At 59.7% G+C, this 98,238-nt stretch carries 95 protein-coding genes and 3 tRNA genes; 44 read left to right on the plus strand and 54 right to left on the minus strand.

Annotation, left to right across the window (positions count from 1 at the left end):
* Window positions 1-44: 44 nt before the first annotated feature.
* The 7 genes from sufA to ACJ8PN_RS06785 all read left to right on the plus strand — a co-directional run bounded on the left by sufA (window position 45) and on the right by ACJ8PN_RS06785 (window position 6,963).
* Window positions 45-416 (plus strand): Fe-S cluster assembly scaffold SufA, encoded by a 372-nt coding sequence (sufA, locus tag ACJ8PN_RS06755; RefSeq protein ID WP_004931368.1) that lies wholly within the window; start codon window positions 45-47, stop codon window positions 414-416.
* 14 nt (window positions 417-430) lie between these two features.
* Window positions 431-1,927: a Fe-S cluster assembly protein SufB gene (gene sufB / locus ACJ8PN_RS06760; RefSeq protein WP_004931367.1), complete on the plus strand. Its 1,497-nt coding sequence runs from the start codon at window positions 431-433 to the stop codon at window positions 1,925-1,927.
* 43 nt (window positions 1,928-1,970) lie between these two features.
* Window positions 1,971-2,717 (plus strand): Fe-S cluster assembly ATPase SufC, encoded by a 747-nt coding sequence (sufC, locus tag ACJ8PN_RS06765; RefSeq protein WP_060559592.1) that lies wholly within the window; start codon window positions 1,971-1,973, stop codon window positions 2,715-2,717.
* Window positions 2,692-3,978 (plus strand): Fe-S cluster assembly protein SufD, encoded by a 1,287-nt coding sequence (sufD, locus tag ACJ8PN_RS06770; protein WP_004931361.1) that lies wholly within the window; start codon window positions 2,692-2,694, stop codon window positions 3,976-3,978. The genes sufC and sufD overlap by 26 nt, the downstream gene beginning before the upstream one ends.
* The gene (sufS, locus tag ACJ8PN_RS06775; RefSeq protein WP_442534737.1) at window positions 3,975-5,201 is read left to right on the plus strand and encodes a cysteine desulfurase SufS; all 1,227 of its coding nucleotides are present in this window, start codon (window positions 3,975-3,977) and stop codon (window positions 5,199-5,201) included. The genes sufD and sufS overlap by 4 nt, the downstream gene beginning before the upstream one ends.
* A gap of 36 nt (window positions 5,202-5,237) precedes the next feature.
* Window positions 5,238-5,654 (plus strand): cysteine desulfuration protein SufE, encoded by a 417-nt coding sequence (gene sufE, locus ACJ8PN_RS06780; protein WP_004931358.1) that lies wholly within the window; start codon window positions 5,238-5,240, stop codon window positions 5,652-5,654.
* A 295-nt stretch (window positions 5,655-5,949) separates the two neighbouring features.
* Window positions 5,950-6,963: a L,D-transpeptidase family protein gene (locus ACJ8PN_RS06785; protein WP_351107760.1), complete on the plus strand. Its 1,014-nt coding sequence runs from the start codon at window positions 5,950-5,952 to the stop codon at window positions 6,961-6,963.
* 140 nt (window positions 6,964-7,103) lie between these two features.
* Here ACJ8PN_RS06785 and ACJ8PN_RS06790 read toward each other — a convergent pair whose 3' ends face one another.
* The 7 genes from ACJ8PN_RS06790 to ACJ8PN_RS06820 all read right to left on the minus strand — a co-directional run bounded on the left by ACJ8PN_RS06790 (window position 7,104) and on the right by ACJ8PN_RS06820 (window position 11,709).
* The gene (locus ACJ8PN_RS06790) at window positions 7,104-7,340 is read right to left on the minus strand and encodes a major outer membrane lipoprotein (RefSeq protein WP_004931354.1); all 237 of its coding nucleotides are present in this window, start codon (window positions 7,338-7,340) and stop codon (window positions 7,104-7,106) included.
* 308 nt (window positions 7,341-7,648) lie between these two features.
* The gene (gene pykF, locus ACJ8PN_RS06795; RefSeq protein ID WP_004931353.1) at window positions 7,649-9,061 is read right to left on the minus strand and encodes a pyruvate kinase PykF; all 1,413 of its coding nucleotides are present in this window, start codon (window positions 9,059-9,061) and stop codon (window positions 7,649-7,651) included.
* A gap of 394 nt (window positions 9,062-9,455) precedes the next feature.
* The gene (locus ACJ8PN_RS06800) at window positions 9,456-9,761 is read right to left on the minus strand and encodes a cupin (protein ID WP_351107763.1); all 306 of its coding nucleotides are present in this window, start codon (window positions 9,759-9,761) and stop codon (window positions 9,456-9,458) included.
* Between the two features lie 119 nt (window positions 9,762-9,880).
* Window positions 9,881-9,957 (minus strand) — tRNA-Val (locus tag ACJ8PN_RS06805).
* Window positions 9,958-9,977: 20 nt separating this feature from the next.
* Window positions 9,978-10,054 (minus strand) — tRNA-Val (locus tag ACJ8PN_RS06810).
* Window positions 10,055-10,074: 20 nt separating this feature from the next.
* Window positions 10,075-10,151: transfer RNA gene (locus ACJ8PN_RS06815), tRNA-Val, on the minus strand.
* A gap of 181 nt (window positions 10,152-10,332) precedes the next feature.
* Window positions 10,333-11,709, minus strand: a complete 1,377-nt coding sequence (locus ACJ8PN_RS06820) for an MATE family efflux transporter (protein WP_033633189.1) — start codon at window positions 11,707-11,709, stop codon at window positions 10,333-10,335.
* 239 nt (window positions 11,710-11,948) lie between these two features.
* Here ACJ8PN_RS06820 and ACJ8PN_RS06825 point away from each other — a divergent pair, with 239 nt between their 5' ends.
* Both ACJ8PN_RS06825 and ACJ8PN_RS06830 read left to right on the plus strand, forming a co-directional pair.
* Window positions 11,949-12,599, plus strand: a complete 651-nt coding sequence (locus tag ACJ8PN_RS06825; RefSeq protein WP_004931347.1) for a riboflavin synthase — start codon at window positions 11,949-11,951, stop codon at window positions 12,597-12,599.
* Window positions 12,600-12,653: 54 nt separating this feature from the next.
* On the plus strand, window positions 12,654-12,947 hold the full coding sequence (locus tag ACJ8PN_RS06830) for an I78 family peptidase inhibitor (protein ID WP_016927929.1): 294 nt from the start codon (window positions 12,654-12,656) through the stop codon (window positions 12,945-12,947).
* A gap of 73 nt (window positions 12,948-13,020) precedes the next feature.
* Here ACJ8PN_RS06830 and cfa read toward each other — a convergent pair whose 3' ends face one another.
* On the minus strand, window positions 13,021-14,172 hold the full coding sequence (gene cfa / locus ACJ8PN_RS06835) for a cyclopropane fatty acyl phospholipid synthase (RefSeq protein ID WP_004931341.1): 1,152 nt from the start codon (window positions 14,170-14,172) through the stop codon (window positions 13,021-13,023).
* Window positions 14,173-14,516: 344 nt separating this feature from the next.
* A complete protein-coding gene (gene punC / locus ACJ8PN_RS06840) occupies window positions 14,517-15,728 on the minus strand; it encodes a purine nucleoside transporter PunC (protein ID WP_044031342.1) in 1,212 nt (403 codons plus the stop codon).
* 123 nt (window positions 15,729-15,851) lie between these two features.
* Here punC and punR point away from each other — a divergent pair, with 123 nt between their 5' ends.
* Window positions 15,852-16,796, plus strand: coding sequence for a DNA-binding transcriptional activator PunR (punR, locus tag ACJ8PN_RS06845; protein WP_171453914.1), 945 nt, complete (start codon window positions 15,852-15,854; stop codon window positions 16,794-16,796).
* On the opposite strand, the gene purR is transcribed toward punR, so the two are convergent.
* Window positions 16,793-17,818 carry an HTH-type transcriptional repressor PurR gene (gene purR / locus ACJ8PN_RS06850; protein ID WP_004931336.1) on the minus strand — a complete coding sequence of 342 codons (1,026 nt, stop codon included), beginning with the start codon at window positions 17,816-17,818 and terminating at the stop codon, window positions 16,793-16,795. The genes punR and purR overlap by 4 nt on opposite strands.
* Before the next feature lie 324 nt (window positions 17,819-18,142).
* On the opposite strand from purR, the gene cydH reads away from it, so the two are divergent.
* The gene (gene cydH, locus ACJ8PN_RS06855) at window positions 18,143-18,232 is read left to right on the plus strand and encodes a cytochrome bd-I oxidase subunit CydH (protein WP_004931335.1); all 90 of its coding nucleotides are present in this window, start codon (window positions 18,143-18,145) and stop codon (window positions 18,230-18,232) included.
* A 64-nt stretch (window positions 18,233-18,296) separates the two neighbouring features.
* Here cydH and sodB read toward each other — a convergent pair whose 3' ends face one another.
* The gene (gene sodB / locus ACJ8PN_RS06860; RefSeq protein WP_004931333.1) at window positions 18,297-18,875 is read right to left on the minus strand and encodes a superoxide dismutase [Fe]; all 579 of its coding nucleotides are present in this window, start codon (window positions 18,873-18,875) and stop codon (window positions 18,297-18,299) included.
* A 199-nt stretch (window positions 18,876-19,074) separates the two neighbouring features.
* On the minus strand, window positions 19,075-19,893 hold the full coding sequence (locus tag ACJ8PN_RS06865) for a C40 family peptidase (protein ID WP_442534738.1): 819 nt from the start codon (window positions 19,891-19,893) through the stop codon (window positions 19,075-19,077).
* A gap of 416 nt (window positions 19,894-20,309) precedes the next feature.
* Here ACJ8PN_RS06865 and ACJ8PN_RS06870 point away from each other — a divergent pair, with 416 nt between their 5' ends.
* On the plus strand, window positions 20,310-20,657 hold the full coding sequence (locus ACJ8PN_RS06870; protein WP_004931329.1) for a Grx4 family monothiol glutaredoxin: 348 nt from the start codon (window positions 20,310-20,312) through the stop codon (window positions 20,655-20,657).
* A 68-nt stretch (window positions 20,658-20,725) separates the two neighbouring features.
* Here ACJ8PN_RS06870 and rnt read toward each other — a convergent pair whose 3' ends face one another.
* From rnt to ACJ8PN_RS06900, 6 genes are all read right to left on the minus strand, one after another.
* Window positions 20,726-21,409 carry a ribonuclease T gene (gene rnt, locus ACJ8PN_RS06875; RefSeq protein ID WP_016927925.1) on the minus strand — a complete coding sequence of 228 codons (684 nt, stop codon included), beginning with the start codon at window positions 21,407-21,409 and terminating at the stop codon, window positions 20,726-20,728.
* 79 nt (window positions 21,410-21,488) lie between these two features.
* Window positions 21,489-21,896 (minus strand): lactoylglutathione lyase, encoded by a 408-nt coding sequence (gene gloA, locus ACJ8PN_RS06880; protein WP_004931325.1) that lies wholly within the window; start codon window positions 21,894-21,896, stop codon window positions 21,489-21,491.
* A 341-nt stretch (window positions 21,897-22,237) separates the two neighbouring features.
* A complete protein-coding gene (locus ACJ8PN_RS06885) occupies window positions 22,238-23,341 on the minus strand; it encodes an alkene reductase (protein WP_004931322.1) in 1,104 nt (367 codons plus the stop codon).
* Between the two features lie 91 nt (window positions 23,342-23,432).
* On the minus strand, window positions 23,433-24,053 hold the full coding sequence (locus ACJ8PN_RS06890; RefSeq protein ID WP_411261317.1) for a TetR/AcrR family transcriptional regulator: 621 nt from the start codon (window positions 24,051-24,053) through the stop codon (window positions 23,433-23,435).
* 102 nt (window positions 24,054-24,155) lie between these two features.
* Window positions 24,156-25,793 carry a phosphoethanolamine transferase EptA gene (gene eptA, locus ACJ8PN_RS06895; protein WP_049240185.1) on the minus strand — a complete coding sequence of 546 codons (1,638 nt, stop codon included), beginning with the start codon at window positions 25,791-25,793 and terminating at the stop codon, window positions 24,156-24,158.
* A 138-nt stretch (window positions 25,794-25,931) separates the two neighbouring features.
* Window positions 25,932-26,573 carry an NAD(P)-dependent oxidoreductase gene (locus tag ACJ8PN_RS06900; protein WP_442534739.1) on the minus strand — a complete coding sequence of 214 codons (642 nt, stop codon included), beginning with the start codon at window positions 26,571-26,573 and terminating at the stop codon, window positions 25,932-25,934.
* Between the two features lie 139 nt (window positions 26,574-26,712).
* On the opposite strand from ACJ8PN_RS06900, the gene ACJ8PN_RS06905 reads away from it, so the two are divergent.
* From ACJ8PN_RS06905 to ACJ8PN_RS06915, 3 genes are all read left to right on the plus strand, one after another.
* Window positions 26,713-27,642: a LysR substrate-binding domain-containing protein gene (locus ACJ8PN_RS06905; protein ID WP_187212313.1), complete on the plus strand. Its 930-nt coding sequence runs from the start codon at window positions 26,713-26,715 to the stop codon at window positions 27,640-27,642.
* A 23-nt stretch (window positions 27,643-27,665) separates the two neighbouring features.
* On the plus strand, window positions 27,666-27,905 hold the full coding sequence (locus ACJ8PN_RS06910; RefSeq protein WP_004931314.1) for a DUF1289 domain-containing protein: 240 nt from the start codon (window positions 27,666-27,668) through the stop codon (window positions 27,903-27,905).
* A 99-nt stretch (window positions 27,906-28,004) separates the two neighbouring features.
* Window positions 28,005-28,901, plus strand: coding sequence for an aldo/keto reductase (locus tag ACJ8PN_RS06915; RefSeq protein ID WP_004931312.1), 897 nt, complete (start codon window positions 28,005-28,007; stop codon window positions 28,899-28,901).
* Window positions 28,902-28,960: 59 nt separating this feature from the next.
* On the opposite strand, the gene ACJ8PN_RS06920 is transcribed toward ACJ8PN_RS06915, so the two are convergent.
* Window positions 28,961-30,805 carry a polyurethane esterase gene (locus ACJ8PN_RS06920; RefSeq protein ID WP_442534740.1) on the minus strand — a complete coding sequence of 615 codons (1,845 nt, stop codon included), beginning with the start codon at window positions 30,803-30,805 and terminating at the stop codon, window positions 28,961-28,963.
* Between the two features lie 241 nt (window positions 30,806-31,046).
* On the opposite strand from ACJ8PN_RS06920, the gene sodC reads away from it, so the two are divergent.
* Window positions 31,047-31,568, plus strand: coding sequence for a superoxide dismutase family protein (sodC, locus tag ACJ8PN_RS06925; protein ID WP_171453916.1), 522 nt, complete (start codon window positions 31,047-31,049; stop codon window positions 31,566-31,568).
* On the opposite strand, the gene ACJ8PN_RS06930 is transcribed toward sodC, so the two are convergent.
* Genes ACJ8PN_RS06930 through ACJ8PN_RS06940 form a run of 3 tightly spaced genes read right to left on the minus strand, consistent with a single transcriptional unit; the run spans window position 31,569 to window position 34,706 of the window.
* Window positions 31,569-33,599, minus strand: coding sequence for an FUSC family protein (locus ACJ8PN_RS06930; RefSeq protein WP_411261316.1), 2,031 nt, complete (start codon window positions 33,597-33,599; stop codon window positions 31,569-31,571).
* A 3-nt stretch (window positions 33,600-33,602) separates the two neighbouring features.
* A complete protein-coding gene (locus ACJ8PN_RS06935) occupies window positions 33,603-34,466 on the minus strand; it encodes an efflux RND transporter periplasmic adaptor subunit (protein WP_015377735.1) in 864 nt (287 codons plus the stop codon).
* A gap of 3 nt (window positions 34,467-34,469) precedes the next feature.
* A complete protein-coding gene (locus tag ACJ8PN_RS06940; protein WP_004931303.1) occupies window positions 34,470-34,706 on the minus strand; it encodes a DUF1656 domain-containing protein in 237 nt (78 codons plus the stop codon).
* A gap of 180 nt (window positions 34,707-34,886) precedes the next feature.
* Between ACJ8PN_RS06940 and slyA the strand changes: the two genes are divergently transcribed.
* On the plus strand, window positions 34,887-35,318 hold the full coding sequence (gene slyA / locus ACJ8PN_RS06945) for a transcriptional regulator SlyA (protein WP_004931301.1): 432 nt from the start codon (window positions 34,887-34,889) through the stop codon (window positions 35,316-35,318).
* A gap of 92 nt (window positions 35,319-35,410) precedes the next feature.
* Here slyA and ACJ8PN_RS06950 read toward each other — a convergent pair whose 3' ends face one another.
* Window positions 35,411-35,875 carry a glycine zipper 2TM domain-containing protein gene (locus tag ACJ8PN_RS06950; protein WP_004931299.1) on the minus strand — a complete coding sequence of 155 codons (465 nt, stop codon included), beginning with the start codon at window positions 35,873-35,875 and terminating at the stop codon, window positions 35,411-35,413.
* A gap of 359 nt (window positions 35,876-36,234) precedes the next feature.
* Here ACJ8PN_RS06950 and anmK point away from each other — a divergent pair, with 359 nt between their 5' ends.
* From anmK to tyrS, 4 genes are all read left to right on the plus strand, one after another.
* The gene (gene anmK, locus ACJ8PN_RS06955; protein ID WP_442534741.1) at window positions 36,235-37,356 is read left to right on the plus strand and encodes an anhydro-N-acetylmuramic acid kinase; all 1,122 of its coding nucleotides are present in this window, start codon (window positions 36,235-36,237) and stop codon (window positions 37,354-37,356) included.
* Between the two features lie 45 nt (window positions 37,357-37,401).
* Complete coding sequence (locus tag ACJ8PN_RS06960) at window positions 37,402-37,704, plus strand: MliC family protein (RefSeq protein ID WP_004931294.1); 303 nt, start codon at window positions 37,402-37,404, stop codon at window positions 37,702-37,704.
* An 89-nt stretch (window positions 37,705-37,793) separates the two neighbouring features.
* Window positions 37,794-38,447: a pyridoxamine 5'-phosphate oxidase gene (pdxH, locus tag ACJ8PN_RS06965; RefSeq protein ID WP_171453918.1), complete on the plus strand. Its 654-nt coding sequence runs from the start codon at window positions 37,794-37,796 to the stop codon at window positions 38,445-38,447.
* Between the two features lie 138 nt (window positions 38,448-38,585).
* A complete protein-coding gene (gene tyrS, locus ACJ8PN_RS06970; RefSeq protein WP_048323245.1) occupies window positions 38,586-39,860 on the plus strand; it encodes a tyrosine--tRNA ligase in 1,275 nt (424 codons plus the stop codon).
* Between the two features lie 77 nt (window positions 39,861-39,937).
* On the opposite strand, the gene ACJ8PN_RS06975 is transcribed toward tyrS, so the two are convergent.
* Together ACJ8PN_RS06975 and ACJ8PN_RS06980 are read right to left on the minus strand one after the other, a co-directional pair.
* Entirely contained in the window at window positions 39,938-43,042 is a 3,105-nt protein-coding gene (locus ACJ8PN_RS06975; RefSeq protein WP_437188964.1) for a DUF4214 domain-containing protein, read from the minus strand.
* Between the two features lie 139 nt (window positions 43,043-43,181).
* Window positions 43,182-45,536 carry a hypothetical protein gene (locus ACJ8PN_RS06980; RefSeq protein ID WP_442534742.1) on the minus strand — a complete coding sequence of 785 codons (2,355 nt, stop codon included), beginning with the start codon at window positions 45,534-45,536 and terminating at the stop codon, window positions 43,182-43,184.
* Window positions 45,537-45,841: 305 nt separating this feature from the next.
* On the opposite strand from ACJ8PN_RS06980, the gene pdxY reads away from it, so the two are divergent.
* Window positions 45,842-46,702 (plus strand): pyridoxal kinase PdxY, encoded by an 861-nt coding sequence (gene pdxY, locus ACJ8PN_RS06985; protein WP_171453921.1) that lies wholly within the window; start codon window positions 45,842-45,844, stop codon window positions 46,700-46,702.
* A 39-nt stretch (window positions 46,703-46,741) separates the two neighbouring features.
* Here the strand turns inward: pdxY and gstA are convergent, their stop codons facing one another.
* The 4 genes from gstA to ACJ8PN_RS07005 all read right to left on the minus strand — a co-directional run bounded on the left by gstA (window position 46,742) and on the right by ACJ8PN_RS07005 (window position 49,733).
* A complete protein-coding gene (gene gstA / locus ACJ8PN_RS06990) occupies window positions 46,742-47,347 on the minus strand; it encodes a glutathione transferase GstA (protein ID WP_171453922.1) in 606 nt (201 codons plus the stop codon).
* A 92-nt stretch (window positions 47,348-47,439) separates the two neighbouring features.
* On the minus strand, window positions 47,440-48,324 hold the full coding sequence (gene dapA / locus ACJ8PN_RS06995; protein ID WP_004938372.1) for a 4-hydroxy-tetrahydrodipicolinate synthase: 885 nt from the start codon (window positions 48,322-48,324) through the stop codon (window positions 47,440-47,442).
* Window positions 48,325-48,679: 355 nt separating this feature from the next.
* On the minus strand, window positions 48,680-48,943 hold the full coding sequence (locus ACJ8PN_RS07000; protein ID WP_019455965.1) for a DUF3811 domain-containing protein: 264 nt from the start codon (window positions 48,941-48,943) through the stop codon (window positions 48,680-48,682).
* A 94-nt stretch (window positions 48,944-49,037) separates the two neighbouring features.
* The gene (locus tag ACJ8PN_RS07005) at window positions 49,038-49,733 is read right to left on the minus strand and encodes an HD domain-containing protein (protein ID WP_197752659.1); all 696 of its coding nucleotides are present in this window, start codon (window positions 49,731-49,733) and stop codon (window positions 49,038-49,040) included.
* Window positions 49,734-49,934: 201 nt separating this feature from the next.
* Between ACJ8PN_RS07005 and ACJ8PN_RS07010 the strand changes: the two genes are divergently transcribed.
* Window positions 49,935-50,327 carry a nuclear transport factor 2 family protein gene (locus tag ACJ8PN_RS07010; protein WP_004938379.1) on the plus strand — a complete coding sequence of 131 codons (393 nt, stop codon included), beginning with the start codon at window positions 49,935-49,937 and terminating at the stop codon, window positions 50,325-50,327.
* Here ACJ8PN_RS07010 and ACJ8PN_RS07015 read toward each other — a convergent pair.
* Window positions 50,324-50,593 (minus strand): hypothetical protein, encoded by a 270-nt coding sequence (locus ACJ8PN_RS07015; RefSeq protein ID WP_004938382.1) that lies wholly within the window; start codon window positions 50,591-50,593, stop codon window positions 50,324-50,326. The genes ACJ8PN_RS07010 and ACJ8PN_RS07015 overlap by 4 nt on opposite strands.
* Window positions 50,594-50,869: 276 nt before the next feature.
* On the opposite strand from ACJ8PN_RS07015, the gene ACJ8PN_RS07020 reads away from it, so the two are divergent.
* Window positions 50,870-51,250 (plus strand): nuclear transport factor 2 family protein, encoded by a 381-nt coding sequence (locus tag ACJ8PN_RS07020; protein WP_171453924.1) that lies wholly within the window; start codon window positions 50,870-50,872, stop codon window positions 51,248-51,250.
* Window positions 51,251-51,257: 7 nt separating this feature from the next.
* Here ACJ8PN_RS07020 and ACJ8PN_RS07025 read toward each other — a convergent pair whose 3' ends face one another.
* A complete protein-coding gene (locus ACJ8PN_RS07025) occupies window positions 51,258-51,638 on the minus strand; it encodes a RidA family protein (protein WP_028128181.1) in 381 nt (126 codons plus the stop codon).
* A 191-nt stretch (window positions 51,639-51,829) separates the two neighbouring features.
* Between ACJ8PN_RS07025 and ACJ8PN_RS07030 the strand changes: the two genes are divergently transcribed.
* On the plus strand, window positions 51,830-52,675 hold the full coding sequence (locus ACJ8PN_RS07030) for an aminoglycoside phosphotransferase family protein (RefSeq protein ID WP_411261391.1): 846 nt from the start codon (window positions 51,830-51,832) through the stop codon (window positions 52,673-52,675).
* Here ACJ8PN_RS07030 and ACJ8PN_RS07035 read toward each other — a convergent pair.
* Together ACJ8PN_RS07035 and ACJ8PN_RS07040 are read right to left on the minus strand one after the other, a co-directional pair.
* Window positions 52,640-53,143 carry a cupin domain-containing protein gene (locus ACJ8PN_RS07035; protein ID WP_004938395.1) on the minus strand — a complete coding sequence of 168 codons (504 nt, stop codon included), beginning with the start codon at window positions 53,141-53,143 and terminating at the stop codon, window positions 52,640-52,642. The genes ACJ8PN_RS07030 and ACJ8PN_RS07035 overlap by 36 nt on opposite strands.
* A 100-nt stretch (window positions 53,144-53,243) precedes the next feature.
* Window positions 53,244-54,431, minus strand: coding sequence for a benzoate/H(+) symporter BenE family transporter (locus tag ACJ8PN_RS07040; RefSeq protein ID WP_437188962.1), 1,188 nt, complete (start codon window positions 54,429-54,431; stop codon window positions 53,244-53,246).
* 115 nt (window positions 54,432-54,546) lie between these two features.
* On the opposite strand from ACJ8PN_RS07040, the gene ACJ8PN_RS07045 reads away from it, so the two are divergent.
* Entirely contained in the window at window positions 54,547-55,110 is a 564-nt protein-coding gene (locus ACJ8PN_RS07045; RefSeq protein ID WP_015377747.1) for a helix-turn-helix domain-containing protein, read from the plus strand.
* A 194-nt stretch (window positions 55,111-55,304) separates the two neighbouring features.
* Window positions 55,305-57,398, plus strand: coding sequence for a prolyl oligopeptidase family serine peptidase (locus ACJ8PN_RS07050; RefSeq protein WP_442534743.1), 2,094 nt, complete (start codon window positions 55,305-55,307; stop codon window positions 57,396-57,398).
* 75 nt (window positions 57,399-57,473) lie between these two features.
* Here the strand turns inward: ACJ8PN_RS07050 and dtpA are convergent, their stop codons facing one another.
* From dtpA to rsxD, 5 genes are all read right to left on the minus strand, one after another.
* Window positions 57,474-58,988 carry a dipeptide/tripeptide permease DtpA gene (dtpA, locus tag ACJ8PN_RS07055; protein ID WP_016927896.1) on the minus strand — a complete coding sequence of 505 codons (1,515 nt, stop codon included), beginning with the start codon at window positions 58,986-58,988 and terminating at the stop codon, window positions 57,474-57,476.
* A gap of 604 nt (window positions 58,989-59,592) precedes the next feature.
* Complete coding sequence (gene nth / locus ACJ8PN_RS07060) at window positions 59,593-60,234, minus strand: endonuclease III (RefSeq protein WP_411261313.1); 642 nt, start codon at window positions 60,232-60,234, stop codon at window positions 59,593-59,595.
* Window positions 60,234-60,932 carry an electron transport complex subunit E gene (locus ACJ8PN_RS07065; protein ID WP_004938409.1) on the minus strand — a complete coding sequence of 233 codons (699 nt, stop codon included), beginning with the start codon at window positions 60,930-60,932 and terminating at the stop codon, window positions 60,234-60,236. Before ACJ8PN_RS07065 ends, nth begins: the two co-directional genes overlap by 1 nt.
* Window positions 60,929-61,558, minus strand: a complete 630-nt coding sequence (gene rsxG / locus ACJ8PN_RS07070) for an electron transport complex subunit RsxG (protein WP_351107793.1) — start codon at window positions 61,556-61,558, stop codon at window positions 60,929-60,931. Before rsxG ends, ACJ8PN_RS07065 begins: the two co-directional genes overlap by 4 nt.
* Before the next feature lie 9 nt (window positions 61,559-61,567).
* Window positions 61,568-62,653 (minus strand): electron transport complex subunit RsxD, encoded by a 1,086-nt coding sequence (gene rsxD / locus ACJ8PN_RS07075; protein WP_442534744.1) that lies wholly within the window; start codon window positions 62,651-62,653, stop codon window positions 61,568-61,570.
* A gap of 365 nt (window positions 62,654-63,018) precedes the next feature.
* Here rsxD and ACJ8PN_RS07080 point away from each other — a divergent pair, with 365 nt between their 5' ends.
* Window positions 63,019-63,912, plus strand: coding sequence for a helix-turn-helix domain-containing protein (locus ACJ8PN_RS07080; protein WP_171453929.1), 894 nt, complete (start codon window positions 63,019-63,021; stop codon window positions 63,910-63,912).
* A gap of 33 nt (window positions 63,913-63,945) precedes the next feature.
* On the opposite strand, the gene rsxC is transcribed toward ACJ8PN_RS07080, so the two are convergent.
* The 4 genes from rsxC to ACJ8PN_RS07100 form a co-directional block, all read right to left on the minus strand.
* Window positions 63,946-66,261: an electron transport complex subunit RsxC gene (gene rsxC / locus ACJ8PN_RS07085; protein WP_442534745.1), complete on the minus strand. Its 2,316-nt coding sequence runs from the start codon at window positions 66,259-66,261 to the stop codon at window positions 63,946-63,948.
* Window positions 66,254-66,826 carry an electron transport complex subunit RsxB gene (gene rsxB / locus ACJ8PN_RS07090; protein WP_004938428.1) on the minus strand — a complete coding sequence of 191 codons (573 nt, stop codon included), beginning with the start codon at window positions 66,824-66,826 and terminating at the stop codon, window positions 66,254-66,256. Before rsxB ends, rsxC begins: the two co-directional genes overlap by 8 nt.
* The gene (gene rsxA, locus ACJ8PN_RS07095; RefSeq protein WP_004938443.1) at window positions 66,826-67,407 is read right to left on the minus strand and encodes an electron transport complex subunit RsxA; all 582 of its coding nucleotides are present in this window, start codon (window positions 67,405-67,407) and stop codon (window positions 66,826-66,828) included. Before rsxA ends, rsxB begins: the two co-directional genes overlap by 1 nt.
* Window positions 67,408-67,542: 135 nt before the next feature.
* Window positions 67,543-67,983 (minus strand): DUF2569 domain-containing protein, encoded by a 441-nt coding sequence (locus ACJ8PN_RS07100; RefSeq protein WP_004938446.1) that lies wholly within the window; start codon window positions 67,981-67,983, stop codon window positions 67,543-67,545.
* A gap of 224 nt (window positions 67,984-68,207) precedes the next feature.
* Here ACJ8PN_RS07100 and ACJ8PN_RS07105 point away from each other — a divergent pair, with 224 nt between their 5' ends.
* A complete protein-coding gene (locus ACJ8PN_RS07105) occupies window positions 68,208-69,248 on the plus strand; it encodes an oxidoreductase (protein WP_351107798.1) in 1,041 nt (346 codons plus the stop codon).
* 72 nt (window positions 69,249-69,320) lie between these two features.
* Window positions 69,321-70,325: a bile acid:sodium symporter family protein gene (locus ACJ8PN_RS07110; protein ID WP_004938453.1), complete on the plus strand. Its 1,005-nt coding sequence runs from the start codon at window positions 69,321-69,323 to the stop codon at window positions 70,323-70,325.
* Between the two features lie 11 nt (window positions 70,326-70,336).
* Here ACJ8PN_RS07110 and ACJ8PN_RS07115 read toward each other — a convergent pair whose 3' ends face one another.
* The 3 genes from ACJ8PN_RS07115 to ACJ8PN_RS07125 form a co-directional block, all read right to left on the minus strand.
* Entirely contained in the window at window positions 70,337-70,882 is a 546-nt protein-coding gene (locus tag ACJ8PN_RS07115) for an AAA family ATPase (RefSeq protein WP_442534746.1), read from the minus strand.
* A gap of 109 nt (window positions 70,883-70,991) precedes the next feature.
* Window positions 70,992-71,990, minus strand: a complete 999-nt coding sequence (add, locus tag ACJ8PN_RS07120; protein ID WP_019455941.1) for an adenosine deaminase — start codon at window positions 71,988-71,990, stop codon at window positions 70,992-70,994.
* Between the two features lie 135 nt (window positions 71,991-72,125).
* Window positions 72,126-72,881, minus strand: a complete 756-nt coding sequence (locus ACJ8PN_RS07125) for a DeoR/GlpR family DNA-binding transcription regulator (RefSeq protein WP_411261310.1) — start codon at window positions 72,879-72,881, stop codon at window positions 72,126-72,128.
* Between the two features lie 97 nt (window positions 72,882-72,978).
* Here ACJ8PN_RS07125 and ACJ8PN_RS07130 point away from each other — a divergent pair, with 97 nt between their 5' ends.
* Both ACJ8PN_RS07130 and ACJ8PN_RS07135 read left to right on the plus strand, forming a co-directional pair.
* Window positions 72,979-73,593 (plus strand): NUDIX domain-containing protein, encoded by a 615-nt coding sequence (locus tag ACJ8PN_RS07130; RefSeq protein ID WP_351107807.1) that lies wholly within the window; start codon window positions 72,979-72,981, stop codon window positions 73,591-73,593.
* The gene (locus tag ACJ8PN_RS07135) at window positions 73,572-73,940 is read left to right on the plus strand and encodes an NUDIX hydrolase (RefSeq protein WP_351107810.1); all 369 of its coding nucleotides are present in this window, start codon (window positions 73,572-73,574) and stop codon (window positions 73,938-73,940) included. Before ACJ8PN_RS07130 ends, ACJ8PN_RS07135 begins: the two co-directional genes overlap by 22 nt.
* A gap of 32 nt (window positions 73,941-73,972) precedes the next feature.
* Here the strand turns inward: ACJ8PN_RS07135 and ACJ8PN_RS07140 are convergent, their stop codons facing one another.
* Both ACJ8PN_RS07140 and malX read right to left on the minus strand, forming a co-directional pair.
* The gene (locus ACJ8PN_RS07140) at window positions 73,973-75,154 is read right to left on the minus strand and encodes a MalY/PatB family protein (RefSeq protein WP_442534747.1); all 1,182 of its coding nucleotides are present in this window, start codon (window positions 75,152-75,154) and stop codon (window positions 73,973-73,975) included.
* On the minus strand, window positions 75,147-76,766 hold the full coding sequence (malX, locus tag ACJ8PN_RS07145) for a maltose/glucose-specific PTS transporter subunit IIBC (RefSeq protein ID WP_015377762.1): 1,620 nt from the start codon (window positions 76,764-76,766) through the stop codon (window positions 75,147-75,149). The genes ACJ8PN_RS07140 and malX overlap by 8 nt, the downstream gene beginning before the upstream one ends.
* A gap of 223 nt (window positions 76,767-76,989) precedes the next feature.
* Between malX and ACJ8PN_RS07150 the strand changes: the two genes are divergently transcribed.
* Window positions 76,990-78,021 carry a Mal regulon transcriptional regulator MalI gene (locus tag ACJ8PN_RS07150; RefSeq protein WP_171453937.1) on the plus strand — a complete coding sequence of 344 codons (1,032 nt, stop codon included), beginning with the start codon at window positions 76,990-76,992 and terminating at the stop codon, window positions 78,019-78,021.
* On the opposite strand, the gene ACJ8PN_RS07155 is transcribed toward ACJ8PN_RS07150, so the two are convergent.
* Window positions 78,018-78,899, minus strand: coding sequence for a LysR substrate-binding domain-containing protein (locus tag ACJ8PN_RS07155; protein ID WP_442534748.1), 882 nt, complete (start codon window positions 78,897-78,899; stop codon window positions 78,018-78,020). The two genes, ACJ8PN_RS07150 and ACJ8PN_RS07155, sit on opposite strands and share 4 nt — an antisense overlap.
* Before the next feature lie 206 nt (window positions 78,900-79,105).
* Between ACJ8PN_RS07155 and blaSRT the strand changes: the two genes are divergently transcribed.
* Window positions 79,106-80,242 carry an SRT/SST family class C beta-lactamase gene (gene blaSRT / locus ACJ8PN_RS07160; RefSeq protein WP_442534749.1) on the plus strand — a complete coding sequence of 379 codons (1,137 nt, stop codon included), beginning with the start codon at window positions 79,106-79,108 and terminating at the stop codon, window positions 80,240-80,242.
* A 28-nt stretch (window positions 80,243-80,270) separates the two neighbouring features.
* Here blaSRT and ACJ8PN_RS07165 read toward each other — a convergent pair whose 3' ends face one another.
* Window positions 80,271-81,176, minus strand: coding sequence for a LysR family transcriptional regulator (locus tag ACJ8PN_RS07165; protein WP_442534750.1), 906 nt, complete (start codon window positions 81,174-81,176; stop codon window positions 80,271-80,273).
* A 102-nt stretch (window positions 81,177-81,278) separates the two neighbouring features.
* On the opposite strand from ACJ8PN_RS07165, the gene ACJ8PN_RS07170 reads away from it, so the two are divergent.
* Complete coding sequence (locus ACJ8PN_RS07170; protein WP_442534751.1) at window positions 81,279-82,433, plus strand: serine hydrolase domain-containing protein; 1,155 nt, start codon at window positions 81,279-81,281, stop codon at window positions 82,431-82,433.
* A gap of 44 nt (window positions 82,434-82,477) precedes the next feature.
* On the opposite strand, the gene ACJ8PN_RS07175 is transcribed toward ACJ8PN_RS07170, so the two are convergent.
* Together ACJ8PN_RS07175 and manA are read right to left on the minus strand one after the other, a co-directional pair.
* Window positions 82,478-84,010 (minus strand): YdgA family protein, encoded by a 1,533-nt coding sequence (locus tag ACJ8PN_RS07175; protein WP_044031320.1) that lies wholly within the window; start codon window positions 84,008-84,010, stop codon window positions 82,478-82,480.
* A gap of 141 nt (window positions 84,011-84,151) precedes the next feature.
* A complete protein-coding gene (gene manA, locus ACJ8PN_RS07180) occupies window positions 84,152-85,330 on the minus strand; it encodes a mannose-6-phosphate isomerase (protein ID WP_411261304.1) in 1,179 nt (392 codons plus the stop codon).
* Window positions 85,331-85,808: 478 nt separating this feature from the next.
* On the opposite strand from manA, the gene ACJ8PN_RS07185 reads away from it, so the two are divergent.
* Together ACJ8PN_RS07185 and fumC are read left to right on the plus strand one after the other, a co-directional pair.
* Window positions 85,809-86,141 carry a hypothetical protein gene (locus ACJ8PN_RS07185; protein WP_171455062.1) on the plus strand — a complete coding sequence of 111 codons (333 nt, stop codon included), beginning with the start codon at window positions 85,809-85,811 and terminating at the stop codon, window positions 86,139-86,141.
* Window positions 86,142-86,370: 229 nt separating this feature from the next.
* A complete protein-coding gene (fumC, locus tag ACJ8PN_RS07190; protein WP_171453942.1) occupies window positions 86,371-87,768 on the plus strand; it encodes a class II fumarate hydratase in 1,398 nt (465 codons plus the stop codon).
* A 41-nt stretch (window positions 87,769-87,809) separates the two neighbouring features.
* On the opposite strand, the gene ACJ8PN_RS07195 is transcribed toward fumC, so the two are convergent.
* Window positions 87,810-88,475 carry a peroxiredoxin-like family protein gene (locus ACJ8PN_RS07195; protein ID WP_442534752.1) on the minus strand — a complete coding sequence of 222 codons (666 nt, stop codon included), beginning with the start codon at window positions 88,473-88,475 and terminating at the stop codon, window positions 87,810-87,812.
* Window positions 88,476-88,578: 103 nt separating this feature from the next.
* Here ACJ8PN_RS07195 and ACJ8PN_RS07200 point away from each other — a divergent pair, with 103 nt between their 5' ends.
* The 3 genes from ACJ8PN_RS07200 (at window position 88,579) to ACJ8PN_RS07210 (ending at window position 90,619) form a co-directional block, all read left to right on the plus strand.
* A complete protein-coding gene (locus ACJ8PN_RS07200; protein WP_442534753.1) occupies window positions 88,579-89,469 on the plus strand; it encodes a LysR family transcriptional regulator in 891 nt (296 codons plus the stop codon).
* 1 nt (window position 89,470) lies between these two features.
* A complete protein-coding gene (locus tag ACJ8PN_RS07205) occupies window positions 89,471-90,160 on the plus strand; it encodes a helix-turn-helix transcriptional regulator (RefSeq protein ID WP_015377773.1) in 690 nt (229 codons plus the stop codon).
* Between the two features lie 90 nt (window positions 90,161-90,250).
* On the plus strand, window positions 90,251-90,619 hold the full coding sequence (locus ACJ8PN_RS07210; protein WP_004938508.1) for a VOC family protein: 369 nt from the start codon (window positions 90,251-90,253) through the stop codon (window positions 90,617-90,619).
* On the opposite strand, the gene tus is transcribed toward ACJ8PN_RS07210, so the two are convergent.
* A complete protein-coding gene (gene tus, locus ACJ8PN_RS07215; protein WP_351107840.1) occupies window positions 90,609-91,547 on the minus strand; it encodes a DNA replication terminus site-binding protein in 939 nt (312 codons plus the stop codon). The genes ACJ8PN_RS07210 and tus overlap by 11 nt on opposite strands.
* A gap of 330 nt (window positions 91,548-91,877) precedes the next feature.
* Between tus and ACJ8PN_RS07220 the strand changes: the two genes are divergently transcribed.
* Both ACJ8PN_RS07220 and ACJ8PN_RS07225 read left to right on the plus strand, forming a co-directional pair.
* Entirely contained in the window at window positions 91,878-93,674 is a 1,797-nt protein-coding gene (locus ACJ8PN_RS07220) for a glycoside hydrolase family 3 protein (RefSeq protein ID WP_351107843.1), read from the plus strand.
* A 127-nt stretch (window positions 93,675-93,801) separates the two neighbouring features.
* Window positions 93,802-95,088 (plus strand): glycoside hydrolase family 10 protein, encoded by a 1,287-nt coding sequence (locus tag ACJ8PN_RS07225; protein ID WP_442534754.1) that lies wholly within the window; start codon window positions 93,802-93,804, stop codon window positions 95,086-95,088.
* Window positions 95,089-95,139: 51 nt separating this feature from the next.
* Here ACJ8PN_RS07225 and ACJ8PN_RS07230 read toward each other — a convergent pair whose 3' ends face one another.
* Window positions 95,140-96,408 (minus strand): MFS transporter, encoded by a 1,269-nt coding sequence (locus ACJ8PN_RS07230; protein ID WP_031300458.1) that lies wholly within the window; start codon window positions 96,406-96,408, stop codon window positions 95,140-95,142.
* A gap of 147 nt (window positions 96,409-96,555) precedes the next feature.
* Between ACJ8PN_RS07230 and ACJ8PN_RS07235 the strand changes: the two genes are divergently transcribed.
* On the plus strand, window positions 96,556-97,446 hold the full coding sequence (locus ACJ8PN_RS07235; RefSeq protein ID WP_048323308.1) for a LysR substrate-binding domain-containing protein: 891 nt from the start codon (window positions 96,556-96,558) through the stop codon (window positions 97,444-97,446).
* Window positions 97,447-97,605: 159 nt separating this feature from the next.
* Window positions 97,606-98,238, plus strand: a 633-nt coding sequence (locus ACJ8PN_RS07240) for an ROK family protein (RefSeq protein ID WP_442534755.1), incomplete at its 3' end; no start/stop codon positions are given.

A 98,238-nucleotide genomic window follows, 5' to 3' on the forward strand; every position in this document is an offset into this window, starting at 1 on the left:
AACCCAGATTGGCTGTGGCCAAACACGAGTGTGAGGTAGACCCTATGCAAACGGAAAATGTCGGCACTTTTTCTCTGGATGAAAATGTCTGGCAAGGCATTTCGCTCAGCGACAGCGCCGTACGACAAATAACCAAACTGATGCAGCAGGATCCGCAGGTGAAAGGGCTGCAGCTAGGGGTGAAACAATCCGGCTGCGCCGGCTTTGCCTATGTGCTGGATCTGACACGCGAACCCGCCGATGACGATCTGCTGTTTGAGCGTGACGGCGCCAAACTGTATGTGCCGCTGAAGGCCATGCCGTTCATCGATGGCACCACGGTAGATTACGTCCGCGAAGGGCTGAATCAGATATTCAAATTCAACAACCCTAAAGCTCAGCATGCCTGCGGGTGCGGCGAGAGCTTTGGCGTTTGAGCGATGCAATCAACATGACACGAAGCAATGTAGAAATGCCTAATGAAGTGCAGGCTTGGGTCAGCGAAGGTCGCTACAAAGAAGGTTTCTTCACCCAGCTGGCAACCGATGAGTTGGCCAAGGGCATCAACGAAGAGGTGGTGCGCGCCATCTCGGCCAAGCGCAACGAACCCGAGTGGATGCTGGAATTCCGCCTCGAGGCTTATCGCGCCTGGCTGCAGATGGAAGAGCCGCACTGGCTGAAGGCCAATTACGAACGCCTGAACTATCAGGACTACAGTTACTATTCGGCGCCGTCCTGCGGCAGCTGCGACGATGCATGCGGTTCGCAACCCGGCGCCGAGCAGCAACCGGGCGCGGCGACGGAAAAAGATTACCTGACCAGCGAAGTGGAGCTGGCGTTCAACCAGCTCGGCGTGCCGGTGCGCGAGGGCAGCGAGGTGGCGGTGGACGCCATCTTCGACTCGGTCTCGGTCGCCACCACCTACCGTGAAAAACTGGCGGAGAGCGGGGTGATCTTCTGCTCGTTCGGCGAAGCGATCCAGGAATACCCGGATCTGGTGCGTCAATACCTGGGGCGCGTGGTGCCGTCTAACGATAACTTCTTCGCTGCGCTGAACGCCGCGGTGGCCTCCGACGGCACCTTCGTCTATGTGCCGAAAGGCGTGCGCTGCCCGATGGAGCTGTCGACCTACTTCCGCATCAACGCCGCCAAAACCGGCCAGTTCGAGCGCACCATCCTGATCGCCGACGAAGGCAGCTACGTCAGCTATATCGAAGGCTGTTCCGCCCCGGTGCGCGACAGCTACCAGCTGCATGCGGCGGTGGTGGAAGTGATCCTGCATAAAGACGCCGAAGTGAAATACTCGACGGTGCAGAACTGGTTCTCCGGCGGCGAGAGCAAGGGCGGTATCCTCAACTTCGTCACCAAGCGCGCGCTGTGCGAAGGCGCCGGTTCGAAAATGTCCTGGACCCAGTCGGAAACCGGCTCGGCCATCACCTGGAAATACCCGAGCGTGATTTTGCAGGGCGACAACTCGATCGGCGAATTCTTCTCGGTGGCGCTGACCAGCGGCCATCAGCAGGCGGATACCGGCACCAAGATGATCCACATCGGCAAAAACACCAGGTCGACCATCATCGCCAAAGGCATCTCCGCCGGCCACAGCGAGAACACCTATCGCGGCCTGGTGAAAATCCTGCCGGGGGCGGAAAACGCCCGTAATTTTACCCAGTGCGACTCGATGCTGATCGGGCCGGACAGCGGTGCCCACACGTTCCCTTACGTTGAAGCGCGCAACAACAGCGCTCAGCTGGAGCACGAAGCCACTACCTCGAAGATCGGCGATGACCAGCTGTTCTACTGCCTGCAGCGCGGCATCAGCGAGGATGACGCCATTTCGATGATCGTCAACGGTTTCTGCAAGGACGTTTTCTCCGAGCTGCCGCTGGAGTTCGCCGTCGAGGCGCAAAAACTCCTGGCCATCAGCTTGGAACACAGCGTGGGTTAATCGCCGCATTTTTAGCGCCGGCGGCGCTATCTGAGGACACAGCATGTTAAGCATCAAGAATTTGAAAGTCAGCGTGGAAGGCAACGAGATCCTCAAGGGATTGGATCTGGAGATCAAACCGGGCGAAGTGCACGCCATCATGGGGCCGAACGGCTCGGGCAAGAGCACGCTGTCCGCCACGCTGGCCGGGCGTGAAGAGTACGAAGTGACCGAAGGGGAAGTCACCTTCAAGGGCAAGGATCTGCTGGAGCTGGATCCGGAAGATCGCGCGGGCGAGGGCGTGTTCCTGGCCTTCCAGTACCCGGTGGAGATCCCCGGCGTCAGCAACCACTTCTTCCTGCAGACGTCGGTCAACGCGGTGCGCAAATACCGCGAGCAGGAGCCGCTGGATCGCTTTGACTTCGCCGATTTCATCGAAGAGAAAATCGCGCTGCTGGATATGCCGGCCGATCTGCTGACCCGTTCGGTCAACGTCGGCTTCTCCGGCGGTGAGAAAAAGCGTAACGACATTCTGCAGATGGCGGCGCTGGAGCCGGATCTGTGCATTCTCGATGAAACCGATTCGGGCCTGGACATCGATGCGCTCAAAATCGTCGCCAACGGCGTCAACTCGCTGCGGGACGGCCAGCGCGCCTTTATCATCGTCACCCACTATCAGCGCATTCTGGACTACATCAAGCCGGATTACGTACACGTGCTGTCCCAGGGGCGCATCGTCAAATCCGGCGATTTCTCGCTGGTGAAACAGTTGGAGGAGCAGGGCTATGGCTGGCTTACCGACCAACAGTAATTCAAACGCGCTGCAGCAGCTGTATCGCCTGTTCGAAGGCCGCGGCGGCGAGCGTTCGCCGCATGCTCTGGCGCACTGGCAGCAGGCGCTGCGCCTCGGCTGGCCGACGCGCAAGCATGAAAACTGGAAATACACGCCGCTGGAGAGCCTGCTGGAGCAGCAATTCCTCGAGCCGCAGCCCGCCCCGGTGAGTGCAGAGCAGCTCGATGCGCTGGCGCTCGGCATCGATGCCTGTCGGCTGGTGTTTATCGACGGCCGCTACAGCGCCGCGCTGAGCGATGGCGACCTGGGCGACTACCAGTTCGAGTTGACCGCCTATGGCACGCCTCAGGCGTTGCCGGAGCCGATCCAGCCGGAGATTTTTCTGCACCTGACCGAAAGCTTGGCGCAGGAAACCAGCCTGATTCGCTTGCCGGCCGGCAAGATCCCCGCACGCCCGCTGTATCTGCTGCACATCAGCAGCGGACGCGGCGCCGCCGGGGAAGTGAACACCGTGCATCACCGCCATCATCTGGAGATCGGGCGCGGGGCTGAGGCGGAAGTGATCGAACACTATGTCAGCCTGGGCGAGGCCGCACACTTCACCGGCGCGCGTCTGACCGCCAATGTGGCGGACAACGCCGGGCTGTTGCACTGCAAGCTGGCGTTTGAGAGCCAGCCAAGCTACCACTTTGCCCACAACGATCTGGTTATCGGCCGCGACGCGCGGGTGAAAAGCGACAGCTTCCTGCTGGGTGCCGGCCTGACGCGGCACAACACCAGCGCGCAGTTGAACGGCGAAGGCGCGAATCTGGTGATCAACAGCCTGGTGCTGCCGGTGGGCAAAGAGATTTGCGACACCCGCACCTATCTGGAGCACAACAAGGGCTATTGCGAAAGCCGCCAGCTGCATAAAACCGTGGTCAGCGATCGCGGCAAGGCGGTGTTCAACGGCATGATCAAAGTGGCCAAACACGCGATCAAAACCGACGGCCAGATGACCAACCATAACCTGCTGTTGGGCAAGGTGGCGGAAGTGGATACCAAGCCGCAGCTGGAGATCTACGCCGATGACGTCAAGTGCAGCCACGGCGCTACCGTGGGGCGCATCGATGAAGAGCAGCTGTTCTATCTGCAGTCGCGCGGCATCGACAAGCACGCGGCGCAGCAGATGATCATCTTCGCCTTCGCCGCCGAGCTGACCGAAGGCATCGCCAACGACACCATCCGGGAACGGGTGCTGGCGCGCATCGCCCAGCGCCTGCCGGGGGAGGCTGCATGAGTTATCCGATTGAACGCGTGCGCGGCGATTTCCCGCTGTTGGCGCGTGAGGTGAACGGCCAACCGCTGGCCTATCTCGACAGCGCCGCCAGCGCGCAGAAACCGCAGGCGGTGATCGACCGCGAGCTGGAGTTCTACCGCCACGGGTATGCGGCGGTGCATCGCGGTATCCACACCCTGAGCGCCGAGGCGACTCAGCAGATGGAAGCGGTGCGGGAACAGGCGGCGCGCTTTATCAATGCTGCCTCGGCGGAAGAGATGGTGTTCGTCAAGGGCACCACCGAAGGCATCAATCTGGTGGCCAACAGCTTTGGCCGCCACCAGCTGCAGCCGGGCGATGCGATTCTCATCACCGAGATGGAGCACCACGCCAACATCGTGCCGTGGCAGATGCTGGCGCAGGAGCGCGGGTTGCAGCTGCGGGTGTGGCCGCTGCAGCCGGACGGTACGCTGGATCTGGCGCGGTTGCCGGAACTGGTCGACGCGTCCTGTAAACTGCTGGCGCTGACCGAGGTCTCCAACGTGCTGGGCACCGTTAACCCGGTGCGTGAGATCATCGCCCGCGCCAGAACCCTGTCACCGGATCTGACGGTGCTGGTGGACGGCGCGCAGGCGGTGATGCACCAGTGCGTCGATGTCCAGGCGCTGGACTGCGATTTCTACGTGTTTTCCGGCCATAAGCTGTATGGCCCTTCCGGCATCGGCATGCTGTATGGCCGCCAGGCGTTGTTGCAGCAGATGCCACCGTGGGAAGGGGGCGGCTCGATGATCCGGCAGGTCAGCCTGACGGCGGGCACCACCTTCGCCGATCCGCCGTGGCGCTTCGAGGCCGGTTCGCCGAACACCGCCGGCATCATGGGGCTGGGCGCGGCGTTTGATTACGTCGAAGCCTTGAGCCTGAATGCGATCCACGATTATGAACAGTCGCTGATGCATTACGCGCTCGAGGCGCTCAAGCAGGTGCCGACGCTGAAAATCTATGGTCCGGCGCATCGGGCCGGGGTGATCGCCTTCAATCTGGGAGAGCACCACGCCTATGACGTCGGCAGCTTCCTCGATCAGTACGGTATCGCCATTCGCACCGGCCATCACTGCGCGATGCCGCTGATGGCGTTTTATCAGGTGCCGAGCATGTGCCGTGCTTCGCTGGCGTTATATAATACCCGCGAAGAGGTGGACCGGCTGGTGGCCGGGCTGCAACGCATTCATCAGTTATTAGGTTAGGCCGGGGCGCGTCCCCGGCGGTACAAAAGGATCCCCATGGCGAATTTGCCGGACAAAGATAAATTGGTGCGTAATTTCTCCCGCTGTCTGAACTGGGAGGAGAAATACCTGTACGTGATTGAACTCGGCGCTAAATTGCCGCCGCTGGACGAGGCGGAGCGGCAGGCCGGCAACCTGATCTCCGGCTGTCAGAGCCAGGTGTGGATCGTGATGCGCCGCGATGAGCAGGGGCAGGTCGAGTTTCACGGCGACAGCGACGCGGCGATCGTCAAAGGGTTGCTGGCGGTGGTGTTCATTCTTTATCGCCAATTGACGCCGCAGCAGATCGTCGATCTCGATGTGCGGCCGTTTTTCACCGAGCTGGCGCTCAGCCAACATCTGACGCCTTCGCGCTCGCAGGGGCTGGAGGCGATGATCCGCGCCATTCGCAGTAAAGCGGCGCAGCTGGCCTGATCCATAACGCCTTCATCCTCAAGACTCATTGATACCTTTGCTTTGTCAATGAGTCTTTACAATTCACGATTTTCCTCCGGGCAACGCGCCCAATTCAGTGATATTTCAGCAGCTTAACTGTTGACGTTTCGTTGACAATCAATGACGGCGATTACGTTATAACGTGTTGATTTTTAGAGGACTTATTGCCTTTGATACCAGCGTTGCTAGTATTAATCAGGTATTGTCTGATTTACCCACCACCTGGCGCTCGTTAGCCTTGTGGGCGAACCGTCATAAAAATATAGGGATGATAATGAAACGTGCGTTGAGTTTAATGGGCATGGTCTTCGCCACCGTATTGGCCGGCACGCAGGCCGCCAGTGCGACCGAGTACCCGCTGCCGCCGCCGGACAGCCGTCTGATCGGCGAAAACACCACTTATACCGTGCCAAACGACGGCCGCCCGCTTGAAGCCATCGCCGCTGACTACAAGATCGGCTTGCTGGGCATGCTGGAAGCCAACCCCGGCACTGATCCGTTCCTGCCCAAGCCGGGTACGGTGCTGACCATTCCGACCCAAATGCTGCTGCCTGACACCAAGCGTGAAGGGATCATCGTCAACCTGGCCGAGCTGCGCCTTTATTACTACCCGAAAGGCGAGAACAAAGTGATCGTCTATCCGATCGGCATCGGCCAGACCGGGATGCACACGCCGCTGGAGGTGACCTCCATCAGCCAGAAGATCCCTAACCCGACCTGGACACCCACCGCCAACATCCGCAAGCGCTATCAATCCCAGGGCGTGACGCTGCCTGCGGTGGTGCCGGCCGGCCCTGAGAACCCGATGGGGCTGTTCGCCCTGCGTCTGGCGATGGGGCGCGGTGAATACCTGATCCACGGCACCAACGCCAACTTCGGTATCGGCATGCGCGTCAGCTCCGGCTGCATTCGTCTGCGTCCGACGGATATCGAGGCGCTGTTCAACATGGTGCCGCGCGGTACGCGGGTGCAAGTGATCAACGATCCGGTGAAGATTTCCGTTGAGCCGGACGGCAAACGCTATGTGGAAGTGCACCAACCGCTGTCGCGGGTGGAAAGCGACGATCCGCAGACCATGCCGATTGCGTTGTCTAAAGCGGAGAAAGCCTTTGCGGCCGATGGTCAGACCGATCGCGCCGTGTTCGATAGCGCGGTTGTACGCCGTTCTGGCATGCCGGTGCTGGTCAACGTAGGGGAGAGTCCGTCTGCAGTGAGTTTGACGCCTACAGCGGCTCCTGCGGCGAATAAGAGCCCATTCAAGGCAGCGCCAATCAGTTCGGTGAACTAAGTTTGCAGGATTGAGCGGTCGAAGAGGGGTTCAGCGTGCTGAACCTCTTTTTTTGCCTGCCGTGCAGGAAACGCCCTGGCTGACGAACAGACAAAAAAAACGGCGCACAATGTGCGCCGTTTTCAATAACCAAAGCTATCTTACTTTTTGTAAGCGTGAGCTTGGTTGTCCAGACGCTGGTTAGCGCGTGCTGCGTCGTCTTTAGCAGCTTGAACGTCAGAACGCATTGCGTTCACGTCGTTGCTCAGCTGATCAACTTTAGCGTTCAGAGTCTGAACGTCAGAAGACAGTTGATCGATTTTAGCGTTGCTAGAGCAGCCAGCCAGCAGAGTGGAACCCAGGATTACCGCGCCCAGTACCAGTTTAGTACGATTCATTATAACACCCTCTAGATTGAGTTAATCTCCATGTAGCGTTACAAGTATTACACAAACTTTTTTCGAAAGAGAATAATTTTTTAGTGTTGAGGTGCTTTATTTTGATCGTTCGCTCAAACTTGCATCTGGTTTTACAAATTAGTTAAAAAAACGAGGGAAAACAGCCGGCTTCCATGGGACTACTCCGATTCTTTATTAGCTAAATAATGAGCGGATCGCGGTTGCGTTTTGAGAAAAATAGTTTACTGCTGATAAAAAAAACGCCGCAAAGCGGCGTTTTGATCAAGACAATTATGTCACGTTTTATATTACAGCACGTGTACCGAGGCCGTGTTGGTGGTGCCGCTCGGCACCAGCGCGCCGGAAACCATCACCACGACGTCGCCTTTCTGCGCCAGGCCGCTGGCCAGGGCGGCTTCTTTACCGATGCGGTAGAAGTCGTCGGTAGAGGCGATTTCCTTGACCATCTGCGGGATGACGCCCTTGCTCAGCACCAGCTGATGCGCGGTAGTCTCATTGGTGGTCAGCGCCAGGATCACCGCGTTCGGGAAGTATTTACGCACGGATTTCGCCGACTTGCCGCCGCTGGTGGCGACCACGATCAGCGGCGCGTCGAGTTTCTCGGCGGTTTCAACCGCGCCGCGGCACACCGCTTCGGTGATGCGCAGCTTGCGACGATCGTTCAGGGTGTCGATACGGCTTGGCATCACGCGATCGGTACGCTCGCAGATGGTCGCCATGATGTTGACCGCTTCCAGCGGGTATTTGCCCTTGGCGCTCTCGCCGGACAGCATGACGGCATCGGTGCCGTCCAGGATGGCGTTGGCAACGTCGCCGGCTTCCGCGCGGGTAGGGCGTGGGTTTTTGATCATGGAATCGAGCATCTGGGTGGCGGTGATGACCACTTTACGCGCGCGGTTGCATTTCTCGATCATCATCTTCTGGGCGAAGATCACTTCTTCTACCGGGATCTCGACGCCCAGATCGCCACGGGCAACCATGATGCCGTCGGACGCTTCGAGGATTTCGTCGAAGTTGTTCAGGCCTTCCTGGTTTTCGATCTTGGAGATGATCTGGATCTGCTCGCCGCCGTGGGCTTTCAGGTGCTCGCGGATCTCCAGCACGTCGGAGCGTTTACGGATGAAGGACGCCGCCACGAAGTCGACGCCTTGCTCGCAGCCGAAGATCAGGTCGCGTTTGTCTTTCTCGGCCAGCGCAGGCAGCTGGATGGACACGCCCGGCAGGTTAACGCCTTTGTTCTCGCCCAGGTCGCCGTTGTTCAGCACCTTACAGATGACTTCGTTCTCGGTCACGTTGGTGACTTCCATGCCGATCAGGCCGTCGTCAACCAGCACGGTGTTGCCGATCTTCAGGTCGGCGGCGAAGCCGGCGTAGGTGACCGCCACGCGCTCGCTGTTGCCGATCACGCTCTGGTCAGTGGTGAAGGTGAAGGTTTGGCCGGCGACCAGCGAGGCGTCTTTGCCGCCTTCCAGCTTCATGGTGCGAATTTCCGGGCCTTTGGTATCCAGCAGGATGCCGGCGTTGATACCGGTTTTCGCCATCACGGCGCGCATGTTCTTGATGCGGTTGCCGTGCTCTTCATAGTCGCCGTGAGAGAAGTTGAGACGCATCACGTTCATGCCCGCATTGAGCAGGTTGGTCAGCATTTCTTCCGATTCGGTTTTTGGACCGATGGTACAAACAATTTTGGTCTTTTTCATGGCGGAGTTTTCTACAAGTTGTGATGGATAAAAAAACGAATTTGACCGGCGCGGTTTACGCCGGTAGGGAATTTGGGCCGTGCCTGGTGGTGAAAAACATAGTTAAGGATAGGTGACGACAGTTGAAGTGGGGCGGAAAAATTCAGCCCGCGCGGGGGCGCGGGGATGCTGCGCAACGGGGTAAGATCACATCGTGTTATTATTGCGTTTTCGCAGATCAAGGGCTGAAACCATTCAACTGATAGACGTTGCGCATTATAAAGGCTAAGCGGCGGGAAACAAAATAAAAAACCGCGGCGGTGCGGCGGATAGAGCAAAACGGGGCTAAATGTGGCGCAAATGCAACGCGTTGCGGGCAGCTTGTTGCGCAAATAACCTTTCTGTAAATGCAGGTTTAACGCGTTTGGGGAATTTCCAGCAGCATGCCGGCGCTCAGGCAGAAGCAGCCGCTGGCGACATTGGCCGGCAGGGTCAGGCACTCACCGGCACGTACTATCCGGGTGTCGCCGCCGAGAGTGAACTCGAATTCGCCGGATATCACCCGGGTTTGCAGCGCGTGCGCGGGCTTTTGCAACTGGCCGAAGGCGCCGGCCTCGAAACGCACTTCCGTCGCCGGCGAACCGTCGCTCATCACGCCTTCGCGGCGGGCAAGGCCATTGTCGAGTGGCAAAAAGGCGGTTTTGGCGGTGAATGTGGTCATGTGGCGTTCCTGATGGCTGATGGCGGTAGTTCGGCGCAATCGACATGAAAAATCGAACGGTCGTGCAGAGACGATACAACGGGAAGTATAACGTGACAGGGAGAGATGAATCAGCAATATGGTGCGTCCGAGTGGACTCGAACCACCGACCCCCACCATGTCAAGGTGGTGCTCTAACCAACTGAGCTACGGACGCACTGTGCTGCTTCTGAAATTTGGTGCGTCCGAGTGGACTCGAACCACCGACCCCCACCATGTCAAGGTGGTGCTCTAACCAACTGAGCTACGGACGCACTGTACTGCTTCAGGAATTTGGTGCGTCCGAGTGGACTCGAACCACCGACCCCCACCATGTCAAGGTGGTGCTCTAACCAACTGAGCTACGGACGCATCTTTTCCTGCCTGTCATGGCTGACAGCGGGGACGAATATTAACGAGCTACCTGCGTGCTGGCAAGGGGAAAAACGCAATTTTATTCGGTATTTCACGCGATTGCTGAGGTTGTGCGCAGTCCGGCGTTTTTTTCCGCAAACCGCAACCCGGCCGGGGAGGAAACCGGCCGGGAGCGGATTCAGCGCGTGGATCGCTGCAGGATAACGGCAGTCGGCTGTTTCTGCAGCCAGCGCATGCGCAGCGCCATCATGATGGCGGCGAAGGTCAGTCCGATGATAAAGCCGATCCAGAAACCGCTTGGCCCCATCGCCGGCACCAGCGCATCGGTTAACGCCAGCAGATAACCGCTCGGCAAGCCCAACACCCAATAAGCGATAAAGGTGATGAAGAAGATCGCGCGGGTATCTTTATAACCGCGCAGCACGCCGCTGCCGATCACCTGGACCGAATCCGAGATCTGGTACAGCGCCGCCAGCAGCATCAACTGCGAGGCCATCGCCACCACCGCCGGGCTGTCGTTGTACAGCAGGGCGATCGGTTCGCGGAAAGTGGCGGTAAACAGCGCGGTGCAGACGGCCATGGTGATGCCGACGCCGATGGCGGAGTAAGCGGCGACGCGCGCGCCTTCGACCGAACCTTCCCCCAGACGATAACCGACGCGGATGGTGGCGCCGACGCCCAGCGACAGCGGCAGCACGAACATCAGCGCGCTGAAGTTAAGCGCGATCTGGTGGCCGGCGACCGCGACGATCCCCAGCGGCGAAACCAGCAGCGCCACCACCGCGAACAGCGTGACTTCGAAGAACAGCGCCAGCGCCACCGGCATGCCGATGCCGATCAAGCGCCTTAGCGCCGCCCAGTCCGGGCCGCCGAGATCGCCGGCCTGGCGTTTGATGTCGCGCTGCGACGGCGCGCGTTTCACGTACCAGCGCATCATCAGGAACATGATCCAGTAGACGCTGCCGGTGGCGACGCCGCAGCCGACGCCGCCGAGTTCCGGCATGCCGAACTTGCCGTAGATAAAGATGTAGTTGATCGGGATATTCACCAGCAGGCCGAGGAAGCCGATCACCATGCCGGGTTTGGTTTTGGACAGCCCCTCACACTGGTTGCGCATCACCTGGAAGAACAGGTAACCCGGCGCCCCCCACATGATGGCGTGCAGATAGCCGACGGCTTTATCCGCCAACTGCGGATCGATGTTGTGCATCATGTCGATGACAAACTTGCAGTTATACAGCACGACGATCAGCAGCACGGAGACGCCGGAGGCCAGCCAGAAGCCCTGACGCACCTGATGGGCGATGCGATCGCGACGGCCGGCGCCGTTGAGCTGGGCGATAACCGGGGTCAGCGCCAGCAGCAGGCCGTGGCCGAACAAAATGGCCGGCAACCAGATCGAGGTGCCGACCGCCACCGCCGCCATGTCGGTGGCGCTGTAAGCGCCGGCCATGATGGTATCCACCACGCCCATGGCGGTTTGTGATATTTGCGCGATGATGACCGGGATAGCGAGAGCCAATAAACTACGCGCTTCAATTAAGTACTTCTGCACGCATACACCTTTTCTATTTATATATGTGGGAGGGAGGGCTGCCGCGAGAGGACAACAATTAAAATAGCGGAATTTTGTCAAAAAGATTGTACCTGCTCGGCGTCGTTAAGCAAACGCCGCAGATAAATAGTTATTAAATGCGCAGCCATTCTTTTTTTGCCGTCGCGGATTTGGTTTTCAGCGCCAACTGGGGCAAACTGCCGGTAGCGTTTTAACCTATTTAGCAAGAAGAGGCACATATGTTCACCGGTATCGTACAAGGCACCGCGCCGCTGGTCGCCATTGATGAGAAACCCAATTTCCGCACCCACGTGATCGAAATGCCTGCCGAGCTGCTGCCGGGGCTGGAGCTGGGCGCGTCGGTGGCCCATAACGGCTGCTGCCTGACCGTCACCGCGGTGGAAGGCAACCGCGTCAGCTTCGATTTGATCAAAGAAACGTTGCGCCTGACCAACCTCGGCGATCTGGCGCTGGGCGACATCGTCAATATCGAGCGCGCGGCGAAGTTCAATGACGAAATTGGCGGCCATTTGATGTCCGGCCATATTATCTGCACGGCGGAAGTGGCCAAGATTTATACCTCGGAAAATAACCGCCAGGTATGGCTGCGCATGCCGGATGCGGAATTGATGAAATATGTGCTGCACAAAGGTTTCATCGGCATCGACGGCATTAGCCTGACCATCGGCGAAGTGGTGAATAACCGTTTCTGCGTGCACCTGATCCCGGAAACGCTGGATCGCACCACGCTGGGTAAAAAACGCCTCGGCGACAAGGTGAACATCGAGATCGATCCGCAAACGCAGGCGGTGGTGGACACCGTCGAGCGCGTGCTGGCCAATCGGGAAGCGACGTTGGCCGCGGCGATGGCGCCGGCGCACAAAGACTGACAGCGATTCTGGCGTGACCGCCGGCATCGAATCATAAGCAGAGAGGAGAAACGCGTGAAGTTTTATGGGAAAACGTTGTTGTTAACCGCGTTGCTGGCGCTGAGCGCTTGCAGCAGTTCGCCTGAGCAGGGCGCGGGCGCGCAAATGGCCGATGCGGACGATACCTGCGGCGCTTCGCAGTATCAAAATTTTGTCGGCAAACCGATGACCTCGCTGGAAGGCGTGCGGATCGACGCCAAGGTGCGAGCCATTCCGTACAACTCTGCCGTCACCATGGATTTCAACCTGCGCCGCCTGAACTTCCTTGGCGACAGCGACGATAAAATTATTCGCGTTTATTGCGGTTAACCCGCAGGGTTCGAAAGAGCAAAAAAAAGCCCCGGCGATGAGGTTGCCGGGGCTTTTTTTGTCGGGCAAGTGCTTAGCGGGCGACGCGAATGCCGCCTTCAACGCCTTTCGGGCTGAACACCACCTGCCATAGCTGCAGATCGCGCGCCCGGAACGCGCCGGCGCAGGCGTTCAGGTAATAGCTGAACATCCGCTCGAAGCGCTCGGAATAGCGCTCGGCGAGCTGCGGCCACGCCTGTTTGAAGCGCTCGAACCAGGCCATCAGCGTGCGATCGTAGTCGGCGCCGATGTTGTGCCAGTCTTCCATCACGAAATGGCCTTCGCTGGCCTCGGCGATATGTCTCACGGAGGGCAGGCAGCCGTTCGGGAAGATATATTTGTTGATCCAGGGATCGACGTTCATGTCGGTCTTGTTGGAGCCGATGGTGTGCAGCAGGAACAGGCCGTGCGGCGCCAGATTGCGCTCCACCACGTCGAAATAGGTGCGGTAGTTTTTCGGCCCGACGTGCTCGAACATGCCGACCGAGACAATGCGATCGAACTGCTGGTGCAGATCGCGGTAATCCTGCAACAGGATCTGCACATCCAGCCCGGCGCAGCGCGCCTGAGCCAGCTTCTGCTGTTCGGCGGAAATGGTCACGCCGACCACCGACACGCCGTAATTTTTCGCCGCATAGGCGGAAAGGCCGCCCCAGCCGCAGCCGATGTCCAGCAAACGCATGCCCGGCTGCAGCTGCAGTTTCTCGCAGATCATCCGCAGCTTGGCTTCCTGCGCTTCCTCCAGCGTGGTGGCGTCTTTCCAGTAGCCGCAGGAATACTGCATGTAAGGATCGAGCATCAGGGTAAACAGATCGTTGCCGAGATCGTAATGTTCTTTGCCGACGATCCAGGCGCGCTTTTTCGATTGCAGATTGGTCAGGCGCGCGGCGGCGATACGCAGGGTATCTTTCAGGTGGTGGGGGAGTTTCTTCTCCAGCCCAGCGCTGACCACGCGCTGGAAGAACATATCCAGCCGCTCGCACTCCCACCAACCGTCCATATAGCTTTCGCCCAGGCCCAGTGACCCTTGCTGCAAAACGCGTTTAAAGAATTCGGGATTTTTAACCTGAATATCGAAAGGGCGCGATCCGTTGATTTCGATACCGGCCAGACCGAGCATTTCGTGCGCGATACGGTACCACTGGTTATCCTGGATGCTCAGATCTTCTATACACGATGAACTCATAGCTTCTCCATCACCTTCTTCTGACTGATGACCCGTTAGGAAACAGCTTAGACAATTTCTGCGGGTGCATACCTATACCAACGGGAAATAAGCCCGCGGCGTCTGATATCCGACTATGAACAGAGGAAATTTAAAGAAACGGCCCGACGCAAACGGCGCAGGATAAACGCCCCTTTAAAAAAAGAGTGTGACGCAAGGCGCGTACACAATAGCTGATTGAGATATAGAGATTATAAGGTGTTACTTTACAAGGTTGTTTTTGAGTATAGGCGTGCCGAGGCGTTGACTCAACTGTAAATCGCACTCGGCACGCATATTCTTTAAGTGATTATTAATCTTGGCAATTATGACGCTGAGTTAGCATGTTCCCGCTGTGCCTTTTGCTGCGCATCGGCCGCTTTTCCCCGCTGCAGGAAATAACCCAGCGCGGCCAGAACTACCGTAGATACCATCACCGTCACCGTCGCCAACAGCGGCTGGGCAATAAACGCCGACACCAGCATGCTTGCCACAAAACACAGCCCCAATTGCAGCGTATTTTGCAGCGCGGCGGCTTTGCCGCTGCTTTCCGGGAACGGCATCAGCGCATTCGCCACCATGATCGGGTAGCCGGCGCCGTTGACCAGCGCCATCACGCAGAACGGGATCAGCAGCGTGGTGAGCGTCGGATTGGTCAGGGTCGCCACCAGATACAGCGCCACCATGCTGACACCATAAGCTACCAGCAGCCACGGCAGCAGAGTTTTGCCATTGATGCGCTTAAGCGCGGCGCGGCAGCCGTAGCCGCCCAGCAGGAAGGCCAGCGTTTGCGGCACATAGCTCAGACCGATGTCGCTCGGGCTATAGCCCATATCGCCGAGGATGAACGGCGAACCGGTCAGCCAGGCGAAGAAACCGGCCGAGCAGGCGGCGTACATAGCGACGTTGCCGCTGAACACCGGAGATTTCAACAGTTGCCAGAAGCTGACGCCGTTTTTCGGCGCGTCGGCGGCGGGGTGCGTTTTGGCGCGCTCTTTGAGCAGCAGCGTCGGCAGCAGCAGCAGCGCGGTGATCACCAACAGCGCGGCGAAGATCGCACGCCAGCTGGCGTGGTTCAGCAGCCAGGCGCCAAGCAGCGGCGCCAGCGCCGGTGACAGCGCCACCAGCGGCATGATGGTGGCGAACACGCGGTTGGCCTGGCCTTCGCGATAGCGGTCGACCACCAGCGCTTGCCAGATGGCGGTGGCGGAACAGACGCCGACGGCCTGAATAAAGCGCAGTATCCAGAGCTGCACGGCATTTTCTACCCACAGCATGCCCAGGCAGCCGAGCGCGAACAGCGTCAGGCCAATCAATAATACCGGTTTGCGGCCCAGCCGGTCGGAGAGGGGCCCCCACAGCAATTGCGCGAAGGCGAAGCCGGCCAGAAAGATGCTCAGGCTGGCGCTGACCGCGCCGGCGGAAATTTGCAGTTCCTCCCGCATGGCGCCGAAGGCGGGCAGGTACATATCGGTCGCCAGATAACCCAGCATGCTCAGGCCGGCGAGGTAGAACATAAAGCCAAAGGAATTTCGCATGGTATTTCTCGTTAATATTTTAGTGTCGCAGGTTTTTAGCGCCGGCCAGTGTATCCGGCTGGATCTCTGCTTGTGAAACGGTAATATTTGCAAAGTGCTGTTAAAAAAATTGAAGGCAAAGCGATGTGGTCTGAATATTCTCTTGAAGTTGTTGACGCGGTGGCGCGCACCGGCAGTTTCAGCGCGGCGGCGCAGGAGCTGCACCGGGTGCCGTCGGCGGTGAGCTATACCGTGCGGCAACTGGAACAATGGCTGGCGGTGCCGCTGTTTGAGCGGCGTCACCGTGATGTGGAGTTGACGCCGGCCGGCGCGCTGTTTATCAAGGATGCGCGAGTTGTTATCAAAAAAATGCTCGACACCCGCCGCCACTGTCAGCAGGTGGCCAACGGGTGGCGCGGCCAGCTGAATATCGCAGTCGACATCATCGTCAAACCCCAGCGCAGCCGCCAGCTGGTGCTGGATTTCTACCGCCATTTCCCCGATGTTGAACTGATGCTGCAACCCGAGGTGTTCAACGGCGTCTGGGATGCGCTGGCGGACGGCAGGGCGGACATGGCGATCGGCGCCACGCGTGCGGTACCGGTCGGCGGCGGCTTTGCCTTCCGCGATATGGGCTATATGAACTGGCTGTGCGTAGTCAGCCCGCAACACCCGCTGGCGCAGCTGGCGGGGGCGCTGCACGACGATCAACTGCGGCCGTACCCCTCGCTCTGCCTGGAAGACACCTCGCGCAATCTGCCCAAGCGCGTCACCTGGACGCTGGATAACCAGCGGCGGCTGGTGGTGCCGGACTGGACATCGGCGCTCGACTGTCTGTGCGCCGGGCTGTGCGTCGGCATGATGCCGGCGCATCGGGCGCTGCCGCTGGTGCAGCGCGGTGAGCTGAAGGCGTTGCAGCTGCAGCAGCCGTTTCCCGCCAGCCCTTGCTGCCTGACCTGGCAGCAGGATAAACCGTCGCCGGCGATGAGTTGGCTGCTGGCGTATCTGGGCGATGGGGAGACGCTGAATCAGGAGTGGCTGAGCGAGGCGGCGCCGGAAGCCGTGCAGGCTTCCGGCTCAGGGGATTAGCGGCGGTAGTCGATGAACGGACCGTCGGCGACCGAACGGCGTTCCACCAGCTTCGGATGTACCTCGATCACCTGTGATTCTTCGCGCTTGCTGATGATGCGATCCAGCAGCATGGTGAAGGCCATTTCGCCCAGGCGCTCTTTAGGCTGGTGAATGGTGGTCAGCGCCGGGGTGAAGTAGCGGGCGTTGCGCACGTTGTCATAGCCGATCACGGAAATATCCTGCGGCACTCGCAGCCCCAGCTCGTCAGCGGCGCAGATGGCGCCCATCGCCATGATGTCGCCGCCGCAAAATACCGCGGTCGGCCGCTGTTTTTGCGACAGGATTTGGTGCATCGCCTTGTAGCCGGACTCCGGCTCGAAGTCACCCTGGACGATCCACTCTTCGCGAATGTCGATATGCGCTTCCTGCAGCGCCTTCATAAAGCCCTGATGACGGCCGCCGCCGGTGTTGCGCGACAGCTGGCCCGGGATGGCGCCGATATCGCGGTGACCGCGCTCGATCAGGTAACGGCCGGCCAGATAGCCGCCTTCGAACGCGTTATCGATGATGGTGTCGGTGAAGTCGCCGCGCGCGGCGCCCCAGTCCATCACCACCATCGGGATATTACGGTAGTCCTCCAGCATGCCCAGCAGTTGATCCGGGTATTCGGAACACATGACCAGCAGGCCGTCGACGCGCTTTTGCGCCAGCATCGCCAGGTAGGCGCGCTGCTTGTCCAGATTGTTGTGCGAGTTGCACAGGATCAGGGTGTAACCTTTACTGTAGCAGCTGTTTTCCACCGCCTCGATCACTTCGGCAAAATAGGGCGCTTCGCTCGAGGTGGCCAGCAGACCGATAGACTTGGTGTGATTGACTTTCAGGCTGCGCGCCACGGCGCTCGGCGAGTAGTGCAGCTCTTTGATCGCGGCCCACACGGCCGCTTTGGTCTCTTCGGCGACGAAACGAGTCTTATTGATGACGTGCGAAACGGTGGTGGTGGAAACGCCCGCGCGTTTGGCCACATCTTTAATCGTTGCCATGTAAGGAATGACTCCTGAACTCACATGTTTACAGCATGTAAGTGTGATGTTAATCGTTTGCCTACGTAGATCCTTCTCCAGAGAAGCGAAAACTGAGTTTTTAGTGTGTTGAAGTCTTCAGCGCTTAATCAGGAGGGGCATGGATGCCGGTACGCAGTTGTGAACTGCGAATTTTGTCGCATATTGAACAAAAGTGGAAGAGGTAATCGAGATTATAAACCGGGAAATGATAACAAGATTTTATCGGCGAACTGTGGGAAAATGATTTGACGTACTAATTGTGCGCCTTTTATCCTTAGGAAAGCCCATTTTAAAGGAGTTGTCATGGATACCGATCTGAAGATGTCTCTGTTCACTACCGTCGGCGCGTTGGCGATGATCATCGCTTTCAGCTTTGTCGCCGCGTTGAACTGATCTCCCGCCGGTTTTAAAAAAGGCGCAGCCCAGCTGCGCCTCATCACTTCGGCAAGGCCTGCTTTTACGCCAGGTTTTCCGCCGCAAATGTCCAGTTGACCAACGCCCAGAAGTTTTCCAGGTATTTTGGACGCGCATTGCGGTAATCGATGTAATACGCGTGTTCCCACACGTCAACGGTCAGCAGCGGTTTATCTTCACCGGTCAGCGGAGTTGCCGCGTTGGAGGTGTTGACGATCGCCAGCGCGCCGTCCGGTTTTTTCACCAGCCAGGTCCAGCCGGCGCCGAAGTTTTTCACGGCGGCATCGGTGAACTGCTCTTTGAATGCAGCGAAAGAGCCGAAGGATTTGACGATCGCCGCCGCCAGTTCGCCCTGCGGTTCACCGCCGCCCTGTGGCGACAGGCAGTGCCAGTAGAAGGTGTGGTTCCACACCTGCGCGGCGTTGTTGAACACGCCGCCGTTGGAGGTCTTGATGATCTCTTCGAGCGATTTGCCCTCGAACTCGCTGCCTTTCACCAGGTTGTTCAGGTTAACCACGTAGGTATTGTGGTGTTTGCCGTAGTGGTATTCCAGGGTCTCGGCGGAGATGTGCGGCTCGAGCGCGTTTTTCTCATACGGTAATGCAGGTAATTCAAACGACATTGCTTCCTCCTTTACAGCGCCACTTTCTTCCCGCCCAGGCGGGAGCCAGATGGGCCGTTTTTTATTGTGGTCATTCAATCTTAACAATTTTCATCATAAAAAACAGGAGGAAAAGCGAGAAATGCGTGTGGGGGAGTGCGATGGGCGATAGCTTGAGCAGGCGGTTGCGACCGGGGCCGCAACCGCGCAGAACAGGGAGTTAACGGATGGTTTTCGGCGTCACTACGCGGCGTGCGCCGATGTAATGGTTTTGCCAATAGTCGTTGTCGAGCTGGCTGATGCGGATCTCTTCGCCGGTGCGCGGCGACTGGATGAATTTGCCGTTGCCGAGATAGACGCCGACATGGTCCGCCACGCCGCGGTTGTTGATGCGGAAGAACACCAAATCGCCGCTTTCCAGTTCGCTTTTCTTGATCGGCGCCGCGTCGCGCAGGTGATACATTTCGTTGGCGGTGCGCGGCATCTTGATTTTCACCACGTCCTTATAGGCGTAATAGATAAGGCCGCTGCAGTCGAAGCCGGTGCGTGGCGAGCTGCCGCCCCAGCGGTAAGGCTTGCCCATCTGATCCATCAGCTTGGCCATCGCGGTCTGTTTGGCATGCTGGTAACGTTTTTTGTGCGCCGGGCTGAGTTTTAACGGCTTTTCATCACGCGCCAGTTTGGCGGTGGCCATACCGGCGTCGCGGTGGCGGCCATAGCCTTTTTTATAGCCCTTTTTCGGCGGGGTGACTTTAATCTTGGCGGTTTTCTGCGCTTTGGCCTTGGGTTTGGCGCTGACGATCTTTTTCGCGCTTTTCTCGCTTTTGACCTTGGCGGTCTTGGTTTTTTTCTCGGGGGCCGTCACTTTGGCTTTTTTGGCGGCTTTATCCGCTTTCTTTTTTCTGCGGTCATCGGGCCGCGCTTCATTAGCATGGCTTTTACGCTGCTCGGCGGCAACGCGCGCCTGTGGCGCAGCGTGCGCCAAATTGAAGAAGAGCTGCGTAAACAGCAGCGCAAAGAGCGTAAGAATTAAACGCATGTCGACGTCACCAACCTTGGCCCCGAAACGGATATCGAAAGAGTTACAGTATTCCCGAACTTCGCCATATAAAACAGCGAAGAACTCATAAATAATAATCCATATTGTGAGAAAACGTTAATGACATTTTTTTTGGTTTAAAATCAGCCTGTTGATGTATAAAAAAGCGCCAGGCGACGGTGGCGGATATAATTAAGCCGCGCCGGCATCGCGGCGCAATATATTAGTGAAATGGTCGGATTAAAAATGTTATTCTCAACGTATGTTTTGACCGGAATGACGTGGCCGGTGAAACGCGATCGGCGGCGGGCGAATATCCTTGCAAAAGATGGCGTTTTCTTGCGACTGTTCCAGCCGCTACAATAGCCCGCGTGATGCATGTTGTAGCCATGAAATGTGGCTTGAGGAAGCAATAAATGACGACGACACTTGAAAAAATTCAGCACCAGATCGCTGAAAACCCGATTCTGCTGTACATGAAAGGCTCGCCAAAGCTGCCGAGCTGCGGCTTTTCCGCGCAGGCTGTGCAAGCGCTGTCCGCCTGCGGCGAGCGTTTCGCCTATGTGGACATTTTGCAGAACCCGGACATCCGCGCCGAGCTGCCAAAATACGCCAACTGGCCGACGTTCCCGCAGCTGTGGGTAGATGGTGAGCTGGTCGGCGGTTGCGATATTATCATCGAGATGTATCAGCGCGGCGAACTGCAGCAACTGATCAAAGAAACGGCAGAAAAGTATAAAGCGCAGGAAGACCAGCAGTCTTAATCGACGGGCTTGCGATTATCGCGTAACGGGCGGCGCCAGTGCAAACTGGGCCGCCTTTTTTGTTGGTTTTATTCGGCGAGATCGCCGGCGGGCAGCGGCCAGCCGCCGAGACGTTTCCAGCGGTTAACCAGCTCGCAAAACAGCAGGGCGGTTTGTTCGGTGTCGTACAGCGCGGAGTGCGCCTGGCTGCTGTCGAACGGCATGCCGGCGGCGATGCAGGCTTTGGCCAGCACCGTTTGCCCCAGCACCAGGCCGCTCAGCGCGGCAGTGTCGAAGGTGGCGAACGGATGGAACGGGTTGCGCTTCAGGCCGGCGCGTTCGGCCGCGGCCATCAAAAAGCTGTGATCGAAGTTGGCGTTGTGCGCCACGATAATGGCGCGATTGCAACCGCGATCCTTGAGCCCTTTGCGCACCGCTTTGAAAATGGCGTGCAGTGCGTCATATTCGCTGACCGCGCCGCGCAGCGGATTGTGCGGATCGATGCCGTTAAACGCCAGCGCTTCCGGCTGCAGGTTGGCGCCCTCGAAAGGCTCCACGTGGAAGTGCAGGGTTTCGTCCCGCTGCAGCCAGCCGTCCTCATCCATTTTCAGCGTGACGGCGGCGATCTCCAGCAACGCATCGGTATTGGCGTTGAAGCCGGCGGTTTCAACATCTATTACTACGGGATAAAACCCACGAAAACGACCACTCAGGGCGTTAAGATCACTTTTCTCGGCCATCAGTTTCTTATCTTCATCGAATGCAGCGCGCATTATGGCAAATTTTGCGCCCGGTTGCAGGCGCTATCGCGCGGAGAATCAGCAGGGCGCCAGCGCACCCTGAAGGGGAGGCTTAGTGGCCGAGGCCCTGACCGGCGTGTTTGTTTTCGATCAGCTCGATTTTGTAGCCGTCCGGATCTTCGACGAAGGCGATAACCGTGGTACCGCCTTTCACCGGGCCGGCTTCGCGGGTGACCTTGCCGCCGGCGCGACGGATGCTGTCGCAGGTGGCGGCGACGTCATCCACGCCCAGCGCCAGGTGGCCGAAGGCGGTGCCCATGTCGTAGCTGTCGGTGCCCCAGTTATAGGTCAGTTCGATAACTGCGCCTTCGCTCTCTTCCGTATAGCCGACGAAAGCCAGGGAGTATTTGTACTCCGGGTTTTCGCTGGTGCGCAGCAGGCGCATGCCTAATACCTTGGTGTAGAAGTCGATGGCGCGTTGCAGGTCACCGACGCGGATCATGGTATGGAGTAAGCGCATAATTCCTCTGAATTGACTGTGCCGTGGCAGACGGCGGGTGGATTGAAGCACAAGCGAGTATAGCCTTGTCCCGCAAGGGAATTCAACGTGACGAACTGGTGACAATGTCACTTTGCGGTCTCGCGTCGAGGGTGTCTAAATATTGATCGAGTGTACCGATCGATACAGAGTAATTGATCTGCACAATCAATTATCTATTCCAGCGGCGATCGTGTAAAAATTGAACGGCAATAAAGATCAACACCAGGGAACACCGGCCCGCATTGTGCGAGCCTTTTTGCTTTGCGCGCGACGCATAAAAAACGGCCATGCGATTGCGTGGCCGTTGGGGTCAAGACAGGTTACTTCGCCAGAAACGGATAGTCGGTATAGCCTTCGGCGCCGCCGCCGTAGAAGGTTTCCGGCTTAGGTTCGTTCAGCGGGGCGTGCTGACGGAAACGCTCGACCAGATCCGGGTTGGCGATGTAGCTGCGGCCGAAGGCCACCGCGTCGATGAAACCTTTTTCGATCAAGGCTTCGGCTTTTTCGGCGGTGTAGGCGCCGGCACCGACGATCACCCCTTTAAAGTGGGCGCGCACCGAGTCGCGGAAGGCGTCGGAATACGGTTTGCCGCCGGCCCAGTCAGGTTCGGAGATGTGCAGGTAAGCGATATTGCGCTTATTCAGCTCTTCCACCAGATACAGCGCCGCTTCTTCCTGATCTTCGCCGTTGTCCAGCCCGTTGAACGGCCCCAGCGGCGAGATACGGATACCGATGTGTTCGGCACCCCATTCGGCGATGGTGGCGTCGACCACTTCCAGCGTCAGGCGGGTGCGATTCTCAATGCTGCCACCGTATTGATCGGTACGTTGGTTGGAAGCCGGTGACATGAACTGGTGCAGCAGATAGCCGTGGGCAGCATGCAGTTCGATGAAGTCGAAACCGGCTTCGCGCGCGTTGGCGGTTGCCTGGCGGAAATCGTTGATGATGCCCGGGATCTCGCTGGTTTCCAGCGCGCGCGGTGTGGAGGTCGGCACGCGCACCCAGGCGCCGGTTTCATCACGCACGGTGGTGCGGGTTTCGGCGTTGATGGCCGAAGGCGCGACCGGCGCTTGCCCGCCTGGCTGCAGGCTGGCGTGGGAAATGCGGCCTACGTGCCACAGCTGCACGGCGATGTGGCCGTTGTTGTCATGCACTGCCTGCGTGATGTTTTTCCATGCGGCGATCTGCTCCGGCGTATGCAAACCGGGCGCGCCGGCGTAGCCTTTCGCCTGGAAGGAAACCTGGGTCGCTTCGGTCACGATCAGGCCGGCGCTGGCGCGCTGTGCGTAATATTCCGCCATCAGCGGCGTAGGAATATCGCCCGGCTCGATGCTGCGCAAACGCGTCAGCGGAGCCATAAACACGCGGTTGGGCAGGGTGATGGCGCCAACCTTCAGCGGAGAGAGCAATTTTTCAGTCTTCATAGTGCATCCTGTATTTAATAGACCGGTCGTCTAGTAATGGGCGATAAAAAACCATGAACTGCATTTTTTCAATAAAAATAAGTTGTTACCGTTACGGTTGCGGTGGGCGCAGCAGCAACTCGATGCTTTCCAGCGCGCTGGTCAATGGCGCCAGCGAGTGACGGATCTTGGCGCGCAGCGTGGCGCCGAGCCACAGTGAATACAGCGTTTCTGCGGTTGCCGCCGGGCTCATGGCTACCGACAGCGAGCCCTCGGCGATACCGCGCTCGATGGCCTCCTGAAGGTGGCCGATCACGCGAGCGGTGCCCGTTTCCAGCGCATGGCGCATCGGTTCCGACAGATCGCTCACCTCGGCGGAAAGCTTCACCGCCAGGCAGGCGTTGTGGCATTCGCTGCGGCAGTGGTAGCTGATAGCCTGGGCGTAATAGCCGAGCAGCTGGTGGCGGGCATCACCGTGTCTGTCGGCAAACAGCGCCTGCATTTCTGCATCATAATGCGCGAAATAGCGCTGCAGCATCGCTTCGCCGAAGGCTTCCTTCGAGCGAAAATAGTGGTAGAACGAGCCTTTCGGCACGCCCGCGGTGGCCAGCAGTTCGCTCAGCCCCATGCCGGTAAAGCCCAGGCGCAGGCTGAGGGTTTCGCCGGTGGCGAGCAGATGTTCACGTGTATCCACGTTGCAATGCGTTGATTTAGTCATCATGGTGCCGAGCATAATAGACCGATTGGTCTAGGTCAATGGGAATAAAAAAACCGGCGCACAAAACGCCGGTTGTCTGCAAACTATTGTGCCCCAGCGGCACGCGGAAGTTAAGCGCTACGCCGCGTTGCGGCAGCGTTGCAGGATATCCAACTGGGATTGATATTCGCGGGTTTGTACGTTCAGCATACCCAACAGGGTGTGGAACAGGTTGTCCTGCGAAACCTCGTCCTTTTCCGCCAGCGTATTCAGACACTGGCGATCGATGCCGAAATTGCGCTGATAGTCGGCCGACATCCACATCAGGAAAGGCACGTGCGTTTGCTGGCTCGGTGCGAAGACATAAGGCGTGCCGTGCAGATACATGCCGTTTTCCCCCAGCGATTCGCCATGATCGGACAAATAGACCAGCGCGGTATTGAAACGGTCGTCATACTGCCGCAGCAGCTTGATGGTGGCATCGAGCATCGCGTCGGTATACAGGATTGAGTTGTCGTAGGTGTTCACCAATTGTTCATGGCTGCAATCCTGGATCTGATTACTGTTGCAGGTCGGCGAAAACGCCTGGAATTCTGGCGTGCTGCGGCGGTAGTAAGCCGGGCCGTGGCTGCCCATCTGGTGCAGCACGATCACGCCGTCGTCTTTCAGGCTATTGATGTAGTCGTTCAGCTTGTACAACAGCACGTTGTCCATGCAAACCTCGCCGTCGCAGTCCTGCGGCGGTTTCAGCTTGGTCATGTCGATGTGCGGCACCCGGTCGCAGGCGCCTTTGCAGCCGCCGTCGTTATCGCGCCACAGCACATTGACGCCGGCATGCGCCAGCACGTCGAGCATGCCTTCCTGGTGCGTCGCCTGAGTCGCGTCGTACTCCTTGCGTGGCATGTTGGAGAACATGCAGGGCACGGAGATCGCCGTTTCGGTGCCGCAGGAGCTGGCGTTTTTGAAGTAGACCACGTTGTCCTGCTTCAGGCGCGGGTTGGTTTCGCGTTCATAGCCGCCGAGAGAGAAGTTTTCGGCGCGGGCGGTTTCGCCCACGACCAGGATCACCAGCGTTTTCTTGGCCTGCCTGGCGATCAGCGGCCCTTTACGCGCATCTTCGCCGATCTTGACCAGCGGCAGATTGCGGGTGAAGTAACGCTGTTCGGTAAACTTGATGGTGCCGGCCACGAAGTTGGACGGCGTCAACATCTTCACCACGCTTTTATTGTTGCGGATCAGCGAAGCGTAGTCTTTGTAGAACAGCGCGGCGACGATCAGGATCACCACCAACGACAGCATGACGTTGGCGGCGCGCAGTCCGACCATGTACCACCAGGGGCGAGTCTGGCGAATTTGGGTGAAGCAGACCGCCACCGCCGGCAGAATGCCGAGCAGCGTCAGCCACAATCCCATGCGCGGCGTCAGCAGTGCGGTCGCCTCCTGAGGGTTGGTTTCGAAGGCGTTTTGCATCATGTTGCCGTCGATCACCACACCATAGCTGAACATGAAATAGTTGGCTGCGGCGCTGCCGAGCAAGAAAAAGATGATCAGCGGCTTGCGCAGGTAGGGCACGGTCAACACGCTGAAGATGATATTCAACGCACAGAAGATCACCACCGGCATGCTGGCGGCGAAAATCACGCTGTGGGCGCTATCGAAGGTGATATACGACCAGGCGCGCTGCAGGAATAAGGCGTTCTGAAATAAAGTGAAGAACAGGGCGGCGGCGAGGGTAAAACCGAGGCTGTTGCACCGTAAGCGTTGACGTAACCACATTGCCAAATCGGGATCCTGAAAGTAGATAATGCCTTGAAATCTACCGGATGAAACTTAAGAAAACCTTAGAAACTCAGATTACTGGCGGCGGAGAATACGCGGAAAACGCCAGGCCGAGCGGCCTGGCGGCGGGGCGGTTTAGTAGGCGGCGGTGAATTGCGCGCGAATAAACTGAGGCTTTTCAATCTCATCAACGATAGCGACCGCCAGGTCTTCCACCGAAATGCTGGCCGGCGCTTCGCCGTTCATCAGCAGTTGCGTGGTGCCGAGGCGGAACTGGCCGGTGCGTTTGCCCGGCTCCAGCAGGGCGGCCGGCGAAAGATAGGTCCAGTCAAGTGCCGACTCGTTACGCAGTTTGTTGCGCAGATCGCGCACCGCCTGCGCGCCGGGGCGGATATTTTCCGGGAACTGCGGCGTATCCACCAGTTCAACGCCCGGCGCCACTTCCAGGCTGCCGGCTCCGCCGACCACCAACAGGCGTTTGACGCCGGCCTGCTCGACCGCGGTGAGGATCTGCTGGGCGCCGCGGGTGGTTTTCTCATACAGGTTGTCTTCGCCCCAGCCGGGGTTGTAGGCGCTGATCACCGCGTCCTGGCCGCGCAATTGTCTCGCCAGCCAAGCCGTATCGGCGACGTCGCCCAGTGCGACGGTCAGATTGGCGTGCTCCGGCAACTCTTTTTTCTGGCGCGCGATTGCCGTCACCTGAATACCGCGAGCCAGCGCTTCATCCACCACGCGGCGGCCAACAAAACCGGTTGCTCCAATAATGGCTACTTTCATCTGTATGCTCCTTCGGGGATAGGTTCAGTATCGTGAGGCAGGCCGAGGTGCCTGCCGGGTGGTTTCTACTCTAGTCCTTAACAATAGCCGTGATTAGTGCCATATTCATGCTTTCTTGATTAAGTAAAACTTCATAATCGTGGATAAACTCAATCGAATGGCGGTATTCGCCACCGTGGTGGCGGAGGGCTCGCTGGCCGGTGCGGCACGGCGGCTGGGCATGACGCCGTCGGCGGTCAGCCAGCACATGCGCTCGCTGGAGAAGGCGCTTGGGGTGCCGTTGCTGCATCGTTCCACCCGCCGTCTGGCGCTGACCGAGGCGGGAGCGGCGTTCTATCCCGGCTGCGAGGCGATGCTGCAACAGGCGCTGCAGGCGGAGCAGCGGTTGGCGGAGCTGCGGGATACGCTGGTGGGGGAGCTGCGCATCGCCACCCCGGTCGGCATCGGCGGCCGTTCGTTGGCGGAGGCGTTGTCGCCGCTGTTGCAGGCGCATCCCAAGCTGACGCTGCGAGTGCTGGCGGACGATCGCATCGTCGATATGATAGAACAGCGGGTCGACATTGCGCTGCGGGCCAACCGGCAGCTGGCGGACGCCAATATGATTGCGCATCCGCTGACGGCGTGGCCGATGGTGCTGTGCGCCGCACCGCGTTACCTCAGCCAGCATGGGGTGCCGGAAAAACCGCAGGATTTGGTACAGCACCGCTGGATCTCCAGCGGCTACAGCGGGGCGCATCTGGATTTGCAGCACCAGTCCGGCCAGCAGGTCAAGCTGCGGCTGGCGGAAGGACAGATCGTCAGCGAGAGCATGAACGTGATGCGCGCCTTTACCCGCGCCGGGCTGGGCATTTCCGTTCAGCCGCTGTATGAAATTGGCGACGAACTGCAGCGCGGCGAACTGTTGCTGCTGTTGCCGGAGTGGCGGCCGGCGGCGCTGCGACTGCACGCGCTGACGCTCGAACGCAATGTGCCGGAAAAAAGCCGCCAGGCGCTGCGCTATTTGCGCGACTATTTTCGCCGCAATGGCGAAAAGGGACTTGCCAGCGGCGGCGATGGCGTCTTCAATTAGCAAGAGAACGCAGGAGGAGCCCCGTGGCGCAGCAGCTTGAGTTTTTCGACATCCCCAGCCCGTGTCGCGGCATTTGTCAGGCCGACGATCGTGGGTTCTGCCGTGGCTGCCTGCGCAGCCGCGAGGAGCGTTTCGGCTGGATGAACATGAGCGATGTGCAAAAGCGCGAGGTGCTGCGCCTGTGCCGTCAACGCTTCCTGCGGCTGCAGCGCGCCAATAAAGCGCCCGACGAGCCGCTGCCGGAGCAGCCGTCGTTGTTTTAACCTTTCCTGATCTGCCGCACGTTCGTGTGGCTTACCGCTTCCCTGTGCCTCACCGGCTTGTGTATGCTGGCTGACAACTAATGTCATGAGGTTTTCGCAATGGTAGAACGTATTCGTCTCGCGCCGCAGGGGCCTGAATTTTCCCGCATGATTTGCGGTTACTGGCGGTTGATGGAGTGGGGCATGTCACCGCAGCAGCTGCTGACGTTCATCGAACAGCATGTCGAACTGGGCGTCACCACCGCCGATCACGCCGATATCTACGGTGGCTATGCCTGCGAACAGGCGTTCGGCGACGCGCTGCGTCTGAAGCCGGCGCTACGCCAGTCGCTGGAATTGGTGACCAAGTGCGGCATCGCCACCACCGCCAAGCCCGGTAACCCGATTGGGCATTACATCACCGACCGCGATCATATCGTGCAGAGTGCGGAACAGTCGCTGCGCCATCTGCATACCGATTACCTCGATCTGCTGCTGATCCACCGCCCGGATCCGTTGATGGACGCTGACGACGTAGCCGAAGCCTTCGTTGCGTTGCACAAAAGCGGCAAGGTGCGCCATTTCGGCGTATCCAACTTTACGCCCGCGCAGTTCCAACTGCTGCAGTCGCGTCTGCCGTTCACGCTGGCGACCAACCAGGTGGAGATCTCGCCGATTCACCAACCGGCCATTCTCGACGGCACGCTCGACCAGTGCCAGCAACTGCGCATCAAGCCGATGGCCTGGTCCTGCCTGGGCGGCGGGCGCCTGTTCAACGACGCCGAGTTTCAGCCGCTGCGCGACGAGTTGCAGCGGGTGGCGCAAGAGATCGGCGCGGAGACCATCGAGCAGGTGGTGTACGCCTGGGTGATGCGCCTGCCGTCGTCGCCGTTGCCAATCATCGGCTCCGGCAAGATTGAGCGGGTGCGTTCGGCGCTGAAGGCGCAGAAACTGGTGCTGAGCCGCCAGCAGTGGTTCCGCATTCGCAAGGCGGCGCTGGGGTATGACGTGCCTTAAGGCGGGCAGAAAGAGGAAAGCCGGGCGGCGAAAGCGCCCGGCTTTTTTTATGCCGATCTTTAGGCCAACACCACCTGATCGGTGCTGATGTGATCGAGCGAGACGCCGATCAGCGTGACCTGGCTGTGACCGAAGGCCAGCACCAGATCGTCGTTTTGCTGCGTGGCGTAGTCGCGGATATTGCCGCTGGCGCCTTCGGTGCCGATAAACACCAGTTTATCGCTGGCGTTGAAGCCATACAGCTGGTCGCGGCCGAAATCGCCGCTGAACAGGAAGGTGTTGCCGTTGCCGACGCCCTTCAGGATGTCATCGCCGCTGCCGCCGACGAAGGTCAGGTTGCCGCCGGCGTGGCCGATCAGCGTATCGTTGCCGGCGTTGCCGAACAGCCAGGCGTCGTGGCTGCGAGCTTGCAGGACGTCATCGCCGTCGCCGCCGGTGGTGGTGGCGGCATAGGCTTTGAGGCCTGAGTCCGATTTCAATCCGGCGGCGGTTACCTGATGATCCACTTCTTTGTTGAAGATAAGCCAGGAGGTTTCTTTGCTGCGCAGGGTGCTGATGTCGTCTGCCAGCGTAATGCCGCCCTTGGCGTCGCGCAGGTAAAGCGTGTTGCCGTCGTAGGCGACCTCGGTATTCTTCAACGCCTGCTGGGTATCGAAGATATTGTGGCCTTTGCCGCCGGCGATCAGGTTATAGCCGCCGGCGTCGCGGAAGATATCGTCGCCGTCGCGGCCCTCGAGATAGTCATTGCCTTTGCCACCCTTGATCAAATCATTGCCGTCGCTGCCGATGATAAACGTCGGCCCGCTGTGCGTTTCCGCGTTGCGGTTCAGGTCTTCCACCCAGGTACTGCCGCGCGTGACGTTAGACAGGTTGGAGACGATGATGGTCGAGTCTTTGTCGGTCAGTGAATAAAACTCGGAGTTCAGCACCCGCATCAGGCCATCCTGATAAAAGAACGGCAGGTGGGATAGCCAGGTCGGAATGTTGAGAATGGAGAACGGCAACAGATTCCAGGCGTCCGATGCGTAGTGATCGTTGAAGTTGACGATATTGTTGGTGGCGGAGGTATGTGGTGCATCGTGAACGCCCAATGACGGCAGGGTCAGCGAGGTGCCGTCGAGCGCGCGAAACACCGGATCGTTCTCATAGCCGATGTTGATCACCTTGCCGCCGGTTTCGTACTGGGTCGGCGAGGCGAAGGCGACATAGTTGGACGGCGCGTAGAAGCCGCCCCAGTTGGCGTCGCTCTGCGCCGCCATGCTGTTGACCGCCAGCCCGCCGAGGCTGTGGCCGCTGACCACCACGTCCTCGCCGCTCAGCCCGTGGGCCTGCGCGAATTTCGCCACGTCGCCCAGCAAGTTGCCGAACGCCTTCAGCGTATAGCCGTCGGCGTAGCCTTTCGGCCCGAACCCGGCCAGCAGATCGTTAATCACATCGCCGATGGTATCGCCGATCAACGACTCGCGCGGGCCGCTGGTGCCGCGAAATGAGATGCCAATGGCGGTGAGATTGCCTTCGCTGTCATATTTGCCCAGCACTTCGGCCTGCGCAGTGGTGTAACCGGCGGTCTCGCCGTAGTAGGTGCCGCGCGCATCGGTTTTGCCGGCGTAACCCAGCTGCGCGGCGCTGATCACCGACCAGCCGGCATTGTTTACCGCTTCCTGCGCGGCCTGTTCGGAGTCGGGGTTCCAGGGGAGACCGGGCAGGCCGCCCTGCGACTGGGTGCTGCCGATGAGCGCCGTGATCAGCGTCAGCGGCAGACCGAGCCCGAAACCGGTCTGGTGATAGCCTTCATCGAAGCCGTTATCGATATTGTGGTAAGCGTAGGTAGAGATGGCCAAGGCGTCGGAAAACAGCGCCTTTGACGCGTTTTCGTCCAGATCCTTATAGCTAAAGATGCCCATATCAGTTCCTTATGAAGTATGCCGCCTGGCCGGGAAGTGAACTCTCGCGCGTCGGCGGTGGAAACAGGGAAACAACGTTAGCCGAACGACAGCTGGTCAGAGGACCAACATCGGTAGAATTATTATTGGTGCTAAATATTAGGCCCGCGAATCAAATTGGCGAGATTGTGCGTTGGTTAACAGTGCTGGCGTTGGCTCTCCTATACTGATAACTCGATATAGTCATTAAGGAGACTGATTGATGAAACGTTATTGGTATGCGGCGCTTGGCCTGATGGCCTGCGGAGCCGCTCAGGCAGCGACGGTCGACGTTGAGATGAATTTGGTGACCGGGCAGGGTATCGGTCAGGATATCGGCAAAGTGGCCATCAGCGAAACGCCTTACGGCTTACTGTTCACGCCGAGCCTGAAAGCCTTGCCGGCCGGGGTGCACGGTTTCCACGTGCATGAGAAAGGCAGCTGCGAGCCGGGCATGAAGGACGGTAAGGCGGTGGCGGCGCTGGCGGCTGGCGGGCATTTTGATCCGCAAAATACCGGGAAACACCTCGGACCCTATGCCGACGGGCATCTGGGCGATTTGCCGGCCATCTATGTGACCGCCGACGGCATGGCGAACGATCCGGTGTTGGCGCCGCGGCTGAAAAAAATCAGCGAAATTGAGGGCAAGGCGCTGATGGTGCACGCCGGCGGCGATAACCACTCGGATCATCCACAGCCGCTCGGCGGCGGCGGTGCGCGCTTCGCCTGCGGCGTGATCAAGTGATCACCCGCCGCTAACGGCCGGTGCGGCGGCGGGCTGGCCCATCGCCTGTTGCAACTGCTGCAGCGAGCAGTAGAGCCGCCAAATCAGGCCGGCCAGATCGCGCGCCGCCTGTTCCGGGTGGTGCGCCAGGGCGTTGCTCATGCGCAGCAATTCCTGCAGCGTGGCGTCCAGCGAACTGTGCTGCACGCCTTTCTCCGTCATGATGCCGCGCAGGCAGTGGATACAGACGTTGCGCACCGTCGACAGCGGATCTGATCGGGTTTGCCAGTCGCGCAGCTGCCAGACGATATGGCTGCAGTTGAGCAGCACCACGCCCCAGCGCAGCAACCAGGTGCGCGCCTCCTGATCCTGACTTTGATTGAGCTGGCTGATGCGATGGTAGATCAGCGATTCGAACTGGCTTTCGTTCTGCTGCGGCCGTTTGCTCAATTGATCGATAAAGTCGCGCCGCAGCGCGCGGATAATGCGGCGGCTTTTGCGTTTGTCCGAGCTGGGGCGCAGGATCTGAAACGCCAGCCCGGCCAGCAGCACGCCGACGACTTTAGCGATGTTGTCATTGATAAAGGACTGGTAGTCATAGCTCGGCGGATTGCTGACGGTCAGAAACGAGCCCATAAAGACGATCAGCTGCCCCCAAAGCGCGGCATAAGGCGGGTTCTGCAGCTTGAGCATCTGCATGGTCACCAGGATCGGGAACAGGAAGGCGCAGAATACCCAGAAATCGTCAATCTGGATCATCAAACCGAATTTCACCACGAAGCAGGCGACCGAGAGCAGCAGCACCGCCTTGAGCAAGGTGCTGACGCTGTTGATCGGCGAAGGCGTGGAGGAGTAGAGCACGCAGCTGATGGCGGTGAGCGTCAGCGCCGCGCTGCCGGCGTCCCATTGCGTGTTGATCCAGTAGGCGCAGCCGATCACGATGCACAAAAAGGTGCGCAGGCCGTTGTAGGCGGCTTCATAGCTGTCGGTATGGCGCGCCAGCGAAGTGGCGCGCGGCGGTTGGAGATCGCTGACCGCCGTGGCGCTTTCCAACCGCCGCAGCCAGCGGCTGCAGCGCAGGTAAAGCCAACAGAAATCGCGCAACCGCAGCCAGAAGGCGCGATGGCGATAGTCCGTGGGATCGTGCGGCGCGATCTGCTGGAGCAGGCGCGCCAAGCGATATTTATCGGTGGCGGGGTCGCGCAGCTCGTCCAGCAGTTGCGTCAGCACCGGCATCAGATTGACGGGGCGATCCGGCCAGTTCAGCAGCATGCGGCGCAGGCTGGAGATGACGCTGGTAATGCGCAGCTGCTGGTGCAGCAGATAGTTGAGCAGATTATTTTGCCGCCGCAGCCGGTAGTGGCTCCAGAATGCCTGAATGCGCAGCAGGTTCATGGTCAGGATCTGGCCGATGACCCCTTCGTGCGAGGTGCGCATCTGTGCGGTGACCTCCGGCTGCCACAGCATGGCGGCGTGCTCCAGCAGGCGCAGTTGCATGCGCCGCAGCGAGGTCAGCAGGGCTTCGCCGTCGGAGGTGCTGGGCAGGATCATCATCATCAGCCCGCCGCACAGAATGCCGGTGATCACTTCGCAAACTCGCGCCTGGGCGATGTCGAAGATCTGCTGGGTATCGGTGACGTTGACCGTGCCGAAGGCGATGATGGCGGCGGTATAGCCCGCCAGCGCGAAGGCATAAGAGACGTTGTTTTGGTAATGGTTGGAGACGTAGGTGCATAGCCCGATCCAGGCGGCGATGAACAGCGTAAACAGCCAGGGATCGTTCAGGCAGTGCCCGGCGATCGCCACCGAGGCGGCGGCGCCCACCAGGCTGCCGAAGATGCGGCCGATGCTTTTGCTGATCACGCCGCCGATGGTGGGAAAGCTCACCACCGCGGCGGAGGTGAGCGCCCAATAGGGTTCGTCGAGCTCGAGCACGAACGCCACCCACAGCGCCAGACACATCGCCAGCGAGTTGCGCAGCGCATAGCGCCATTGGCCGCCGGTCGCCTTACCCCAGGGGGTACGGCTCCACTCCAGAAAGGGCAGGTTCACACTTTAGTTCCGCTGATGAATCGAAATAGTGCAGGTGGTGCCGGCAACCAGCGTCAAATCGGCGGGCACGTTGAGCAATTTTATCCGCACCGGCACGCGCTGAGCCAAACGCACCCAGGGAACATTGGGCTTAACATCCATTAATAGATCGTTGTTGCTGTCAACGCTCTGATCGTAAATGGCACGGCCGATACTCTCTACTTCCCCCTGCAGCGGGGTGTTGCCGTTATATAAGACAATATCGGCTTTATTGCCTTCTTTTATATGTTTCAGCTTGGTTTCTTCGAAATAACCGAGTACATAAAACGAATGGACATCCACCAGCGCGACCAAAGGCGTGCCGGCGTTGGCGTAGTTCCCGACCCGCGCCTGCAGATTGGTGATATAACCGTCGGTCGGCGCGTAAATTTTAGTTTTGCTCAAATTCCATTTGGCCTGTTCCAGGTTGGCCAGGGCGGCTTTATAGGCGGCCTTCATTGCCTGAGCGGCTAAATTGGACTCATCCAAATCTTCAGCGGAAATAACGTTGCGCGGCAAGCCGCGGCGGCGGGCAGCCTCGTGGTCTGCTTTGGCCAGATCCGATTGCGCTTTTGCCACCGCGGCCTCGGCATTGTCCAGCGCGATCTGGTAGGGCACCGGGTCGAGGGTAAAAATCAGACTTCCCGCAGGTACGAACTGATTGTCATTCGCGCTTATTTTCTCTAATCTTCCAGAGACTTCAGGGGTGATATTGACGAGTTCGGCGCGCACTTTTCCATCACGGGTCCATGGGGATTGCATATAATAATTCCAGAGCCACCAACCGGCGCAGACGGCAATGGCGCAGACGATCACCGTAGAGAAGTATTTTAATGTTTTATGCTGCATGGGTTACCAACTCGCTAAAATCCATAAGGAACCGCTGACGGTCAGAACGAAAATGGACAGGTCCATCAACATGGGATGCCAGATTTCACCGGAATACATCCAGTCTCTCAGCAGTTGATGAATCAGCAGCCATAAGACCAGTCCTAGTAAAAAAGCTTTAAATATAGGTGGAAAATAAAGCGATGCCCCCAGGACCAAATCGGGTAAGGGGGATGAGGTGTGTAACCATGATGTATTCACATTAACAATCCCTAAGGGTGAATATGTTGAATATTTGCATAACGATTAAACGATAACGGCCGAAAATAGTGGCTATTTCCACAATATACATTATATACATTTGTGTTTTTAATGTGAGTTACCCAAAATAGTCTAAACTCTGGGAGGTAATGTTAGCATGCTAATTATAAGGAGGGGGAAGTGGAGTCAACATTAGGTTCAGATTTAGCACGATTAGTTCGTGTTTGGCGCGCGCTCATCGATCATCGGCTCAAGCCGTTGGAGCTGACCCAAACGCACTGGGTCACTTTGCACAATATCAATCGTTTGCCGCCGGAGCAGTCGCAAATCCAGTTGGCCAAGGCGATCGGTATCGAGCAACCGTCACTGGTTCGCACGCTGGACCAATTGGAGGAGAAGGGGCTGATCACGCGTCACACCTGTGCCAACGATCGCCGCGCGAAGCGCATCAAGCTGACCGAAGCGGCCGATCCGATCATCAGGGAAGTGGACAGTGTGATCACGTCTACACGCAGTGAGATTTTAAGCGGCATTACCGCCGACGAAGTGCATCTGTTGGTAGGGCTGATTGGCAAGTTAGAACAAAATATCACCGAACTGCAGAACAAATAATAATATTCTTATTTTCTACGATTACAGTTTCACAGCATCAGAAATAAAACCGGAGGCGATTGCCTCCGGTTTGCCGTTTGTCGCCGACTGACTTACAGCGGGGAAACGGTGATGGTGTCGCCCATGCGCGCCATGCGCACACGCTGGCCAGGGCTGAACTTGCTGTCGCCCGCTTTCTGTACCACCACGATGTTCTCTTTCTGGTCGGTCTTGATTTCCAGCTCGTAGCCGGAGGTACGACCGGCCACTTCACCGATGCTGTTACCTGCCGCGCCGCCGGCAATAGCGCCCGCCGCGGTAGCCAGCGTACGGCCGGTGCCGCCGCCAACGGTGTTGCCCAACAGCCCGCCAATCACCGCGCCGCCGATCATCCCCATGGCGTTGGAGCCTTCGCCGCCCTGAATTTTAACCGGACGCACGGAAACCAGCGTCCCGTAGGTGACGGTCTGTACCTGCTTGGCCTGCGAGGACGAGTAGACATCGCCGGACATGGATTCATTGGCACAGCCGGCCAGCGTAACGGCGGCGACGGCGACGACGAGAAGACGCTTGATCATATAAAACTCCTGATGGTAGTAGTCCATAGCCTGGCAATGCTCACCAGGCAAGATTCAGTGAAAATGATAGACAAAGTATGGCTGAAAGTTGACACACCGCCATGCTTCATCGCTGCATGCAGCTTAACTTTTCTCTGTTCAACCAATAATAAACCGCGGTTTACCTTTATGACAGCCTTGGCGACATTCCGTCGCCTGTTATGGCACGGTTTAACACATAGCCCGTGCCACAGCGGCACCAGAAGGCATCTGGCTCACGGTGCGTAAAAAAAGCATCATAATTCATGGCGTTAATCCGGCAATTCTGGTTTATTTGTCAGGATAAATTTTGCTTACCGCGCGGGTTAGAGGATGTTGCTATGAAGTCAGGCCGCTATATAGGCGTCATGTCCGGCACCAGTCTGGACGGAATCGATGTGGTATTGGCCGCGATCGACGATCGCATGGTGGCGCAGCAGGCCAGCTATAGCCATCCGATGCCGATGGCGTTGAAAAAAGAGATCCTGGGGATGTGCCAGGGGCAGCAAACTACGTTGGCCGCCGTCGGCCGGCTGGACGCGCAGTTGGGTACGCTGTTCGGCGAGGCGGTGCTCGGCCTGCTGAAGCAAACCGGCATCGACGCGGAGCAGGTCACCGCCATCGGTTGCCACGGCCAGACGGTGTGGCACGAGCCGGAAGGCGACGCGCGTTTCTCCATGCAGCTCGGCGATAACAACCGCATCGCCGCGCTGACCAATATCACCACCGTCGGCGATTTCCGCCGGCGCGACATGGCGTACGGCGGGCAGGGCGCCCCGCTGGTGCCGGCGTTTCATCAGGCGTTGCTGGGGCATCCCGTTGAGCGGCGCATGGTGCTAAACGTCGGCGGCATCGCCAACCTTTCTCTGCTGTTGCCCGGTACGGCGGTACGTGGTTTCGATACCGGGCCGGGCAACATGCTGATGGACGCCTGGGTGTGGCGCCACCGCGCGCAGCCTTACGATCAGGACGGCGGCTGGGCGATGCAGGGGCGAGTCTGCTTGCCGTTGTTGCAGCAGATGCTGGCGGATCCGTACTTCGCGCAGCCGGCGCCGAAAAGCACCGGCCGCGAGTATTTCAATATCGCTTGGCTGGAGCGGCAGCTGGCCGGATTGCCGGCGATGGCGCCGGTCGACGTTCAGGCCACGCTCACGGAACTGACCGCCGTCAGCATCAGCGAACAGGTGCAGCTGGCCGGCGGGTGCGAGCGTCTGTTGGTGTGCGGCGGCGGGGCGCGCAACACGCTGCTGATGGCGCGTTTGTCGGCGCTGCTGCCGGGCACGGAAGTTGGGCTGACCGACGATTCCGGCGTCAGCGGTGACGACATGGAGGCGTTGGCCTTTGCCTGGCTGGCCTTCCGTACGCTGTCCGGCCAGGCCGGCAACCTGCCTTCGGTAACCGGCGCCAGCCGTGAAACGGTGCTGGGTGGGATTTATCCGGTTTTGCCATTGGGGGGCCGTTAGCTCTGTTAGGATAGCCTGTGAAGGATTTTTCTAAGGAGCAACAGCATGAAAAAAGTCATTTTCGTCGCCGGCGCGCTGGCGCTGTCCGGCTGCAGTTACATCCTGCCGCAGAGCAGCCAGACGATGCACTATCAGTGTGGCACCACGCCGCTGACGGTGGCGCTCGACGGCAAGGCGAGTGAAGTCAGCCTGCTGATGGATGGCGAGCAGCTGCATCTTAAGCAGGTGCTGGCGCTGACCGGCGCCAAATACAGCGACGGCAAATACACTTTTTGGTCGAAAGACCGTAACGCCTATCTTGAGCGCAACGGCAAGGTAGTCATGAGCGACTGCGTGTTGACGGAGTGAGGGTTGACGGCGGCGTCGGAGCGATTGAGTTCCTGACGCCGCAGGCGCAGAATGTAACGACGGATTTTTTCAGTTGGTCGATAACCCAGATGATTGAAAAGAATGAGTTTGATGTTGCGGACCTGCGCCGTGAATATACCCGGGGCGGCCTGCGCCGCAACGATCTGACCGCCAGCCCGCTCGAACTGTTCGAGCGTTGGTTGAAACAGGCCTGCGACGCGCGCCTGGCGGATCCCACCGCCATGTGCGTCGCGACCGTCGACGAACACGGCCAGCCTTATCAACGCATCGTGCTGCTGAAGCATTACGATGAGCAGGGGCTGGTGTTCTACACCAACCTCGGCAGCCGCAAGGCGCAACAGCTGGCGCACAACCCGCATATCAGCCTGCTGTTCCCCTGGCACATGCTCGATCGCCAGGTGATTTTCCTCGGCCAGGCGGAGCGTCTGTCGACGCTCGACGTGCTGAAGTATTTCAACAGCCGGCCGAAGGACAGCCAGATCGGCGCCTGGGTCTCGCAGCAATCGTCGCGCATTTCCGCGCGCGGCGTGCTGGAAAGCAAATTCCTCGAGCTGAAGCAGAAGTTCCAGCAGGGCGAGGTGCCGTTGCCGAGTTTCTGGGGCGGATTCCGCGTGAAATTCGACTCCGTCGAGTTCTGGCAGGGTGGCGCCCATCGTCTGCATGACCGTTTCCTGTATCAGCGGGACGGGAATGACTGGAAAATTGACCGACTGGCACCCTGAAGGCGGAAAATCCTCTCTAAGCGCTGGTGCTGATGCCGCCGGCGCTTTATTCTATGCGCTACCCTGAATTTTTATTTCGCCACTGGGCGAAAGGCCGTGTACCGGCAAAGGTGCATTCGTTTATACATGGAGTCATTGATGGCAAGCAGCAACTTGATTAAACAACTGCAAGAGCGGGGCCTCGTTGCCCAGGTTACGGATGAGGAAGCGTTAGCGGAGCGACTGGCGCAAGGGCCAATTGCACTGTATTGCGGTTTCGATCCGACCGCTGACAGCTTGCATTTGGGCCATCTGGTTCCTCTGTTGTGCCTGAAGCGCTTCCAGCTGGCCGGCCACAAGCCGGTAGCGTTGGTGGGCGGCGCCACCGGCCTCATCGGCGATCCGAGCTTCAAAGCGGCGGAGCGCAAGCTGAACACCACCGATACGGTGAACGAGTGGGTCGAGAAGATCCGCAAACAGGTTTCCCCGTTCCTCGATTTCGACTGCGGCAGCAACAGCGCTATCGCGGCCAACAACTACGACTGGTTCGGCGGCATGAACGTGTTGACCTTCCTGCGTGACATCGGCAAGCACTTCTCCGTTAACCAGATGATCAACAAGGAAGCGGTCAAGCAGCGTCTGAATCGCGACGACTCCGGTATCTCCTTCACCGAGTTCTCTTATAACCTGCTGCAGGGCTACGATTTCTCCGAGCTGTATAACCGCCACCAGGTGGAGCTGCAGATCGGCGGTTCCGATCAGTGGGGCAACATCACCTCGGGTATCGATCTGACGCGCCGTCAGCACCAGAAGCAGGTGTTCGGCCTGACCGTGCCGTTGATCACCAAAGCCGACGGCACCAAGTTCGGTAAAACCGAGGGCGGCGCGGTCTGGCTGGCACCGGAAAAAACCAGCCCGTACAAGTTCTACCAGTTCTGGATCAACACCGCCGACGCCGACGTCTACCGCTTCCTGAAGTTCTTCACCTTCATGAGCCTGGAAGACATCAACGCGCTGGAAGAAGAAGACAAGAACAGCGGTAAGGCGCCGCGCGCCCAATACGTGCTGGCGGAAGAAGTGACCGGCATGGTGCACGGTGCGGAAGGCCTGGCGGCCGCCAAGCGCATCACCCAGAGTCTGTTCTCCGGTGCGCTGCACGACATGACCGAAGCGGACTTCGCCCAGCTGGCGCAGGACGGCATGCCGACCATCAAACTGGACCGCGACGCCGATCTGCAGCAGGCACTGGTGAATGCCGAGCTGGTACCGTCACGCGGCCAGGCGCGCACCATGATTGGCTCCAACGCGGTAACCATCAACGGCGAGAAGCAGTCCGATGCCGAATACCGCTTCAGCGATTCAGACCGTCTGTTCGGCCGCTACACGCTGTTGCGTCGCGGCAAAAAGCATTACTGCCTGGTGGATTGGCAGTAAGCGTCAGTCTGTCTATATGACATGAAAAGCCCGGGGAGCTCCCCCGGGCTTTTTTTATCGCATGGCGCGGATGACGATCAGGCAAACGCCTCCGGCAGCGAGTTTTCGGCCGCAACACCGTTCACGGTGACAGCGGGCGAGTGGTAGTGCAGAGAGACGGCAGCCAGATAGGGATCCTGATTGCCGATCGAGAAAACCACATCATCGGCGTCAAAGCTGTGATTATGATTGCTATCCACGATGACATAGAGCGATTTGTCCAACTTTAGCAATCCGACTTCCGCCAGGTTATTGGTGCTGGCGCCGTTCGTTATTTTCGCCAGTACCTGTGAGAACAGCGCTTGGGGATTGTCCGTCGCATTCAGGCCACTGAACGCATTTTGTAACTCAGCTTGGGTGGTGGCGCTGCCGTACAAGGTTGCGGTCTTGTCTCCTGTCTTGGAGAAAACCCATGGGTTGTCGGTTTCTCCCACGGAGATGACGCTGTTGGCATAGCCGGTATTGAGCGTGACCATATTGTCTATTTTGCTATCGGTAAAATGTAACGTACCGGCGCTATCCAACGTCGTGTTGCCCTTAACGTCGGCTTTATAGACGGTCAATCCGGTGCGGTCGACCGTTAACTGGTCGCCGGCAAGTTCGGCAATGACATGGGCGAAATCATCTTTATTGGCCAGCGTGTTTAGCGTGTTGTAGAAAGCGCCGCCGCCGGTGCCGCCTTTTTCTGCGACGAGGAACAGCTTCATGTCGGAGTAATAACGGCGTTCATCGGTAAATTCGCTGCCTATGATGGTTTTCAGGTTATCACTAAAATCTGCGGCAACGGTCAGATTAAGCACCAGCGGCTTATCGCCTGTGTACATATAGCCGCTCAGCATCAACGTGCTAATCGAGTTGTCCCCGCCGCTCAGGGTCAACGTGCGATTTTGCACAATGTCGAGATTGCTGCCCATACGGATTTCGAGCGTTTCTTTATGGTTCGATGTAAAGCTGAAAGTACCCATATTGAGGTTGGTTACCGTATGGCTAGCCGTATCGGTAAAGAACAATTTAAAACTGTCGTCGCTATGTGCCGTATCGCTGATGTGGATACGGCTTTTCGCGGTCAAGTCGCCGCCGAGGGTAAACTGTCCGCTGCTGACGTTGAGCAGCGTTAAATCTCCGGAGTAGGCCGTAATTACCCCTCCAGCCGATCCCGTAGCGTTTTGCGAAGCATTGGGTTGCGCCATTTCGCCTTGTTTTAGCGAGTTGATGTTACCGTAAATCGGGTGGGAGACGGTGGCTTCTTGCGTGAACAACCCAAAGTCAAATACCTTGTTGCCTTCGGTAGCGACCCGCTGCCCGTTAAGATAAATCTCTCCGGTACCGCGATAGTGGGTCAAATCTACATAGTTGAAGTATAGGAACTGATTAACGTTATTTGTAATTTCAGCGTCATAGCCGCCGCCGGCGCTGGCCGTCAGGTGGACGACCTTGGTGAAAAAATTGGCTGAGACACTATAGTAAGATGTCTCGGGATCGCTATTAAGCGCCGTCGCTTTGAAATCACTGCTGACCCTATTGCCGCTGTCGGCGGTGGCATTGCCTTGCCAGACAAGCTGATGCTTCCCGGCGGCCAGATTGATTTGCGCGGCTGCCGTCGTCATCTCGAGCCGGTCGGCGACGACGGTGCTGTTCTTAACGTTGGAAAAATTAATCCCTTCGGGGGCGTTCAGCAGGTTGCCCTCGCTAAGAAAAAGGGTGACATTCAGGTTTCTCAGCGATTGAAGCATTGCTTCACTGGTGGCGAAGTCGCCCTGCAGCGTGACTTTTTGCAACGATTTGGCAAAGCTGAGATCGACCGCGGAGCCGATCTCGGCGTTAAGGGTGATCTCGCGCAGCTGGCTGATTTCCGCATGGCTTAACGCGTGTTGCTTACCGGTATTCAGGCTGCCGTTGAGGGCGCCGTCGGCATTCGACATCGTGACGTTGCCGCGGATCTGGTATCCCAGCTCGCTGCCAATTTTGTATTCGAGATTGACGAGTTGCTCGTGACTTGGGCTGACTCCGCCCTCCAGCGGCGCTTCCCCGTTGCGGAACGCATGCAAAATATTCAGCGTCGCCTGCAGCGGATTATTGCTGGCTTTGAGCAAAATTGCCTGTTTTTGCAGTTCGCTCAGCGCCGGGCCGTAATACAGTTCGTGATAAATCCTGGCGAAGTCTGCGGCATCTTTGAAGGGGGAGGATTTAGCCAGAATGGTCAGCAGATCGAGCTCGGAGTTCCCCGCGGCGAGGAATTTGCTGTAACTGTCCAGTCCGGTTGATTCCAGCGTGGTCTTTTTCCCCAGTTGCAGAAAGAGCAGCGCCACGCTTTCCTGATAGTTGGCCGCAGCCATCTCACCCGCGGCGTAGACATGGGTAGCATTAAGAAAAGCCTGTTTGGCGGCGGCATGTGTTGTGTCGTTGCGAATATCGGCGATCAGACGCATGATGACGTCGCCTCGCGTTTCGGTGTGATTATTCAACCCGGTGACATAATTGGCGAGCTCGCTTGCGCCAGCATCAACGCCGAAGGTATTTTTATAGACCGTTTTGACGAAGTCTTCATTACTTAACGTGGTCAACGCGCTACGCGTATCGACGAAACGGCCGGCGATATAGCTGGCGTCAGCTTTTCCTGTCGCCAGCACCTGGCTCCAATAATTGACGCCTTCCGCCACCGCGAGGCTGCCTACGATGTAAAACAGGGCTTGAATATCGGCTGCCGCTTCAGCATTCGCGGGATAGGGGGACAAAGCGGGGTGTAAGGTTGTATCAATAATATCAAACAAATGCTGTTGCTGTGCGACCGGTGCCGCAGCATCACCCATATAGCTCTTCACGCCGGCGATAAGATCCTTGGTAATCAGCCCCAGCGTTTTTCCTGCATTGGCTTGCGCAACCAGCGTGGCCAGCAAATCGGGTGCTGGCTCGGCGCCTGTCGTATTTTTATAGATGTATTGAATTTTTTGCGACGTTGTCAGGCCGTCATAGCGATGATGCCCATCTTGAGACTGGATGAATTTTTCGGCCAGCTGATCTCTGCTGTACTGCCCCGATTCCAGCTGGCGGGCAAAGAAGTTTAATGTGGCGCTATCGGCTTTTTTACCGAGTGTGGCATAAAAAAGGATGGCTACATCCTGTTGTGACGATAATAAACTCATGTTAACCCCTGTGTTGACAAAAAATAAGCATCAACAAGTACAGTCCAAATCCACATGATTGCAATGCGGTTGAGCCTAAGGAAATTCTGCATTTTGCGCGAATGCGGCCGCCGTTTGAGGCGACCGCACCCGCAGGGGGTTAGACCAAACTTAGCTCTGTGACGGATGGGGTGGGAGTGCCGGCAAGATCAATAGTCGGCGCCCGATAATGAAGGTTTGCTGCAATCTCATAAATATCTTTATCTCCCAAGGAGAATACAATGTCCTCAGCGTCAAATTGCTTATTGTGATTATTATCAATGATAATGTATGCATTGGTTGCCAACTTGAACACGCCTACGCTTTGCAGATTATTTTCACTGCCGCCATGGGTTATTTTTGATAGCGCCTGAGCAAATATATCTTGCGCCGTGCTGTCGTCTGCGACGGTTAATGAATCAAACAGGGTATTGATGTCGGCCATTTGCGTCAGGCTGCCATAAAGCACGATATTGCCGGATTTTTCGCTGTCGAACAGCCACTGTTGACCCCGAACACCAACGGTAAGCGTGTCGGTCGGCGTGAGAGTGTTAATCGTGACCATGCTGTCGATCGTGCTTTGTTCAAAGTTGATTTTGTTGTGGTGCGCGTATTGATTGGCCATCGCCAGGTTATTCAGCGTGGTATTGCCTTTGATAGTCAGGGTCTGAGTATTGGTGTACTGGATGTTGAGCTGTTCGCCGGCCAGTGCGCCGATAATACCGCCATAGGCTCTCGGGTCGCTCAGTGCGGATAGCAGTTTATAAAACTCGCCGCCGCCGCTGCCGGCCTTATCCAGCTTCAGATCGGTTTCAACGCGCGGGATCCCTTCATTCATGGGATCGAAAATGGGTTCAATAACAATATGTTTCAAGCTGTCGCTAAAGTCAGCTTTTACCGTCACTTCCAGCTTTCCTATGCCGCTGATGTTGATCTTGGAAATATTGTTGCCGGCTCCTTCCAGCGCCACCGAGGCGAGTTTCGAACCATTGGCATACAGCCGCAGCTCTTCTTGCGGCCGTGCACCAATGAAATGGCTGGCGAAACTGAGCGTTCCTGCGTCCAGGCGTTCGATGGCGCTATTTCTGATGCTTACCCCCCAAGGGCCAAATAACGTCGAGGGAGGCGTAACCGGCGCCAATTCCAGATGAAGCTTGCTTTGCGCACCGGCATCGCCGTTGATGGTGAGAAAAGGCAGCGTGTCGAAGACGGGAAGATTGATGATATGTACATTATCGGCGAAACCGGAAAGCGTAAGCCCTTGACTTCCCGTCCAGTAATAACCGTCACCACTTTTTACAGCATGGGGCGCCTGCTGTAAGTGGGTGACGCCTGTATAATGGTCGTTATAAATACTGGCCGTTTGATTGATTACGCCATAATCGAATACGTTGGCGCCTTCTGTCGCGATCAATTTGCCATCCAGATAAATGTTTCCGGTACCGCGATAACCTGCCAGATCGATCTGAGGAAAGAATTGGAACTGGTTAACATTGGTTTTGATTATTCCTTCAATACTGCCGCTTGCCGTTGTGGTCAGATAGATATCCTTTAAGATCAGGTTGGCGGAAATAACGCCATCCGCATCAAAATAGTTCTGTGCGGTGAACGTCGTGCTGACAATATTGGCGCTATGATTCACGCCATTGCCATTCCAAAACAGACTGGCACCACCGATGCCAAAAAGAATTTCCATTTTGGCATTGGCGAGATCGAACTTATCGGAAATCACCACCACATCCCGTTCGGTACCAAATGTAATCTTGTCTACCGTTTTGAAGTAAGGGTTATCATCCAGATTAAGCCGCAAAGCGAATCCCTTATTTTTTAGCGAGTTCAGGGCGGTGGTATCGGTTGGCGCACTCCCTTGCAAGGTCACCTCTTTCAACTGGGGCGAATGGCTGAAATCAACGGCGGCCGAGGCATTCACATTAAGAAAGACGTGCGTCAGAGCGGCCAATTCCTCAGGACTCAACGGATGCTGACTGCCGGTGTTCACCGAGCCGCTCAATATGCCGTCGGCGGAGAGCGACAATTCGGCGATAGGCGTGTAATTCAGCTGTTGAGCGATCTTGAGTTGATAGGCGGCGACATCCGTCGACTGAGGCTCACGAGCACCGTCGAGTGGGAGCATCCCCTTGCAGAATGACGCGATGCTGGTTTGGTATCGATCGTGGCCGGCGTTCTGTAGCACGGCCAGGGAGACGTCCTGGCTCAGATTTTCGTGATACAGCGAAGCGTAGATTTTTTCGTTGTTGTCAGCCCGCAGGAAGTGGCGGGCGCTGGCCAGCAGCTTAAACTGCTCGACGGAAGGTGTCCCGCTGGCGAGCGAACGGCCAAAGGTATCGAGAGCGGCCGCGTCGGCGAAGGCACCTGACTCACTTTGGCTATCGGCGCTTTTCTCAAGCTGTTTAGCTAAATAAGTCAAGGTATTGGCATCGGCCTTCTTTCCCCATTGAAGTTTCAGTAAGCTCATGAAATATATCCTCTGGATACGCTGAAGTGATAGTGAATGAATAGACAATTACAGTTCATAAGGGCCGAAATGCAATGTTAGGCCAGTCTGAGGATGGCCTGATTTTTCCCGCTGTCACTGCCTTGTCGGTCGGTTCTCGGCTTTTTTTGGATCGGACTTTTCGCTACAATATGCCGCCGTCGAAAGCATAAAAATTCCTCTCATTTCTTGTTTTTAACAGCGCCGGCATGACGTTTTCGCGTTGTGCACCCATTATCATTTCGCCGCGGGCTGATGCACACGGCATGGCGAGGTCAGTTGTTCCGATGAAAAACATTCTTTCTATCCAGTCGCACGTGGTGTTTGGTCACGCCGGCAACAGTGCGGCTGAATTTCCGATGCGCCGCATGGGCGTCAACGTCTGGCCGCTGAACACGGTACAGTTCTCCAACCATACGCAATACGGCCAGTGGACCGGCTGCGTCATGCCGGCCAATCACCTGACCGAGATCGCGCAGGGCATCGCCAATATCGATCAGCTGAAGCGCTGTGATGCGGTGTTGAGTGGCTATATCGGTTCGCCGGAGCAGGGCGACCATATTCTGGAGATCGTGCGCCAGGTTAAGCAGGCGAACCCGAATGCCTGGTATTTCTGCGATCCGGTGATGGGACATCCGGAAAAAGGCTGCATCGTGGCGCCGGGCGTGGCCGAGTTTCACTGCCGCCAGGCGTTGCCGTGCAGCGACATGATGGCGCCGAACCTGCTGGAGTTGGAGATGCTGAGCCAGATGGCCGTCACCAACGTGGCCGATGCGGTGCAGGCCGCCCGCGCGCTGATCGCCAAAGGGCCGCGGCTGGTACTGGTCAAGCATCTGGCCCGGGCCGGCTATCACGCCGACTGTTTTGAAATGCTGCTGGTGACGGCGGAGGAGGCCTGGCACATCAGCCGGCCGCTGGTGGACTTCGGCGCGCGTCAACCGGTCGGCGTCGGCGATTTGACCAGTGGTCTGCTGCTGGTGGATCTGCTGAAGGGCGAGGCGCTGGATAAAGCGCTGGAGCACGTGACCGCCGCCGTGTATGAGGTGATGCTGACCACGCAGGCGATGGGCGAGTACGAACTGCAGGTAGTGGCGGCACAGGATCGGATCGTACAACCGCGCAGCGAATTCAAAGCGGTAAAACTGTAAGTGCAACAGGCCCCGGCGATAGCCACCGGGGCCGAATGTTTACTTCAATCCTTCGGCGTTCAGCGCCGCATCCACCGCCGGGCGCGCCGCAACGCGATCGAACCAGGCCGCCAGATGGGCGTGTTTGCGCACGTCGAACTGCAGGGCGAACGCCCAACGCAGCACGGTGAACAGGTAGGCGTCGGCCACGCTGAAACGGTTTCCCAACAGGAAGTGCTGCTTCGCCAGCACCGAATCCAGATAGCTGAACTGTTGCTCCAGCTTGGTGCGCGCGATGGTTTTGTATTCCTCGGGCGTTTTCGGGTTGAACAGCGGGCTGAATCCTTTGTGCAGCTCGGTGGCAATGTAGTTCAGCCATTCGATCGCGTGGTAGCGCGACAGGGTGCCCGCCGCCGGGATTAGGTTGCGATCCGGCACACGGTCCGCCAGATATTGCACGATCGCCACGCCTTCGGTCAGCAGGCTGCCGTCATCAAGCAGCAGCGCCGGGACCTGTCCCTTGGGGTTGATGGCGAGGTAATCGGCGCCGCTCTCGGTTTTCTTCTGCGCCAGATCGACCTTCTCCGCCGTAAAATCCAGCCCTGCCTCACGCAACACGATATGCGGGGACAGCGAACAGGCGCCGGCTTTATAGAACAGTTTCATCGGAAGCTCCTTGTTGATGACGAATGACGGGCATGCTTAACCTCTCATCGTAGTCCCATAGCACCAAAATTACAGCGGCTTAGCTAACAAATTTAACCGACGATCGCCTCGGCGGGCTGCAGCTGCGCCAGCGTCGCGGCGATCTGCTGCTGCAGCGCCGGCGGCGCCACCTGCATCGGCGAACGCAACTCGTTGGCGATCAGCCCCTGCTGGGCCAGCACCGTCTTGACCGGCGCCGGATTCGGGAAGCTGAACATCTGGTGGATCATCGGCAGCAGCTCGTAGAAGTTGCTGCGCGCCGCAGCCAGATCGCCGGCGGCGACCTGCTGCACCAGCTGGACGAAACGTTCCGGGTGAACATGCGCGGCGGCGGAGATGGCGCCGGTGCCGCCGAGGCACAGCGTGGTGAGGATCAGATTGTCTTCCCCGGTCATCACATCGATTTCACCATCGGCGATCAGCGCCATGGTGGTGTCAGGGTTGCCGCCGCAGTCCTTGATGGCGGTGATGCGCGGATGGCGTGCGAGCCGGCGCAGCGTGGCCAGCTCCATGGCGATGCCGGTGCGCTGCGGAATGTTGTACAGGATCACCGGCACGGTGGAGGCGTCGGCCAACTGGGTAAAATAGTCGATCAGGCCGCATTGCGAAGGGCGGATGTAGTAAGGCGCCGGGATCAGCACGCCGGCGATGTCGCGCAGCTGAATGGCCTGCTGCATCTGCAGCGTGGCGGCCATGTTATTGCCGGAAAGGCCCATCACCACCTGGCGTGCAGGCGCCACTTCCAATACGGCGTCGAGCACCGCCAGCTGTTCTTCTTTGCTCAGCGCGGCGGCTTCACCGGTGGAGCCGCAGACCACCAGACCATCGATGCCGGCGTCGAGCAGGTGCCGCGCCAGGCGTTGCACCGCCGGCAGGTCGACGGCGTCGTGATTGAAAGGGGTAACCATCGCCACCCAAATACCCGAAAATGAGGCCATAAAATATTCCTTCTGTGTGACCGACAGAGAAGCCAGATGAGAAAATTGAAGGCGGGGCGTTGTGTGCCATCCAGTCAGCTCATCTGACGGGACAGCGCGCCCCGGTCAAATGAGCGTCTGTTTCTTCGATGTAACCGCCGCCAAACCGCCAAGGGGCAACGCAGGCGTCATCAGAATATCAGCGTTGCGTGGGTAGGCCATGGCAGTCTCGCGAAAAGGGGAAGTGGGGTGATAATGAATATTCTTCATCAGGCTGTCAATTTACAACAGATTGATAACATTGTTATTCATGATTCGCCGGTGAGGATGAGTTTGGCTAATAAATAAAAATCCCCGCCGCGGCGGGGGGGTTGGCTCAGCGCGGCGGGCGGGAGCCGATGGTGGCAGACCAACTGAAAGTGTCGCCGCTTGGCCGGTAGCGGTTGGCTTTGCGTTCTGCACGCTCCGCCTTGGCGAGCTTCGCTCTGGCGGCCATGATACGCGCCACCGCTTCATCCTTGACCTTGTGCTGTTCGGCGTTGGTCAGCGGCCTGCCATGGCTTTTACGCGCCTTGTCCAATTCGGTTTTCACTTCCCGCTGTTCGCTTTCCGTCATCTCTTTCAACGTCAACTTTTTCATCTGTGCCGCCCGTTCGGTGAAGTTGACTTACAGTTTAGCGGCGTTATATGACCGAAAATGTTATGGGCATAACGAAAATGCCCGTAGGCCGGCATTACACCTCTTCCAGCAGATCGTCGACAAAGCGCCGCATGCGTTCGGTGCGCTGTTCGGCCATCTGCCGCCCGGCGGCGGTCTGGAAGCCGTCTTGCAGTTTGAACAGCTTGGTTTCGAAGTGATCCAGGCTGAAACGTTTGTCGTCGTATTGGCGATGTTCAGCCCGCGGGTCGGCGGCGTCATACAGCGCACTGCGCATGCGGCCGCCGATATAGAAGCAGCGCGCCACGCCGATAAGGCCGATAGCGTCGAGGCGATCGGCATCCTGCAGGATCTTCGCCTCCAGCGTTTGCGGCGGGATGCCGGCGGAAAAACTGTGCGCTTCAATGGCGTGAGCCACCGCCGCGATGTCCGCCGGCGCCCATTCCAGCCGGGCCAGCGTCAACGTGGCTTGCTCTGCCGCCATGCGCGAGGCCAGATGGCGCTGCGGCGAATTCTTTTCCACCGCGACGGCGTCGTGCAGCAGCACCGCCGCGCAGAGAATGCGCCGGTCGCCGCCTTCCAGCTTGCTGATCCGACGGCAGTTCTTCCAGACCCGGTGCAGGTGCGCGACGTCATGCGAACCGTCGTCCGACTCGAGGGTGAGCGGCAGCAACGTTTGTGCCAGCGCCTGGTAGGGGGAAAACGGTTGTAACAGCTCTTGCGTCAGCGAGGGTAAAGACACGTTCAGCTCCTGTTGGGGGAAATCGGTCAGTCAGCATAGCCGTGCCGGATGCCGGGAGGATGACAGTAAAACGGCTATTGTTTACTAAAGTGCAACCCACTATTGTCATAACTGCGGTTTCTGCAGCGAAACAAGCAACCTAGAATAGCCGAATTCCGCCGTCTCCGCCTGGTGAGAGCCTGTGTCCGCGGGGATGGCCGGAATATCCTCATCAGCTATGGGAGAAGAGACATGCCAACCCCTCTTGAAATAGTGCGCGCAACCTATGAAGGCAGCTCCGAAGAAAACGGCCGTAATCTGCTGGCGGCGCTGGCCCCCGATGCCGAGTGGACCGAAGCCGCCGGTTTCCCTTACGCCGGTACCTATATCGGCCCGGAGAACATCATCAAGAACGTGCATCAGCGCCTGGGCAGCGAATGGCAAGGTTACCGCGCCGACGTCGATCACTTTTACGACGCCGGCGACAACGTGATCGCTCAGGGTTTTTATCACGGCACCTACCGGGCCACCGGCAAATCCTTCAGCGCCTCTTTTGCGCATATTTATACGCTACGCGCCGGCAAAATCGTGAAGTTTGTGCAGATCGTCGACAGTGCTAAAGTGCTGGAGGCGATGCAGCCTTAATCGCCGCTGCGCTTGCCGAATTTGCGGTCAAACTCGCGCCGGTAACCCCGGGCCTTGTTGCGATCGCGGATCCACAAATAGCCGCATACCAGCGCAACCGCTCCCGAGAAGGTGACGTTGCGCATATCCCGGTCATACCAAAACACCAACAGCGCATCCAGCGCCGCAATCAGCGCGATCCATTTGTACATATGGGATTGGCGCCGCGTGGCGGCGTTGAGTCGTTTTAACTGTCTGGCTTCGTCCAACACCGGTTTTTGCTGCATAGCGTTTCGTTATCGTCAGGCTGTTCACGCTAAATTAGCAGAATTTCCCTCACCGTCGCAAAGATTAACGCGCGGCGTCATGCGGTTTTCACCGCCCCTGGCGCGGCGCAGAAAATTTATGCGCGGGCGCTTGAATTGTTCATTGGGCGTGATAGGTTATTTATTCGTTATTTTTGGGTTTTTATTCACAATTCGCCGTGTCATCAAGCTGCAGCACTGGGTGGTTAACGTGATGGGTTCGACGCATGCGGCGGTTAACTTCGGCAGGAGGATGTGATGAACGATAAAACGGCACGCCCGCAGGATGTGGTTCAACAACAGCTTGACGCCTATAACGCCCGCGACATCGAGGCCTTTATGGCCTGCTGGGCGGACGACGCCCAGTATTACGAGCATCCAGACACGCTGCTGGCCAGCGGCAAGGCGGCGATCCGTGAACGGCATCTGGTGCGTTTCCAGGAGCCGAGTCTGTATGGCGAACGGATAAAACGCATGGCGGTAGGCAATATGGTGGTCGATCAGGAAGTGGTGACGCGCAATTTCCCGCAGGGGCGCGGCAAAATGGATGTCATCGCCATCTATGAAGTGGAACAGGGGCGGATCGCCAAAGCCTGGTTCAAGATCGGCCCCTGCGTGCCGGACGAAGGCGTGCTCTAGCCGCGCATTACTGCAACGCCATCACCGCCTCTATTTCCACACACACCGCGGGTGAGAACAACGCGCTGACCGCCATCAGTGAACAGGCCGGCAGCGCGCCATCGAAATAGTCAAACAGCACCGGGCGCACGCCCGCCAGATCGGCGATGTCGGTCAGGAACACGCTGATTTTAATCAATGCCTTGAGGTTGACGCCTTCGCTGGCGGCAATGGTGGCCAGCTGTTCGAGGATCTCCTGCGTTTGCTCCGGCGCGCTCAACCCCTGAGCGTCGGTGGCGAAGGCCGTCAATCCGGAAACGTATAAGCGATCGCCGTGGCGCACCGCATGCACATAGGGGCCGCCCGGCGTCGGCAACTGCGGATAATTCGTGCGTTTTAATGATGTCATGGTCAAACCCCGCGCAAGACCGGTTAATAAAATCGACAAACTTGGTTAGGATACTGAAGAAACAGCGGCCAGGCGCCGCGCACCGATGATATTTGAGAGTATCATCCCTCTTTAATTTTATACGTCGTCTTCACCCGAATGTGACAGTGCGGCGCAGCTCGGCCACAAGGACGCATGAGACGATGAACCCGATTTTTACTCCCTACCTGCAACGCTGGCAACTGGAACAGGATGGCAAAGCCTTCGAAACCCACAGCAGTCTGCTGATGCCGGTGCGTTACCGGGGCGAGGCCGCCATGCTGAAGATCGCCCGCGAGCAGGAGGAGCGCTTCGGTGGCCGGCTCATGTGCTGGTGGCGCGGGGAAGGCGCCGCGCTGGTGCTGGCGTGGCACGACGACGGCATTCTGCTGGAGCGCGCGCAGGGCGAAGGTTCGTTGGCGCAGCTGGTGCGTGATGGCGACGATGAGCAGGCCACGCAGATCCTGTGCCGGGCGATCGCCGCCTTGCATGCGCCGCGAGAGGCACCGCTGCCCGAATTGATCCCGCTGCAGGAGTGGTTCAGCTCGCTGTGGCCGGCGGCGCAGGCGCACGGCGGCATGCTGCGCCTCAGCGCCACAACGGCGGCGGAATTGCTGAGCAGCCCGCGAGAAGAAAGCGTGCTGCACGGCGATATCCACCATGACAATGTGCTCGACTTCGGCGAACGCGGCTGGCTGGCGATCGACCCCAAGCGTTTGTACGGTGAACGGGGTTTCGATTACGCCAATATCTTCTGCAATCCTAACTACGGTATCGCCACCGATCCGGCCATTTTCCAGCGCCGCGTGGAACAGGTGTGCCGGTTGGCCGGGTTGGAGCGCCGGCGCTTGCTGCAATGGATCCTGGCCTGGTCGGGGCTCTCCGCCGCCTGGTTCATGGAAGACGGGCAGGCGGCTGACATTGACTTTCGCGTGGCCGAACTGGCGGCGCGCGCGTTGGATATCCCGTTGCCGGACGGCGATTCAGGGTTCATCCTGCCAGTAATCGAGCGAGGTTGAAGGGCGCTGCAGGTAGCGCACCTGCTCGCCGTCTGCGCTGCGCGCCATCGCCTGGTATTTGCCGGAGTCCGGGTACATCACCAGCTCCGGCTGTTCGCGCGTGCTGACGGACAGGTACTTCAGCGGCGCATCGGAAGTGTTGATGATCTGGTGCGGGTATTCCGGGCCCGGCGGAATGAAAATGACATCCCCGCTGACGATCGGCAGCATTTCTCCTGCCACCCGCAGCGTACCGCTGCCTTCCAGAATGATGAACATTTCCTCCTGAGCGTAGTGAAAATGGTAGGGGCAGGAACGCATGCCCGGCGCCACACAATCGAAAGAGGCGCCCAGCTTGTCGGCGGCGGTGCCGGTGCCGAGACGGGCGCCGACGCTGTCATACAACGGCGGCCGCCGGTCATGTTTCATCTCTACCTGTTCGACATTGCGTATCAGGCGCTGAGCCAACAGCGCGGCTTTCTCAGTCATAAGCTTCCTTGGTGACGGCGTCACTTATTAGGTGAATTGACAGTCAGACGACAGAGAAAGTGAAGGCGCCACGGCGTCGCTTGTCAATGTAGACCGCCCGTTACGCCTCGGAGGTTCGCCGCGGCAGCGACAGCAGCAGATGAGCGATGGCGCCGCCGACAATGCCCCAGAATGCAGAACCGATGCCGAGCAGCGTGACGCCGGAGGCGGTGATGAGGAAGGCGATCAGCGCCGCGTCGCGCTGTTTTTCATCATGCAGCGCGCGTTGCAGGCTGCCGCCGATGGTGCCGAGCAACGCCAGCCCGGCGATGGTGTGGATCAAGGCGACCGGCAACGCGCTGAACAGCAGGCCGATGGCGCCGCCGAACAACCCGGCCAGCAGGTAAAAGCCGCCGGCGGCCACCGCGCCCATATAGCGCCGCTGCGGATCGGGATGCACGTCCGGCCCCATGCAAATGGCGGCGGTAATGGCGGCGATGCACACCGAGAAACCGCCGAATGGCGCCAGCAGCAGCGCGGTCAGCGCCGTCCAGGCGATCAGCGGTGAGGTGGGGACACGGTAACCCGCCGCCTGCAGCGTAGCGATCCCGGGAGCGTTCTGTGAAGCCATGGTCACCACGAAGAAAGGCACGCCGATGCCGAGCAGCGTCGGCCAGCTGAAATGCGGCGCGATAAATTCCGGCACGGCGAACGCCGGCGTCTGTTGCGTCAGCTGGATATCGCCCTGCAGCGCGGCGATCGCCAGCCCAATCGCCAGCGTCAATACGATGGCGTAGCGCGGTTGATAACGGCGGCTGAGCAGATAGGCCAGCCCCATGCCGGCGCTGAGGGGAAAATTGAGCTGCAGCGAAGCGAAGGCGTCCAGCCCGAAACGCAGCAGGATCCCCGCCAGCATCGCGGCGGAAATCGCCTGCGGAATATAATCCATCAGGCGAGCGAACAGCCCGGTGACGCCGCACAGCAGGATCAGACCGGAAGCGAAGATAAACACCCCGATCGCCTCGTTGATCGGCGTGCCGGGCAGGCTGGTGACCAGCAGCGCCGCGCCGGGTGTCGACCAGGCGGTGAGGATCGGGGTGCGATAGTAAAGCGACAGCCCGAGGGAAGTGACGCCCATTGCGATCCCAAGTGTGCTCAGCCAGCCGCCGATCTGCGCCGGCGTAGCGCCTGCGGCGGCGGCGGCCTGGAAAATGATGGCGGCAGAGCTGGTGTAACCGACCAGAACGGCGACAAAGCCGGCCATGACGGCGGGCAGGGTCAGATGACGCAGGGTGACGGCAGGGCGCATGAGCAGCTCCAATCGGTGGTTGTGCGTTATAACGCACGGCAAGAAATCAGCATAGCATCGTGCGCTATAGCGCACAAGCGGGTATAATCAGGCTCGACACGCAGAGGAGAACTGGATGCAGGAACTTGCCGGCCATTTGGCGCACACCCTTCGCACGCTGCGCGCACAGCGCGGCTGGAGCCTGACGCAGGCGGCGGAATACACCGGCGTCAGCAAGGCGATGCTCGGGCAGATTGAACGCGGTGAGTCCAGCCCGACGGTGGCGACGCTGTGGAAGATCGCCACCGGTTTCAACGTGGCGTTTTCCGCCTTTCTTGAAGCCTCACCCGCGCAGCAGCAGGCGACGTTGCACCGCTATGGCGATCTGCCGGTATACGATCAGGACAACGCCGACATGCGCGTGGTGCCGCTGTTTCCCTATGATCGCCAGCTGGGTTTCGATATGTTCGTCATCGATCTCGCGCCGGGTGCGCTCAGCGAATCGTCGCCGCATGAGCCGGGCGTGATCGAGCATGTGATCGTGATCAGCGGCCGGTTGGAATTGGCGATAGACGGTGCGTGGCACAGCCTGGCGGCCGGCGAGGCGATGCGCTTTCAGGCCGATCGGCCGCATGCCTACCGCAACGCCGGTTCACAAACGGTGCGTATCCACGATCTGATCCACTATCCTCAATCCTGACTCAACGCGGCGGCCGTGGGCTTTGACTCCGCGCCGCCAAACGCCTACCTTGTTGAAAATGACTCTTATTTCACAGGCTGTCGCCCATGACGGGGCGGCGTTGCAGCCGACTCAAAAGGAGCTTGATTTTGCCGGTCACCAATCGACGTCAGTTCATTAAACTCAGTGCGCAAACCGCAGGAGCCGTATTCGCGATGACTTCATTACCCAACAGTATCCGCCTGGCGATGGCGGCGGAGGGCGGCGCGGCCGCCGGCGATGAATTCCTGTGGCTGGAAGAGCTGCAGGGTAAAAAAGCGCTGCAATGGGTGCAGCAGGAAAATCAGCGCACCGTGGCACGTTTCGGTCAGGGCGAAGACTTTCAGCGCATTGAGCGCGAAGTCCTGGATATCCTCAATAAAGACACCCAGATCCCGTGGGTGAGCAAACGCGGCGAGTACTATTACAACTTCTGGCAGGATCAGGCCAACCCGCGTGGCCTGCTGCGGCGCACCACGCTGGACGAGTACCGCAAGGCCAAACCGGCCTGGGAGACGGTGCTGGATATCGATGCGTTGGGCAAAGCGGAGGGCAAGGATTGGGTTTATCAGGGTTCGCAGCCGCTGGCGCCGGAATACCGTTATTGCCTGATGCAGCTGTCGCCGGACGGCGGTGACGCCACCGAAATCCGCGAATTCGATCTGGTTGCCAAACGTTTCGTCAAAGACGGTTTCAACGTGCCGGTGGCGAAAAGCCGGGTTTCCTGGGTCGATCGGGACACGCTGTTCATCGCCACCGATTTCGGCCCCGGCTCGATGACCCAGTCCGGCTACGCGCGCATCGCCAAACGCTGGCGGCGCGGCACGCCGCTGAGCGCCGCCGAAACGCTGTACGAAGCGCAGCCCGAGGACATGGCGGTCTTCGCCTATCACGATCGCACGCCGGGCTTTGAGCGCGATTTCGTCGGCCGCAGCCTGGACTTCTATCGCCGTGACTATTTCTTGCTGGCTCAGGATGGTCGGCAGAAAAAAATCGACATCCCGGCCGACGCCGAGCTGGACACGCATCGGGAATGGCTGCTGATCAAACCGAGCAGCGACTGGGAAGTGGGCGGCAAGCGTTATCCGTCCGGCGCGCTGCTGGCGGCCAACTTCGATGACTATCTGGCGGGCAAGCGCGAGCTGCAGCTGCTGTTTACCCCGACGGCGGAGCAGGCGCTGAGCGGCTACAGCGGCACCCGCGATCACCTGATCCTCAGCATCATGGATAACGTGGTCAACCGGCTGGAGGTGCTGACGCCGCAGGGCGGCAGCTGGCAGCGTCGTCCGCTGGGCAACCCCGGCGGCATCAGCACCCTTTCCGCCGGCGGCATCGACGAAGAGAGCAACGCCTATTTCCTGACCGTCAGCGGGTTCCTGCAGCCGACCTCGCTGTATATGGGCAATCTCGACGGCGGTGAGGCGACGTTGTTGAAACAGGCGCCGCAGGACTTTGACGCCGCCGGCTATCAGGTCAGCCAGCATTTCGCGCGCTCCAAGGACGGCACCCGCGTGCCGTATTTCCAGATCGCCGCCAAAGATCTCAAGCCGGACGGCAGCACGCCGACGCTGCTGTATGGCTACGGCGGGTTTGAAGTGCCGCTGTTGCCGGGCTATCTCGGCGGCAAGGCGCCGGCCTGGCTGGAGCGCGGCGGGGTGTACGTGGTGGCCAACATCCGCGGCGGCGGCGAATACGGCCCGGCCTGGCATCAGGCGGCGCTCAAGCAGAACCGCCATCGCGCCTATGAGGATTTCGCCGCCGTGGCCGAAGATCTCATCGCCCGCAAGGTGACCTCGGCGCCGCATCTCGGCGCACGCGGCGGCAGCAACGGCGGTCTGCTGGTAGGCAATATGCTGACGCTGTATCCGCAGCTGTTCGGCTGCATCGTCTGCGAAGTGCCGCTGCTGGACATGCAGCGCTATACCCAGCTTTCCGCCGGCGCGTCGTGGATCGCCGAATACGGCGATCCGAGCAAGCAGGAGGAGTGGGCCTACATCAAGACCTTCTCGCCATACCACAACATTCAGGCGCAGACGGCCTACCCGCCGGTGCTGTTCTATACCGCGACCAGCGACGATCGGGTCAATCCGGCCCACGCCCGCAAAATGGCGGCGCGCATGCAGGCGATGGGGTATCAGCAGGCCTATTTCTATGAAAATACCGAAGGCGGGCACAGCGCCGCCGCCGACAAGCAGCAGGCGGCGTTCCACAGCGCACTGGTAAGCGAATTCATGTGGGCCAACCTGAGCGGCAAACCCAAGTCAGCGTAAGCCTTTTTCTTGCGGCATAAAAAAACACCGGGGCGTTAACCCCGGTGTTTTTATTTACGCTCAATCCGGCGGCGGTCAGCGAGCCGCAGTGGCTTCCTGCGCTTGCTGATTGGCGTCTTCGGTGGTGTCCAGCGTCATGCGGTACAGCTTCGGCGCGGTCAGCATCATCAGGATAGCGATGACGGCGGTGACGATGCCGATCTGCATAAACACATGGCTGTAGATGGCCAGCGAAGCGTGCGCGTCGTTGATGTCGCTTGGCACGGCGGTCAGACCGGCAACCTTACCGGCGATCAGCGCGGCGGCGGCGGTAGTCAGGAACCAGGAGCCCATGATGAAGCCCATCAGACGCTGTGGCACCAGCTGTGCCACCATCGCCAGACCCAGGCCGGAAATCATCAGCTCGCCGATACTCTGCAGCGCGTAGCTCAGGATCAGCCAGTTGACCGACACGATGCCCTGTTCGTTGGCGAAGCTGGCGCCCCATGGCAGCACCAGGAAGGCGCAGGAGCAGAGGATCATGCCGAAAGCGAATTTGTGCGGCATCGGCAGGCGATCGCCCATTTTGTTATACAGCGCGGCCAGAATCGGGCTGGCGAGCATGATCCAGAACGGGTTCAGTGCCTGATACTGCTCCGGCTCGAAGGCGACGCCGAAGATGCTGTGTTCCACGTTATGGATGGCGAAGAAGTTCAGCGAGGTTGGCATCTGGCTGTACAGCACGAAGAACACCACCGCTTCCAGCATCAGCAGGAAGGCGACGATCATCTTGCGGCGTGCGGCGCCGTGCAGGGCGAAGGTTTCCTTGGCGAACACCAGAACGATACCGGCGGAAACGAGGGCCAACGCCCAGCGCGCGATCACTTGGTTGTGCAGCAGCCAGCTGGACACGGCGATCAACGCCACGATGCCGACCAGCACCATCAGCAGCTTCGGCAGATGCAGCGGCTTGAAGTCAGGTCTGGAGCCGTTTTCCTTCACCCACTTGTGGCACATCATAAAGTTGACCAGGGTGATCAGCATGCCGACCACGCTCAGGGAGAACGCCACGCTCCAGCCGTATTTCGCCGCCAGCCACGGGGTGGCCAGCATGGAGAAGAAGGAACCGATGTTCACCGACATGTAGTACATGGTGAAAGCGCCGTCGATGCGCGGGTCATCTTTCTCATAGCAGGTGGACAGCAGGGAGGACGGGTTAGCCTTGAACAGGCCGCTGCCCACGGCGATGGTCGCCATGCCCATGTAAACCCAGAAGATGTCGTGGCCGGAGTAGGCCACCATGGCGTAACCGGCGGCCAGCACCAGTGCGCCGAGCACGATCACGCGTTTGGCGCCCAGCACCTTGTCGCCCAGCCAGCCGCCGATGGCAACGAAGCCGTATACCAGGGCGCTGAAAGAAGAGAACAGGGTGATGGAATCGGCTTCGCTCATGCCGAGCATCTTGACCAGATAAACCGCCATGATGCCCTGCAGGCCGTAATAGCCGAAACGCTCCCACAGTTCGATCGAGAAGATCAGGTAGAACGCTTTCGGTTGTTTGAACGCGTTAAGGCTAACGCTCTCCGGGTGTTGGTTGTTTGCTGTTGACACTGGTACCTCTGTTTTTTCGCAGCCCGTCTTTGGAGGACGGGAAAGTACAAAAGTTGATGCGGAACGGCATCCTTTTGCGTTGTTATAGGATGGGGACGGCGGTTAATGTTCACTATCTTTGTCAACGTGGCAAGCAGTTTGTCATACTCGGTTACATTTAACGCTCGCAGGATTATGCTGCGATGTTGCAAATGTTATGCAGTATTAACTTTCGGGTTTTAATGGTTTGCCGATTTTTTGTTTTGATTAAAAGCTATACGTATTTTAAACAGGGATATATTCTGCTGAATTGCTATTTATTAGCGCATCAGTGTATGCGTGGTTGTTAATCCATTGGAATGTTGTGCATATGCAGCGTTTTGTAAAATTATAGAAATTTAGGAAAACGGGGCTGGCATTTGTGAACACCTTGTGAACCTGAAAGCGTGACGTTCACCGCAATTTTTGACTAATTTTTCGCTTGAAAATAACGCGGCACTGAGTTTTTCACTGAAAACCGCGATAACGCCGGGGTTACTGCTGCGCGATATCACATTTCCGATAAAAAAGAGGCGCTGGCGGGGAGAGTGGCGGCGACGGGTGCGGTTTGCCGCACCCGTCAGACTCAGGATTCTGGATAAACCTTCTCTTTATACTCGCACAGATCTTCGATGATGCAGGAGCCGCAGCGTGGTTTGCGCGCGATGCAGGTGTAGCGCCCGTGCAGGATCAGCCAGTGGTGGCAATCGACCTTGAATTCGGCGGGCACCACCTTCAACAGCTTCTCTTCCACCTGATCGACGTTCTTGCCCGGCGCGAAGTGGGTGCGGTTGCACACCCGGAAGATGTGGGTGTCCACGGCGATGGTCGCCCAGCCGAAGGCGGTATTGAGCACCACGTTGGCGGTCTTGCGGCCGACGCCCGGCAGCGCTTCCAGCGCGGCGCGATCTTCCGGCACTTCGCCGCCGTGCAGCTCCAGCAGCATACGGCAGGTTTTGATCACGTTTTCGGCCTTGCTGTTGAACAGGCCGATGGTCTTGATGTACTCCTTGACGCCATCAACCCCCAGCGCCAGCATGGCGGCGGGGGTGTTGGCGACCGGGTAAAGCCTGGCGGTCGCCTTGTTGACGCTCACGTCGGTGGCCTGCGCAGACAGCAGCACGGCAATCAGCAGTTCAAACGGGGTGGAGTACACCAGCTCGGTGGTCGGGTGCGGATTGTTGTCGCGCAGCCGGGTCAGAATTTCCAGTCGCTTCTGCTTGTTCATCAGGCCTTCTCAGCACGTCCTTGTTCCAGCAGCGGTTCCGCCGCCACGGCGCGGGCTTTGCGCGCCTTCATTTTTTCGTCGATCAGATATTTGACCGCCAGCAGCAGCCCCAGGCCGATAAAGGCGCCCGGCGGCAGCATCGCCAGCAGGAATGGGCTGTCGAAATGCACCACTTCGATGCGCAGCGACTTGGCCCAGCCGCCCAGCAGTTGGTCGGCGCCGTCGAACAGCGTACCGTTACCCAACAGTTCGCGCATCGAGCCCAGCGTCACCATCACGCCGGTGGCGCCAAGGCCGATGGCCATGCCGTCCAGCGCCGAGAGGCCGACCGGCTTCTTGGCGGCCACCGCTTCGGCGCGGCCGACCACGATGCAGTTGGTCACGATCAATGGAATAAAGATGCCGAGCGACTGATACAGGCCGAAGGCATAGGCGTTGATCAGCATCTGCACGATGCTCACCACCGCGGCGATGATCATCACGTAGATCGGAATACGCACTTCGCTCGGCACCCAGCGGCGCACCGCGGAGATGGAGGCGTTGGTCAGCGTCAGCACCAGCGTGGTGGCCAGCCCCAAGCCCAGCGCGTTGGTGACGGTGGAGGTCACCGCCAGCAACGGACACATGCCCAGCAACTGCACCAGGGCGGAGTTGTTTTTCCACAACCCCTGAACGATCAATTCTTTGGCTTCACTCATTCGGCGGCTCCACACGCAGGTAAGCTTTCAAGTTTAGGCGGCAGCGTTTCCATATACAACGCCGTGCGGCGCACCGCATTGACCACCGCCCGCGGGGTGATGGTGGCGCCGGTGAACTGGTCGAACATGCCGCCGTCTTTCTTCACCGCCCAGCGCTTATCGTCCGGGCCTTCGATTTTCTTGCCGCTGAAGAAGGAAATCCAGTCGGAAATGCGCAGTTCAATTTTGTCACCCAGCCCAGGCGTTTCGTGGTGTTCAATCACCCGGGTGCCGAGCACCGTGCCGTCGAAATCGGCGCCGACCAGCAGCTTGATGGCGCCGGAGTAGCCGTCCGGCGCGGTGGTTTCCAGCGCGGCAGCCGTAGGCTGCCCGTTTTTGCGCGCCAGGTACAAGCGATGCGGCGCGCCGTCGCCCAGCGCCGGATCGCTGACCAGGAAGCATTCGTTCTGCATGATGTTGTCGTAGTTTTCCGGCGGCACCACCTGATCGAGCAGCGCTTTTTGCTGCAGCGCCGCCTGATGGGCGATGGTGGTTTTCGTCAGGGCGTAAACCACGGCGGTCAGGCCGGTGGTGACCGCCGCAAACACCGCCAGCGTGGTACCGTGCTTTCTCATGGAATTCAGCATGGCGGCTCCTTAGCGATGGCCGTACACGCGCGGCTGCGTGTAGTGGTCGATTAACGGGACGGTGATGTTGGCGAGCAGCACGGCGAAGGCCACACCATCAGGGTAGCCGCCATAGACGCGGATCAGCCAGACCAGCACGCCGATCAGCGCGCCGTAGATTAAGCGGCCCTTCGGCGTGGTGGAGGCACTGACCGGATCGGTGGCGATAAAGAACGCACCCAGCATGCTGGCGCCGGAGAACAGGTGGATCAGCGGCGAAGCCTGATGCGCCGGATCGATCCACCAGGCCAGACCGGAACAGAAGGCGATGGCAGCCAACATGCTGAAAGGAATTTGCCAATGGATCAGGCGGCGCGCCAGCATAAACAGGCCGCCGGCCAGGAAACCGAGGTTGACCCACTGCCAGCCGATACCGGCCAGCGCGCCGCCGAACAGCGGCTGCTGCAACACCTGTTCCACGCTGTGGCCGCTGCGCAGGCCGGTTTTGAAGCCGTCGAGCGGCGTGGCCTGGCTGATGCCGTCCACGCCCATCTGCAGTTCGTGCAGTGTCGCGCCCTGTGCGGTATGGCCGCTGAAAATCGCCAGCAGCGTGTCGTGGAGCGACAGCGCGGTGGCGCGCAGTTCATCCGGCGGCAGCCAGCTGGTCATCTGCACCGGGAAGGAGATGAGCAGCACTACGTAACCGACCATCGCCGGGTTGAACGGGTTCTGCCCGAGGCCGCCATACAGCTGTTTGGCGATAACGATGGCGAAGAAGGTGCCGATGACGATCATCCACCACGGCGCCAGCGGCGGCAGGCTGATGCCGAGCAGCAGCGCGGTCAGCAGGGCGGAGTTATCCGCCAGCCGGCTGCGCACCGGCAGCTTGCGCAGCCTGAGGATCGCGCCTTCTGCAGCCAGCGCGACGATCGCCGCCAGCGCCACCTGAATCAGCACGCCGTAGCCGAAAAACCAAATCTGCGCCGCAATGCCGGGAATGCACGCCAACATGACCCATAGCATAATGCGGCTGGTGCTTTGCTGGTTGTGGGTGAAAGGCGAGCTGGCGATGTGTAAGCCTTTGGCGGCTCTGGGTGATACCGGCCTGAACTTCATAGAGTAACGATACCTTCTGCGCCGCGCCTGCGGCAGTTTCGATGCGCCATACTGCGGGCGCGGCAAAAATGATAGCCGAGCATTCTACCTGATTCGATGCGAGGGTAATACGCCTTAATGATAGGGGTATTCGGCTTTCCGCACATCTGGCGATCGGGGTGGCGCGATTTGATTTTTTTTGGGCCGGGAAATGGGCTAACGTGAGGAATTGTCAGTGGAACTTGTGCCGTCATCGACCGCGGAAAATGGGGTAAATGTCTGAATGAGATATCATTTTCCTCCAGATTTCCGCACAAAATAACAACTTTCACATAATCCGTGTAGGTTACTATCGCGAACATTATTGAGTCAGTGAATCCATAATAATGACAAATGAAGACATTTTTTTTATTGAAGAGCTAATTGAGTGGGTGGAGATACATCTGGAGAAACGGCCAAACCTGGATGAAGTCGCGCGTATTTCGGGCTATTCCAAGTGGCATCTGCAGCGTAAATTCAAGCGTATTACCGGCATTCAACTCGCCACCTATATCCGTTCGCGCATCCTGACGCGCGCCGCGGTGGCGTTGCGCATTACTCGTCGCTCTATCATCGACATCTCCGATGAGCTGGGCTTCGACTCTCAGCAGACCTTTACCCGCATGTTCAAGCAGCGCTTCGGCACCACCCCCAATCGCTACCGCTCGATGGAGCACTGGGACGTGAAAAACCTGATGCCGCGCTTTAACTTCGAAGCCAGCTACGGCGCCGGTTATTACCCGGAAGTGAAGCGGCTGACGCTGCCCGACATGCAGCTGGTCGGCTTCACGCGCCGGCTGGATTTCGCCTCCGAACAGGAGCTGGAGTACGCTTCCTGCATGGCGATGAAGGACGAGATTTTCAACGACTTCTTCAAGGGGCTGCACGTCGACTGTCGGCGGATTTACAGCATCTACTCCCCTCATGCCGGGGAGGGCGACGAGCTCTCATCCACGCTGGTGATGGCGGTTGATCCTGAACACAGAAAGGATATTCTTTCCAACCATCAGATAGACACCTTCCATTTGCCGAGCCGCGAGTTTATCTCTATCAACCATAAGGGGTCGGCGAAAGAGTGTTTGCAGTTTTTCGGCTACCTGATGTCGCATGTGATGCCGGGGTTGAAGGATAAAGTGCGCGGCAGTATGGAAATGGAGATCATTCAAACCAAAGAGTGGAATCCTGAATCCAAACTGCGTCAGATTGAAGTGGATTACACCTACCTGATTTCTATCGATTAAATGGCGCCTGGCGTCAGCCAGGCGCCGCTATCATTATTTGTCTTCCGTTTCCGCCGCCAGCGATTCTCTGGCGGCTTTTTTGGCTTTGGCGCGGGCGATAGCCGCCGCAACCGCCGCCTTGCGCGGATCTTCTTCGGCGGCAGCCGGCGCCGGTTCCGTCGGTGCAGGGGCATCCGCCTGCTGCGCCGCTTTCTTGGCTTTTACGCGCGCCAGTGCCGCCGCGACTGCCGCCTTGCGCGGATCTTCTTCGGCGGCAGCCGGCGCCGGTTCCGCCGATGCAGGGGCATCCGCCTGCTGCGCCGCTTTCTTGGCTTTTACGCGCGCCAGTGCCGCCGCGACCGCCGCCTTGCGCGGATCTTCTTCGGCGGCAGCCGGCGCCGGTTCCGTCGGTGCAGGGGCATCCGCCTGTGGCGCCGCTTTCTTGGCTTTGGCGCGGGCGATAGCAGCCGCGACCGCCGCCTTGCGCGGATCTTCTTCGGCGGCAGCCGGCGCCGGTTCCGCCGGCGCAGGGGCATCCGCCTGCTGCTCTGCCTTTTTGGCCTTCACGCGCGCCAGGGCGGCCGCAACGGCCGCTTTACGCGGATCGTTCTCTGTTGCCGCCGGGGCGGAGCTGTCTGCTGCCGGCGCCTCTTTGCGCGCTTTCACGCGGGCCAGCGCCGCGGCCACGGCGGCTTTACGCGCGTCGTCGCCAGCGGTCGCCGGTGGCGCTTCCGTTTCCACCTCGGCAGCCAGCTGGGCACGACGTTCGCGCGCCTGCGCTTTACGTGCTTCGCGGGCAGCGATCATCTCGCTGTTATCCGGTTGCTGGCCGTTGACCGGCGTAACCGCCGCTTCGGCATTCTTGCTGCGCACGCGCGCCAGCGCGGCCTGCACTGCGCCCTGATCGTCGTCGGTCAGTTTGACGGCGGCCTTTTTATGTCGCTCTTCACGCGCCAGTTTTTCACGCTCCAGACGCGCCAGCTTGGCCTCGTAACGCGCCTTGGCCTCGGCGGTGCGCGCCGCTTCCAGATCGATAGCCTTGATTTCGGCCTTTTCCTGCCGGTAGTACTGTACCAGCGGGATATTGCTGGGGCAGACGAACGCGCAGGCGCCGCATTCGATGCAGTCGAACAGGTTATGGTTGCGCGCCTTGTCGTGCTCCTGCCCGCGGCTGAACCAGTACAGCTGTTGCGGCAGCAGCCCGGCAGGGCAAGCGTCTACGCACAGGCCGCAGCGGATGCAGGACTGCTCCGGTTCCTGCGGCGTCATTTCATCCACCGTCGGTGCCAGAATGCAGTTGCTGATCTTGACGATCGGCACGTTCAGCGCGGGCAGGGTGAAGCCCATCAGCGGGCCGCCCATGACCACCATCTGCTGCGCCTGCGGGCGGAAACCGACGAAGTCGAGCAGGTGCTGCACCGGCGTGCCGATGCGAGCCCACAGATTGCCAGGGCGCTCGATCGCCTCGCCGGTCAGGGTCACTACGCGCTCAATCAGCGGTTCGCCGTCGACGATCGCTCGCTTGATGGCGAAGGCGGTGCCGACGTTTTGCATCAATACGCCGATAGCGGAGGAGTGCTTACCGTGCGGCACTTCCTTACCGGTCAAAATTTTGGTCAGCTGCTTGGCGCCGCCGGACGGGTATTTGGTCGGGATGACGCGCAGCGCAATGCCGGGCTGGCCGCGCAACGCCTGTTTCAGCGCCGCGATTGCCTCCGGTTTATTGTCTTCGATGCCGATCAACGTGAGCTTGGGTTGCAGAATGTGTTGCAGGATCTGCGTGCCTTCAATGATCTGAGCGGCATGTTCCTGCATCAGACGGTCGTCGGCGGTAATGTAAGGCTCGCACTCGGCGGCGTTGAGGATCAGCGTTTCCACGCCGCTCATGCCGCCTTGCAGTTTGCTGGCGGTCGGGAAACCTGCGCCGCCCAGGCCGGCGATGCCGGCCTGATGAATACGTTGAATCAGTTCCGCGGCGGGCGATTGGCGATAGTCTGCCACCGGATCGCGCTCGCACCAGCGGTCTTCCCCGTCTGCCTCGATAATCACGCACAGCTCCGTCAGCCCGGACGGGTGCGCGGTGATGTGCGGCATAATGGCGCTGACGGTGCCCGAGGTCGGGGCGTGCACCGGCACGGTGCGGCCGCGGCCGACGGTCAGCGGCTGGCCTTTCAACACCCGATCGCCTGCGCTGACGCACAGCTCGCCTTCCGGCCCCAGATGCTGTTGCAGCGGAATGATAAAGGTCTTGGGCAGGGGCGCGACACGCAGCGGCGCACCGCTGGACTGCGTTTTCATTTCCGGTGGATGGATCCCGCCGTCGAAATCCCAGATCCGGTCTTTTTTAAAGGCGGCGAACAGATTAAGCATGTTGCTCCACGTGGATCACTTGCACCGGGATCGTCTTCATGTCCCACTTCCAGTTGGCGGTGGTGGTAGCGACCGGTCTCATTTCAATACAGTCGGTAGGGCAAGGGGCGACGCACAGATCGCAGCCGGTACAGAGGTCGGTGATGACGGTGTGCATGGCGCGGGTGGCGCCGACGATGGCGTCCACCGGGCAGGCCTGAATGCACTTGGTGCAGCCGATGCAGTTGGCCTCGTCGATATAGGCCACTTTACGCTCCGGCTCGGCGGCGGCTTCGCTGCCCAGCGGCTGCGGCTCGACGTTGAGCAGCTCCGCCAGTTTCAGCATCACCTGTTCGCCGCCCGGCGCGCATTTGTTGATCATCTCGCCGTTGGCCACCGCCTCGGCATAGGGGCGACAGCCGGGGTAGCCGCACTGGCCGCACTGGCTCTGCGGCAGGATCGCATCGACCTGCTCGGCGACCGGATCCTCTTCCACCTCAAAACGGCGCGCGGCGTAGCCCAGCACCAGTCCGAACAGCAGCCCGAGCGCGCTTAGAGCCGCGATAGCTATCCACAACGCAGTCATTAGAATTTCACCAGCCCGGTAAAGCCCATAAAGGCCAGCGACATCAGCCCGGCGGTGATCAGCGCGATCGAGGAGCCGCGGAACGGCGCCGGCACGTCGGCCACCGCCAGACGTTCGCGAATGGCGGCGAACAGCACCATCACCAGCGAGAAACCGGCGGCGGCGCTAAAGCCGTAAACGGCGGACTGCAGGAAGTTGTAGCCGAGGTTGACGTTAAGCAGCGCCACGCCCAGCACCGCACAGTTGGTGGTGATCAGCGGCAGGAAGATGCCCAGCAGGCGGTAGAGCGCCGGGCTGGTTTTGCGCACTACCATCTCGGTGAACTGCACGACGACGGCGATCACCAGAATGAAGGAGAGCGTGCGCAGGTACACCAGATCCAGCGGAACCAGAATAAAGGTGTTGATCACCCAGGCGCTGACGGAGGCCAGCGTCATGACGAAGGTGGTGGCCATTCCCATGCCGATGGCGCTTTCCAGCTTCTTGGAAACGCCGAGGAACGGGCACAGGCCAAGAAACTTCACCAGAACGAAGTTGTTCACCAGTACGGTGCCGACAAACAGGAGCAGGTATTCGGTCATTGCGATGCCTAAAAAAATAAAAGCCGCCTATTATCGGGAATCGGCGGCCGGACGACAACATATGAATCGCAGGGGTATTGCCTTTTTTGGTGAAAATTTACACAAAATACCCGATAAAACGTGCTGCAACCGCCTTTAACGTTCGGTAAAGGTGCCTTTGACCCGCTGCGAGCGCTTGATATAAGGCACCAGCAGCGCCGCCATCAGCAGCGGCCAGCCGAGGCTGCGCACCGCCACTTCGTCCGGCACCGGCGCGAAGGCGAAGGCTTTCACCGCCAGGATCACCGTGATCAGCAGCCACAGCAGGAACAGTTTAGGGAAGCGCTGCGACCGCTGGCAGAACAGAAACACCAGCCACAGGGTAAAGCCCCACATCAAGAGCGTGGTCAGCACCGAAAAGTACCATTGCAGAGTAAACGCCTGGGCGTTGGTCAACAGATAGTCGCGCGACTCGGGCATGAAGATCGCCATGGCGTACAGGAGCAGCATCAGGCTGGCGCTGAGCAGGGTAACGATCAGATAGGCCAGCGGGGCCAGCAACCAACCGCCGATACGAGAGTATTCAGCTTGAGACATAAAACGGCTTCCTGATTGAATCGGGGATCACAGGCGGCATAGCTTAGCGGGTAATATAGGCTTCGTCATCTCTATCAAGCGGATAGCTCGGCATCGCGACGCCGGGCCGCACGTTTGGCTACTCCGGCCTCGCTTCGAATTAACATCTCATTTACTTCTTGTTCCATCCGGCCGCATGGTGTCAAATCGAAAGGGTCTGTCGTGAGCCTGCAAGAGGAAATCCCATGGCTGAAAAAATTCGTGTCGGGTTGGTCGGTTACGGCTACGCCGGTAAAACCTTTCATGCGCCGCTAATCGCCGGTACGCCGGGGCTGGAACTGGCCGCCGTTTCCAGCAGCGATGCCGGCAAAGTGCACGCCGACTGGCCGTCGATGACGGTGGTGGGGGATGCGCAAGCGCTGTTCGCCGATCCGGCCCTCGATCTGATCGTAATTCCTACCCCCAACGATACCCATTTCCCGCTGGCGCAACAGGCGCTGGCCGCCGGCAAGCACGTGGTGGTGGATAAACCGTTTACCGTGACGCTGTCACAAGCACAGGCGCTGCAACAGCAGGCGCAGCAGAGCGGTTTACTGTTGTCGGTGTTCCACAACCGTCGCTGGGACAGCGATTTCCTTACCCTTAAGGCGCTGCTGAACGACGGTTCGTTGGGCGAGGTGGTATATTTCGAGTCGCATTTCGATCGCTACCGGCCACAGGTGCGCCAGCGCTGGCGCGAACAGGGCGGCGCCGGCAGCGGCATCTGGTTCGATTTGGGGCCGCATCTGCTCGATCAGGCGCTGCAACTCTTCGGCAAACCCGAGCGGCTGTTCGTCGATCTGGGTGAGCTGCGGCCGGGGGCACAGGCGGTGGACTATTTTCACGCGCTGCTGAGCTATGGCGATCGCCGTGTGGTGCTGCACGCCAGCATGCTGGCGGCGGCGGAGAGCCCGCGCTACGTGGTGCACGGCACCCGCGGCAGCTATGTCAAATACGGCCTCGATCCGCAGGAAGACCGACTGAAGGTCGGCGAGCGCTTGCCGCAGGCCGATTGGGGCTATGACATGCGCGACGGCGTGGTGACGCTGTCACGTGACGATCTGCTGGCGGAGCAACCGCTGCTCAACATTCCCGGCAATTACCCGGCTTATTACGCCGCGGTGCGCGACGCGATCGCCGGCATCGGCGAAAACCCGGTGCCGGCCGCCGACGCCATCGCGGTGATGGCATTGATTGAACTGGGGCTGGAATCGGCCCGGCTGCAGCAGGCGCTGCCGGTGGTTTGATACCGCCCATTTCTCTGTGCCCGGCGAAGCGTCGGGCCTTTTTACGACTTTACGTGCAAGGAAATTCGTTTCATGTCCTGGTTGCAGCGTTTGCGCATTGATAAATTTTTGCTGGTTCTGATTTTGGTGGTGATCGTCGCCTCGCTGTTCCCCTGCGAAGGCATCTGGAAAACCTTCTTTGAACACCTGACCACCGCCGCCATCGCGCTGCTGTTCTTTATGCACGGCGCCAAGCTGTCGCGCGAGGCGATCGTCGCCGGCATGAGCCACTGGAAGCTGCATCTGCTGGTGTTCCTCAGCACCTTTGCGCTGTTCCCGCTGCTCGGGCTGGCGATGAATCTGCTGGTGCCGGGCATCATGACGCCGACGGTCTATCTCGGCTTCCTCTATCTGTGCGCGCTGCCGGCCACGGTGCAGTCGGCCATCGCCTTTACCTCGGCGGCGGGCGGCAACGTGGCGGCGGCGATCTGCAGTGCCTCGGCGTCCAGCATTCTTGGCGTGTTCCTGTCGCCGCTGCTGGTGGGGGCGTTGATGCATACCCAGGGCGGCAATACCGACGTGCTGCACGCCATCGGTTCGATCATTCTGCAACTGATGGTGCCGTTCGTGATCGGCCACCTGGCGCGACCGCTGATCGGCAAGTGGATCGACCGCCATCGCAAACTGATTAACCTGACCGACCGTTCGTCGATCCTGCTGGTGGTATATACCGCGTTCAGTGCGGCGGTGGTGGAAGGGATTTGGCACCGTATCGACGGCTGGTCGCTGCTGACCATCCTGGTGATGTCGCTGGTGCTGCTGACGGTGGTGCTGGTGATCAACACCTACGCGGCGCGCTGGCTGGGTTTCAACACCGCCGATGAAATCACCATTGTGTTCTGCGGTTCGAAAAAGAGCCTGGCGAACGGCATCCCGATGGCCAACGTGCTGTTCCCGGCCGCGGCGGTGGGCGCCATGGTGCTGCCGCTGATGATTTTCCACCAGGTGCAACTGATGGTGTGCGCGGTGCTGGCGCAGCGCTATGCGCGTAAAACCGCCAAACAGCGGGCCGAGGCGGAGGCGCTGGCGGCTAAATAGGCCGCAGGCCGCTAGCGGTGGCTCAGCGCGTCGAGCAGAAAGTCGGCGCGCTCATCGGGTGAGGTGCGCGGCAGCTCTTGCAGCCGATAGCCATAACGGCGATAGATGGCCACCATCGCCCGATAGGTTTGCTCGGCTTCGGCGAAAGACTGTTTTCTCTCGCTGTCCTGCGCATAAATCGCTCGCCACGGCGGGGCGATGAACACCGTATCGGCATAGCGAAAGGCGCCGATCGCCGCCGTTAAGGGGGCGGGGATCGATAATCCGCACAGCGTCAGGTAACCGGCGATATCCGGCAGGCCGCGATCGAAGAACCAGCATGTTGCGCCCGTCGCTTCGCGCCATGAACGCAGTTCCCAATCGAGCATCCGCTCGGCGAAAGCCTGGCGATCGCCCCACGGCAGCGCATTGCCGCCAATACTCACCTGATCCTGAATAATCGCCCGGCCAGCTTCCTGGGAATGCGGGTAACCGCGGCGATGAAGAACGTCGATGAGCGTGCTTTTGCCCGAACCCGGGCCGCCGGTCAGCACGATACGGCGTAGTTTGTCAGACATACGGAATTCCTCTCTTGCAACAGAGTGATGGGGTGAAAACAGCGATAAAGACGAGCAGGCGGAAGAAAACGGGGGATGAGAAGAAGGCGCCGTTTGGCGCCTGGGGAGATTAGCCCTGAACTTTGGCGCGCAGCGCCTGTTTTTCCTGCTCGCTGAGGAAGGCCAGCTTCAGGCCGTTTTCCTGCGCGGTGCGGATTTCTTCCGGCGTCAGCCCGGCCTGCGGTGCGGCAACGCGGTATTCATGTTCGATCTCGATGCCCTGAACCGCCGGATCGTCGGTGTTGATCGACGCCAGCACGCCGTGGCGCAGGAAGGTGGCCAGCGGATGCTGCGCCAGTGACGGCACGGTGCTGGTCTGGATGTTGGAGGTCAGGCAGGATTCGATGCCGATGCCGTGTTCCGCCAGGAAGTCCATCAGCGCCGGATCTTCAACCGCTTTTACCCCATGGCCGATACGTTCGGCGCCCAGCTCGCGGATCGCCTGCCAGATGCTTTCCGGGCCGGCGGCTTCGCCCGCGTGCACGGTGATGCGCAGGCCGGCGTCGCGCGCGCGGTTGAAGTGGTTGAGGAACAGGCTGCCGGGGAAGCCCAGCTCATCGCCCGCCAAATCCAATGCGGTAATGCCGTCGCGGTGCGCCAGCAACCCTTCCAGCTCCTGCAAACAGGCGGCCTCGCCAAAGGTGCGGCTCATGATGCCGATCAGGCGAATGTCGATGTCGCGATCGCGGCAGCCCGAGCGGATCCCGTCGATCACCGCTTCCACCACGCCGGCGACCGGCAGCTGATGCTTCATCGCCATGTAGTAAGGGGAAAAACGCAGCTCGGCGTAGTGCAGCCCGGCGTTGGCGGCGTCCTCGACGTTTTCGTAGGCCACCCGGCGGCAGGCGTCCAGATCGCCCAGCACCGCTACGCCCCAGTCCAGTTTCTGCAGGAAGCTGACCAGATCCGGTTCGGCGTGGGTGATCTGCACGTGCGGGCGCAGGCTCTCCAAATCGTTGGCCGGCAGGGCGAGATTGAACTGGCGACCGAGGTCGAGAATGGTCTGCGCGCGGATGTTGCCGTCGAGATGGCGGTGAATGTCGGTAAGCGGTAGGCGGGGATCGATCATGCTGGGCACTCGCTGATTATCGTAGGTAAAGTGCAGAACAGTATAAAAACAAATGGATGAAACTTGCCATCTCGTTGCATAAAAAAGTGACTTGCATCACAAATAATGCGAGGTGTATCGCATTATCGTCGTGAATCAGGCTTTCAACACGCTGACGCCCGCCTGCTGTAACGGCGCGAGCAGCGTGTCATCGGTGGCGCGTTCAACGATGATGGTATGCGCCAGCGTAATATCGCCGATCGCATACTGTGAGGCGGCGTTAAGCTTGGCGGCGGAGGCCAGCACCACGGTTTCCGCCGCGCGGGCCGCCAGCGCGCGCTTGATGTAGGCCTCTTCCAGATCGCCGGTGCTCAGCCCCGCGGTGGGGTGCACGCCGGTCACGCCCATAAAATAGATATCGGCACGAATATGCGACATCGCTTCCACCGCGGCGGCGCCGACGCTGACGATCGAATGCTTGTACAACCGGCCGCCGATCAGGATCACCTCCACCGTGGGATGATCGGCCAGGCCCACGGCGACGCTGGGGCTGTGGGTGACGATGGTGGCGTTCAGGCTGAGCGGCAGCTGCCTGACCAGCTCGGCGGAGGTGGTGCCGCCGTCGATGATCACCACCTGGCCGGGGGCGATCAGCGCCGCCGCCGCTTTGGCGATCGCGCGTTTGGCGCCGGATTCCAACTGATTGCGTTCGGCGAAGCTGGCGATGGCGGATGAAACCGGCAGGGCGCCGCCGTGCACCCGCTGCAGCAACCCCTCGGCGTCCAGTTCGCGCAGATCGCGCCGGACAGTGTCTTCCGACAGCCCGAACAGCTCGCTGAGCTGCTTGGCCAACACCTGGCCGTCCTGAGCCAGTTTCTCCAGGATGATTTTCTTGCGCTGGCTGGTCAACATGGCCATTTTTCCCTCAAATTTGCATTGCACGAAATATCTTGATCATACACGAAACTGCACGATAGTATCAATTTCCTTCCTCTGGCGGAGTAAACCGATGATAGCCACCAAAGACCGAGTTCGCATTGTCGAAACCCGGGTGTTGTCCGATGACTGGTACCTGCTGAAAAAAACCACCTTTGATTTTCTGCGGCGCGACGGCGTCTGGCAGCGGCAAAGCCGTGAGACCTACGATCGCGGTGACGGCGCGGTGATTTTGCTGTTCAACCGGCAGGCGCAGACGGTGATCCTGACGCGCCAGTTCCGCTTTCCGGTGTTCGTCAACGGTCATGACGGCATGTTGATTGAGGCCGCCGCCGGGCTGCTGGACAACGCGTCGCCGGAGGCGCGCATCAGAGCCGAAGCGGAAGAGGAAACCGGCTATTTCGTGCAGAACGTGGAGAAAGTGTTTGAAGCCTATATGAGCCCAGGTTCGGTCACCGAGAAGCTGCACTTTTTCGTCGGTGAATATCAGGCGGGCGATCGCGTCAACGAGGGCGGCGGGGTGGCGGCGGAGGGCGAGGATCTGGATGTGATCGAGCTGCCGCTGGCGCAGGCCCTGCAGGCGATTCGTCAGGGCACGATCGTTGACGCCAAGACCATCATGCTGCTGCAGTTTGTCGCCTTGAACCGGACGTTGGAGGAAGAACGATGCAAGCACAACAAATCCTGATCGCCGGCCCCTATCGCAGCGGCACCGATGGCGATCCGCAGCGTATCGCCGCCAATCTGGCGCGCCTGGAACAGGCGGCGCTGGCGGTCTACCTGCGGGGGCACGTGCCGGTGATCGGCGAGTGGCTGGCGCTGCCTTTGGCGGCGGCGGCAGGATCCACTCAGGTTGGCGATGCGGTGAGCGAGGCGTTTCTTTACCCGGTGGCTCACCGACTGATTGCGCAGTGTCAGGCGGTGTATCGCATCGAAGGGGCGTCTGCGGGGGCCGATAACGACGTGCGGTTGGCTAACGAATGGGGATTGACGGTCTATCGTCATCTGGAGGAAATTCCGTCTGTTCAGGCGTAACGGAGGGGCGGGCAGAGGCTCGCCCCCACGCGCTATTGCTCGTCCAGCACCAACCTCAACCCGGCGATCAGCTTGTCCATGCCGGCCTCCAGCTTGCCGCGCGGGCAGCCGACGTTAAGGCGCAGGAACCCGCGGCCTTCCTCGCCGTAGGTAAAGCCCGGCATGATCGCCACCTTTTCGCGCTCAATCAGCGCCTGCTGCAGCGCCCGATCGTCTACGGCCAGCGGCCGCAGATCGATCCAGGCCAGGTAGGTGGCCTGCGGCGGGTGCCAGCCCAGCGCGGGAAACGCCTGCTCCAGCCGTTCGGCGACGTAGCTCAGATTATCCTGCAGATAGTCGCGCAGGGCGTCCAGCCAGGGTTCGCCGTGGCGATAGGCAGCCACGTGCGCCGCCACCGCCAGCACCGCCGGCGAGGAGAGGCCGTCGCGGGCTTTGAGCTGCTGGAAATAGGCTTCGCGGCTGGCGTCATCGCTGATAAAGCCGTAGGCGCCGGTCAGTGCCGGAATGTTGAAACTCTTGGAGCCGGAGGTCAGCAAGGCCCAGGCGCCGGTTGCCACCTGGCTCCACGGCGTATGGCGGTGTTCACCCCATGCCATATCCATGTGGATTTCGTCGCTGATGACGCGCACGTCGTGGCGCTCGCACAGTTCGGCCATCTGCTGCAGCTCGTCGCGGCGCCACACTTTGCCGGTGGGATTATGCGGGCTGCACAGCAGCAGGATCTTGGTTTGCGGCCGCGCCAGTAACGCCTCAAGGTGCGCCATGTCGCAGCGCCAGTCGTCGCCGGCCTTGTGCAGCGGGCAGGCCAACAGCTGGCGTTGGTTGGCGAGGATCACCTTGTAGAAGGCGTCGTAGGCCGGGGTATGGGTCACCACATAATCGCCCGGTACGGACCATTGGCGGATCAGCTGCGCCGCCATGTAGATAACGGAGGGGCCGTACACCGCCGTTGCGGTGTCGATGGCGACGTTGAAACGTTGCTGATACCAGTGGCGCAGCGCGCCGAGAAAATCCTCGTGCTGCCAGCGGCTGTAGCCCAGCACGCCGTGCTGCAGGCGTTGCTGCAACGCCTCGAGAATGCACGGTGCGGTGGCGAAATCCATATCGGAGATGGTGAACGGCAGCAGGTCGTCGCTGCCGAAACGATCGGCGATATAGTCCCACTGGGTGCACCAGGTGCCGTGGCGGTCGATCGGGGTGGAGAAATCAAACATGGGTGGCTCCCTGCAGCGCCGCGGCAGGTTGCGCCGTGGCTATCAGTGAGTCTAATTCATCTTTCACCGATTGCACCTGCGGGCCGATCACCACCTGCAGATTATGGTCGTTGAGATGCACTACGCCGATGGCGCGGTTGGCCTTCAGCGCCGCATCGTCCACCCGGCTCATGTCGTTGACCGACAGGCGCAGGCGGGTGATGCAGTTGTCCAGCGTGATAACGTTGCCAGGGCCGCCGAGGGCCGCCAGAATCGCCGGCACGTTGTAGCCGGATTTGCCCACCGCGCCGCTCGGCGCGCTTTGGCTGACGGCGCTGTCGCTCTCACGGCCCGGCGTTTTGATGTTAAAGCGCTGGATGGCGAAGCGGAAAATGGCGTAATAGCCGACGAACCAGACGGCGGCCACCACCGGCACCAGATACCATTTGGTGGCGGTGCCGTGCAGAATGCCGAACACCACGAAGTCGATGATGTTGCCGTCGGTGTTGCCGATGGTCACGCCCAGCAGCGCCATCACGGTAAAGCCCAACCCGGTGAGCAGCGCGTGGATCAGATACAGGAACGGCGCGACGAACAGGAACAGGAACTCGATCGGTTCGGTGGTGCCGCCGACCACGCAGGCCACCACGCCGGAAATCAACAGCCCTTTGATTTTGTGACGATTCTCCGGTTTAGCGCAGTGGTACATCGCCAGCGCCGCGCCCGGCAGGCCGCCGAGGAACGCCGGCATTTTACCCTGTGACAGGAAGCGGGTGGCGCTCTCGGCGAAGCCGGTGGTGGTCGGGCAGGAGAGCTGCGCCTGGAAGATGGTCAGGGCGCCGCTGACGCTGTGGCCGCACACCTCCATCGTACCGCCCGCCTCGGTAAAGCGGATCAGCGCCACCAGAATGTGCTGCAGGCCGAACGGCAGCAGCAAGCGTTCACCGGTGCCGAACAGCATCGGGCCAAAGGCGCCGGCGCTGTTGATCACCCAGCCCAGCCCGGTGATGCCGGCGGCGAACCACGGCCAGATCAGCGGGATCACCAGGCCGCACAGGCCCAGCACCACGGTGGTGACGATTGGCACGAAGCGCGTACCGCCGAAAAATGCCAGCGCGTCCGGCAAGCGGATGGTGTGGAAGCGTTCATGCAGGCGATAGACGATGATGCCGACGATCACCGCGCCGAGGATGCCGGTATCGATCGACTGAATGCCGAGGATGTTCTGGATATTGTTGGCTTTCAGCACCAGCGGATCGCTGGTGGGCAGCACGCCGGCGGCGGTCAGGTAGAAGTTGGTGCCCAGATTCAGCACGGCGAAGCCGACGAAACCGGAGAACGCGGCGACGCCTTTGTTTTCGCGCGCCATGCCCAGCGGAATGGCGATGGCGAACATCACCGGCAGGAAGCTGAAGGCGAAGGAGCCAACCTTGCTCATCCAGGTGAAGATCAGCTGGAAGATCGGGTGGCCGATAAACGGCATCAGGGTGATCACGTCGCGGCTGCTCAGCGAACTGCCGATCCCCAGCATGATGCCGCAGAAAGAGAGCAAGGCGACGGGCAACATGAACGTTTTGCCCAGGCTCTGGAAGAACTCCCAGAGGGTGATTTTGGGTTTGTTGGCTGCTGACATAACCGACTTCTCCTGGCGAAAAGACGAGCAAAAAGGGGACTGTTGATTAGGTAAAAAGAAGATAAAACGTTTTACCTAGCAAAAATGCGCCACCAATCACAAATCTGCCGCCCGGTTTTTGGCAACAATGTGGCAGGCAGTAAAACGTTTTACTGAGCTAACGGATTCGGTATACCCTTGATCATTACGGCGCGGGTTGCCCAGGAACGGGTTCGCAGAGACTATGAGCATCAAAAAAATCACCATCACCGATGTGGCGCAGCAGGCGGGCGTGTCGGTCACCACGGTTTCCCTGGTGTTGAGCGGCAAGGGGCGGATTTCGCCGAGCACCGTCGAGAAGGTCAATCAGGCGATAGAGCAGCTGGGCTACGTGCGCAATCGTCAGGCGGCGACGCTGCGCGGCGGTGAATCCGGGGTGATCGGCCTCGTTCTGCGCGACATTTGCGAACCCTTCTATGCCGAAATGACCGCCGGGCTGAGCGAAGCGCTGGAGGCGCACGACAAACTGCTGTTTTTAACCCAGAGCGGGCGCGACGGCCAGGGCTTGCAGCGGGCGTTTGACGCGCTGCTGGCGCAGGGCGTCGACGGTATCGTGCTGGCCGGCGGCATTCGCGCGGCGGCTGGGTTGAAGGAGAAGGCGGCCGAACAGGGCGTGCCGCTGGTGTGCGTGGCGCGCTCCAGCGGTCTCGATGGGGTGGACGTGGTGCGGCCGGACAACATGCAGGCCGCCAAACTGGCCACCGAATTTTTGATCAAACGCGGCCACAGCCAAATCGCCTACCTTGGCGGCCAGAGCGACTCATTGACGCGTGCCGAGCGGTTGGGCGGCTTTTGCGCCACGCTGGTGCAGTACGGCCTGCCGTTTCGCAGCGAATGGATCGTCGAGTGCGATTGCCGGCAGCGTGAGGCGGCGCAAGCGGCGGAACAGCTGCTGCGCCACTATCCGAACATTACCGCTGTCGTTTGCCACAAGGCTTCGGTGGCGCTGGGCGCCTATTTTGGTCTGACGCGCAGCGGCCGCAGCATCGGCTCGGATGGGGTTGACGCTTACTACGGGCGGCAGGTGGCGCTGATCGGTTTCGGCGACGTGCCGGAGGCCGAGCTGACCGAGCCGCCGCTGACCTTCGTCTCCAGCTCGGCGCGGGAAGTGGGGCGCAGCGCCGCCGCGCGCCTGCTGCAGCGCATCGGTGACGCCGACCTGCCGGCGCAGAACGTCATTCTGCCGCCGACGCTGATCCGGCGCGGCTCCGCCTAATCCCGCCGCTGTTCCTCTTCCGCCTCCCGGCGGATCCAGCCGATAAAGGTTTTCATCGCCGGCGTCAGTTCCCGCGATTTCAAATGGGTCAGCCAATAGGCGCCAAGCGCGGCCTCGGCAGCGAACGGCCGCTGCAGCGCGCCGGCGGCCAGTTCGCGGCGGAACATGCTGACCGGCGCCAGCGCCACACCGTCGCACTGGATCGCGCCTTCCACCATCAGTCTTGACGAGTCGAACACCGGGCCGTTGATCCGCCACGGCGTCACCTGCGCAGCCGTGAACCAGCGCTCCCATTCATCCTTGCGGTAGGTGCGCATCAGCTGCTCGTGCTGCAGATCCTGAGGCGTGCGCAGGCGCGCGGCGACCGCCGGCGGGCAGAGCACCGTCAGCGGCGCGTCGAACAGCTTGATATTGCAGGTGGCGGGCCAGAGGCCTTCGCCGAAGCGGATGGCGAAATCCATGCCGTCGGCCGACAGATTGACCAGGTTGTTGTGGGTCAGCACCCGTAGATCGATAAACGGGTGCGCCGTGCGGAACGCCGCCAGCCTCGGCATCAGCCAGCCGACGGCGAAGGTGCCGACTACCGCCACCGTCAGCACCTCGTGGAAATGCCCGCCTTCGAACTGTTGCAGCACCGCCTCGATGCGGTCGAAGGCGTCGTTCAACACCGGCAGCAGCGCCTGGCCTTCTTCGGTCAGATCCAGGCCGCGCGGCAGGCGGCGGAACAGCTGAATGCCCAGCTGTTCTTCCAGCATGCGCACCTGCTGGCTGACGGCGGCCTGGGTGACGCGCAGCTCCAGGCCGGCGCGGGTGAAGTTCAGGTGGCGGGCGGAGGATTCGAACGCCCGCAGGGCGTTGAGGGGAAGTCGATTGCGCATTGTCGATAGCCATAAGTTTTTCTTTATGCTGGCTGAAATTATTATCGCTTGTCAACCCGGCGGCAAAATCCGATATTTGGCGCGGCTGCTGAGAGCGTCGCGGCAGCCGTAAAGGAATGACATCATCAACCAGGGAAAGCGCCGTGCATAACGCCAATAAAAACTTTTGGCCGCGGCCGATGCCCTGCAACCTGAGAGCTTCTATCATGACGAAAATGAACCGCCTGGCGGCCGCGTTGATCGCCGCGCTGATCCTGCCGACCGCACAGGCCGCACAGCAGCAGGATATCGACGCCGTTATTCAGCCGCTGATGAAAAAATATGGCGTGCCGGGCATGGCGATCGCCGTGTCGGTTGACGGCAAACAGCAGATTTACCCGTATGGCGTGGCCTCGAAGCAGACCGGCAAACCGATCACCGAGCAGACGCTGTTCGAAGTGGGCTCGCTGAGCAAAACCTTCACCGCGACGCTGGCGGTCTATGCGCAGCAGCAGGGTAAGCTGTCGTTCAACGATCCGGCCAGCCGCTACCTGCCCGAGCTGCGCGGCAGCGCCTTCGACGGCGTCAGCCTGCTGAATCTGGCGACGCATACCTCCGGCCTGCCGCTGTTCGTGCCGGACGACGTGACCGACAACGCCCAACTGATGGCCTACTACCGGGCCTGGCAGCCGAAACACCCGGCGGGCAGCTACCGCGTCTATTCCAATCTCGGTATCGGCATGCTGGGCATGATTGCCGCCAAAAGCCTCGACCAGCCGTTTATTCAGGCGATGGAACAGGGGATGTTGCCGGCGTTGGGCATGAGCCACACCTACGTTCAGGTGCCGGCGGCGCAGATGGCCAACTATGCGCAGGGTTACAACAAGGACGATAAGCCGGTGCGGGTCAATCCCGGCCCGCTGGACGCAGAGTCTTACGGCATCAAGTCCAACGCTCGCGATCTGATTCGCTATCTGGACGCCAACCTGCAGCAGGTGAAGGTCGCACAGCCGTGGCGCGACGCGCTGGCCGCGACGCACGTCGGCTATTACAAGGCGGGCGCGTTCACGCAGGATCTGATGTGGGAGAACTACCCGTATCCGGTGAAACTGTCGCGTTTGATCGAGGGCAACAACGCCGGGATGATCATGAACGGCACGCCGGCTACCGCCATCACGCCGCCGCAGCCGGAATTGCGCGCCGGCTGGTATAACAAAACCGGCTCTACCGGCGGTTTCTCCACCTACGCGGTGTTCATCCCGGCGAAGAATATCGCCGTGGTGATGCTGGCCAACAAATGGTTCCCGAACGACGATCGGGTCGAGGCGGCTTACCGCATCGTGCAAGCGCTGGATAAGCGCTGATCGTGGGGGCGCCGTCGGGGCGCCCCTGTTATCGGTGCTGTCGCTCTCGCCGCTCGCGCATGAAATCGATAAAGGCGCGCAGCTTGAGCGGCAGATGCCTTCCGGCGGGAAAGTAGATGAAAAATCCCGATGCTTCGCTGGCGTAACCCGGCAGCACTTCCACCAGTTGCCCCTGCGCCAGCTCCTGCAACACCGTGCCCTGAAAACGCTGTGCGATACCCAGCCCCGCCAACGCCGCATCCTTGATCAGCCGATCTTCGTTAAAGATCAAACTGCCGCTGACGTCCAGCGCCCGCTCATCGCCGTGCCGACTGAAATACCAGGGCTCCAATTTGCCGCTGCCGGGAAAACGGTAGCGCAGGCAGTGGTGCGCGAGCAGATCGTCCGGCGTGGCCGGCGCGCCGCAACGCGCCAGATAGTCAGGCGAAGCGACCAGCACCCGGCGCTGGCCGTTATCGATCGGCACGGCGATCATGTCCTTTTGCAGCATGGCGTGCATGCGAATGCCGGCATCGAAACTGCCCAGCACCAGATCGGAAAAGCGGTCTTCGGTAAACAGCTCCAGCTGCACCTCGGGATAGCGTCGCTGAAACGCCGCCAGATGCGGCATTACCAGCAGCGAAGCGGCCAACTGCGGCAGCGTAATGCGCAGCAGGCCTGCCGGCTGTGCGCCCAGGGCGCGCACATCGTCCGCCGCCACATCGATCTGGCCCATGGCCGGCGACACCTTCTGATAGAACAACCGGCCTTCGTCGCTGAGGCGCACCGAGCGGCTGGTGCGGTGAAATAACCGCACTCCCAGCTGATTCTCCAGCGCCTGAATGTTTTGCGACACCGCCGGCGGCGTGACGCCCAGTTGGCTGGCCGCGCGGGTAAAGTTGCCCAGGCGTGCCACGGCTTCGAAATAGGGCAGCAGTTGCAGGAGTGAACTCATCTATCAATAACCTCTGCTTAATGATTCATTAAATTATGCCTTATTTTAATTTATGAAGAACGTTTTAGACTGGTTTTACTTTCCCTCAGAGAGATTAAAATCATGTCGGCAACACAACAGGCGTTAACAGAAAGGATCGCGGCGATCGATCAACAAGCGATGGCCGAAGGGCGCATCGTGGGCAGCGTGGTGCTGGTGGCGCGGCGGGGCGAAATTTGTTACGCCGGGGCAGCCGGCTATGCCGATCGCGAAGCGCGGCGGCCGATGCGGCGGGAAACGCAGTTTCGGCTGTCGTCGGTCTCCAAACCCTATACCACGCTGGCGGCGCTGCGTTTGATTGAGCAAGGCAAGCTGAGCCTGGACGATGCGGTCAGCGACTGGCTGCCGTGGTTTACCCCGGCGCTGGCGGACGGCCGGCGCCCGACGATCAAGATCCGTCATTTGCTGAGCCATACCGCCGGGCTGGACTATCGGCTGAACCAACCGCCGGCGGGCGTTTACCATCGGTTGGGGATCCAGGACGGCGTGGAGCTGTCGACGCTGACGCTGGAGCAAAACCTGCGGCTGTTGGCACAGGCGCCGTTGCTGTCGGCGCCGGGGGAGCGCTTCAATTATTCGCTGGCGATCGACGTGCTTGGCGCGGTGCTGGAGCGGGTGACAGGCATGTCGCTGCCGCAGCTGTTTGTCGAATGGGTGGCGCAGCCGCTGGGGCTTGGCAACACCGCATTCCATGCGACGGACGCCGCGAACCTGGCGACGCCGTATTACAACACCCCGCAAGGGCCACAGCGCATGTATGAAGGCCTGCGGGTGGCGCTGCCGGAGGAGATGGCGGGGGGCGAGGTGCTGTTTTCACCCGCACGGGCGCTTAACGCGGAGGCTTATCCTTCCGGCGGCGCGGGCATGGTCGGCGATGCTGACGACGTGCTGAAGCTGGTGGAAGCGCTGCGCAGCGGCGGGCAGGGCATGTTGCAGCCGGACACGGTGGCGTTGCTGCGCAGCCCGCACGTGGGCGCGCAGGCGCAAACGCAAGGGCCGGGCTGGGGCTTCGGCTTTGGCGGCGCGCTGCTGGTGGATCCAGACGCCGCGCAGACGCCGCAGCATGCCGGCACGCTGACCTGGGGCGGCGTTTACGGCCACAGCTGGTTCTTTGATCCACAGGCGCAGCTGAGCGTGGTGATACTGACCAACACCGCGTTTGAAGGCATGTGCGGCCGCTACCCGCAGCAGATCCGCGATGCGGTTTATGCGGCGTAAATAAAAAGGGCCCCGCAGGGGGCCCTTGTTAGGTTTTCAGGCGATTACTGCGCCGGTGCCGGAGCGGGTTCCGCTTCCTGCGCCGGTTCAGCGTCTTCCGCCGGGGCGCCCAGCATGGCGAACTGGCCGATGAACTCCTGCAGCGACATCTTGTTGCCGTTCAGGTCAACCTGATTGTCAGCGTAGTGGAACTTGCTCGCGATCACGCCGTCTTTCTGGGTGGTCAGCTTGAACATCTGGCCCATGGCCGCCAGGCCCTGCACTTGCTGCTGCGCCAGTTTCTGCGCGTCTTCCGCATTATAGCCCTGCAACAAGGCGGTCTTCGCGGTCACTTCGGTAGCCATCGCTTCCGGAATGGTCAGGTTGATATCCAGCTTTTTAACCGCCTGAGCGATCACTTGATCCGGCGACTGTGCCGGGGAGGCGGCCTTGCTCGGATCGGTCATCGCCAGATCCAGCGTGAAGACGCTCTCACCCTTGCTGTTTTTCCAGCTCAGCGGGGCGATGCTGAGGCTTGGGTTGCCTTTCAGCAGCAGCGGCAGGTTCTTTTGCAGCATCTCGGAGGTCTGCTGTTCGTAGACGTCCGGATCCAGGTTCTCGCCCTGCTGCAGCAGCGCCATGGTTTGGCGGTTGTAGCTGTCGGAGAAGTCTTTCAGCGCCTTGCCGTCGACGTTGTCGATTTTCAGCGTCAGTTTACCGGCACCGAAGTCGTTGCCCTGCACCTTGAGCGCGTCCATGGTGTAGTCGATCTGGCCGCCGATATTGCTGCTGCCTTGCTCGCCAAACTTGCTCACCAGATTGAAACCGTCCAACGCCACGGTATCTTTACCGTCGATCGTCAGTTTGAACTGCTTCAGCGTCATCGTCTGATCGCCGAGCTTCACGCCGAACTTGCTTTCGTTGCTGTTGCCTTTCAGGTTGAAGCCCTGGAAGGTGATCTGCTCGTTTTGGCCGAATTCGTTCGGGCTGGCGAACACGATAGTGTCGCTATTGGCGTCCAGCGCGAATTTTTTCAGATCGCGTGACACATCGGCGTCAATGGTGGCGCCGCTGAATTTCAGCGAAGATTTATCCTTCTGGTAGTCCAGCGGGATAAAGTCGATGGTGGACGCGGTATCGCCGCTGTACGAGATGCGCGAATCGGCGGTAAACAGCGATTTGCCTTTGGTGGTTTCAAACAGGCCTTTCACCGCCGGGGTGTTTTCCAGCTCGGTATGCACCGACGCCATGCTCGGCAGCAGGTTGAATTTTTTCAGCTGCGCGAACGGGAACGGACCGTGATCGATGGTTTCCAGGAACGCCACTTCTTCACCGGCTTTCAGCGCCGCATTTTCACTGGTATCCGTGCCGTCGGAACGCAGCACATAACGCACTTTACTGCTGAACAGGCCGCGCTGGTAATTTTCATAGCTCAGCTTGACGCCGGCTTTCGGCAGGTAGGCTTTCAGTTGGCCGTTGGCGTTGTCGACGACTTCGCCCATGTGCTGCTCGATCTGTTTCCCGGTGTACCAGGATGCCCCGGTCCATGCTGCGCCAAGAACGACAATGACGCTGACAGCGACTAACGATTTTTTCATAGCTCTGTTTCATCCTTTTTTTCTTATCACCCTCCGTTGCATGGGAGGGGCAAATTGGGGCCGACAAAAAACGCCCGCAGGCGTTTAATTGTGGGGGTAGCTCTCGCTTTCAGCAAGCAATTTGCTGAAATTTATCAACGGTTAGGCCAGCTGGTTATAAACCCGGGCGATGCGGCCGCTGCCGCTGACGTTGACCGGGGATTCGAACGCCCCGATAAAGCAGGATTCGCCCGGTTTGAGCGTCAGGCGTTGCCCGGATTTCTCCAGCGTCGCTTCGCCGGCGACGCAGAACACGATGGCGGCGCTTCGCTGTGCCAGCACCTGTGGTGCGGCGGTCAAATCGTGCAGTGAGAAGGCGAAATCCTCCACCGGGATCGGGAAGAACAGCTCGTTGCCGCGTTGCTCCGGTTGGGTCCGCAGGCCGGAAGCCGGTTGCGGGCGGAACTGCAGGTTGGCCAGCAGCTCGGGCACGTCGATGAATTTCGGCGTCAGGCCCGCGCGCAGCACGTTATCCGAGTTGGCCATCACCTCCAGCGCCACGCCTTTCAGGTAGGCGTGCGGCGTTTCGGCATACAGGAACATCGCCTCGCCCGGCGCGAGCTGCACCACGTTCAGCAGCAGCGGTGAGAACAGACCGCTGTCGTCCGGATAGAAGCCGGCGATAAAGCGCACGGTATCCCAGGGTTCCCCCTGCTGGTTGTTGAGCGCGGCTTTCAGCACGCCGAGCGCCAGCGATTTTTGTTCGCCACTCATCGTCAACAGGCTGGCGAACAGGGTCGCGAGATGCGCGGTGTCCGGCTGTTGCAGGAAGGCGGCGATGTCGTGGTGCGCGCCCGCGATCGGTTGCAGCAGGGAAACGATATCGGCCAGTTCGCGAAAGCCGTTCATCGCCAGGAAGGGCGTCAGGGCGAACACCAGCTCGGGCTTGTGATTGGGATCTTTATAGTTGCGTTCTGCGGCGCTCAGCGGGATGCCGGCGGCATTCTCTTTCGCGAAGCCGATCTCGGCCGCCGCTTTGCTCGGGTGGACCTGGATCGACAGCGGTTGATCGGCGCACAGCACTTTAAACAGGAACGGCAACTCGCCAAAGCGGCTGGCGACGTCAGCGCCCAGCTGTTTTGGTTGGTCTTCATCGATAAGAAAGCGCAGCGAACGCAGTTCACCGTCGGCGCCGGGCACGCGGGAAGGGCTCTTGGGATGGGCGCCCATCCACAGTTCGGCCATCGGCTGATTATCCGGGTTGGCGATGCCGTAAAGACGGGTCAGCGCATCGTGGCTGCCCCAGGCGTAATTCTGTACCGCGTTGGTCATTTTTTGCATGTCGATAAACGTCCTTAACGTCATTGTCGCACTGGATGACAATAACCTACTGATTTTATACGGTTAACTAAATCTGTGCCGACACCTATCCTACGCCCGCGTCGGCAGGAAAAATCATGGGCGCGATCAAAAAAACGCCGGATAACGTCGCGCCCGGCAACGGGGCCAAAGTATAGCGTGATAACGATCGGGGTCTCAATTGGCGCGCAGGCCTCAAGGCGACCCGGAAAACCCGCCGATCGATTATTCTTTGTCCCAGCGAAATTATTGCCGATAGCCTGGTCATTCTGCGTCATTATTTATTTTTTTAGCATGTCAAACTATGTCGGCTGAATTTATTTTTTACCGTCTGAGCCATTCCCTTAATTATTATTTTCGCGCTGCGCCGGGCTATCACACGCTGAGCTTAAACCTGCGCGTCAGACCCGTTTACCGTAACGGCCAACACGTCGATTTAACGAAACAAGAGGTCTGTTGCATGAAAAAACTGTTGTTGCTATTGGGGCTTTGCACCAGCGCAACCCAGGCGGCGGTGATTGTCGCCTATCCCTACGCGGCGCCACGCACCGTGGTGATCGCGCCGGCACCGATCGTCGTTGCTCCCGCGCCGGTCGCGGTTCCCGCCGCGATAGCGCCTGTGGCGCATCCGCTGGCACTCACTGCCGGTGCGGTGGCGACCGGGGCGTATCGGCATCATGAACGGCAGGACGCCTACGACGAGATCAATCATCTGCAGCAGCAACGGATCGATGAGCTCAATCATTTACAGGCGCAGCGCATCAATAATTTTAATTCGCGTCATCCGCGTTAATGGTTATCCAGATTTTATTCTCCAGGCTCATTCCCGGCCGTTTATTTCACCGCGGGTTAACCGGCGGAAAATAACCGCGTCGTTAATGGGTAAAAGAGATGAAACGTGCTGTGAGATAACTCTCTTAATGCGAATAGTTATTATGTCACTATACTGGGAGTGCATGCCGACGGGGGGTAGCGCGTCGGCCTAACCCTACAATTTTAGGAATTATGCTAAGGAGATCGTGATGGCAGGCGTTCGTATCGAAAAAGACTCTATGGGCCCCATCGAAGTACCGGCCGACAAGCTGTGGGGCGCGCAAACCCAGCGTTCGTTGGCGCATTTCCGTATTTCCTCCGAAAAGATGCCGACCGCGCTGATCCACGCGCTGGCGTTGACCAAGCGCGCCGCCGCGCAGGTGAACGTGGATCTGGGGCTGCTGCCGGCCGAACGGGGCGCCGCCATCATCAATGCCGCCGACGAAGTGCTGGCGGACAGACATGCCGACCAGTTCCCGTTGTCAATCTGGCAAACCGGCTCCGGCACCCAGACCAACATGAACATGAACGAAGTGTTGGCCAACCGCGCCAGCGAGCTGCTGGGCGGCGTGCGCGGTGAAGAGCGCAAGGTGCACCCGAACGATGACGTCAATAAAAGCCAGAGCTCCAACGATGTGTTTCCCACCGCGATGCACGTGGCGGCGGTGATTGCGCTGCGCGAACACCTGATCCCCGAACTGAAAGTGCTGCACAAGACGCTGAGCGACAAGGCCGAAGCCTACCGCGACATCGTCAAAATCGGCCGCACCCATCTGCAGGACGCCACGCCGCTGACTCTGGGGCAGGAGATATCCGGTTGGGCGGCGATGCTGGCGCACAATCTGAAACACATCGAGGACAGTATCCCGCACATTGCCGAGCTGGCGCTGGGCGGCACGGCGGTCGGCACCGGCCTGAACACCCATCCGGAGTACGCGGTGCGCGTCGCTAAAGCGCTGGCGGAATTGACCCATCAGCCGTTCGTCACGGCGCCGAACAAGTTCGAAGCGCTGGCGACCTGCGATGCGCTGGTGCAAGGGCATGGCGCGCTGAAAGGGCTGGCGGCTTCGCTGATGAAGATCGCCAACGACGTGCGTTGGCTGGCGTCCGGCCCGCGCTGCGGCATTGGTGAGATTTCGATCCCGGAGAACGAGCCGGGCAGCTCCATCATGCCGGGCAAGGTCAACCCGACCCAGTGCGAAGCGATGACCATGCTGTGCGCTCAGGTGCTGGGTAACGACGTAGCGGTGAACATTGGCGGCGCTTCCGGCAACTTCGAGTTGAACGTGTTCCGCCCGATGGTGATCCACAACTACCTGCAGTCGATTCGCCTGCTGGCCGACGGCATGCAGGGCTTTAACGAGCACTGCGCGGTGGGCATCGAACCAAACCGCGATCGCATCTCCCAATTGCTGAACGAATCGCTGATGCTGGTGACGGCGCTCAATACCCATATCGGTTATGACAAGGCGGCGGAAATCGCCAAGAAAGCGCACAAGGAAGGGCTGACGCTGAAAGCCGCGGCGCTGAAGCTCGGCTACCTGACCGAAGCGCAGTTCGACGAGTGGGTGCGGCCGGAAGCGATGGTCGGCAGCATGCAGAAATAATGACGTCATGCCTAAATGGGGCGCGGTTGCGCCCCGTCTTTTCAAGCCAACATCTTTAGCACCGATAACAGCGCCTGCGGCTCCGGCCGCTGGGTGTAATCGGCGTGCGCTTCGGCGTAGACAATACGGCCATCGCGGGCGATGACGAATCGCGCCGGCAGCGGCAGCGTCCAGCTGTCATCCTGGTTGAACTGCGCCAGATCGAGGCCGAGCCGCTGTTGATACAGGGCGATCAGCGCGTCCGGCAGGCGGTAACGCAGGCCGAACTGGGCCGCCAGACGGTTGCCTGTATCGCTGAGCAACGGAAAGGTGAGATCGTTATCGCGCGCGGCCTGGCGGCTATGCACCGCGCTCTGCGGTGAAATGGCCAACAGCTGCGCGCCGTACTGCGTGATGGCGGGCAATGCAGCCTGCAACGCCTGCAGATCGAGCGTACAGTAAGGGCACCAGATCCCGCGATAGAAACTGACGACCAGCGGCCCTTTTGCCAACAGTGCCGTGGAAGAGCATGGTCGGTTTTCGCTGTCCGACAGTGTAAAGCCGGGCGCGGCGTCGCCGACCTTCAGGGCGCGTTCGGCCATGCCCGACGCGATCTGCGCCTGTATAGCCTCACGCATCAGCGCGTGATCTTGCGCCGCGAGTTTGAACGGCAGTTGGTCGGCCTCGAATGCCGCTTTGAAGGCATCGAGTTTGTCTTGCAGTGTCATGCGTTCTCCTGACGGGAATGAGGGGGAGCGCTTATCTTGCCCATTCCAAAATGGCGCGTGTAGACTGCAATAAATGCTAACCATTATTCCAACAAGGAATGCCATGGGTAAATTTGCCGATTACGAAACCTATGCCTGCGTTTACGAGAGCGGCTCCTTTACCGCGGCGGCGCGGCGGCTGCACGTGGGGCAGCCGGCGGTCTCAAAAGCGGTGGCGCGGCTGGAACAGCAGCTCGGCACGCGCCTGATGCTGCGCTCGACCCACGGCCTGCAGCCGACGGATGCGGGACAGCAGCTGTATCAACGCACCCGGCGTATCCTGAACGAGCTGGCGGAGACGGAAGCGCTGGTGCAGAGCGCCGGCGAGACCCTGAGCGGCCGGTTGCAGGTCGCTTCGGCGGCGGTGTTCGCCCGCATCGTTCCCTTGCCTGATTTGACGGCGTTTATGCGCGCCAATCCACGGTTGCATGTTGATCTGCTGCTGGATGACGGCAATCTGTCGCTGATTGAAGAAGGCATCGATATTGCCCTGCGTGTTGGCGAGTTGGAGGATTCCGGTTTTACCGCCCGCAAGCTGGGTGAGGTAAAGCAATGCGTGATCGGCACGCCCGGCTATTTTGCCGCTGCCGGTATGCCGCAGCGGCCGGAAGATCTGCTGCAGCACGAGATGGTGATTTACCATCGCCGTGGCGGCGGCGAGCAGTGGCGCTTCAGCCGCGGAGAAGAGCAGCGCGCGCTGCGGTTGCCGGGCCGCATGCGGGTTAACGCGGCGGAGTGCGTGCGCGAGTTGGTGCTGGCGGGCTTTGGCACCACCGTCGCCAGCGAAGGCCTGTTTCGCAGCGAGCTGCAAAGCGGGGCGGCGATCGCGGTATTAGCGGACTGGCAACTGCCGCCGCTGGCGCTGTGGGCGGTGTTCCCCGGCGGCCATTTCGTTTCGGCCAAGGCGCGGGCCTTTGCCGATTTTGTCCAAACTGCGCTATGCAGGGAGCCGTGATATGTCGCGCGCACAACGTTTACTCGATCTGATGCAGCTGCTGCGCAACCACCGTTATCCGGTGGCGGGCCATGCGCTGGCGCAGACGCTGGGCATCAGCATGCGCACCCTGTACCGCGATATCGCCACGCTGCAGCAGCAGGGGGCGGAAATCGCCGGTGAGGCGGGCGTCGGCTATGTGCTGCGCCCCGGCTTTATGCTGCCGCCGCTGATGTTCTCGCCGGCGGAGACAGAAGCGCTGGTGCTGGGGATGCGCTGGGTCAGCCGCCGCGGCGACAGCCAACTGGCGAGCGCGGCGGGCCAGGCTCTGGCCAAGATCGCCGCGGTGCTGCCGCCGGCGCTGCGGGAGGAGCTGGAGGCCAATACGCTGCTTATCGCGCCGGTTCAGGCACCGCCGGTGGCGGATGAGATGCGGGTGCTGATCCGTGACACCATCCGCTGCGAGCGCAAACTGCATATCGACTACCTCGATCTGGCGGGGCAGCGCAGCGAACGCCTGCTGTGGCCCTTTGCGCTGGGTTTTTTCGATCAGTTTCAGATGTTGGTCGCCTGGTGCGAGCTGCGTCAGGCCTTTCGCCATTTTCGTCTCGATCGCATTCAGGCTGCCACGCCGCTTGCACAGCGCTATCCGCGTGGCCGACGGCGGCTGCTGAAAGAGTGGCGCCTCAGCGAGGGCATTGCGGAGCAATAGCGGCACGCTGCTGCCATAAACTGTCAGTCGCGCGCCTTAGTCTGTGCCTATCGGGAACCGGCCGGTTCCCATCACCCAAAGGACAGACCAATGACTCTTCCCAGCATGACCCTGCTTTATGTCGACAACCCGCTCAACAGCGCCGCCTTTTATCAACGCCTGCTGGGGCAGGCGCCGGTGGAGCTTTCGCCCGGCTTTGCCCTGTTCGTGCTCAACAACGGCTTCAAGCTGGGGATGTGGGCCAAACAGGGGGTAAAACCCGCCGCCACGCTGACCGGCGGCGGCGGTGAACTGGGCTTCTTGTGCCAGGATCCGCAAGAGGTTGAGGCGCGCTATAACCAGTGGCGCGAACTCGGGCTGACTATCGAGCAAACGCCGACCGAGATGGAGTTCGGTTACACCTTCGTAGCGCGAGATCCGGACGGCCATCGCCTGCGGGTGTATGCCCTCAGCGAGTAGCGTCGTCGGTATACAGGTGCAGACGCGGCACCAGCAGCCGCAGCGGCCTGGCGTCGGGTTTGTAACGGTGTTTCACCGCCTCGGCGTCGTAGTTGAGCAGTTCGCCGATCTTCGGCACCGCGGCGCCGCTTTCAACCTGACACAGGGCGATCAGCGGCAGCGGGCAGGGGTGCTGCACCTGTTTTTGCTGCTGCTGATACCACACCCGGGCGATCGGCTGCACTTTTACCGGCCGTTTGATCTTCAGCGTCGCCTGCTGCGGCAGCCGGCTGACGTCGTCTATTTCGCGGCTGACCAGGGCGGCCCACTGTTCACGGCTGTGCGGCGGCACCGCGCGGCCGGCTTTCAGGCTTTTCTCCAGCTGCGCCAGAATGTCGTCCCGCTTGACGTTTTTGATGATGTGCTTGTTGGCCCAGCCGAAGCGCACGGAGTCGGGATTGGTCAGGGCGGTGAGGCTGCGATAGGCGCTGAGGGTAATCAGCCCGTGCAGATGGGTGTGCACGAACTCGAAACGCTGCTCCGGCGCCAGGCCGGAATCGACGGTGATAATCTGTTCCAGTTCACCCTTCAGGCGGTTTATCAGCGCCAGCTGCGTTTGCAGCGCCTGATACTCCGGTTGCTCCACCGCCAGACAGATGACGCCGGGCAGGCGCACGGCGGCCTTGCTGCTGACATTCTCCCGGTTGTGGTGAATGAACAGCCGCTGATAATGCTCCAGCGCCAGATCGCGCGCCGCTTGCCCCACATGCTGCTCGACCGCGATATGCGAAATGGCCTGATGTTCCTGGCCTTTTTCAACCTCCGGCAGGCTGAACACCCGCGCCGCCAGCAACCGCAGCGGGGCGATCTGCTGCTGCAACGCGCCGAGCGCCTGCTCCAGCTCGTTAAAGCAGGCGTTCATTCGGCCAATCACATCGTATCTGCTCATCGCACACTCCCATATTAGTTACAACATACTATAGAAGAGTGGCCGACTGGGGGCAACATCAGCAAACGAAGAGGAAGCGGCTTCACTGGCCACCCGGCTTATCAGCGAAAAATACGCCAGAGGGCCTTCTACAGCAGGGCGCGAAATAGACTTTACATTGGTATGGGTTTGATTCATTGATGGATTTTTTCTGTTGGTTGATATTTTGTTTGATCCATTTCCCGTTTGCCGTTGTCCAATCGCTGGAACAAACAGAATGGCAGGACGCTATGAGCCCCTCGGGTTATCTTTTCTTCTGTCATTAACGGGTGCTTTAAACGGAGGTTTACTGTGGATATTAAACAGAAAGTCAAAAACATGACGCTGGAAGAGAAGATCGGGCAAAAAATCATGCTGGATTTTCGCTACTGGGATCAGAACGGTAGCAGCAATCAGGATATGACCGTTCCCGATGCAGCCATTGGCAAGCTGATCACCGATAACCACATCGGTGGGGTGATCCTGTTTGCCAATAATCTGAAAGACAAGCAGCAGATCAAAACGTTGACGGCCTGGTATGCCGCGCTGAAAACCCACGCGGGCGTTCGTTTGTTTATTGGCACGGATAACGAAGGCGGTAACGTTTTCCGGCTGCCGCGCGGCGACTACGCCTCATTCCCCGGCAATATGGCGCTGGCGGCGGCGATCGAGGGCGGTGCGGATAAACAGCTCGCCGTTGAACAGGGCAAACTGATGGCCCAGGATATGCGCGCGTTGCATATCAATACCAACTTTGCCCCGGTCGTGGACGTCAACACCAACCCGTTCAACCCGGTGATTAACGTTCGCGCCTTCAGCGATGATAAGAACACCGTTGCCCGCCTGGCGGAAAACATGGTGGCGGGCATGAAACAGCAGGGGCTTATCACCGCGTACAAACACTTCCCCGGCCATGGCAGCACCTCCACCGACTCGCATACCGGTTTGCCGCGCGTCGATCGTACGTGGGAAGAAGCTTTTGCCATTGATATCGCCCCTTATAAACAGGCCATCGATCGCTGCGCGGCGCCGGATATGGTTATGACTGCGCATATTCAGTACCCCGCACTGGATAACAGCCAGATCGACACCCGCAACGGTGAAAAAATCACGGTGCCGGCCACCATGTCGCGCGAAATCCAGACCCAGATCCTGCGCAATGAGCTGGGCTATGCCGGCGTAACGATTTCAGACGCGCTGGATATGGGCGCGATTGCCGAGCATTTCAGCCAGCAAGCGGCGGCTGAAAACGTCTTTACCGCCGGGGTGGATATTGCTCTGATGCCTGTCAGCATCGCCTCGCCGGCGCAGGCGAGCCTGCTGCCCGAGCTTATCCGCTACATTGCGCAGCGGGTGAAAACCGGGCATCTCAGCGAGGCCGATATTGATGCCTCTGTCGAGCGCATTTTGCGCCTCAAATTGCGCCATCACCTGATGGGCCATAGCGATAAACCCTGTTCCCACGACGTTTCGTCCTCCGCGCATCAGCTGGAGAAACGGATTGCCGATCGTTCCATTACCGTGGTTATCAACCGTCAATGTCTGCTGCCGTTAAAGGACAAAGCGCTGCGCTACTTTATTCTGACTCCGTGGGGCGAGCAGGCCAAAGGCATTGCGAACGTGATGGCGCAGGAGGGCTACCAGAACGTCGTGGCCGCGAAGGAAACGGAACTGAGCGACGCCCAGGTCAGGGAACATATTGCCGGCTGCGACGTGTTCTTGCTTGGAACCCTCTCAACCCGCTTTACGCCTGCCGAGCAGGATGGGGTCGTGATCTCCGCAACCGGGGCAGCCAATGACAGCAGCCCTTACCCGGGCTGGCTGAAATACGCCGCCGAGCAGGGGAAAAAACGCGTTCACCTCTCATTGCGCGCGCCTTACGATATCGTGAACTATGCCGCAGACGTGGATGCGGCTGTCGCCACCTATTCTTACTACGGGTATGACAGCGGCGTATGGCGTGGCCCTTCGATGATATCGCTGGCGCAGGTGCTGACGGGGAAAATCAGACCGCACGGAAAACTGCCGGTTAATACCTGGCATGACTACGATGAGCAAACCAATACCGGCAAGGTGGCGTTCCCTCGCGGGACGGGGCTGAGCTGGTGATGGGATAAGGTGAGGCGTCGTCTGAGAAGGGCGGCGCCGGTCGCTGGATGGCGTTGATAAAGCGGGCGGTTTCTTGCTCCGCACGCCGCGACATGGGATAACCGTCACTCAGGGAAGGAGAACATTTATGCCGACAGGCGCAACAAAACTAGGCGGATGGCTGTTGATGGCCGCCATGCTGGGCGTGAGCGGATGCGCCAAACCCCCTGAGCCGGAAAAGCCTCCGCAGCCTGTACCGCCGGCAACGCCGATGCGGGGCATCTGGCTGGCCACGGTCATTGGATTGGACTGGCCGCCGGCGGCCTCGCTGAAAGCGGAATCCACGCAAGAGCGGGTGCGTCTGCAGAAGCAGGGGCTGACGGACGCGCTGGACGACATAGTGAAAACCGGGATTAACACGGTGTATTTTCAGGTTAAACCGGACGGCACGGCCCTGTGGCGTTCTGACATCTTGCCCTGGTCGGAGGTATTGACCGGCACCGTGGGCCAGGATCCCGGTTATGATCCGCTGGCCTTTATGCTGACAGAAGCGCACCGACGCGGCATCAAAGTGCATGCCTGGCTGAACCCTTATCGGGTTTCCATGAATACCCGACAGCAAACGATTGATGCACTCAATCATACGCTGCAGTCGCCGCCGGCCAGCGTCTATGCGCTACATCCCGACTGGATACGCACCGCCAGCGATCGCTTCGTGCTCGATCCCGGCCTGCCCGAGGTGCGCAACTGGATCACCGGCGTGGTGGCTGAAGTCGTCAAAAACTACGATGTCGACGGCATTCAGTTTGACGATTATTTCTATTATGAAACGCCGCAATCGCCGCTGGATGATGAAAAGACGTATCGCGCATACGGCAAAGGGTTTGCAGACAAGGCCGACTGGCGAAGAGGCAACACGCTGCAATTGATAAAACAGGTTTCCGCCACCGTCAAAGCACTGAAGCCCGCGGTCGCGTTTGGCGTCAGCCCGGCGGGCGTATGGCGAAACAAAGCGGACGATCCTGCCGGTTCGGCGACGCGGGCCGGCGCGCCGTCGTACGATACGGCCTATGCCGATACGCGCCAGTGGGTCAAACTGGGGCTGCTCGACTATATCGCACCGCAGCTGTACTGGCCTTTCGAGCGCGAAATTGTTCGCTACGACGTGCTGGCCAACTGGTGGGCCGAGGTGGTGAAAGACACGCCGGTTCGGCTCTATGCCGGGGTGGCGCTGTATAAAGTGGGCACGCCATCGGCCAGCGAGCCGGCCTGGACCGTCGACGGCGGCGTCCCCGAGCTGAAAAGGCAGTTGGATCTCAACGAGAGCCTGCCGGGGATGGGGGGAACCATCCTGTTCCGGCAACGTTATCTGACCGAGCCGCAAACGGACAAGGCGGTGGAGCACCTGCGCACCCGCTGGAAAACCGGTCAATAATCACGGGCTCTGGCATGACGAGCCGCGGCTAACCACCGCGGCTTTTTCCATTCACAGGCGCGCCGCTTCCGGCAGCCGTTTCAGGTAATGCACCACCAGCAGCGCCAGCAATAGCATCAGGCTGATAAACGCCGCCACGCCATTCCAGCCGAAGCTGTGCCAGAACACGCCGCCCAGGGTGCCGGCCACGCTGGAGCCGACGTAATAGCAGAACAGATACAGCGACGACGCCTGGCCTTTGGCGCGGCGCGCACGGCGGCCGATCCAGCTGCTGGCCACTGAGTGGGCGGCGAAGAAACCGGCGGTGAACAGCATCATGCCGATAAAGATCGCCGGCACCTGCGGCAGCGCGGTAATCAGGATCCCGATCAGCATAATCACGATCGACGCCAGCAGCACCGGGCCACGCCCGAAGCGTGAGGTGAGCGCCCCGGCCTTGGGCGAACTGTAGGAGCCGGTGAGGTACACCACCGACAGCAGGCCGACGATCGCCTGGCTCAGGTGATAAGGATCCGCCAGCAGGCGATAACCGATGTAGTTGAACAGGGTGACGAAGCTGCCCATCAGCAGAAAGCCTTCCGCGAACAGCAGCGGCAGCCCCTTATCGTGCCAATGCAGTTTGAAGTTGATCAGCAGCGTGCGCGGGCGCAGCGAGCTGGCGCGAAAATGCCGCGAAGCGGGCAGGATGCGCCAGAACATGCAGGCGGCGGCGAGGGCGAACAGGCCGATGACGCCAAGCGAGACCCGCCAGGAGAAGAAGTCGGTCAGCACCCCGGTCACCAGGCGGCCGCTCATGCCGCCGATCGAGTTGCCGCTGATATACAGCCCCATCGAGAAGGCGACGAAGCTTGGGTGGATCTCTTCGCTGAGGTAGGTCATGCCGACCGCTGCGACGCCGCTCAGCGACAGGCCGATCAATGCGCGCATCAGTAAAATGCCGTGCCAGCTGGTCATAAAGGCGCAAATCAGCGTGCAAACCGCCGCCAGCAGCAGCGCCACCACCATCACCGACTTGCGGCCGATGGCGTCGGACAACGGCCCGGTGAACATCAGGCCGATCGCCAGCAGGCCGGTGGAGACCGAGAGCGACAGGCTGCTTTCCGCCGGCGAGACGCCGAAGTCTTGCGACAGCACCGGCAGGATCGGCTGCACGCAGTAGAGCAGCGCGAAGGTCGCCAGCCCGGCGGAAAACAGCGCCAGCGTGACGCGCATAAACTGCGGTGTGCCGCGTTCGATATAGGGGAGTTTATTGTTGAGGGTGGAGCGTTTTACTTTTGGCGCAGCGGCCGCGTCATCATTGGCGGCCAGCGTCGACGGCATCACGGCCGCAGAACGCACAGGGGTTGTCACAGCGTTTCCTTACCGAACTTCGGGGAGATAAACAGACATTTTGCAGATAACAAAATGATAGGGAGCGGCGAATTTTTTGTCTAATATATTAATAATTACAATTAAGACTTTTTAAATATGAATATCGAGTTGAGACACCTGCGTTACTTTATCGCCGTGGCCGAAGAGCTGCATTTTGGCCGCGCCGCCGAGCGGTTGCGCATCTCCCAGCCGCCGCTCAGCCAGCAAATTCAGGCGCTGGAAGAGATGGTCGGCGCGCGGCTGCTGGCGCGCAACAACCGCAACGTCAGTTTGACCCAGGCCGGGGAGATGTTTCTTAAAGAAGCCTATCAGGTGCTCGATCAGGTCGGGCGCGCGGCGGAAAAGGCGGCGCGCCTGGATCGCGGCGAACTGGGGGAAATGACCATCGGCTTTACCTCTTCCGCGCCCTTTATCGGCGTGGTGGCGCGCAGCCTGCGCGCTTTCCGCCAGCATTCTCCGCAGGTGCACATCAAGATGCGCGAAATCAACACCAAACAGCAGATCGAACCGCTGCTGAACGGTGAGCTGGATCTGGGGGTGATGCGCAACACGCGGCTGCCGGAAGCGCTGCACTATCAGCTGTTGCTGCGCGAACCGCTGGTGGCGGTGGTGCCGGAAGGGCATCCGCTGGCGGAAACGCCCGGCGGCGCGCTGCGTTTTCAACACCTGGCGCAGGAGCCGTTCGTGTTCTTCTCGCGCGAAGTGGGCACCGCGCTGTATGACGAAATACTGCTGTTGCTCGGCAAGGCCGGCATCACTCCGTATATCACCCAGGAAGTGGGGGAAGCGATGACTATCATCGGGCTGGTCTCCGCCGGGTTGGGAGTTTCGATTCTGCCGGCGTCTTTCGCCCGGGTGCGGGTGGACGGCGTGCGCTATTTGCCGCTGGCGGAGCCGGACGCCACCACCGAAGTGTGGCTGGTGCACCACCGCCGGCGGCCGTTGACCGCGGCGGCGCAGTCGCTGATGGCGTTGATGCTGAAATGACGTTGAGCTTGGGCAAATAAAAATCAATTCACGCTGAAATTGCGAGGAATTTGTGCAGCAAATCACATAACGAATCAAATAGTTGACGCTGTATGACAAAAGCCCCACCATAACCCCTAGTCTTTATTTAGAAGCGCGAAAAATAGTAGGAGCCGGTTTGTGATTGCGGTTGGGCAGCCTGGGCATATCGATCAAATCAAACAGACCAATGCGGGGGCGGTTTATCGGCTAATCGATCAACTGGGTCCGATTTCGCGCATCGAACTGTCAAAACGCGCGCAGCTGGCGCCCGCCAGCATCACCAAGATCGTGCGCGAGCTGCTGGAAGCTCATCTGGTCAAGGAAACCGAGTACCAGGAAATCGGCAGTCGGGGCCGCCCGGCGGTGGGGCTGGTGCTGGACACCGAGGCCTGGCATTACCTGTCCGCCCGCATCAGCCGCGGCAGCATCACGCTGGCGCTGCGCGATCTCAGTAGCAAGCTGGTGGTGGAGGAGCAGCTGCCGCTGGCGGCCGAACATCCCGAACCGCTGCTGAAGCGCATCCTGACCGAAGTCGATCAGTTCTTTATCCGCCACCAAAGCAAGCTGGAACGGCTGACGGCGATCGCCATTACGCTGCCGGGCATGATCGACGTCCAGTCCGGCGTGGTGCACCGCATGCCGTTTTACGACGTGCTGGAGATGCCGCTCGGCCCGGCGCTGGAAACCCGCACCGGCCTGCCGGTTTACCTGCAGCACGACATCAGCGCCTGGACCATGGCCGAGGCGCTGTACGGCGCCTCGGCCATGGTC

Source organism: Serratia sp. CY76391, from assembly GCF_052166695.1.
GTDB classification, from domain to species: Bacteria; Pseudomonadota; Gammaproteobacteria; order Enterobacterales; family Enterobacteriaceae; genus Serratia; species Serratia nematodiphila.

What these genes read in the sequence shown, in the direction of transcription:
- ACJ8PN_RS07110 (WP_004938453.1), top strand. Translation starts at nt 69,321, where the DNA reads ATGTCCTGGTTGCAGCGTTTGCGCATTGATAAATTTTTGCTGGTTCTG.
- sufA (WP_004931368.1), top strand. Translation starts at nt 45, where the DNA reads ATGCAAACGGAAAATGTCGGCACTTTTTCTCTGGATGAAAATGTCTGG.
- fumC (WP_171453942.1), top strand. Translation starts at nt 86,371, where the DNA reads ATGGCAGGCGTTCGTATCGAAAAAGACTCTATGGGCCCCATCGAAGTA.
- ACJ8PN_RS07185 (WP_171455062.1), top strand. Translation starts at nt 85,809, where the DNA reads ATGAAAAAACTGTTGTTGCTATTGGGGCTTTGCACCAGCGCAACCCAG.
- ACJ8PN_RS06980 (WP_442534742.1), bottom strand. Translation starts at nt 45,536, where the DNA reads ATGAGCTTACTGAAACTTCAATGGGGAAAGAAGGCCGATGCCAATACC.
- cydH (WP_004931335.1), top strand. Translation starts at nt 18,143, where the DNA reads ATGGATACCGATCTGAAGATGTCTCTGTTCACTACCGTCGGCGCGTTG.
- ACJ8PN_RS07135 (WP_351107810.1), top strand. Translation starts at nt 73,572, where the DNA reads ATGCAAGCACAACAAATCCTGATCGCCGGCCCCTATCGCAGCGGCACC.
- ACJ8PN_RS06885 (WP_004931322.1), bottom strand. Translation starts at nt 23,341, where the DNA reads ATGAAGACTGAAAAATTGCTCTCTCCGCTGAAGGTTGGCGCCATCACC.
- rsxA (WP_004938443.1), bottom strand. Translation starts at nt 67,407, where the DNA reads ATGACCGAATACCTGCTCCTGTTTGTCGGCACCGTACTGGTGAACAAC.
- ACJ8PN_RS07020 (WP_171453924.1), top strand. Translation starts at nt 50,870, where the DNA reads ATGAACGATAAAACGGCACGCCCGCAGGATGTGGTTCAACAACAGCTT.
- blaSRT (WP_442534749.1), top strand. Translation starts at nt 79,106, where the DNA reads ATGACGAAAATGAACCGCCTGGCGGCCGCGTTGATCGCCGCGCTGATC.
- rsxD (WP_442534744.1), bottom strand. Translation starts at nt 62,653, where the DNA reads ATGAAGTTCAGGCCGGTATCACCCAGAGCCGCCAAAGGCTTACACATC.
- cfa (WP_004931341.1), bottom strand. Translation starts at nt 14,172, where the DNA reads ATGAGTTCATCGTGTATAGAAGATCTGAGCATCCAGGATAACCAGTGG.
- gstA (WP_171453922.1), bottom strand. Translation starts at nt 47,347, where the DNA reads ATGAAACTGTTCTATAAAGCCGGCGCCTGTTCGCTGTCCCCGCATATC.
- nth (WP_411261313.1), bottom strand. Translation starts at nt 60,234, where the DNA reads ATGAACAAGCAGAAGCGACTGGAAATTCTGACCCGGCTGCGCGACAAC.
- ACJ8PN_RS06870 (WP_004931329.1), top strand. Translation starts at nt 20,310, where the DNA reads ATGACGACGACACTTGAAAAAATTCAGCACCAGATCGCTGAAAACCCG.
- rsxB (WP_004938428.1), bottom strand. Translation starts at nt 66,826, where the DNA reads ATGACTGCGTTGTGGATAGCTATCGCGGCTCTAAGCGCGCTCGGGCTG.
- ACJ8PN_RS07140 (WP_442534747.1), bottom strand. Translation starts at nt 75,154, where the DNA reads ATGTTTGATTTCTCCACCCCGATCGACCGCCACGGCACCTGGTGCACC.
- ACJ8PN_RS07050 (WP_442534743.1), top strand. Translation starts at nt 55,305, where the DNA reads ATGACTTCATTACCCAACAGTATCCGCCTGGCGATGGCGGCGGAGGGC.
- ACJ8PN_RS06960 (WP_004931294.1), top strand. Translation starts at nt 37,402, where the DNA reads ATGAAAAAAGTCATTTTCGTCGCCGGCGCGCTGGCGCTGTCCGGCTGC.
- add (WP_019455941.1), bottom strand. Translation starts at nt 71,990, where the DNA reads ATGATCGATCCCCGCCTACCGCTTACCGACATTCACCGCCATCTCGAC.
- ACJ8PN_RS07015 (WP_004938382.1), bottom strand. Translation starts at nt 50,593, where the DNA reads ATGCAGCAAAAACCGGTGTTGGACGAAGCCAGACAGTTAAAACGACTC.
- ACJ8PN_RS07170 (WP_442534751.1), top strand. Translation starts at nt 81,279, where the DNA reads ATGTCGGCAACACAACAGGCGTTAACAGAAAGGATCGCGGCGATCGAT.
- ACJ8PN_RS07210 (WP_004938508.1), top strand. Translation starts at nt 90,251, where the DNA reads ATGACTCTTCCCAGCATGACCCTGCTTTATGTCGACAACCCGCTCAAC.
- tyrS (WP_048323245.1), top strand. Translation starts at nt 38,586, where the DNA reads ATGGCAAGCAGCAACTTGATTAAACAACTGCAAGAGCGGGGCCTCGTT.
- ACJ8PN_RS07235 (WP_048323308.1), top strand. Translation starts at nt 96,556, where the DNA reads ATGAATATCGAGTTGAGACACCTGCGTTACTTTATCGCCGTGGCCGAA.
- ACJ8PN_RS07230 (WP_031300458.1), bottom strand. Translation starts at nt 96,408, where the DNA reads ATGCCGTCGACGCTGGCCGCCAATGATGACGCGGCCGCTGCGCCAAAA.
- ACJ8PN_RS06890 (WP_411261317.1), bottom strand. Translation starts at nt 24,053, where the DNA reads ATGCTCGGCACCATGATGACTAAATCAACGCATTGCAACGTGGATACA.
- ACJ8PN_RS07000 (WP_019455965.1), bottom strand. Translation starts at nt 48,943, where the DNA reads ATGAAAAAGTTGACGTTGAAAGAGATGACGGAAAGCGAACAGCGGGAA.
- ACJ8PN_RS06800 (WP_351107763.1), bottom strand. Translation starts at nt 9,761, where the DNA reads ATGACCACATTCACCGCCAAAACCGCCTTTTTGCCACTCGACAATGGC.
- ACJ8PN_RS07100 (WP_004938446.1), bottom strand. Translation starts at nt 67,983, where the DNA reads ATGTCTCAAGCTGAATACTCTCGTATCGGCGGTTGGTTGCTGGCCCCG.
- tus (WP_351107840.1), bottom strand. Translation starts at nt 91,547, where the DNA reads ATGAGCAGATACGATGTGATTGGCCGAATGAACGCCTGCTTTAACGAG.
- ACJ8PN_RS06900 (WP_442534739.1), bottom strand. Translation starts at nt 26,573, where the DNA reads ATGAAAGTAGCCATTATTGGAGCAACCGGTTTTGTTGGCCGCCGCGTG.
- ACJ8PN_RS06920 (WP_442534740.1), bottom strand. Translation starts at nt 30,805, where the DNA reads ATGGGCATCTTTAGCTATAAGGATCTGGACGAAAACGCGTCAAAGGCG.
- sufS (WP_442534737.1), top strand. Translation starts at nt 3,975, where the DNA reads ATGAGTTATCCGATTGAACGCGTGCGCGGCGATTTCCCGCTGTTGGCG.
- pdxY (WP_171453921.1), top strand. Translation starts at nt 45,842, where the DNA reads ATGAAAAACATTCTTTCTATCCAGTCGCACGTGGTGTTTGGTCACGCC.
- sodC (WP_171453916.1), top strand. Translation starts at nt 31,047, where the DNA reads ATGAAACGTTATTGGTATGCGGCGCTTGGCCTGATGGCCTGCGGAGCC.
- pdxH (WP_171453918.1), top strand. Translation starts at nt 37,794, where the DNA reads ATGATTGAAAAGAATGAGTTTGATGTTGCGGACCTGCGCCGTGAATAT.
- ACJ8PN_RS06865 (WP_442534738.1), bottom strand. Translation starts at nt 19,893, where the DNA reads ATGCGTTTAATTCTTACGCTCTTTGCGCTGCTGTTTACGCAGCTCTTC.
- rnt (WP_016927925.1), bottom strand. Translation starts at nt 21,409, where the DNA reads ATGCGCGCTGCATTCGATGAAGATAAGAAACTGATGGCCGAGAAAAGT.
- ACJ8PN_RS07105 (WP_351107798.1), top strand. Translation starts at nt 68,208, where the DNA reads ATGGCTGAAAAAATTCGTGTCGGGTTGGTCGGTTACGGCTACGCCGGT.
- sufC (WP_060559592.1), top strand. Translation starts at nt 1,971, where the DNA reads ATGTTAAGCATCAAGAATTTGAAAGTCAGCGTGGAAGGCAACGAGATC.
- sodB (WP_004931333.1), bottom strand. Translation starts at nt 18,875, where the DNA reads ATGTCGTTTGAATTACCTGCATTACCGTATGAGAAAAACGCGCTCGAG.
- ACJ8PN_RS06785 (WP_351107760.1), top strand. Translation starts at nt 5,950, where the DNA reads ATGAAACGTGCGTTGAGTTTAATGGGCATGGTCTTCGCCACCGTATTG.
- punR (WP_171453914.1), top strand. Translation starts at nt 15,852, where the DNA reads ATGTGGTCTGAATATTCTCTTGAAGTTGTTGACGCGGTGGCGCGCACC.
- malX (WP_015377762.1), bottom strand. Translation starts at nt 76,766, where the DNA reads ATGTCAGCAGCCAACAAACCCAAAATCACCCTCTGGGAGTTCTTCCAG.
- ACJ8PN_RS06935 (WP_015377735.1), bottom strand. Translation starts at nt 34,466, where the DNA reads ATGCAGCATAAAACATTAAAATACTTCTCTACGGTGATCGTCTGCGCC.
- ACJ8PN_RS07205 (WP_015377773.1), top strand. Translation starts at nt 89,471, where the DNA reads ATGTCGCGCGCACAACGTTTACTCGATCTGATGCAGCTGCTGCGCAAC.
- punC (WP_044031342.1), bottom strand. Translation starts at nt 15,728, where the DNA reads ATGCGAAATTCCTTTGGCTTTATGTTCTACCTCGCCGGCCTGAGCATG.
- ACJ8PN_RS07025 (WP_028128181.1), bottom strand. Translation starts at nt 51,638, where the DNA reads ATGACATCATTAAAACGCACGAATTATCCGCAGTTGCCGACGCCGGGC.
- anmK (WP_442534741.1), top strand. Translation starts at nt 36,235, where the DNA reads ATGAAGTCAGGCCGCTATATAGGCGTCATGTCCGGCACCAGTCTGGAC.
- ACJ8PN_RS07195 (WP_442534752.1), bottom strand. Translation starts at nt 88,475, where the DNA reads ATGACACTGCAAGACAAACTCGATGCCTTCAAAGCGGCATTCGAGGCC.
- rsxG (WP_351107793.1), bottom strand. Translation starts at nt 61,558, where the DNA reads ATGCTGAATTCCATGAGAAAGCACGGTACCACGCTGGCGGTGTTTGCG.
- ACJ8PN_RS07115 (WP_442534746.1), bottom strand. Translation starts at nt 70,882, where the DNA reads ATGTCTGACAAACTACGCCGTATCGTGCTGACCGGCGGCCCGGGTTCG.
- eptA (WP_049240185.1), bottom strand. Translation starts at nt 25,793, where the DNA reads ATGTGGTTACGTCAACGCTTACGGTGCAACAGCCTCGGTTTTACCCTC.
- sufD (WP_004931361.1), top strand. Translation starts at nt 2,692, where the DNA reads ATGGCTGGCTTACCGACCAACAGTAATTCAAACGCGCTGCAGCAGCTG.
- pykF (WP_004931353.1), bottom strand. Translation starts at nt 9,061, where the DNA reads ATGAAAAAGACCAAAATTGTTTGTACCATCGGTCCAAAAACCGAATCG.
- sufE (WP_004931358.1), top strand. Translation starts at nt 5,238, where the DNA reads ATGGCGAATTTGCCGGACAAAGATAAATTGGTGCGTAATTTCTCCCGC.
- ACJ8PN_RS06790 (WP_004931354.1), bottom strand. Translation starts at nt 7,340, where the DNA reads ATGAATCGTACTAAACTGGTACTGGGCGCGGTAATCCTGGGTTCCACT.
- ACJ8PN_RS07200 (WP_442534753.1), top strand. Translation starts at nt 88,579, where the DNA reads ATGGGTAAATTTGCCGATTACGAAACCTATGCCTGCGTTTACGAGAGC.
- manA (WP_411261304.1), bottom strand. Translation starts at nt 85,330, where the DNA reads ATGCAAAAAATGACCAACGCGGTACAGAATTACGCCTGGGGCAGCCAC.
- ACJ8PN_RS06825 (WP_004931347.1), top strand. Translation starts at nt 11,949, where the DNA reads ATGTTCACCGGTATCGTACAAGGCACCGCGCCGCTGGTCGCCATTGAT.
- sufB (WP_004931367.1), top strand. Translation starts at nt 431, where the DNA reads ATGACACGAAGCAATGTAGAAATGCCTAATGAAGTGCAGGCTTGGGTC.
- rsxC (WP_442534745.1), bottom strand. Translation starts at nt 66,261, where the DNA reads ATGCTTAATCTGTTCGCCGCCTTTAAAAAAGACCGGATCTGGGATTTC.
- ACJ8PN_RS07155 (WP_442534748.1), bottom strand. Translation starts at nt 78,899, where the DNA reads ATGCGCAATCGACTTCCCCTCAACGCCCTGCGGGCGTTCGAATCCTCC.
- ACJ8PN_RS06975 (WP_437188964.1), bottom strand. Translation starts at nt 43,042, where the DNA reads ATGAGTTTATTATCGTCACAACAGGATGTAGCCATCCTTTTTTATGCC.
- ACJ8PN_RS07065 (WP_004938409.1), bottom strand. Translation starts at nt 60,932, where the DNA reads ATGAGTGAAGCCAAAGAATTGATCGTTCAGGGGTTGTGGAAAAACAAC.
- ACJ8PN_RS06915 (WP_004931312.1), top strand. Translation starts at nt 28,005, where the DNA reads ATGGTAGAACGTATTCGTCTCGCGCCGCAGGGGCCTGAATTTTCCCGC.
- ACJ8PN_RS07080 (WP_171453929.1), top strand. Translation starts at nt 63,019, where the DNA reads ATGACAAATGAAGACATTTTTTTTATTGAAGAGCTAATTGAGTGGGTG.
- ACJ8PN_RS07045 (WP_015377747.1), top strand. Translation starts at nt 54,547, where the DNA reads ATGCAGGAACTTGCCGGCCATTTGGCGCACACCCTTCGCACGCTGCGC.
- ACJ8PN_RS07150 (WP_171453937.1), top strand. Translation starts at nt 76,990, where the DNA reads ATGAGCATCAAAAAAATCACCATCACCGATGTGGCGCAGCAGGCGGGC.
- ACJ8PN_RS07010 (WP_004938379.1), top strand. Translation starts at nt 49,935, where the DNA reads ATGCCAACCCCTCTTGAAATAGTGCGCGCAACCTATGAAGGCAGCTCC.
- dapA (WP_004938372.1), bottom strand. Translation starts at nt 48,324, where the DNA reads ATGGCCTCATTTTCGGGTATTTGGGTGGCGATGGTTACCCCTTTCAAT.
- ACJ8PN_RS07175 (WP_044031320.1), bottom strand. Translation starts at nt 84,010, where the DNA reads ATGAAAAAATCGTTAGTCGCTGTCAGCGTCATTGTCGTTCTTGGCGCA.
- ACJ8PN_RS07035 (WP_004938395.1), bottom strand. Translation starts at nt 53,143, where the DNA reads ATGACTGAGAAAGCCGCGCTGTTGGCTCAGCGCCTGATACGCAATGTC.
- purR (WP_004931336.1), bottom strand. Translation starts at nt 17,818, where the DNA reads ATGGCAACGATTAAAGATGTGGCCAAACGCGCGGGCGTTTCCACCACC.
- ACJ8PN_RS07130 (WP_351107807.1), top strand. Translation starts at nt 72,979, where the DNA reads ATGATAGCCACCAAAGACCGAGTTCGCATTGTCGAAACCCGGGTGTTG.
- ACJ8PN_RS06950 (WP_004931299.1), bottom strand. Translation starts at nt 35,875, where the DNA reads ATGATCAAGCGTCTTCTCGTCGTCGCCGTCGCCGCCGTTACGCTGGCC.
- ACJ8PN_RS07165 (WP_442534750.1), bottom strand. Translation starts at nt 81,176, where the DNA reads ATGAGTTCACTCCTGCAACTGCTGCCCTATTTCGAAGCCGTGGCACGC.
- ACJ8PN_RS07125 (WP_411261310.1), bottom strand. Translation starts at nt 72,881, where the DNA reads ATGTTGACCAGCCAGCGCAAGAAAATCATCCTGGAGAAACTGGCTCAG.
- ACJ8PN_RS07040 (WP_437188962.1), bottom strand. Translation starts at nt 54,431, where the DNA reads ATGCGCCCTGCCGTCACCCTGCGTCATCTGACCCTGCCCGCCGTCATG.
- ACJ8PN_RS07225 (WP_442534754.1), top strand. Translation starts at nt 93,802, where the DNA reads ATGCCGACAGGCGCAACAAAACTAGGCGGATGGCTGTTGATGGCCGCC.
- gloA (WP_004931325.1), bottom strand. Translation starts at nt 21,896, where the DNA reads ATGCGCTTACTCCATACCATGATCCGCGTCGGTGACCTGCAACGCGCC.